We start from the raw sequence: 101,134 nt of genomic DNA on the forward strand, positions 1-101,134 counted from the left end.
GGGGGCCTGGCCGTGGTGATGCCGTTGCTGCTGGTGATCGTTCTGCTGCTCGTGGCGGTGACAGCGGTGGTGGTCATCGCGGTCGTAGTGTCGAAGAAGAACAAGGCTCGGCCCCCCGTCCCGCCCGGCTACGGCCATCCCCAGCAGTACCCGCCCCAGCAGCAGTGGCAGCAGGGCGGGCCCCCGGCTCCCGGTGGGCAGTGGCCCCAGGGGCAGCAGTTCCAGTCTCAGCCCGGCGGGCAGTGGCCCCAGCCGGGCCCTCCTGCCGGTCAGCCCCAGCAGGGTCAGCCCCAGCAGGGGCAGCAGCCTCCCCACCAGTGGTGATCGCCGGCGGTGCGTGCCGCACCGGGCGTTTACGAAGGCAACCGACATCGCGGAAGCCCAGGTCGGCCCCCGAGCCGAGCTGGCACTGTATGGCGGAACCCCGCTGAGCCGAACTGCGTCAGATCGGGGACTAGGGGAGGCAGGAGCACATGTCCGGCTATCAGGCGAACGCTGGCGAGATGATGTCGTCCGCGACCACCATCCAGGGGATCGCGACCGAGATCGAGAACCACAAGGCGAAGATCACCGCGAGTGCCGTGAGCGAGAAGGACTTCGGTCGCGCGCACACCGCCGGCGGCGCCAAGTACAAAGCCGGCCTGCCGAAGGTAGCCGAGGCGATCGGGGCCTACTCCGCCGCGATGAAGGGTCTCTCGGACAAGCTGCGCGAGTCCGCGAACGGCTACGAGTGGACCGACGAGGCCAACGCGGTCAAGTTCGACAAGCAGGGAAGGTAGTCGCAGATGCCCACCTGGGAAGAAGTCAAGAAGCTCTGCGACAACCCCGAGGTCCCGCCGGACCAGAAGAAAGCCCTTCTCGAGGCGTACTACACGACCGAGATGGACAAGGACTTCACGGGCACGCACAACGACGAGCTCGAGAAGTACCTCGACGACTACGACATCTCCTACGGCGACGGCTTCGGCCAGTCGCTGTCGAACGCGTTGCCGTGGTCGGACTCCTCGGAAGAGCGGCTGAACAACGCCTACGACATCGCCAAGAAGTCGGGCGAGGCCGGTCAGAAGAAGATCGACGACCACAACAACGCGAAGAAGTCCGGCCAGAACGTCCTCGACCAGTCCGAGCAGCGGGCCACCGACGGCGGCGCGGGTGTCGCCAACTCGAACCAGCTGCTGGACGCGGGGGCGCCCGGCCTGAAGTACTTCGAGAACTTCCTCCCGGTCTACGCGGAGGCGAAGTCGGTCATCGGTGTCGGCTCCGACGTCAACACCGACTACAACCACGTCAAGACGCTCTACGAAGAGCAGCGCGACATCGACTTCCACAAGATCGACATCGACATCGTCGAGATGCGCCAGGTCTCCTCCGAGCTGCGCACCCAGCAGGCCGACTCCGAGAAGTCGATGTCCAAGCTGTGGTCGACCTGGGACGGCCAGGCCGCGGACAACTCGCGCGCCTTCGTCGCCGACTTCTCGAAGAAGGCCGCGGCCGTCGCCGACGAGGTCAACCACATCGCCGACGCGACGCGCTACGCGTGCCACACGGTGTCGCAGATCGTGAACGACAAGGCGAGCGCCGTCCTCAACGGCGTGGGCAGCCCGTTCGACATCGCGGGCAAGACCCCGCCGCAGATCCGCGAGGTCATCGAAGGCGCGGACTCCGACGACGAGGGCATCCTCAAGCGCGCCGCCGGGCACGTCGGCATCCAGATCGACGACGGCGCGTGCGACGGCGACGTGTGGAAGCGCGAGGTCCGCAAGGGCTGCCGCGAGTGGCTCCAGACCACGTTCCACAACGACGTCAGCACCAAGTACAAGAACTTCGTCGAGCTCTGCACGACCACCAAGAAGGCCGTCGACGACGCGTGGAACACGCTCGGCGGCGAGATCGACAAGATCAACACCAAGCCGTTCGAGACCAAGCAGGAGAAGCCCGCCGAGAAGCCGGCCGACGACGGCGGTGGCAGTGGCGGCAAGGACAAGACCGGCACGGGTGGCACCACGGGCACGGGCGGCACCAGCGGGACCGGCGGAACCAGCGGGACCGGCGGGGGCACCGGCGGTGGCGTGCCCGAGGTCCCGAAGCCGGAGAACCCGCTCGACAAGGACGGCGACGGCAAGCCGGACGTCCCCGGTGACACCGACGGCGACGGCAAGCCCGACGACCTCGACGGCGACGGCAAGCCGGACGACCAGCAGCAGCCGCAGCCCGAGGAGAACCTCGAGACCGTCACGGTCAAGGCGGGCGACAACACGATCAAGATCACGGAGCCCGACTCGAACGGGCACGTGAAGATGACGATCGACACGCCGAAGGGTGAGCCGAAGACCTACGACCTCGACTTCAGCAAGAACCCCGAGGCCGCCAAGGCCCTGATGGGCCAGAACGGCACGCAGGCCATCACGGCGATGGCGAACCAGCTCACCGGCACGGCGACCACGGGCGGCCCGGCGGCCGCGTCCGCCGCGGGGGGCACGCCCGCGCCCGGTGGCGGTGCGGCGGGTCCGCTGGGGTCGGAGGCCAACCCGATCCCGGTCGAGGTCGGCGAGGACGGCAAGATCCACATCGAGCAGGACGGCGTGGCCTTCACCGCCGAGGTCGACCCCGCGACGGGCGAGATCAGCCTGACCGCGGACGACGGCGACGGCACGCCGGACGAGATCGGCGTGACGTTCGGCGAGGACGAGAACCCCGCGGCGGCCGGTGGTGCCGGTGGCGGTGCCGCGGCCGGTGCCGCGGCCGGGGACATGCGCATCGACCAGCCGCTCACCCTGCCCGACGAGAGCTTCCCGCAGGCCGTGGGCCGCGAGTTCGACGGCGGTTTCCAGACCATGCCGGCACCGGCGGCGGAGGGTGGTTTCCAGGCCATGCCGGCACCGGCGGCTGACGGCGGTTTCCAGACGATGCCCGCGCAGGGCGAGCAGGTGTGGAGCCCGCCGGGCGCGCCGGACATCGCCGACCGCTTCCAGCAGTCGGTGGCCAGGAGCTTCATCGAGGACAACGGCATCATGCCGAGCCTCGGCGAGCCGCGGTCCCCGGCGGACGGCCCGGTGCGCGCGATGGCGTCGGACAGCACGATGACGTCCGGTGTCTCGTTCACCGGCGGCGGTTCGTCCGGCGAGTCGGTGCTCGGCGGGCCGGTCCAGGCCGACAGCGCCTGGAACGCTCCCGCGCAGGGCGACAACGGCGGTTCGTTCGACACGAACGCCTCCGAGGCCGGTCAGGCCGGGTCGGCGAACCTGCCGTCCCTGCAGGAGCCCCACGGTCAGCCCGCCTCCGGTGCCGCGTCCGGCGGCATGATGGGGGGCGGGATGATGGGCGGCGGCATGATGGGGGGCGGCGCCGGTGGTCAGCAGGGCGGCGACTCCGAGCGGGGCGCGAGCCAGTGGCGCACCACGGGGTCGTTGTTCGACGACGACAGCAACCCGCTGAGCGGCGCCCACGGCGTGCTCAGCGGTGACGACGGCACTCGCGGAGGCTCCTGGTGAGCGACCTCGACCTCGCCGCCTTCAAGGCGAAGCTCTCCGGCATCGCGTCGGAGCACTCGTCGCGCATGGCGGACGTCCGGCAGAAGTTCGACGAGTCGGCCAAGGCGACGCAGGAGAGCCACGACAAGTTCGCCGACCGCAAGCAGCGCCTCACCGCGCGGCTGCGGGAGATGGCGCGCAACCAGCGCGGCGAGAACCAGCACGCCCACCGCGCCAAGGAGCTGTCGTTCGGGCTGGAGGACGAGTCCGCGGCGCCGCACGACGACCTCGCGGAGGAGCTCGCGCAGATCGAGAAGGAGCGGCAGGCGCGCGAGCTGCGTGCCCAGTCCGAGGCGTTCATGAGCGGGCGGCACACCGTCGCCGAGGCTCCGGTGCGGCAGCCGCCGGCGGTCGCGCAGCCGGTGGCCCCGCCACCCCAGCTGCCGCCACCACCGGTCCGTCAGCCCCCGCCGTCCCGGCGTCCGCGTCCGCCGGTCGACGATGACGACGACCTGAGCAACCAGAGCTGGTTGTCCTGAGACGACGAACGCCCCCTCGGTCCGAAGACCGAGGGGGCGTTTCTCGTCTGGTCAGCGAGGTGGTCCGTAGCCGGGCGGCGGCGGGCCTTGCGGGGGTCCGTAGCCGGGCGGCGGGCCCTGCGGAGGCCCGTAGCCGGGTGGTGGCGGCTGCTGCGGGAACTGCGGCTGCCCGCCGGGGTGTGGCGCGGCGGTGGGACGCAGGGCGTCGGTGACCGGCGGCAGGATCGCCAGCACGCCGAGGATGAGCGTGAGAGTGGCCGCGACGTACGGCTCACTGGGCGCGCTCCAGTCGAGCTGCACGTAGTATACGAACCGGCAGGCGGCGGCGAGCACCCCGAGCACGGCGGACCCGGCGACGAGGAACGCGCCGGGCAGCTTGCGCAGCACGATCAGCAGCGCTCCCGCGATCAGCACCACCATCGTGAGCAGGTCGAAGACGATGCCCCCGATGCTCAGCGGGGTCAGCAGGGCACCGCTGCCGCCCGTCATCGCGAGCCTGCGTGCGGTGCCCTCGGGGTCGATGTCGACCCAGTGCTTGCCGATCACCCCCTTGATGCCGAGGATTCCCCAGAACACGGCGAGACCCGCCGCACCGGCCGCGACGGCGATCGCCAGTCCGAGGATTCCTCTGCCCCTGGGAGGAGGAGGGCCCCACTGCTGCTGCGGTGGCTGGTTCTGGTGCCAGCCCTGGTTCTGCGATCCCGGCATCACGCCGAGCAACCTAGCGCGTGCGCAGCGCTTCCCGCTGGAAGACGAGGTTGGCGTTCTTCAGGTCACTGTCGAGCAGCTCGTCGTAGGTCCGCTCACCGGTCAGCACGCGCAGCAGGAAGGCCGTCACGAACGCGCGCCCGATCTTGTGCGACCCGCGTTCGGAGCTGCCGTCCAGCAGCAGCTCGCTCCAGTGCCTGCCCTCGGTGAAGCCGAGGTGCGACGCCTTGGGCAGCAGGCGGAGCTGCACGGGACCGCCCCACGCCTGCGCGATGGCCTCGGAGTGGCCGACCGGCGGGGCGATGCGGTCCTCGCCCGCGGCGAGGTGCAGACCGGGGGCGCGGACCTCGCGAGCGGCGTCGAGCGCGGACGGACGGGTCTCCGTTGCGGCCAAAGTCACAACGGCCTTCACCCGCTCCGCCCCGGACGCGGCGAGCACCGCGGCACCGCCGCCCATCGAGTGCCCGGCCAGTGCCAGGCGCGCCGGGTCGACGCTGATCTTGCCCTCGCCCAGCCGCACGCCGGTGCAGACGTCGAGCGTGGTCATCAGGTTCGCGGCGAGCACCCGCGACGACAGCAGCGGGCCGCGTTCGACGGCCGGTGCGGCGGCGACCAGGCCCCACGAGGCGAGGTGCCGCAAAAGCCCGTGGTAGCGGCGTACGGGCTGCATCCAGCCGTGTCCGAACGCGACGGCGGGCAGGCCGAGCCCCGACTGCGGCGTGAAGATCACGCCCGGCAGGCCGACGAGCGCGAGGTGGCCGCGCAGCACGGGGTGCGGACCGGGCCTGCTGAGCTGCTCGAGGGCCTGTTTCGCGGTCAGCGTGATCACGCGGCGAGCCATGGGTGAACCGTAGTCGATCCCGCCGCGCGCACCACACGCGAGAATGGTCTACACCACCTGAGGCGCTGACCTGCGGTGATGTGCGGCAATCACTCATTAGGGTTAGCGGCGTGGTCTGGCTAGTCTGTTTTCCGTGTGCGGAATCGTGGGATACGTGGGTCACCAGCCGGCGCTCGACGTCGTGCTGGACGGGCTGAGGCGGCTCGAGTACCGGGGTTACGACTCGGCAGGCGTCGCGGTCGTGGCGGGCGACGACCTCGCCGTCGAACGCAAGGCAGGCCGGCTGCAGAACCTGGAGACGAGGCTCGACGAGGTGGGCCGCGACAACTTCGCGGGCACCGTCGGCATGGGCCACACGCGGTGGGCGACGCACGGCGCGCCGATCGACAGGAACTCGCACCCGCACCGCGACGCGACCAACCGCGTCGCCGTGGTGCACAACGGCATCATCGAGAACTTCCTCGCGCTGCGCGCCGAGCTCGAAGGTCTCGGCGTCGAGATGGCGTCCGACACCGACACCGAGACGGTCGCGCACCTGGTCGCCCTGGCCTACGCCGACGGCGAGACGAAGGGCGACCTGCCCGCCAGCGTGCGCAAGGTCGTGCGGCGGCTCGAGGGCGCGTTCACGCTCGTCTTCACGCACGCCGACGAGCCGGACCAGGTCGTCGCCGCGCGCCGCAACTCGCCGCTGGTCGTCGGCGTGGGCGAGAACGAGTACTTCGTCGCGAGCGACGTCGCCGCGTTCATCGCGCACACCAAGGAGGCCGTCGAGCTGGGGCAGGACCAGATGGTCGTGCTGACCCGCGACGGCTACGAGGTCACCGACTTCGACGGCGTGACGGCCGACGCCAAGCCGTTCACGGTCAACTGGGACCTCAGCGCCGCCGAGAAGGGCGGCCACGAGTACTTCATGCTCAAGGAGATCGAGGAGCAGCCGGAGGCGCTGGCCAACACGCTGCGCGGCCACTTCGCGAACGGCCGGATCGTCCTCGACGAGCAGCGCCTGTCCGACCAGGACCTGCGCGACGTCGACAAGGTCTTCGTCGTCGCCTGCGGTTCCGCCTACCACTCCGGTCTCGTCGCGAAGTACGCGATCGAGCACTGGACGCGGCTGCCCGTCGAGGTCGAGCTGGCCTCCGAGTTCCGCTACCGCGACCCGGTCCTCGACCGCGACACGCTCGTCGTCGCCGTGTCGCAGTCCGGCGAGACCGCGGACACGCTGGAGGCCGTGCGGCACGCCCGCGCGCAGAAGGCCCGCGTGCTGGCCGTCTGCAACACCAACGGCGCGCAGATCCCGCGCGAGTCCGACGCCGTGCTCTACACGCACGCCGGTCCGGAGATCGGTGTCGCGTCGACGAAGGCGTTCCTCGCCCAGATCGCCGCGAACTACCTGGTGGGCCTGGCCCTGGCGCAGGCGCGCGGCACCAAGTACCCGGACGAGGTCGCCCGCGAGTTCCACGAGCTGGAGGCCATGCCGGAGGCCGTGCGGCGCGTGCTCGGCACCGTCGAGCAGGTCCGTGCGCTCGGCCGCGAGCTGGCCGACTCGAAGGCGGTGCTGTTCCTGGGCCGCCACGTCGGCTACCCGGTGGCGCTGGAGGGCGCGCTCAAGCTCAAGGAGCTCGCCTACATGCACGCCGAGGGCTTCGCGGCGGGCGAGCTCAAGCACGGCCCGATCGCGCTGATCGAGGAGAACCTCCCGGTCGTCGTGGTCATGCCGTCGCCGAAGGGCCGCGCCGTCCTGCACTCGAAGCTGGTGTCGAACATCAGCGAGATCCAGGCCCGCGGGGCCCGCACGATCGTGATCGCCGAGGAGGGCGACGAGACCGTGCGCCCGTTCGCCGACCACCTGATCGAGATCCCGGCCGTCCCGACGCTGCTGCAGCCGCTCATCTCGACGGTGCCGCTGCAGGTCCTCGCGGCCGAGATCGCGCGCAGCCGCGGCTACGACGTGGACAAGCCTCGCAACCTGGCGAAGTCCGTTACCGTCGAGTGAGTTGACCCCGCCGGGCAAAGGGGAGCTGTGCGAGGCGTCTGGCACACCGAACGCGTCAAGTCCGCTGAAGAGGAGCTCATGGCGGTCGTCCCGCCGGGCTCGTTGATGCGCAAGGCCGCGTTCGGTGTGGCCACCCACGCCCTGCGGCTCCTCGCCGGCCGTCGCCGCGTCACGATGCTCGTCGGTGCGGGCAACAACGGCGGTGACGCCCTCTGGGCCGGCTACTTCCTGCGCCGCAGGGGAGTCGCCGTGTCCGCGGTCCTGCTCAACCCGGCCAAGGCGCACGCGGAGGGTCTCGCCGCCTTCCGCCGCGCCGGAGGCCGGGTCGTCGAGGAGATCGGCGACCCCGACCTGGTGATCGACGGCATCGTGGGCCTCTCCGCACGCGGCCCGCTGCGCCCGGACGCGGCGGCGCTCGTCGAGTCCGTGCGGGCGCCGATCCTCGCCGTGGACCTGCCGTCCGGCATCGACCCGGACACCGGCGAGATCACCGGCCCGCACGTGCGGGCGCACACCACCGTCACGTTCGGCTGCCTCAAGCCCGTGCACGCGCTCGCCGACTGCGGCGAGGTGCACCTGGTCGACATCGGGCTGCGCCCGTCAGACCCCGACTTCGTCCTGCTCGACCGGTCCGACATCGACTGGCCGGTGCCGGGACCGTCCGACGACAAGTACACCCAGGGCGTGACGGGTGTCGCGGCAGGAAGTTCCACCTATCCGGGTGCCGCCGTGCTCTCCACGGGTGCCGCGGTGCTCGCGACGTCCGGCATGGTCCGCTACGCCGGTCCCGCCGCCGACGCGATCCGCGCGCGGTGGCCGGAGACGATCTGCACCGGCTCGATCACCGACGCGGGCCGCGTCCAGGCGTGGGTCGTCGGGCCCGGCATGGGCACCGGGAACTCGTCCGCCGAGGTGCTGCGGTTCGTGCTCGACGCGAACGTCCCGGTGGTCGCCGACGCGGACGCCATCACGCTGCTCGCCGGGAACCCGCGGCTGTGGGACGCCCGCGACCCCGACTCGGCACTGGTGCTGACCCCGCACGACCGCGAGTTCGAACGCCTGGCCGGACCGGTCGGCGCCGACCGGGTCGCGGCGGCGCGCAAGGCGGCCCGGCGCTTCGACGCCGTGGTGCTGCTCAAGGGCCACCGGACCGTCGTGGCGGCCCCGGACGGCAGGGCACTGGTCAACTCGGCCACGTCGTCGTGGCCCGCGACCGCCGGATCGGGTGACGTGCTGTCCGGCATCATCGGCGCGCTGCTGGCCTCCGGGCTCGACCCGTTCCTGGCCGCCGGGTACGCGGCCCACGCGCACGTGCTGGCCGCCGAGCTGGCCGCGGCCGGGGCCCCGGTGCCCGCCTCGGGTCTGCTGGCGGCGATCCCGGACGCCATCCGCGCGCTGCGGACGCGGTGAGCCTCAGACCACCGAGAAGCCTTCCGGAAGCCCGCTCCTGCCGGTCAGCGCGAGCAGCACCCGCCGTCCGTCACCGGTGACCGCGGCCAGCCGGGCGGCCAGGCCCGCGGCCTCGGCGAGCACGTCCACGGGCAGGCCGAGGCGCGCCCCGGTGGCGTTCGCGACGTCCATGCCGTGCACGACCAGCTCGAACGTCCTGGTGGGCAGCCAGCAGGCCAGCCGCATGCCGCCGCCCGCGGTGGTGACGAGGGCGTCCGGACCGGCGGCGGCCACGGCGGCGACGGCCCGGTCCGCGAGCGGCCGGACGTGGTCGGCGGGCCGCTCGCCGAGCCGTGCTCCCCAGGCCCCGGCGTCCGCGGCCGACGCGGCGACGGCGGCCTCCAGCACGTCCGGCCCGGCTGTTCTGGCCAGGGCGTAGTAGCTCTCCGGCGTGGTGAGGTCCTCGGTCGCGGCCGGTCGGCCGAGCCCGTCGGCGACCGCCGCCAGCCCGGCCGAGACGGTGTGGCCGATCAGGTCGCGCACGGTCCACTCGCCGAGACCGGGCGCGGAGAGCCGGTCGGCGGGCACCGTCTCCACCAGACCGGTGAAGGCCCGCGCCGCGGCGGTGAACGTGTCCTGTGCGGTCATGTCGCGAGCATGGCGGAGCACGGGGCACCGGAGGTCGTGCTTCACGCTCGGCGAACGTGCCCGTGCGAGTTGCGCCATAGTCCCTGTTCGTGGCTGCTGTGGAACGATGAGCAGGTTATGGCCCGATCAGAAGTCGTCGTCGACCTAAGCGCGCTGCGGCACAACGTCGCGCTGCTCGCCGGACTCGCCCCTGCCGCCGAAACGATGGCCGTCGTCAAGGCGGACGGGTACGGCCACGGCGCCGTGGAGGTCGCGCGGGCGGCTCTCGAAGCGGGCGCGACCTGGCTCGGCTCGTGCTCCACGCCGGAAGCCCTCGCCCTGCGCGCGCAGGGGATCCAGGCTCCGATCCTCGCCTGGCTCGACTCCCCGGACGAGGACCTGGCGGCCGGTCTCGCGGCCGGTGTCGACATGTCCGTCTCGTCGCTGTCCGGCCTGCGCCGGATCGAGGCCGCCGCCGAGGAGGCCGACGCACGGCCCCGGCTGCACCTCAAGATCGACACCGGGCTGAGCCGCGGCGGCTGCCTCCCGCGGGACTGGCCAGAGCTGGTCGAGGCGGCGAGCAGGCACGAGGTCGTCGCCATCTGGTCGCACCTCGCGAGCGCCGACGACATCGGCGACCCGTCGATCGACCTTCAGGCGAAGCGGTTCGACGACGCCTACCAGGTCGCGCGGAGCCTCGGGCTCGACCCGATGCGCCACATCGCCAACTCCGCCGCCGTGCTGACCAGGCCCGACCTGCACTTCGACCTGATCAGGCCGGGCATCGCGCTCTACGGGCTCAACCCCGTGCCGACCGACCACGACCTGCGGCCGGTCATGACGTTCCGCTCCCAGGTCGTGGGCGTGAAACGCATCCCCGCCGGCGAGTCGGTCTCCTACGGGATGACGTGGACCGCGCGGCGGGACACGAACCTGGCGCTGGTGCCCACCGGGTACGCGGACGGTGTCCCGAGGGCCCTCTCCGGCCGGATGGAGGTATTTCTGGAGGGGAGGCGCCGTCCGGTGGTCGGCAGGGTCTGCATGGACCAGGTCGTCGTGGCCTGCGGCGACGACGAGATCGCGGAGGGCGCGGAGGTCGTGCTGTTCGGCGACGGCCGCGGGGGAGAGCCGACGGCGACGGAGTGGGCGGAGCTGACCGGGACGATCGACTACGAGATCGTCTGCGGGATGTACCGGCCGCGGGTGCGGAGGATCTACACGTGAAACCGGTGTGGAAGGTCGTCGGGTGGGTCGGTGGCGCGCTCGGTGCCGCCGTCGCCGGTGCCGCCGTCGCCCAGACCGCCAAGGTCTCGCACGAGCGCAAGGTCGCGACCGACAGCCTCGCCGAGGAGCCGCTGGGACGGCTGCGGCCCGACCGCGAGTCGACGGTGGCCGCCGACGACGGCGTGCCGCTCTCGGCGGACGAGGTCGGTCCCGCCGACGGCGGCGAGCCGGACATCACCGTCGTGCTGGTGCACGGGTTCGCCCTGGACCGCCGTTGCTGGCACTTCCAGCGCCGCGACCTCGCAGAGCTGCTCGACCCGCGCGTCCACCAGGTGAGCTACGACCAGCGCAGCCACGGCCGGTCCGGCCGTTCCACCGCCGAGAGCAGCACCATCGACCAGCTCGCGCTCGACCTCGACGCGGTGATCAGGACGATGGCCCCCGAGGGGCCGCTGGTGCTCGTCGGCCACTCGATGGGCGGCATGACGATCATGGCGCTGGCCGAGAAGAACCCCGAGCTGTTCTCCGAACGGGTGCGCGGCGTCGCCCTCATCGGCACGGCCGCCGGTGCCGTCGGCGGAGCGGGCCTGCCGAAGTCCCTGCTGTCGCGGTACAACCCCGTGACGCTCGGCGTCGGACGGCTCGCGGGCGTGCAGCCCGGTCTCGTCGAGTGGGTCCGCAAGAGCGCGAAGAGCCTGACGTGGAGCGGCATCCGCGCGCTGGCCTTCGGCGACCGCAAGGTCGCGCCGTCGCTCGTGGACCTGATGGAGGAGATGATCAACGGGACCACGGTGAAGGTGCTCACCGAGTTCCTGGAGACCCTCGGCACGCACGACCGCTACAAGGCGCTCGCCGGGCTGCGGCACTGCGAGGTGCTGATCCTCAGCGGCGACGCGGACAAGCTCACCCCGTTCTCGCACGCCGAGCGGATGGCCGAGGAGATGCCGCACGCCACGCTCGTGCGGGCCCCCGGTGCCGGGCACATGGTGATGATGGAGCAGGCTGACCTCGTCAACGACCACCTGGTCGCGCTCGTCGAACGCTGCGCGACCGATCGCGGAGGAAGTCGGAAGAAGTGGTGGCGGCGAGCGTGAAGACCGTCGAACTGCCCCTGGTGGAGGACACCGAGGAGTTCGGCCGCAAGCTGGGCGAAGTCGTGCGGGCGGGCGACCTGCTGCTGCTCGCCGGACCGCTGGGCGCCGGGAAGACGGCGTTCGTGCGCGGACTCGCGCGCGGGCTCGGCGTGCAGGGCAGGGTGTCCTCGCCGACGTTCGTCGTCGCGCGCGTCCACGAGCCCGCGGAGGGAGGCAGGGGCGTGCGGCTGGTGCACGTCGACGCCTACCGGCTCGGCGGTCACCTGGACGAGCTCGACGACCTCGACCTCGACACCGACCTCGTCGACGCCGTCGTGGCGGTCGAGTGGGGCGAGGGCGTCGCGGAACGCCTGAACGACGACCACCTGCTGATCCGCCTCGAACGCGGAACCGACGACGTTCGCACGGCTCAGCTGATCCCGCACGGCGAGTGGACCACCCGTCCCCTTCCGGTGTGACGTCCTCCAGCACTTGGGGTGACGTCCGTTCAGGACGGCGCGGACCGGGTCGATGACCCCCGCGTGATCAGGATGCTTCTCGCGGCCACCGCGGCCACCGCGGCCGGTGGCGCCGCGCTCGCCGTGGTGGCCCCCGCCTCCGCCGGGAAGCACGACCACGCCGCCACCCTGTGCGCGGCCCCGTGGCAGTGGAACGGGCCGCTCTCGTTGCTGCACGCGGGCCACGCCTCCGGGTACGCCGCGTGCGGCGGCGGGCACGGTCGCGGCTCGGACATCAGCGTGCTCGACGACGCCTGTGCCGTGCCGTGGGGGTGGGACGGTCCACTCGAGATCGTCACGGTCGACCTGTCGCGGTCGCACTTCGCCTGCGACCGCGACCCGGCCGGCTGACGGCACTCCCGAAACGTCGCGGGGATGGCCGAACGAGCCCTTCGGCCATCCCCGCGGCTGTCCGGCGGCTGCAGCCCCTCGGCCCGATGGCACCCGCGGCCTGGTACTACCCTGGACAACCGTGCTAGTGCTCGCCGTCGACACGGCCACCCCCGCAGTCACCGCCGGTGTGGTCGACCTCGTGCCCGACTCACCGCCGCGCCTGCTCGCGAAGCGGGTGACGATCAACGCCAAGGCGCACGGCGAGCTGCTCACCCCGCACATCGGTGACGCGCTCGCGGAGGCCGGCCGGACGTTCGCCGACCTCGACGCGATCGTCGTCGGCGCGGGCCCCGGGCCGTTCACCGGCCTGCGGGTCGGCCTCGCCACCGCCGCCGCGCTCGGCCAGGCGCTCAACCGCCCGGTCTACCCGGTCGCCACGACCGACGCGATCGCCAAGGACGCCGCGAGCGGCCACCCGCTGCTCGTCGCGACCGACGCGCGGCGCAAGGAGGTCTACTGGGCCGCCTACGACGCCGCCGGTCGCCGCACGGACGGCCCGCACGTCGAGCGCCCGCAGGACCTCGCGGAGAAGCTGCCCGCGATGGGCGTGCACCAGGCGACCGGCGAGGGCGCCGAGCTCTACCGCGACGTCCTCGGCCTCGACCTGCTGGACGTGCGGCACCCGAGCCCGGAGGGCCTCGTCGCCGCCGCGGCCGCCGAGGTGCTCGCGCAGGCCCGTCCCGCCCCGCTCACCCCGCTCTACCTGCGCAGGCCCGACGCCGTGGAGCCCACCGGGCGCAAGCGGGTGACCAGGGCATGACGACCGGCACCGTCACGCTGGGGCCGTTGCAGCACGCCGACGTGCCGAGGTGCCGCGAGATCGAGCTGGAGCTGTTCCCCGGCGAGGACCCGTGGAGCGAGAACGCGTTCCACAGCGAGCTGAACAACGGCCACTACTACCTCGGCGCGTACGCCGACGAGGAGCTGGTCGGCTACGCCGGGCTCGCCGCGACCCCGTACGAGGCGAGCGTCCACACGATCGCGGTCGTCCGGCACTGGCAGGGCAGGGGCGTCGGCAAGATGCTGCTGCGCAAGCTGCTGGAACGCGCCGACGAGATCGGCGTGCCGGTGTTCCTCGAGGTCCGCACGGACAACGAGCCCGCGATCGCGATGTACCTGGCGCACGGCTTCGAGCACCTCGGCCTGCGCCGCCGCTACTACCAGCCGTCGGGTGCCGACGCGTACACGATGGGAAGGTCCGCGAAAAGTGTCTGACCGCTTGATCCTGGGCATCGAGAGCTCGTGCGACGAGACGGGCTTCGGCATCGTCCGGCTCGGCTCCGACGGCTCCCTCGAACTGCTCGCCGACGAGGTCGCCTCCAGCGTCGAGGAGCACGCCCGCTTCGGCGGCGTCGTGCCGGAGGTCGCCTCCCGCGCCCACCTCGAAGCCCTGGTCCCGACCATGCGCCGCGCGCTCGACGCCGCGCAGGTCGACCTGTCGCAGATCCACTCCATCGCCGTCACGGCCGGTCCGGGCCTCGCGGGCGCGCTGCTGGTCGGCGTGTCCGCCGCCAAGGCGTACGCGGCCGCGCTCGGCAAGCCGCTCTACGGCGTGAACCACCTCGCGGGCCACGTCGCCGCGGACACCCTGCAGCACGGCCCGTTGCCGCAGCGCTGCCTCGCGCTCCTGGTCTCCGGCGGCCACTCGCAGCTGCTGCTCGTCGAGGGCGGCCTGGCGAACTCGATCACCGAGATCGGCTCGACCGTGGACGACGCAGCCGGCGAGGCGTACGACAAGGTCGCCCGGCTGCTCGACCTGCCCTACCCCGGCGGCCCGCCCATCGACAAGCTCGCCAAGCAGGGCAACGGCTGCGCCATCGCGTTCCCGCGCGGCCTCACCGGCCCGCGCGACGCGAAGTACGACTTCTCGTTCTCCGGCCTGAAGACGTCGGTGGCCCGCTGGGTCGAACGCGCCGAGCAGGCGGGCGAGGAGATCCCGCTGGCCGACGTCGCCGCGTCGTTCCAGGAGGCCGTCGCGGACGTGCTGACCGCCAAGGCGATCCGCGCCGCGAAGGACCTGGACGTGGGCACGCTCGTCATCTCCGGCGGCGTCGCGGCGAACTCGCGCCTGAGCGGCCTGGCCGCCGAGCGCTGCGCCGAGGCGGGCATCGAGCTGCGCGTGCCGCGGCCCCGGCTGTGCACGGACAACGGCGCGATGATCGCGGCTCTCGGCGCGCACCTCGTCGCGGCGGGCGCCAAGCCGTCCTCGCTGGACCTCTCGACGGTGCCGGGCCTGCCGGTCGGGACCGTCCAGATCCTGTAGCCAAGCGCCGCACCAGCGGCTCTGTCCGCCGTTCCTCTCCACCCGCCCGCGTGTCACCCGGCCAGCGGTCCCCGCTTCCTCCGCGTGACGTGGCTTTAGTACGCGGGGGCCCCGCGTACTAATCACGCGTACGAAAGGGCCCCGCGTGCGATGGGGAGAACACGAAGGAGAGTTGCGAGCGGGGCGGGGCCGTTACGGGCAGTGCTGCTGGAAGCATGCTTGGTCATGTGCGGTTCAGCCCGGGGTTCCGGTCCTCCACGACGAACGTCGCCTTCGTCCGGACCGGAGCCCCCGGCCGCGTCACGTGGTCGACGCCGCGGTAGTCGGTGCGCAGCTCCTCGGGCGTGAACCGGGTCATCGTGTACCCGCGCCGGTTGTTGAAGTACTTCACGTGCGGGTTCTCGCGCAGCCACGACGCCGTCTCGGGGTACTCCTCCGACCCGTCGCCACCGGCCGTGATCGACGTGGTGACGAGCTCGGTGGCGAGCGTCTTCGACGACGGGTCGTCCCACCGCTCCTTGACCTCCGCACCCCACGCCGCGTGCACGTCCCCGGTGAGCACGACCGGGTTCCGCACGTCCGCGAACCGCGCCACCAGCCGGTCGCGTCCGGCGACGTAGCCGTCCCACGCGTCCAGCAGGAACTTGTCGACCTCGCCGGGGATGTAGTCGTACTGCGAGAAGAACACCTGCTGCCCCAGCACGTCCCAGCGGGCCCGCGAGCCGCGCAGCCCGTCGGAGAGCCACCGCTCCTGGGCCTCGCCGAGCATCGTCCGTTCCGGCTCCAGCCGTTGCGGGCAGAGCTGCAACCCGTCGCCGCACGCCTGGTCCGTGCGGTACTGCCGGGTGTCGAGCAGGTGGAACGTGGCGAGCGACCCCCAGCCGACCCGCCGGTACAGCCGCGACGACCTGCGCAGGGGCATGTTCTCGTAGTACGCCTGGAACGCCGCCGCCCGCCGTGCGGGGAAGTCCGGCTGCGGCTTGTCCGGCAGCAGGCCCGCCCAGTTGTTGTCGATCTCGTGGTCGTCCCAGATGACCCCCCACGGCGCGACGGCGTGGGCCTCCTGGAGGTCCGGGTCGGTCTTGTACTGCGCCTGACGGCGGCGGTAGCCCGCGAGCGTCGTCGTGGTCGGGCCCTCGACGTGCCGGACGTTACCGCTCGGGGCGACGTGGATGCCGCTCTCGTACTCATAGGTGTAGTCGCCGAGGTGCAGCACCAGGTCCGGTTCGTCCTCTGCCAGCCGCCGGTACGCCGTGAAGTAGCCGTGCTCGTACTGCGCGCACGACGCGAAGGCCATCGTGAGCGGCACGCGCAGGGCGCCCGGTTCGGGCGTGGTGCGCGTGCGGCCGGTCCGGGAGAGGTGGTTGAGGGCCCGGAAGCGGTAGAAGTACTCGCGGCCGGGCTCCAGTCCGGTCAGCTCGACGTGGACGCTGTGACCCTCCTCCGGTCGTGCGGTGGTGGATCCGCGTTGCACGATCCGGGTGAACCGTTCGTCGCCCGCGAGCTGCCACTCCACCTCGACCGGGCGGGACGGCATGCCTCCCAGACCGTCGTCCGCGAGCGGGTCGGGGGCGAGCCGCGTCCACAGGACGACGCCGTCCGGAGCCGGATCGCCCGAGGCCACACCCAGTGTGAAGGGGTCGGCGGGACGCGCCGACGCGGCGGCGGAGAACGCTGTGACGCCTGCCACGCCCGCGAGCAGGAGCGTCCGGCGCGTCATGGGGGACATGCTGGTGAATACGCTCCCGATGGGTGAGCGGTTCGGGGGGCTCGTTGAAGGCTTGGCACTCTCATGGGTAGAGTGCCAACTGCACGGCACCAGCACCGCCCCGACCCCCGCGACGGCGGGGTGGCAGGAGCCGTTAATTCGAACCTGCCAACGACCCGTGGAGGTCATCCCGGTGAGCGTGAACATCAAGCCGCTCGAGGACAAGATCGTCGTCCAGGCTTCCGAGGCCGAGACGACCACTGCCTCCGGCCTCGTGATCCCGGACACCGCGAAGGAGAAGCCCCAGGAGGGCAAGGTCCTCGCGGTGGGCCCCGGTCGCATCGACGACAAGGGCAACCGCGTCCCGCTGGACGTCGCCGTCGGCGACGTCGTCATCTACTCGAAGTACGGCGGCACCGAGGTCAAGTACAACGGCGAGGAGTACCTGATCCTCTCCGCCCGCGACGTGCTGGCCGTCGTCAACTAGTTCGTTCGGTTGGCACGTAGGCCGCACGCCTGACGCCCCGGCGCCCCATCCGGGGCCACCGGGGCGTTTCGCTACCCAGAGAGGCTTTGAGTCACATGCCCAAGCAGATCAGCTTCGACGAGGACGCTCGTCGGGCGCTCGAGCGCGGCGTCAACAAGCTCGCCGACACCGTCAAGGTCACCCTCGGCCCGCGCGGACGCCACGTCGTGCTCGACAAGAAGTTCGGCGGCCCGACGGTCACGAACGACGGCGTGACGATCGCCCGCGAGATCGAGCTCGACGACGCGTTCGAGAACCTCGGCGCGCAGCTCGCCAAGTCGGTCGCCACCAAGACCAACGACGTCGCCGGTGACGGCACCACCACCGCCACCGTGCTGGCGCAGGCCCTGGTCAAGGAGGGCCTGCGCAACATCGCCGCCGGCGCGAACCCGACCGCTCTCGGCCGCGGCATCCAGGCCGCAGCCGACGCCGTCGTGGACGCGCTCAAGGCCAAGGCCACCCCGGTCAAGGGCCGCGACAACATCGCGCAGGTCGGCACCGTCTCCTCGCGCGACGAGTCCATCGGCGCCCTGCTCGGCGAGGCCATCGAGCGCGTCGGCGAGGACGGTGTCATCACCGTCGAGGAGTCCTCCACCCTCGCGACCGAGCTCGTGATCACCGAGGGCGTGCAGTTCGACAAGGGTTACGTGTCGACGCACTTCTCCACCGACCTCGAGGCGCAGGAGGCCGTCTACGAAGACGTCCGCATCCTGCTGCACCGCGAGAAGATCTCGGCGCTGGCCGACGTCCTCCCGATCCTCGAGAAGGTCGCGGAGTCCGGCAAGCCGCTGCTGATCATCGCCGAGGACGTCGAGGGCGAGGCCCTGTCCACGCTGGTGGTCAACGCCGTCCGCAAGACCCTGAAGGTCGTCGCCGTCAAGGCGCCGTTCTTCGGCGACCGCCGCAAGGCGTTCCTGGACGACCTCGCGGTCGTCACCGGCGGCGAGGTGATCTCCTCGGAGATCGGCCTGAAGCTGTCCGAGACCACGCTCGACCAGCTGGGCTCCGCCCGCCGCGTCGTCGTGACCAAGGACGACACCACGATCGTCGACGGTGGCGGCACCAAGGCCGACATCGCGGGCCGCGCGGAGCAGCTGCGCCGCGAGATCGAGGCCACGGACTCCGACTGGGACCGCGAGAAGCTCCAGGAGCGCCTCGCGAAGCTCTCCGGCGGCATCGCCGTCATCAAGGTCGGCGCCGCGACCGAGACCGAGCTCAAGGAGCGCAAGCACCGCATCGAGGACGCGGTCGCCGCCACCAAGGCCGCGGTCGAGGAAGGCATCGTCCCCGGCGGCGGCTCCGCCCTCGTGCACGGCTCCAAGGTGCTCGACGGCGGCCTCGGCCTGTCCGGTGACGAGGCCACGGGCGTCGCGCTGGTCGCGAAGGCCCTGTCCGCGCCGCTGTTCTGGATCGCCGCGAACGCGGGCCTCGAAGGCGCCGTCGTGGTGAACAAGGTCCGCGAGGGCGACTGGGGCTTCGGCATCAACGCCGCCTCGCTCGAGTTCGGCGACCTGCTCGAGCAGGGCATCATCGACCCGGTGAAGGTGACGCGCTCCGCCGTGGCGAACGCCGCCTCCATCGCGCGCATGGTGCTCACGACCGAGAGCGCAGTCGTGGAGAAGAAGGAAGAGGAGCCCGCCTCCGCCGCGGCCGGACACGGCCACGGTCACGGTCACGGGCACTGAGTTCATTGGCCGCTGCTCCGCAGCGGCGGCGAGTTCGCCGGGAAGCCGGTCGTCCGGCCGACTCGCTCACGTCGGAATGGGCTTCGCCGATTCCGGCGTGAGCGGGTGACCGGACGACCGGCGCGAACTCGCGGCTACCCGGCTCGCGGACCGCGTGGCTCGGCTTGGGTTCGCGGGCTGTTCGGCTCGGCTTTGCGGGCCGCGTGGCTCGGCCACGGCCGGCTTCGCGCTGTGAGACAGGAGGGGCGGCACCGGGAACCCGGTGCCGCCCCTCCTTGCGTTCCTAGACGATCGCCAGTTGGCGCTTGCGCGCCTTGATGATGTGGTCGCGCTCCGATTCCGAGAGCCCGCCCCATATTCCGTACGGTTCCTGCACCGCCAGAGCGTGTTTGCGGCACATCTCCAGCACCGGGCAGGCCAGGCAGACGGCCTTGGCGCGAGCTTCCCGCCGTGCCCGTGCCGGACCCCGTTCGCCGTCGGGGTGGAAGAAGAACGCGCTGTCCATGCCCCGGCACGAACCTCGCATCTGCCAGTCCCACAGATCTGCGTTGGGACCGGGGAGCCTTCGGGTGTCCGCCATCGAGACCGCCTCCGTGACGACTGCTCCATTCGGCTTAACGATGATCCACCGTAGAACCGCTTCAAAACTTGTTCAAGAGGCTGAAGACCCTTATCAACTGATGGGTGACGGCACGCGTGTTCGATCACTCACCGCGCGGAGTTGCCGCACGCCTGAGGGGACCGCACGATGGCAGCCGTGATGACTCAGCCGGAGCCCAGAACGGCCGGTGGTCACACGGGTGAGCCCCTTCTTTCAGTGGCCGCGGTGGCCAGGCGACTCGGCGTGGCACCCGCGACCCTGCGCACCTGGGACCGCCGCTACGGACTCGGCCCGAGCGGCCACACGGTCGGGCGGCACCGCAAGTACGGGCCCCTCGACGTGGCCCGGCTGGAGCTGATGCAGCGCGCCCTCCTGCGCGGCGCGTCCTCGGCCGAGGCGGCCCGGTTCGCGCTCGACTCGAAGTCGGCCCTGACCCACGGCGAGGTTCCCGTCACCCCTTCGGGTGGTGGTGGCCGCGGCCTGAAGATGCCGGGGGCGTCCAAGCTGGCGCGCGGACTGGGCAGGGCCGCGGTGGCGATGGACTCCATCGCCGTCCAGGGGATGCTCGCCGACGCCCTGGCCACCGAAGGCGTGATCGCGACGTGGAACGAGGTCGTCCGTCCCGTCCTCAACGCCGTCGCCGCGCGCTGGCAGCTCGCCGGCACCGGTGTGGAGGTGGAACACCTGCTCAACGAGTGCGTCCTGGCGGCCTTCGTGCGCGCGACACCGCTCGTCACCCTCGGCCGCAACCACCGCCCCGTGCTGCTCGCGTGCATGCCCGAGGAGAGGCACAACCTCCCCCTCTACCCCCTGGCCGCCGAACTGGCCCACCGCGGCATCGTCGTCCGCCAGCTGGGCGCGGCCCTCCCGGCCGACGCCCTCGCCGCCGCCGTCCGCCGCACCGCGCCTTCCGCGGTGGTGCTGTGGGCGCAGCTGCCCCGGTACGCCGACGCGGGCGTGCTGACAGCCATGCCCCGCACCCGCCAGCAGGTGAGGCTGTTCGTGGGCGGCCCTGGATGGCGCCGCGGGGTGGTCACCTCCCCGGCGGAACGCGTGGGGGACCTGGCGGCAGCCGTCGAGGCCATCGAGGCCGCGGTGACCTGACGGGCTCCGGTGGCGGCGCGCCGAACCGCAGGCGACGCGCCTGACGCGGGACCGCCTCCAACAGTTCGCCGCTGCCTCGCTCACCGCGGCCCACCCACCGGCTCCGCCTCCCGCCCGGCGCGGGAGGCAGACTCCTCCCCATGGAAGAGGAGCTGCGCCGCGCCGCCTTCGGCGACTCACCCGGCCATCCCGTCTGGCCCGCGCTGTCCTCCCCGGACCCGAAGCTGCGCTGGCTCGCCGCGGTGACCCTCGGCGGTCAAGGCCACTACGCGGCCGCGGCCACGGTCCTCGACACCCTCCGTCACGACCCGGATCCGGTCATCGCCTCCCTTTCTCTCTCCACGCGCGCGTCGCACCACCGCCAACTGGGCGCGCACCACCTGGCCCGCGCCCTCGACGGCGAGGCTCTGCAGCGGATCGACTCGACCGGTGGGGGTGACCCGGACGGGATCGACGCGAGCGGGGCGCGCACGGACGCGTTGCTCGGGCTGGCCGCCGATTCGCTGGGGGTGGGGCGGCTCGTCGAGGCCCGGCGGCTGCTGGCGAGAGCAGAAGCGGTGTCATGGAGGAGTGAGGTGCGGCTGGGGTGGGTATCCGCCGAGGTCGAGCTGGCGTCGGGGGACGCGGCGGCCGCCGTCGGGCCCGCCGGGCGGGCCCACGCGGTCGCGACGAGCAGAAAAGCGCTGCGTCACGAGCTCAAGTCGGCCCTCGTGCTGGGCACCTCGTTGGTGGTGTGGGGGACACCCGACGGTCTGGTCCGGGGCGTCGAACTAATCCAGTGTGAGCTAAATCACAGTGCTCGAAACGGCCTTCATCCGTTGGTCTGGCCGAGCGCTCTCGTGCTGGCGGGCCGGCAGGCCCCCGCGACGGGCGCGGACGCGGGGAACCGGGCTGTCGAGGCTCTGAGCTGCGTCTTGCGGAGAGCGGACCCCGTCAGCCGCCGGATCGCCGCCGACTCCGCGTGGGTCCCGACGTGGCTGCTCCGTTCCGGGGAACCCCCGAACGCAGACCCTGAGGCGAACTTCTTGACGGATTAAGCACCGGATCGTGTCAAGGTCCGGCCTTCAGCGTCCGATAGGGGAAGTGGAACGTCACTCGGCTGCAGGAAAGGAGTCCCCGTGACCACGGTCCTTATTTGCGACGACCGGCGCAGTGTGCGGGAGGGTCTCACCCGCGTGATGTCGGCTGTCCCCGGGGTTAGCCGCATCGACTGCGTAGCGCACGGTGACGAGTTGTTGGCTCGCTTTTCCAGGCAGCCGGTCGACGTCGTACTGGTGGGAACCCAGCGCGCCGTCCCGACCGGGGTGGAAGCAACCCGTCGGCTCGTCTCCGCGAACCCCCAGGCGAACGTCATCGTCTTCGGGGCGCCCGACGACGCCGGGAGCATCGCCGCGGCGATAGCCGGCGGTGCGCGTGGATATCTGAGGTGGGACGCGTCGCGTCCCGAGCTTGTGGCGGCCCTCGCTCACACGCTCGCCAGCACCTCGGTCCCCGCACCGCGGCAGCCCTCCGACCCCGGCGTGCAGCTCACCGAGCGCGAGCTGCAGGTGCTGCGGGGCATGAGCCAGGGCAAGAGCAACGGCCAGATCGGCCGCGAGCTCTACCTGTCGGAGGACACGGTGAAGACCCACGCCCGTCGTCTCTTCCGCAAGCTCGGCGTCCGCGACCGCGCCCAGGCGGTCGCGCACGGTTTCCGCCGCGGTCTCGTCCAGTAGTCACGCCGACGCCACCGGCCCCGCGTCCCCATGTGCCGCATGTGGGGAAGCGGGGCCGGTGGCGTGAGCGCGTGTCGGCTGGTCACTCGCGGTGTCCACACCCCGCTGATGAACAGACGGGCGGAAGACCGGTACGGTGAGGTTGCTGCATCGGGTCGCTGTGAGTGACTCGTGTCGTGTCATGTCGGTACGCCAACAAGTAACACCAGGGCAGTTGTCTGCGATGACCAGCTTGGGGGACGGACTGGACGCCGAAGTGGGCGCGGCCGTCGACGGCGACCGCCGGGCGATCGAGCGCTTGCTGGCCTCCATACGTCCCCTGGTGGTGCGGTACTGCCGCGCCCGAGTTGGCAGGCAGGAGCGGAGCTTCGCTTCGGCGGACGATGTGGCCCAGGAGGTGTGTCTCGCGGTGCTCACGGCATTGCCCAGCTACCGCGACCAGGGTCGGCCTTTCCTCGCGTTCGTCTACGGGATCGCGGCGCACAAGGTTGCCGACGCACACCGGTCCGCCGCCAGGAACCGCTCGGAACCCGTGCCCGAGGTTCCCGACGCGCCGGAGACCGAAGCTGGTCCGGAGCAGCGAGCCATGCAGGGTGAACTCTCCGACCGGATGGCCGTCCTTCTGCGCGTCCTGCCGGAGAAGCAGCGGGAGATCCTGCTGTTGAGGGTGGTGGTCGGGCTCTCCGCCGAGGAAACTGCCGAGGCGGTCGGGTCGACGCCGGGCGCTGTCCGGGTGGCGCAACACCGCGCGCTCGCTCGGCTGCGCAAGTCGCTGGCAGCGGAGGAGGTGGTCTGAGTGGCCGACGAACACGGAAGGGACGACGAAGAAGTGCGCGGAGAGGACGATAGAGCCCCGCACGAACCCGTCGCCGACGATCTTTCGGCTGTACAGGCCGATGACAAGCTGCTGGACGCCCTGGGGTCCGCGACACCGGGTGCGGCCGGCTCCTTGGTCGACGACGAGCTGAACGCGATGTTGCTCGCGTGGCGCAACGAGGTGGAGACCGAGCCGTTCGGCGAGCTGGTCGACACCGAGACCGCCATCGCGACGATCCAGGCTGCCCGTCCGCAGCCGGTGAGCAGACACCGCTTCCTGATCCCCCTCGCGAGCGCCGCCGCGGTGCTGGCCATCGCCTTCACGGGTGTGAGCCTCGTCGCGCGGGACGCCCAGCCGGGTGACACGCTCTGGGGTCTGACGCAGGTGCTCTACTCCGAGCACGCCAAGTCGATCGAGGCGGCCGCGATCGTGCGGGACAACCTCGACTCCGCCCGCCTCGCGCTGCGCGAGGGCAAGGTGACCGAGGCGCGCGAGAAGCTCGACCAGGTGCAGGCCGGCCTCGGGTCCGTCTCGACGGCCGACGGCAGGGAGCAGCTCGAGGAGAAGCACCAGGAGCTCGAGAAGGAGCTCGACACCTCGACGCCGCTGTCGCCGACCACGACGACTCCCGTGACGAAGCCGGCCACGTCCACCTCGACGGCTCCGTCGACGTCGACGAGCAGTCCGGTGACGACCGAGCCGTCCCCGACGACGACGTCGGCGACGCCTCCGCCGCCCACCTCCAACGCCGAGAACCCGCCGCCTCCGCCCGCCGACCCCGGCACGGTTCCCGCGTCCGGGTCGCCCGTCGGGACGAACAGCGAGGGTGCGAACCAAACACCCGCCGAGGGCCCGTCGAGCTGATCCTGCTGAGACGTGCTGTGAACGGCCCCTGATCTCGCGAGGTCAGGGGCCGTTCACACGTCCGGGTGTTCACACGTCGGGTGGAATGCGGCCGCTCGGGTTGCGATTTGGGTGAAATGTGCCGTGCCGTCACCGGGTGAGGTCGGAGTCACCCGGTGACGTCGGTCTCGGTGCGGACGGCTCAGCGCGCGGACTCGGTGGCCGTGACGCCGTCCGCGTAGCCGCGGCAGTACTCCCAGCTCACGTACGAGCCGGGGTCCGGGTCGAAGGCGGGCTCGTGCGGGCGCATCCTGCCGTCCGCGAGCAGCTGTTCGAGTGAAGCTCGTAACAACGCCCAGTCGTGGTAGTGCGGCTCCTGGCACTCGCCGCAGTCCACGACGATGCCGCGCACCCCGCGGTGTTCCAGCAGGGCCTGGTAGACGGCGAGGTCGCTCAGGTCGCTGACCAGCTCTGCTCGCTCGTCCTCGTCCATCGGAGGGTGGTCGTGCTCCGGCTCCCCGAGGGTGCGAGCTGGGTCCTCGGGGTCGCCCTCGAAGGGGTCTGGTGGCAACGCGTCGTGCGGCACGACCCCGCACGGTACCCGCCGTACCCCCTCAGCCGTCCAGATACCATGGGCAGCACCGCCTCCGCCTGCGGAAACTGGACCGGCACCACCCCAGGGCGAGCGGAGCGCAGACCGCACGACGGAAGGCATGTCACCCGCTATGACCAGCGAGCTCAACGCTGATGGAGTCCCCGGCAAGTTCGCGATGCTGGGACTGACCTTCGACGACGTGCTCCTGCTGCCTGCCGAGTCCGACGTCGTCCCGAGCGGCGTCGACACGAGCACCAGGATCTCGCGCAACATCACCCTGAAGATCCCGCTGGCCAGCGCGGCGATGGACACGGTCACCGAGGGCCGGATGGCGATCTCGATGGCGCGTCAGGGCGGCATCGGCGTGCTGCACCGCAACCTCTCGATCGAGGACCAGGCCCGCCAGGCCGAGACGGTGAAGCGCTCGGAGGCCGGCATGGTCACCGACCCGGTCACGTGCTCGCCGGACGCCACGCTGGCCGAGGTCGACGCGCTGTGCGCCCGCTACCGCATCTCCGGTGTGCCGGTCACCGACGCGAGCAACAAGCTCGTCGGCATCATCACCAACCGCGACATGCGCTTCGAGCTCGACCACACCAAGCGCGTCAGCGAGGTCATGACGAACGGCCCGCTGGTCACCGCGCAGGTCGGCGTGTCGGCCGAGGCCGCGCTGGGCCTGCTGCGCCGCCACAAGGTCGAGAAGCTGCCGATCGTCGACGGCGACGGCAAGCTCAAGGGCCTGATCACGGTCAAGGACTTCGTGAAGACCGAGCAGTACCCGAACGCCACCAAGGACCCGGACGGCCGCCTGCTGTGCGCCGCCGCCGTGGGCGTGGGCGAGGACTCGTTCGTGCGCGCGATGACGCTCGCCGACGCCGGTGTGGACGTGCTGATGGTCGACACGGCGCACGGCCACTCGCGCGGCGTGCTGGAGATGGTCGCCCGCATCAAGAAGGAGCTCGGCGACTCGGTCGACGTGGTCGGCGGCAACATCGCGACGCGGGCGGGCGCCCAGGCGCTGGTGGACGCGGGCGCGGACGGCGTGAAGGTCGGCGTCGGCCCCGGCTCGATCTGCACCACGCGCGTCGTCGCGGGTGTCGGCGTGCCGCAGATCTCCGCGATCTACGAAGCGTCGCTCGCCTGCCGTCCCGCCGGTGTGCCGGTGATCGGCGACGGCGGCATCCAGTACTCCGGCGACATCGCGAAGGCCATCGCGGCCGGCGCGTCCGCCGTGATGCTCGGCTCGCTGCTCGCGGGCACCCAGGAGGCGCCCGGCGACCTGATCCTGGTCAACGGCAAGCAGTTCAAGACCTACCGGGGCATGGGCTCGCTGGCGGCCATGCAGTCGCGCGGCGACGCCAAGTCGTACTCGAAGGACCGCTACTTCCAGGACGACGTCCTCAACGAGGACAAGCTCGTGCCGGAGGGCATCGAGGGCCGCACGCCGTTCCGCGGCCCGCTGTCGCAGGTCGTGCACCAGCTCACGGGCGGTCTGCGCGCGGCGATGGGCTACACGGGCTCCCGCACGATCACCGAGCTGCAGGACGCGCAGCTCGTGCGGATCACGGCGGCGGGCCTGAAGGAGAGCCACCCGCACGACATCACGATGACCGTCGAGGCCCCGAACTACACCACCCGCTAGTCACGAGTCCGGCAGTCAAGCAGGTCGAACGAAGCTCAGGAGGGAACCACAGGTGCGCGATCTGGTCGAGATCGGCATGGGCCGGACCGCGAGGCGGGCCTACGAGCTGGACGACATCGAGATCATCCCGTCGCGTCGGACGAGGTCGTCCAAGGACGTCTCCACGACGTGGCAGATCGATGCCTACCGCTTCGACATCCCGCTGATCACCCACCCGACCGACGCGATCGTGTCGCCGGGCACGGCGGTCGCGGTCGGCGAGCTGGGCGGTCTCGGCGTGCTGAACGCCGAGGGTCTCTGGGCCCGGCACAGCGACGTCGAGGACGCGCTGTTCCGCCTGGTCCAGGCGACCGAGGACAGCGACGACCCGGCGGCGGCCGTGAAGGTGCTGCAGGAGCTGCACGCCGCCCCGCTGCGGATGGACCTGATCGCCGCGGCGATCAAGCAGATCCGCGAGTCGGGCGTCACGGTCGCGGCTCGCGTGAGCCCCCAGCGCGCCGCGGAGCTCACCCCGGACCTGCTGGCCGCGGGCGTCGAGATCCTGGTCGTGCAGGGCACGATCATCTCGGCGGAGCACGTGTCGCGCGGCGGTGAGCCGCTGAACCTGAAGTCGTTCATCGCGGACCTCGACGTCCCGGTGATCGCGGGCGGTGTCGGCGACTACCGCACGGCGATGCACCTGATGCGCACCGGCGCGGCGGGCGTCATCGTCGGCTACGGCTACACCCCCGGCGTCACCACCACCGACTCGGTCCTGGGCATCGGCGTCCCGATGGCCACCGCGATCGCCGACGCCGCGGCCGCCCGCCGCGACTACCTCGACGAGACCGGCGGCCGCTACGTGCACGTCATCGCCGACGGCGGCGTCACCACGTCGGGCGACGTGGCGAAGTCCATCGCCTGCGGCGCCGACGCCGTGATGCTCGGCGAGCCCCTCGCCGCCGCGACCGAGGCACCCGGTCAGGGCCTGTACTGGACGGCGGCGTCCGCGCACCCGTCCGTGCCGCGCAGCCTGGTCGCCGAGGCCGTGGACCAGGAGCTCGACCTCCGCACGCTGCTGTTCGGCCCGTCGGCGGACCCGCGCGGCGTGACGAACCTGTTCGGCGCGCTGAAGCGGGCGATGGCCAAGACCGGCTACTCCGACCTCAAGGAGTTCCAGAAGGTCGGCCTGACGATCCGCGGCTGACCCGCGTTCTGCCTGCAAGGGCGCGTTCCCCGCACCGGGGGACGCGCCCTTCTCGCTCGGGCCCGAACCTCTCTGCAACCGGACGACCACTCCGCGCGTCCCAGGATCGTGGATTTGGATGCCTTGTTCCGTGGCGGCGACAGCAGTGGTGTGGACACGGTCGACGAGCAGGAGTTCGACCTCGGCGGAGAGCACGACGGCCTGACGGGCGAGCCGGCGGACGAGAAGGCCATCGGCTGGAGGGTGCTGGTCCTGCTCGTCGTCGGAGCCTTGGCGGTCACCGGCCTGGCCGTGGCGTTCATGGTGTGGGTGATCGAGGCGCTGGTCCTGTAGCAGCGATCGGACAGCCCCGTTCGTGCGAGTGCCGCGCTCGTCTGAACCGATAGGGGACTAGGCGTTACCGGAAGTAACGCCTACTCTCCGACGCATGGGTGAACTCGCCGGTAACTTCGACGTCGTCATCGTCGGCTCCGGGTTCGGCGGGAGCGTGGCCGCGCTCCGGCTGGCCGAGAAGGGCTATCGCGTCGCCGTCCTGGAGGCGGGGCGCCGGTTCGCCGACGACGAGTTCGCCAAGACCAGCTGGAACCTGCGCCGCTACCTGTGGGCGCCGCAGGTCGGGTGCTACGGCATCCAGCGCATCCACCTGCTGCGCAACGTCATGGTGCTCGCCGGTGCCGGGGTGGGCGGCGGCAGCCTCGTCTACGCGAACACGCTGTACCGGCCGCTCAAGCCGTTCTTCGAGGACCGGCAGTGGGCGCACATCACCGACTGGCAGGACGAGCTCGACCCGTTCTACGACCAGGCGAGCCGCATGCTCGGGGTCGTCACGAACCCCACGACGACCCCCAGCGACGTCGTCATGCAGAAGGTCGCGAAGGACATGGGGGTCGAGGACAGCTACCACCCGACGCCCGTCGGCGTGTACTTCGGCGAGCCCGGCAAGAAGGCCGCCGACCCGTACTTCGGTGGCGCGGGGCCGGAGCGCACGGGCTGCACGGAGTGCGGCAGCTGCATGTCCGGCTGCCGGGTCGGCGCCAAGAACACGCTGGTCAAGAACTACCTCTACCTCGCGGAGCAGCTGGGGGCGCAGGTCTTCCCGCTCACGACCGTCACGCAGCTGAAGGAGAACGGCGGCCGCTGGACCGTCGAGGCGAAGAAGACCGGCGGACGGGCCACGTGGACGTTCACCGCCGACCAGGTGGTGCTGGCGGCCGGCACGTGGGGCACGCAGCAGCTGCTGCACCGGGCGAAGGCCACGACGCTGCCGAAGATCTCGTCCAAGCTCGGCGAGCTGACGCGCACCAACTCCGAGTCGATCATCGGCGCGGCGCGCACCAGCGTCGACCCGCGAAGCGACTTCACGCGTGGTGTCGCGATCACCAGCTCCATCCACCCCGACGAGATCACGCACATCGAGCCGGTCCGGTACGGCAAGGGCAGCAACGTCATGGGCATGTTGCAGACCCTCGCCACGGACGGCGCCCTGAGCACGCCGCGGTGGCTGCAGTTCGTCAAGCAGGCCGCGCGGAACCCGGTGCGGCTGCTCAAGATGCTCAGCGTGCGCCGGTGGAGCGAGCGGACCGTGATCCTGCTGGTCATGCAGAGCCTCGACAACTCCATCACGACGTTCCTCAAGCGCGGCAAGCTGAGCAGCAAGCAGGGGCACGGCGAGCCGAACCCGGCGTTCATCCCCGCCGGGCACGAGGCGAACCTGCTGGCAGCCAAGCACATCGACGGCATGGCGGGCGGCACGTGGGGCGAGCTGTTCAACATCCCGCTGACGGCGCACTTCATCGGCGGCTGCGCGATCGGGTCGTCGGAGGGCGAGGGCGTGATCGACCCGTACCACCGGGTCTTCGGCTACCCCGGACTGTCCGTTGTGGACGGTGCGGCGATCAGCGCCAACCTCGGGGTGAACCCGAGCCTCACGATCACCGCGCAGGCCGAGCGGGCCTTCTCGCTGTGGCCGAACAAGGGCGAGCAGGACCCGCGGCCCGCGCAGGGGCAGCCGTACCGGCGGGTCAACCCGGCGAAGCCGAAGAACCCGGCCGTGCCGGAGCAGGCTCCCGCCGCGTTGCGACTGCCGATCGTGGAGACCTCCTAGGAAGATCTCGTTTGGCTACGGTGGAGGCATGGCCACCAAGCCTTTCGCCTCCAGCGCCGACCTCGCGCCCAAGGACGAGCAGTTCGTCCGGCTCGCCAGAGGCGTCTACGCCCTGACCGCAGAAGGTGACCCCAACGTCGGCGCGATCGAGGCAGAGGACTTCCTCATCTGCTTCGAGGCACGGGCCACGCCCGCGGCCGCACGCCGGTGGCTCGAACAGCTGAGGAAGCACACCAAGAAGCCCGTCCGGTACCTCGTGCTCAGCCACTACCACGCCGTGCGCACGCTCGGCGCCAGCGCGTTCGACGCCCAGGAGGTCGTCGCGCACGAGATGACGCGCGTGCTGATCGCCGAACGCGGGCGGCAGGACTGGGAGAGCGAGCTGGGGCGGATGCCGCGGCTCTTCGAGCGGCCCGAGGAGATCCCCGGTCTGACGTGGCCGACGCTCACGTTCTCCGACCGCATGACGATCCCGCTCGGTGACGACCGCGGCGACCTGGTGTTGCAGCACCTCGGGCGCGGGCACACCGCGGGCGACATCGTCGCGTGGCTGCCGCAGCAGCGCATCCTCTTCGCGGGCGACCTGGTCGAGTCGCAGGCCGCGCTCTACACCGGGGACGCGTTCCACGACGAGTGGGCGACGTCCACTTTGGACGAGGTGGAGGAGCTCGGCGCGGAGGTGCTGGTAGGCGGGCGCGGCAAGGTCGCGCGCGACCGCATCGAGGTCGAGGCCGCGATCAGCCAGAGCAGGCACTTCCTCAACGAGCTGCGCAGGACCGTCGGCGGGGTGCACGCCGAGGGCGGCACGCTCAAGCAGGCGTTCCAGCTCGCGCACGTCACGTTGGTGGACCGGTACGGGCGCTGGCCGATCTTCGAGCACTGCCTGCCGTTCGACGTGAAGCGCTACTGGGACGAGTGCGAGGGCAGGGACTGGCCGGAGATCTGGACCGCCGAACGCGACCGCGCCGTCTGGGACGCGTTGCAATGACGGTCCTGGTGGTCGGTGCCGGACCGGTTGGGCTCACGGCGGCGCTGCTGCTGGCCAGGGCCGGGGTACCGAGCACCGTCCTGGAGGCGGCCGAGCACCGCGCCAAGGCGGGCAGCCGTTCCATCTGCGTGCAGCGCGACGTGCTGGAGATCCTGGAACGGGTCGGCGTCGGCCAGGCCGTCGCCGACGCGGGCGTCACCTGGTACACCGGCCGCACCTACTACCGCGACCGCGAGGTGCTGACCACCACCTTCCCTCGGGCAGAGGGCTTCCCGCCGTTCGTGAACACCCCGCAGACCGTCGTCGAGCAGCTGCTGGAGGACCGCGTCCGCGCCGAGCCGTTGATCGAGCTCCGTCACGGCCACGCCCTCACCGGTCTGGCGCAGGACGACGGGGGCGTGTCCACGCCGGACGGCATCAGGGCCACGCACTGCATCGCCGCCGACGGCGCCCACTCGACGGTCCGGCACCTGCTCGGCGTCCCGTTCGACGGCTTCTCGTTCGACGACCGGTTCATCATCGCCGACGTCCGCGTCGACCTGGACTTCGAGACGCCCGAGCGGCGCTTCTACTTCGACCCGCCGGGAAACGCGGGCCGGCAGGTTCTGCTCCACCCGCAGCCGGGCGGCGTGTGGCGGATCGACTGGCAGGTCGCCGACGACGTCGAGCTGACCGGTGACCACGTCCGCGCGGTCGTCGGCGACAAGCCGTACGAGATCGTCTGGCAGTCCACGTACCGCTTCCACCAGCGCCGTGCGCGCACCCTGCGCGTCGGGCGCGTGCTGCTCGCGGGCGACGCCGCGCACGTGATGAGCCCGTTCGGCGCGCGCGGCCTGAACTCGGGCATCTGCGACGCGGACAACGCGGCCTGGAAGATCGCCGCCGACCGCGCGGGAGAGGCGGGACCGCACCTGCTCGCGTCCTACGAGCTCGAACGCGGGGCCGCCGCCGACGAGAACCTCCGCATCACCGGCGAGACCATGCGGTTCCTGGTGCCGCGCACCCCGCAGGAGCGGGAGCGCCGCGAGCGGGCGCTCGAGTCCGGCGAGGGCATCGACTCGGGCAAGCTCTTCACGCCGTTCTCCTACGAGAGCTCCCCGCTGACCACCGAGGGCGGCGAGCTGGTGCCGGGGTCGCGCACCGCCGGTCCCGGCTTCAGCACCCGCGACGGCTGGTTGATCAGGCCAGATGGTCATGTCGCCGCACGTCGCTGCGACGATCGGGTGAAGCGTCGCGCACTCGGCTGGTGAGCCTCCCGCACAGGGCCACCATCGGCCGCGGGGGTGTTTCGACATGGGGATGGACAGACGAACCTTCTTGCAGGGGACCGCGCTCGCCGTGACGGGGCTGGGGGCGGGCACGACGACCGCGCACGCGAGCACCGGCTGGGCGCGGCTCAAGCGCAGGCTCGGCGACCGGCTCGTGCTGCCGGGCGACGCGGCCTACGACCGGCTCCGGCAGCCGTACAACCACGTCTACGCGCAGCGCAGACCGGCCGCCATCGCCCGGTGCGTCCGGCAGGAGGACGTGCAGGCGTGCCTCGACTTCGCCTCGCACGAACGGGTGCCGGTGGCCGCCCGCAGCGGCAGGCACAGCTACGCGGGCTACTCGGTGCCGGAGAACGGCCTCGTCGTCGACCTCGGCGGCCTGGCGGACGTGCGGGTCGCCGGCGGCTCCGCGCACGTCGGCGCCGGGGCGAGGCTCATCGACGTCTACGAGGGGGTCGGCGGCGCGGGCAGGGCGTTGCCGGCGGGCTCGTGCGGCACGGTCGGCATCGCCGGGCTGACGCTCGGCGGCGGCATCGGCGTGATCGGCCGCAAGTACGGCCTGACCTGCGACCACCTGACCAGCGCCAGGATCGTCACGCCGGACGGCGTGCTGCGCACCGTCGACGGGCACCGCGAGCCCGACCTGTTCTGGGCGTTGCGCGGCGGCGGTGGCGGCAACTTCGGCGTCGTCACGTCGTTCACGTTCCGCACGGACCCGGCGCCGGACCTCGCGGTGTTCAGCCTGCAGTACCCGGCGGGCGCGACCGCGGACGTGTTCGACGCCTGGCAGGAGTGGATCGCGACGACACCGGACGAGCTGTGGTCCGGGTGTGGCGTCTCGGCGACCGGCGGGCCGTCCAGGATCGGGTTCGACGGCACCTACGTCGGCTCCGCGAGGAACCTGCACCGGCTGCTCGACCGCATGCCCGCTGGCGGCGAGCGGACCGTGCGGGAGATGACCTACCTGGAGGCCATGCGGTTCTTCGCGGGACCTGCCGACGACCCCGGCCTGGCGTTCGTGGCGTCGTCGCGGATGCTGCGCCGCCGCGTGCCCGGCACCCGCGTCGCGGAGCTGGTGGACGGCGAGCGCGACGGGTTCTTCCAGCTCGACTCGTGGGGCGGCGCGCTCAGCCGGGTCGCGCCGGACGCCACCGCGTTCCCGCACCGCGACGTGCTGGCGAGCGCGCAGCTCTACGTCTTCGTGCGCGACCGGACCGAGGCCGAGGCCCGCGCGCTGCTGGCGGCGTGGCGGGACGGGCTCGGCGCGGGCACCACCGGGTACGTCAACTACATCGACCCGGAGATGCCCGACTGGCCCACCGCCTACTACGGCCGCAACCTCGCGCGGCTCAGGAAGGTCGCGCGGCGCTACGACCCGGACCGCGTGCTCGCCTTCCCGCAGGGCCTATAGCTGGATGCCGGTCAGGACCGTCACCCGTTCCTCGGTGAAGTCCTCCATCGCCGACCGGACGCCCTCACGTCCGGTGCCCGAGCCCTTCACACCGCCGTAGGGCATCTGGTCGGCGCGGTAGGACGGCACGTCACCGATGATCACGCCACCGACCTCCAGCTCGGCCGCCGCCTCGAACGCCACCCGCACGTCGCGGGTGAACACCCCGGCCTGCAGGCCGTACTCGGAGTCGTTGGCCTGCTCGAACGCGTTCTGCACGCCGTCCGCGACGGACACCACGAGCACCGGCCCGAAGACCTCCTGGGCCCACACCTTGGCGGTCCTCGGCACGTCGGTGAGCACGGTCGGCTCGACCGTCGCGCCGGTGCGCTTGCCGCCGAGCAGCACCTTCGCGCCGACGTCGGTGGCCATGTTGACCCACTCCTCGACGCGGCGGGCGTTGTCCTCGTCGATCAGCGGCCCGACCTCGACCTCCGGGTCGTGCGGGTCGCCGGTCTTCAACGCCCCCACGGCCGCCACGAGCTTCGGCACGAACTCGTCCGCGAGCGAGCGGTCCACGATCACCCGCTGCACGGCGATGCACGACTGCCCGGCCTGGTAGTTGCCGAACGTCGCGATGCGCTGCGCCGCGTGGTCCAGGTCCGTCCAGTCGGGACAGATGATCGCGGCCGCGTTGGAGCCCAGCTCCATCACGACGTGCTTGCGCGGCGCGGCTTCCATGAGCGACCAGCCGACCTTGGTGGAGCCGGTGAAGGAGATGACGGGCAGGCGCTCGTCCTTCACCAGCGCGTCCATGTCCTTGCCGCGCACGGGAAGCACCGAGAAGACGCCCTCCGGCAGCCCGGTCTCGGCCAGGATCTCGCCCAGCAGCAACGCGCTGAGCGGCGTCGCAGAGGCAGGCTTCACGATCACCGGCGCGCCCACCGCGAGCGCCGGGGCGACCTTGTGCGCCACCAGGTTCAGCGGGAAGTTGAACGGCGCCACGGCGAGCACCGGCCCGCGCGGCACGTGCCGGACGATCGCCATCCGCCCGACGCCACCGGCGTCGGTGTCGAGCCGCTGCAGACCACCGGTGAACCGGCGGGCCTCCTCGGCGGCGAACCGGAACGTGCCGACGGCGCGCTGCACCTCGATCTCGGCCCACTTGAGCGGCTTGCCGTTCTCGGCGGTGATCGTCTCGGCGATCTCCTCCGCCCGTTCGGCCAGGGTGCGCGACACCTGCAGCAGCGCCTCGGCCCGCACGTGGGCGGGGGTGAGCCGGAACTTCCTGGCCACCGCCGCGGCCGCCGCCACCGCGCGTTCCACCTGGTCTCTGCCCGGCACCGCGACCGAGGCGACCTCGGTGCCGTCGAACGGGTGCAGAACCTCCAACGCCTGGTCGCCCTGCTCGGGGCGGCCGGCGACCCAGCACGGCCGGGGCTGCGGTGTGAACGCGTCCATGACGGTCACGTTAGGCCCTGCCGCCCCGCACGTACCGGATGAGTTCCAAGTAGTAGTCGTCGTGCCGTTCCGCGCGTTGCCGGACGAACGCCGGATGCTCCCGGATCGTCCGGATCATGTCCTCCAGACGGGCGACGACATGATCCTCTTCGTAATCGCACCCATAGGCGTCGCAGAAGAGCCGGGCACGGCGCGGGCGGTCGTCCGGCAGCGCCAGCACGAACTGGATGACCGCCCAGCTGACGTCCCACCAGCGCGGCCCGGGATGCGCGGTGTCGAAGTCGAACACGCCCGTGGGGCGGCCGTCGGCGAAAACCATGTTGTACGGCGCGAAATCACCGTGCAGCACGACCTCGACCGGTTCCCGCGGCGGGTGCTGCCACCCGTCCCGCCGGTCGACGAGGCCGAGCGTCGCGTCGTGCAGCCGCCGCAGCATGAGCGCGGACTCGACCAGCGCGGCGTCATCCGATGGGGGCACGTGGCCAACGTCACCGGGCAGGTAGCCGAGCAGCTCGTGCCCGCCGTCCAGCCCGAGCGGCACCGGCGCGATCCCGAGAGGTGCCAAGTGCCGCAACAACTCGTGCACCCGCGGCGCCCACGGCCCGGCAGGCCGCCGCACCGCGTCACCCACTTTGAACACCTCGTTCAGCCCGCCACCGGTCAGCAGCTCTCCGTCCACGCATGACATCCTTGGGGTCGTGTCCGACACCAGCAACCGCCCTGTTCTCGTCGTCGACTTCGGTGCCCAGTACGCGCAGCTGATCGCCCGCCGCGTGCGCGAGGCCCAGGTCTACTCCGAGGTGGTCCCGCACACCGCGTCGGTGGGCGAGATCCTCGACAAGAACCCGCTGGCCATCGTGCTGTCCGGTGGCCCGTCGAGCGTCTACGAGGAAGGCGCGCCGCAGGTCGACCCGAAGCTGTTCGAGACCGGCGTCCCGGTCTTCGGCATCTGCTACGGCTTCCAGGCGATGGCGCGCGCGCTCGGCGGCTCGGTCGAGCAGACCGGCACCCGCGAGTACGGCCGCACCGACCTGTCCGTGCCTGCCGAGGGCGGAGCGCTGCACCAGGAGCTCCCGGTGAGCCACCCGGTGTGGATGAGCCACGGCGACGCCGTCACGAAGGCGCCGGAGGGCTTCACCGTCACCGCCACCAGCGAGGGCGCCCCGGTCGCCGCGTTCGAGGACACCCAGCGCCGCTTCGCCGGCGTCCAGTACCACCCGGAGGTGCACCACTCGCCGCACGGCCAGGAGGTGCTGCGCCGGTTCCTGCACGACATCGCGGGCCTGCGTCCGCAGTGGACCACGTCGTCCATCGTGGACGAGCAGGTCGCCCGCATCCGCGAGCAGATCGGTGACGGCAAGGCCATCTGCGGCCTGTCCGGCGGCGTCGACTCCGCCGTGGCCGCCGCCCTGGTCCAGAAGGCCATCGGCGACCGCCTCACGTGCGTCTTCGTCGACCACGGCCTGCTCAGGGCAGGCGAACGAGCCCAGGTCGAACGCGACTACGTGGCCGCCACCGGCATCAAGCTGGTGACCGTCGACGCCCGCGAACGCTTCCTGACCGCCCTGGCCGGAGTCACCGACCCCGAGCAGAAGCGCAAGATCATCGGCCGCGAGTTCATCCGCGTCTTCGAACAGGCCGAACGCGACCTCAAGGCCGAGGGCGACTACCGCTTCCTCGTCCAGGGCACCCTCTACCCGGACGTCGTCGAGTCCGGCGGCGGCGCGGGCGCCGCGAACATCAAGTCCCACCACAACGTCGGCGGCCTGCCAGACGACCTCCAGTTCGAGCTGGTCGAGCCGCTCCGGGCCCTGTTCAAGGACGAGGTCCGCCGCGTCGGCACCGAGCTCGGCCTGCCGGAGACGATCGTGCAGCGCCAGCCGTTCCCCGGCCCCGGCCTCGGCATCCGCATCATCGGCGAGGTCACCCAGGAGCGCCTCGACACGCTGCGCCAGGCCGACGCCATCGCCCGCGAGGAACTGACCCTCGCGGGCCTCGACCGGTCCATCTGGCAGTGCCCGGTCGTCCTGCTCGCGGACGTCCGCAGCGTCGGCGTCCAGGGCGACGGCCGCACCTACGGCCACCCGGTCGTGCTGCGCCCCGTCTCGTCCGAGGACGCGATGACCGCCGACTGGACGCGCCTGCCGTACGAGGTGCTGGAGCGGATCTCGACCCGGATCACCAACGAGGTGGCGGAGGTCAACCGCGTGGTGCTCGACGTGACGTCGAAGCCGCCGGGCACCATCGAGTGGGAGTAGGAACGTGAGAAGGCCCCCGGGAGACCGGGGGCTTTTTCATGCTTTCGTGTGGCTCTTGATCAAATTCCCCGAAGCCCTTCTCGAACGCGCCTAGGGTGCTGCCGGTCCGCCGCCACGAGGAGGGAGCCCATGGCAGACGGGGACGACGGTGCGCGACCGACGACTCAGCTCGACGGTGGCCTGCCGATGACAGCTCGCCAGGAGCAGTTCAGCCTGGCGTTCGTCAGGATGATCGCCGCGGCGGCCGGCTGCTCGATCAAGTGGCACGAGACGGACTACGACGGCGTCGACATCACCATCGCGGCGTCGACCGAGTACGAGAAGTACTACTGCCCGGAGTTCGAGCTGCAGCTCAAGTGCACGACCCAGCACAACCTGCTGGGGGACACGCACTTCGCCTGGAGGATGGAACGCGGCCCGTTCGTCAGGCTCACCCACCGCAAGCGGTACAACGAGGCGTTCCTCGGCGTCCTCGTGATTCCGCGTGACGACGAACCGCTGCTGAGCCAGTGCGAGGAGCACCTGCTCACCGGTAGCCGCATGTACTGGGAGCACGCCACACTGCTGGGTGAGATCGCTGATGGCGCCAGCAGCAAGACAGTGCACCTGCGCCTAGAACTAACCTCTTCGACGTAGCGAGTTTGCGGAGCATCATGCAGAGGGTCGGCGAAGGAGGCGTGTGGTGAGCACCCCACCGGTCGACGACTACCGCGAGCTCGCCGGCAGCCTCACCCCGCTGGCCGTGCAGCAGTACCTCGCCGCCAACGACTGGCAGCTCGAAGCGCAGGTTCCGGACGTCCGGCAGATCTGGCGCCTCCGCGACGAGGCGCGAGTCATGCTCCCGCTGGCGACCGACTACGTCGACTTCGCCCAGCGCTTCCGCGACACCCTGCGCGCGCTGGCCACCGTGTACGACTGGGATCCCGGCCGGCTCGCGGAGAAGATCACCGCCACCCGTGCCGATCTCTTCTTCGTCCGCTTCGACCAGCTCATGATCGACGGGACGCTCCCGTTCAGGCAGGCGGAGAAGGCGCTCGACGGTCTGTTCAAGATGATGAAGGCGGCGGCTACCTCGGCCGACGACCCGATGCATTCCCACAGGGGCCGCCGGTCCAGCACGGTGACCGACTTCCTCGACGAGGACATCCGGCTCGGCCACACGAAGCGCGGCAGCTTCGTCTTCACCGTCGTGACGCGCCTCGGTGAGCCGCTTCCCGTGAACGAGCAGGACGGAGGCCGCGTGGCCCCGTTCCCGCGGCGGGTGATGGAAACGCTGGCCACCGGTTTGTCGGCGGCGCGCGACCTCTCGCTGAGCTGGGACCCCCACGCCGTCGAGCGGGCGGTTGAGCGCGGGCTCAGCGCGAACCTCGTGGAGTCGCTCCAAGACCTGACGGAAGCGGACTCGCTGCGTGAGCTCGACCTGTCGTTCGACTGGGCGGCGAGCGAACCCCCGCCCGACGTTCCCACCTCGCGCATCGTGGTGAACCGCGACGCGATCGTCGGACTGCCGCGCGTCCGCGAGCGGCTGGTCCGGCGGGAAGAGCCGCCGCGCACGGAGACCGTCGTCGGCCAGGTCCGTTCGCTCACCCGTGAGGAACCCAACGGCGATGACCAGGAGGAGACGACGATCGTCCTGAGCGCCGAGGTCAGGGGACGCACCAGGAAGATCCACGTTCCGCTGACCGGGGACGACTACGAGTGGGCGATCTTCGCCCACCGGAGGAAGCTGCCGTTCACCGTCACGGGCAACCTGGCGTTCGAACGAGGGGCGTGGCGCCTGACCGGACCGGTGACCGTCGACCCGAGCTTCCTGCAACACCAGCGAAGCTGACCAACGAGAAAGGCCCCCGGCGGACCGGGGGCCTTCGTCATTCGCGGGTCTTGTTGCGTCTCAACGAGTTGGTCAGCAGCACCACGCCGACCACGATCGCCGTGCCGCCCAGCGCCCACCGGAAGTCGAGCCAGAACGTCCCGCTGCTCAGCACGTACACGGCCATCAGCCCACCGGCGATCCCGAAGACCAGGCTCACCGGGTCGATCCGCCTGCGCATCACCTGCTGCTGCTCAGTCACGGAGCACCTTCACCTCTCCGACGCCGACCTGGATGTCGACGTCGATCTCCAGGCCGCCTTCGCCGTCCTCGCCCACGTCGGTTCCCTGGACCTTCACCTTGCCGCCGTCGGCGTTCCTGCCGAGGCAGTGGAGGCCGCCGATGGAGCCCGCCTCGCACTTGAACGACACGTCGGCGTTCTTCGGCACGTGCACGACGATCTCGCCGAGCTCGGTCTCGATCTCGGTCTCCACCGAACCGGTGTCCGGCAGCTGCCGCAGGTCGAGCATGATGCTGCCGGCGCCGATCTCGTACCTGTCCCTCACGTCGGCGACGTTCTTCGGGGTCTCCGCGATGCTGCCGACGTTCGCGGGTCCGTCGAAGTCGACCGCGGTGAAGGCGAAGCCCGCCACCGACAGCGGGACCAGCAGCCAGATCAGGCTGCGGCCCGCGCCGACGAACGAGCCGACGAGCAGGCCCGCCGCCAGGGTCGCGATCGCGAGGCCCATGATGTGCGGCACCGTGAACCACGGCACCCACATGCCGGCGATCGACGCGCTCGCGGCGACCAGCATCGTGACGCCCAGGGTCGCCGCGGCCACCTTCGGGCGGTTCGGGCGCCGGCGCGGGGCCGGTGGCTGCGACTGCGGCTTCGGGGACGGTTCGGGCAGGTCCCACGCGAACGGGGCGGCGCCCAGCGGGTCCCACGCCGGTGCTCCCGGCACCAGCGGTGTCGTCGCCTGGGGCGTCTCCTCACCGGTGAGCGACATCGCCGGGGCCAGGTGCCCGCGGTTCTTCTGCAGCAGGTAGATGCACGCGACCGACGCTGCGATCGTCACGAACACCTGGAAGCCGCCCTCGCCGAACATGAACGCCAGCGCGGGGAACATCAGGATGCCCAGCAGCACGGTCTGTCCCTGGGACATCGAGCTGGAGCCCTTGCCGAGCAGCGCTTCGGCCGGTGAGGTCTGGTCGCCCTCCTCCGGCAGCAGCAGCCAGCCGCCCAGGTACATCGGGACGCCGACGCCGCCGGCCAGCACGAGCGCGACGAACGCGATCCGGACGATCACCGGGTCGATCCGGTAGCGCAGGGCGATCCCGGTGGCGACGCCGCCGATCTTGCGCCCTGCACGGGGCCGCACCGGACGGTGGGCCCAGAACTCTCTGAGCGTGTCCGCCACGCCCTGCATGACCTTCTCAGTCCCGCTCACGACCACCAGGTTGCTAGGTCCGGCCGTCCTCCACATCAGGGACCAGCCCTGAATCCGGGAACCGGGGTGATCCCTGATGAACAACTCGAGGCGACGTGTGACGATCAGGTGGTGAGTGCAGGCATCGAGCCGATGCGCCGCCGACGCACCGGCCGGGTGGTCGCGGGCGTCGCGAGCGGACTGGCGGACCACCTGAACGCACCCGTCTTCTGGGTGCGTGCGGTGTTCGCCGTGTTCGCCGCGTTGAGCGGCGCGGGGATCATCGCGTACGCGCTTCTCTGGATGTTCGTCCCGCAGTCCGCGGAGGCGGAGCCGGAGACCGACGAGGACCGCAAGGAGTGGCAGCAGGCTGTCGGTCTCGCGGCGCTCGGTCTGGGCGTCGCCGTGTTCACGGGTCTGCTGAGCGGCGCGGCGAGCGGCTGGGTGACCGGCCCGATCGCCGTGGCGCTCGTGGGTGCCGCGGTCGTGTGGCGCGAGGCGGACGAGGCGCAGCGGCGCAGGTGGAAGGACGGCGCGTTCGGCACGGGGAAGAAGTCGGGCGTCGTGCGGGCCGCGGCGGGGGCGGCACTGGTGGCGCTGGGGGTCGGCGCGTTCCTGGTGTCGAACGACTCCATCCAGAACCTGCCGAGCGTCGCGCTGGCCGTGCTCGCCACGCTGGTCGGCGTCGCGGTGCTGACCGTGCCGCTGTGGATGCGGCTGGTCCGCGACCTGGACGCGGAGCGCCGGGCGCGCATCCGCACCGAGGAACGCGCCGAGATCGCCGCCCACCTGCACGACTCGGTGCTGCAGACGCTCGCCCTGATCCAGAAGCAGTCGGAGTCGCCGCGCGAGGTGAAGCGCCTCGCCCGCAGCCAGGAGCGCGAGCTGCGCAGCTGGCTCTACGGCCGCGAGGTGGGCGACCGGCCGACGACCATGAGCGTCGCCATCGCCCAGACGTGCGCCGAGGTGGAGGACGGCTTCGCCATCGCCGTGTCGCAGGTCGTGGTGGGGGACTGCGACCTGGAGGACGGCATGTTCGCGTTGATCCAGGCGGCGAAGGAGGCGATGGTCAACGCCGCGAAGCACGCGGGCGTCGGCGAGGTGAGCGTCTACGCGGAGATCGAGCCCGACAAGGTGACGGTGTTCGTGCGCGACAGGGGCAAGGGTTTCGACCCGGACACCGTGCCGGAGGACCGGCATGGCCTGTCGGGCAGCATCCGGGGGAGGATGGACCGGCACGGCGGACAGGTGCGACTGCGCACCGCACCCGGTGAGGGGACCGAGGTGCAGCTCGAGATGCCGAGGAAGACGGAGGCCAGGACGTGAGCGTGAGGGTGTTCCTGGTGGACGACCACGCGTTGTTCCGCGCGGGAGTCCGCGCGGAGCTCGACACCATCACCGACGCGGTGGAGGTCGTGGGCGAGGCGGGCAGCGTCGGCGAGGCGGTGGCGGGCATCGCCCACCACAAGCCGGACGTGGTGCTGCTCGACGTGCACATGCCCGACGGCGGCGGTGCCGAGGTGCTGCGGCAGATCCGGACGAAGATCCCGGAGGTCACGTTCCTCGCGCTGTCGGTCTCCGACGCCGCCGAGGACGTCATCAACGTGATCCGCGCCGGTGCGCGCGGCTACGTGACGAAGACGATCTCCAGCCAGGAGCTGGTCAAGGCGGTCGTGCGGGTCTCGGAGGGCGACGCGGTGTTCTCGCCGCGGCTGGCCGGGTTCGTGCTGGACGCGTTCGCGGACCGGCCGGGTGCCGCGCCGATCAGCGACCCCGAGCTCGACCTGCTGACGCCCCGCGAACGCGACGTCCTGCGGCTGCTGGCCCGTGGCTACGCTTACAAGGAGATCGCGTCCGAGCTGTTCATCAGCGTGAAGACGGTGGAGACGCACGTGTCGAGCGTCCTGCGGAAGACGCAGCTCTCCAACCGGTACGAGCTGTCCCGCTGGGCCACGGATCGCAGACTGGTCTGAGGGGAACTTGGTCGAGAAGGTCGCCCGCGGTGCCACCGAGGTGCTGGCGCCGTGGGTCTGGGTGGTCCTGCTGCCGTTCGCCGTCGCGGCGGCCACGGAGTCCGTGTGGATGACGCTGGTGTGGGGGTTCGTCGTCGCGTTGACGGCGTCCATCATCCCGATGGCGGTCATCGTGCGCGGCGCGCGCAAGGGCAAGTGGGACGGCCACCACGTCACGAACCGCGAGGGCAGGGTCGTACCGCTGCTCACGGCGGGCGCGTCGCTGACGGCGGGCACGGTGATCATGTTCCTGGGCGGTGCGCCGCGGTCGGTGCTCGCGCTGGCGGGCAGCATGTTCGCGGCCCTGGTCGTCAGCATGGCGATCACGTTCGGGCTGAGGTGGAAGATCTCGCTGCACGCAGCGGTGGCGTGGGCGGCCGTGGTGACCCTGACTGTCGTCTACGGGCCGTGGTGGCTGCTGCTGGCCGTGCCGGCGGCGCTCGTGTCGTGGTCGCGGGTGGAGCTGGGCGACCACACGACGGCGCAGGTGCTGGCGGGCTCGGTGATGGGCGTCGTCGTGGGTGGCGGCTGTTTCTGGCTGCTCAGCTCTGCCTGGTAGTGCTGACGATCTTCATCTGGTTGCTGACCGAGGCGACCTCGATGTCGAAGACGCCCTGCTCGGTGGCGCCGTCCCTGGTCATCGCCAGGGGGATGCTGACCACCCAGTTCACGTTCCGCGACGCCACCGTGGCGGCCCCGGTGATCTCGACGGACGTGTAGACGCTCCACCGCTTGACGTACTCGTCCTTGGGTTCCTGCGCCTGGCCGCGGAGGTTCTCCCACGCCCGTCCCGCCTTGTCCGGCAGCAGGCGGTAGTGCTGGTGCACGAACGCGTTCGCCTCTTCCGCCGTGAAGTAGACCACCGGCTGGTAGCCGAAGTCGGCGGGGTTGACGGTCCGGCCGCCCTGGGTGCCGTTCCAGTACGCGGCGGCGGCACCGCCTCCGACGGCGAGGAGCCCGATGATCGACAGGATCACCAGGATGCGCCGGTTCGGCGGCTTGCGGCGGGCGGGCTGCGGCGGCACGACCAGCGGCTGCGACGGCTGCGGCTCCTCGGACAGCAGCTCGGCGGCCTCCTGGGCGGTCGGGCGCTCCTTCGGGTCCTGCGCGAGCAGGCGCATCAGCAGCGGCGTGAGCTCGCCCGCGTTCTTCGGGTCGCGCAGCTGCCCGCTGGCGGCCCGGTAGATGAGGCCGAAGCTGTTGTCGCTGGGCCCGAAGACGGACTCGCCCTCGATGGCCGCGTAGATGGTGGCGCCGAGCGAGAACACGTCGGACGCCTCACCGGGCTGCTCACCCCGTGCGACCTCGGGCGCGAGGTAGGCGGGCGTGCCCGCGATCATGCCGGTGTCGGTCATCGTGCCGTCGCCGGACGCCTTGGAGATGCCGAAGTCGGTGATCTTGACGGTGCCGTCGTCGCCGATCAGGACGTTGCCGGGCTTGATGTCGCGGTGGACCAGTCCCGCGTTGTGCGCCGCGGCCAGCGCCGAGGCGACCTTGGCGCCGATGCTCGCCGCCTGGGCCGGCTTGAGCGGGCCGCGCTGGGCGATCAGCGCCGACAGGCTGAGCGAGGGCAGGTACTCCATGACGATCCACGGCTCTTCGTCGTCGCTCGCCACGACGTCGAACACCGCGATCGCGTGCGGGTGGTGCAACCGGGCGGCGTTGCGCGCCTCGCGCATCGCCCGCTGGTGGTCGCCGGTGATGAGCTGCTTGACCGCGACCTCGCGCGCCAGCACCTCGTCGCGTGCCCGCCAGACCACCCCCATCGCACCGCTGCCGATGCGCTCGAGCAGCGTGTAGCGGTCCCCGATGGTCGTCACACCTTGAGACTAATCAATCGCGCAGACGCACCACGGGGGTTCCCCGCTCGCGGGGTGGTGGTGAGGATCTCGCCGGGCCCGCCCCCGGTGGGGACTCGCGTCCGGGGCCGCTCGGCGGTGGAACGTGCCGTCCGTCGTTGCCCACGACGTGCGACACCGGGTGTGCACAGGTGGTTTCCGGTGACGAGCTGCCCTGCGGCAACCTCGCCCCGCGCCCGTCAGCCCACCTGAGCGCCGCGCTGGCCTAGTCGATCGTCGAGACCAGCTTCTGCAGCTCCCGGTCGAAGTCGATCCACAGGTCCTCCTCGCCCGGCTGGACGACGTCGTAGGACAGGTCCAGGAACGTCGCCACGTCCTCGGCGAGCGCGCTGAGGATGGCGAACCCGGTCGGGGCGTTCAGCTCCACCAGGACGCGCTCAGGGTCGTCGGACGCGGGGCGGACCAGGATGTCGCCCTCGCCGCACGGCGTCAGCAGGCCGTCCGACAGCAGGTCCCTGGCGAACATCCACTCGACGCGTCCCGACCCCGTGAAGAAGACGACGGCGACCGCGTACGGGTCCTCCGGGTCGTACACGAGCTCCGCCTCGACCGGCGCGGGGGCCGCTCCGGGGGCCAGGAGGTGAAAAGTCGTCCTGGCGGTGACCTTCAGGTTCTGGTTGTTCATGTCGATGTCCTTCTTGGGCTCGTCTCCACAACCGCTCACTGTTGAGGAGACGGCCAACGGGCCCCGGAAGGACGCGATTCGGCCCGGAACCATCCTTCTGGGGGAGACGCGCGTCTCATCCCTCAGCGTTTGACCAGGTCGTGCGTCTCGTTTGGTGGGACGGTCTGACCTGCCGCGACGGGCCTGCGCCGGGTCAGCGCCACGCCTGCCAGCACCACCAGCATGCCGAGGACGACCCTGGCGTTGAGCTGCTCGCCGAGGAAGACCGCTCCGAGGAGCACCGACACCACCGGCAAGAGGTAACCGACGGTGGTCGCCGTGGTGGCGCCCTCGTCCGCGATCACCCGGTAGTTGAGGATGAAGGCCACGCCGGTGCCGAACACGCCGAGAACGGTGACGGCGACGATGCCCACCCAGTGCAGGTGCAGCGGCTGCAGGCCACCGACCGGCAGCGCCACGAGGAGCATCCCCGTCGCGGCGGTCAGCTGGACGGCGGCGAGCTGCGTGGGCGTGGCGCCGGTGTTGACCAGGTAGCGGCCCGCGTAGGAGTAGCCGACGGCGTAGCTCGCGGCGCCGACGAGGCACAGCAGGGCGCCCCAGTTCGCGATGCCGTCGGCGGACTGCCACGGCGCGAAGATCAGCAGGACACCGGCGAAGCCCAGTCCGAGCCCGAGCATCCGGACCAGGTGGCTGATCTTCTCCGTGCCCAGCAGCAGGCCGATGGCCAGTGCGAACAGCGGGGTGGTCGAGTTGAGCACCCCGGACACGCCCGAGTCGACCGTCCGGCCGCCGAACGCGAAGAGCGTGAACGGCACCGCGCTGCTGAACAGCGCCACGAAGAGCATGTGCCACCAGATTCGGCGGTCGCGCGGCAGCGTCATCCGCGCCAGCGCCAGCACCACGAAGAGCACGACCGCCCCGAGGAACGTCCGCGCGAGCGAGATCTGCAGGGGAGAAAGGCTCCCGAGCGCGAGCTTCATCCACAGGAAGCTCGAACCCCACAGCAGGGCGAGGACGCCCATCCTGACCAGCGTTGCGCGTTGGTTCACGCCCTCAACTCTGCGCTCGCCGACACCTGAAAACAATTTAATTGTTGTGCAGAACCCTTAAGCAGCTCTGTAGTGTCGAGGCATGCTGGACGTGCGACGCATGCAGGTGCTCAGGGCCGTCGTGACCACCGGTTCCATCACCGCGGCCGCCACCAACCTCGGCTACACCCCCTCGGCGGTGTCGCAGCAGGTCGCGGGCCTGGAGAAGCAGGCGGGAATGCCCCTGCTGGAACGGGTCGGGCGGGGCGTCCGGCCCACCGCCGCCGGTCGGCTGCTGACCGAGCACGCCGCCCGTCTCGCCGAGCAGCTGGCCGAGGCGGAGAGCGCGCTGACGGCGTTGCGCAACGGCTGCGCCGGCACCCTGCGCGTCCGCTACTTCGCCACGGCGGGAGCGGCCCTCGTGCCGCCCGCGGTGGCGACGTTCCGCGCCGAGCGCACTGGCGTCGAGCTGGACCTGAAGCTGACCGAGCCGAACGACCCGTTCGAGGAGCTCGCCGCTGGCCGCGCGGACGTGGCGATCACCGTCCTGGAGCCCGACGCGCCCGCCCCGCAGGGGGTGGTCGCCCGGCACCTGCTCGCCGACCCGTTCTACGCCGTGCTCCCGCGCGGCCACGCCCTCGCCCGCAAGCGCGTGATCGACCTCGGCGAGCTCGCGGACGAACCGTGGGTCAACGCGGACTGCGGTGCCACCGGTCTGTGCGGGAACCTGGTGCCGAACGCGTGCGCCGGTGCGGGGTTCTCCCCGAAGGTCGCGGTCGAGAGCGACGACTACGCGACCGCGCAGGGGTTCGTGGCGGCCGGGCTCGGCGTCGCGGTCATCCCGCGGCTCGGCCTGGGCTACGCGCATCCCGGCGTCGTGCTGCGCAAGGTGCGCAACCCCGAGCCGGTGCGGCACATCCACGTCGTCTACCGGGAGGACATGGCGTGGAACCCCGCCGTGCTCTCGCTGGCGGAGGCGCTGGAGAAGGCCGCGCGGGTCAGCTGACCCGCGCGCTCTCTCAGTAGCCCTGTGCCGCGCCGAGCGACTTCTCGCTGCTCAGCAGCAGGTTCGGGCTCGCCCACTGGAACGAGATGCCGCGCCGTTCGACGCTCTTCTCGCCGTTCTTCTTGACGTACTCGACGTCGACTTCCCAGTAGAAGCTCGACTTCTCGACCGCGTTGAGGATCTTGGCCTTCTCGACGTTCTTCCAGAAGGAGTCGAACCCGCTCTGACCGCCGGGGTAGTTGCCCTGGAAGTTGGCGTTGCCCATCTTCCACGCCTCGGCGGGCGAGTCGGGGGCCATCTCGAAGTAGTCCCGCAGGTAGCTCTCCATGTCGGCGGGCTGTGGCTGGGTCGTCCACTGACCCGCCTTCCCGGCCGACTTCGGCGGCGTCGACGGCTTGGAGCTGTCCTTCGTCTGCGACACGGAGGTGTCGGGACCCGCGAGGTTGTCGGAGCCGTTGTCGTCGCCGTTGCTGGAGATCATGCTCGCGAACATGATGCCGACCACGGCCGCCGCCACGATGGCGAGCGCGGTGTAGACGGTCGACTTCCTGCTCTTCACCGACGACGCGAGCGCCGCGGCCGAGGACCTCGGGCGCCGCGAGTACTGGGGCGCCGCGGCGGGCCGCTGGTTGGACGGCGCCGGGTGCTGCGCCGGCATCGCACGCGGAGGCGTGTGCGGAGGCGTCTGCATGTCCACGCGCGTCGCGTTGGGCGGCGGCGGGCTTTGCTGCTGCTGCGGTGGCAGGGCACGCGTGGCGGCCTGCGGCTGCGGCTGCACCGGGGCACCGCGCCACGACGGCGGGTGCGTCGGCGCGACGACAGCGGGCGTGAAGGCGGGGGTGGCCTGACCGTTGGCGACGGCGGCGAGCGCGTCGCGGGCCTCGGCCATCGTGGGGCGGTCCTCGGGCTCCGCGCGCAGCAGCCGCATCAGCAGCGCCGTCAGCGGGCCCGCGTTGCGCGGCGGGTTGACCTTGCCGGACGCGACCTTGTGCAGCAGCGCGATGGTGTTCTCGCTCAGCCCGAACGGGGGCTCGCCCTCGATCGCCGCGTACAGCGTCGACCCGAGGGAGAACACGTCGGACGGCGAGCCGGGGTCGTAGCCCTTGGCGACCTCGGGCGCGAGGTAGGCGGGGGTGCCGGCCAGCATGCCCGTCGCGGTGACGGTGACGTCACCCGTCGCGCGGGAGATGCCGAAGTCGGTGATCTTGACCGTGCCGTCGTCGCCGAGCAGCACGTTGCCGGGCTTGATGTCGCGGTGCACGATGCCCGCGTTGTGCGCGGCGGCCAGCGCCGAGGCGACCTGCATGCCGATCGACGCGACGTCCCGCGGCGGCAGCGTGCCGCGCTCGGACAGCACGGCCGAGAGGCTCTTGGACGGCAGGTACTCCATCACGAGCCACGGCTGGCCGTCGTCCTCGGCGACGTCGTAGACCGCCACGGCGTGCGGGTGCTGCAGGCGGGCGGCGATGCGGCCCTCGCGCATGGCGCGTCTCTTGGCCTCGTCCGTGTCTGCCTCGGCGAGCCCGGGCTGCAAGAGCAGCTGCTTGACCGCGACGGTGCGGTGCAGGCGTTCGTCGTGTGCGGTCCAGACGACGCCCATGGCGCCACTACCGATCCGCTGGCTCAATCGGTAGCGACCAGCGACCAATCGGCCATCGTCGGTCACAGTTGCTCCCCGCTGTGCGGTCACTTGCTCTCTGTTTAACGGCTGATCACACCTTCGGGTTCAGATCACCCAACGGTGCGGGTACCACCTTACGAGACTTCTGCGGCGCAACGACGCTTAGCCCGCCGGAGGAGGCGGCTGCACCACGGGAGATGTCGTCGTGTTCGACGTCGTCGTCGTGGTGGTCGGCGGCTTCGTCGTGGTCGTGGTGGTCGTCGTGGTCGTCGTCGTTGTGGTGGTCGTGGTTGTGGTCGTCGTAGGTGCAGACGTCGTTTCCTGCGTGGGGGTTGCCTCGGTCGTGGTGGTGATCACCGGGGCCTCGGACACCTCGGAGGTCGTCGGCACCGCCGTGGACGAGCTCGGCGGCGGCACGATCGGCGTCTCCTGCTCCCGGTTGAACACCCCCAGCGCGACCATCAGACCACCGATGACCAGCAGCAACGCCAGCACGACGGCCGCGATGACCAGCGGCTTGTTGTCGTCGGCGCGCTGGGGGCGGGCCGGGGCCATCGGGGGAGCCGTGCGCGCCGGCGAGGTGCGCGTGGCCGCGGCCGGGCGGACGACGCGCGTCCGTTCGGGCTCCATCATCGTCGTCGGGTCGGGCCCCGCGGGCACCGCCAGGCCGCTGAACGACGGCGACCGGCCGTGCGCGATGGCGTTGAACAGGTCACGCGCCTGCGACATCGTCGGCCGGTCGTCCGGCTCGAAGTTCAGCAGGTACAGCAGCGTGTCGGCGAGCGGGTGGTCGACGGTCGGCTGGTTGATCCGGCCCGCCGCGACGGCGTGCAGCACACCGAGGGTGTTCTCGCTCACTCCGTAGGGCGGTTCGCCCTCCATCGCGGCGAACAGCGTCGAGCCGAGCGAGTAGACGTCCGACGCGGGCGTCGGGTCCTGGCCCCGCGCGATCTCCGGCGCGAGGTACGCGGGGGTGCCCGCGATCAGGCCGGTCTTGGTGACCGTGATGTCGTCGGAGGCGCGCGAGATGCCGAAGTCGGTGATCTTGACGATGCCGTTGTCGGCGATCAGCACGTTGCCGGGCTTCACGTCGCGGTGGACGATCCCGGCCGCGTGCGCCGCGGCCAGCGCGGCCGCGCACTGCGCGCCGATGTGGGCGACCTCGACCGGGTCCATCGGCCCGCCCTCGGCCAGCGCGTCGGCGAGGCTGTAGGACGGCAGGTACTCCATGACCAGGCACGGGACGCCGTCTTCTTCCACGACGTCGTACACGGCGATGGCGTTCGGGTGGTGCAGCTTGGCGGCGATGCGGCCCTCGCGCATGGCGCGCTGGATGGCCTCGTCCTGCTCCGCCTCGTCCAGACCGGGGGCCAGCAGCAGCTGCTTGATCGCGACCTCGCGGCCGAGCCGCTCGTCGTGAGCGCGCCACACGATGCCCATCGCCCCTGAACCGATGCGGTCCAGGAAGCGGTAGCGGTCCGCGATCAGGCGTCCGTCCGAGGTGTCGGACGTAGTCACAAGACCACCCCGGCGCTCGGCAGCGTGACTGCGGAAGCAGGTCCCACGCTCGTGCTCCTCGTGCGGTAGTCAGCGGTCGTCCGGAATGCCCGCACAGGGTACCTGCCGGACAGCGGCGCCGAAGCTACCCGTCGTACGTCAGTTCACCGGGGCGAAGAAGTCGAAGCCGCCGACGACGTCGCCCACGGTGTCGAGCACCGGGTCGAGGAGGCCGAGGTCCACGCTCACGTCGACCGGGTTGGCGGAGGTCGGGAGCGGGTTCGACGAGGAGGAAGGGGGCGGCGTGACGCTGCTCGGGGCGGTCGCGGGGGTGGACGCCGAGGTGGTGGTGGTCGGCGCCGGCGGGGCGGGCGTCTGCGACGACGGCGGCGTGCTCGGCTGCGTGGTCTCCGGCGACGAGGTCGGCGTGCTGGCGGCCGGCGGCGTCTCGGAGGTGGGCTGCTGAGTCGGCTGCTGCGTCTGCGTGGGCTGCTGCGCCGGACGCGGCTGCTGGGTCTGGACGTACGGGGCGACGCGCGTGGTCGGAGCGGTCGTCTCCTCGGTCGTCTCCTGCGTCTCGGTCGCGTCGGCCTGCTGCGTCTTGTTCGACGGCAGCTTCACGACGCCGCCCTCGGTCCCGGCGCTCGCGGCGCGGGCCTGGGCGCGCTCGTCGAACCGCACCTCGGCGAGCGGGCGCTCGTCCGGCGAGGACAGCAGCGAGGAGGCGGCGAACGCCATCGACCCGCAGAGAACGACGCCACCGCTGGCGGCGACGGCGAGCTTGCCGACGGTGAACCCGCCGCGCTGCGTGTCGTCGGCCCTGCCCTCGCGGCGCAGCAGCTCGGTGATGTGCAGCTCGCCCATCGGCTGCTTCTTGAGCTTGCCGCCGTGCACCTTGACCGGCTTGAGCTTGACCGTCGGCTCGAACGCCTCGGGGGTGATGTCGTCGGTGATCACCGGGATCTCCACGGTCTCCGCCTCGCGGCGGGCGATCAGCTCGGCGACCGACAGCTGCCCGGTCGACTCCGCCGACCCGTTCAACCGCCGACGATGGTCCTCAATCGACACCGCTCGTTCACCCTTCCAAGTTCGCGTATGCGCACTGGCGGGAACATGGATACCGAATCGTGACCCGAGATGTAACCCCTTCGGGGGAATTTTCACGTCACTTAGTGGGTATGCGCGACGAGCGGTCACCGTTCGACTGCGAACGGCGATCCGGTGCGGCGGGACCGAACAGCCCGGCCTAACTGCGTTGGGCCGAAAGGACCTCCGTGGCGACGATCCGCGGCTGGGACGTGTCGGTGAGCCAGAAGAGCTGTTCGAGGCGCAGCCAGCTGCCGTCGAGCTCCTGCATCGACACGACCGCGAGCACCGAGCCGTCCGGCCGCAGCGACGTCTGGTCGACGTTCACCGTCTTGATCATGCTCCACGCGTCGACGAAGGCAGTGGGGTCGGACCCGACCAGGTTCGGCGCCAGCAGCCTGGCGGCGGAGCCGGGCTTGGTGATGAGCAGCTCGTAGAACCGCTTCACCACGTCGACCTGCGGCTGAGGGCCGGTCGACACCTCCGGCGTCGACGGTTCCGGTTGCTGCTGAAGCAGCAACGCGGACGGCTGCGGCATCGGCGCGACGGCGGTGGTCTGCGGTGCCGGCGGACGCTCGTTCGGCAGCTGCGCAGCCAGGACGTCCGGGCGCAGGGCGCTCGCCCCGGACAGGGCGACGGGGCGCTCGGAATACGGGATGCCCGCGTTCGGCGGGCGGTTGGCGACGAGGATCGCCGCGCCCGTGACCGAGGAGACGAGCAGGGCGGCACCGGTCAGCAGGCCGGCCGCCCTGGCGATCCGGTTCCGCTTCGCGCGGCGGCGGTGACCGGAGGCCACCGGGATGACGGCGGTCGCCGCCGTGGCGTTCGCCGTCGCGTTCGGGCCGAGCAGCGAGCTGACCAGGGCGTCGGTCGCGGCTTCCTCCTGCGAGGGGATGCGGATCGGCTGCTGCCTGATCAGCTCGGCGACGCTGATCGACCCCGCGCGGGTGTGCCTGCGGCCGGTCGTCGCGGGACGCTGCACTGGTCTTGTCCTCCGTACTGTCCGTGTTCACCTGAAGACGTACCGTGTCCTTGCCGAGAGACGCCAGTCCCCAGGCCGACTTCACGCGTTCGAGGCGTTCAGCGGTGCTTTGGAATCGTTCAAAGGTTGCTACCTACTACGTTCGGTAGCCCTCGCCCGGAGCTTGAGGCGGATCAGCCGCCCGTCTTCAACCGTTCACCGTTGATCAGCGGCTGCTCGCCGAGGGTGAAGCTCAGCTCGCGCTTCTCCGTGCTGACCGAGCCGTCCTTCCTCGTCACCCGCAGCACGCTGACGGTGACCCCGCTGCCGGGGTCGACGGCGATCTCCCGCACCTCGATCAGCTCGATGTCGGAGAGCTTGCCGTCGAGCAGCGCGCCCGCGTTCGACCGGACGGCGTCGGTGGTGAGGGCGAGCGCGGCCTCGGCGTTCGCGACCATCGCGCGGTAGAAGGACTCGGTGCGCCGGGCGATCTCGGAGCCGTCGACGATCGGCTCCTGCGTGACCGGCAGCGTCGTGATCACGGGCGCCGCGATGATCGGCGGCAGCGCGCCGGACGCGGAGGTGCGGGACGGGGACGTGCCGGACGTGGTCGGGACGGACGCCCGGCCGCTCGGGGCCGGCTCCCGGCCCGCGCCCGTGTCCTGCGGGAGGACGCGCCGGCCGGTGGCCATCGCAGCCTCGGGCGTGTCGCTGACCGGCGGGGTGGTGCCGCCCGTGGGCAGCTGGGAGATGAGCGGCACGTCCGACGGGTAGCCGGGCAGGCCGACCGGGTCGACCCCGCCGCTGCCGCCGACGAGCTTGGCCGCCGCGACGCTCAGGCCGACCAGCACCAGCACCGAGGAGACGACGGCGAACCACGCCGCGCGGCGCCAGGTGCCCGGCGGCGTGACCGACGCGGGCACCAGGCCGATGTTGAACTTCCTCAGCCCGTCGGTGTCCTGCAGCGGGTCGACGTCCCGGCGGGGGTGCGGGATGCGGCCGCCCCCGCCGGCGGGCCGTGCCCACGGCGGGGCGACGGCCTCGTCGACGCGATGTTTGCCCGGCTGTTCGTCCATCCCGACACCCCTCTGCGACGGCACCAGGGTAGGGCCGTGCGGAGGTAGCCAACCCGCCAAAAGGGGCTGTTCGGGAGGAGGGACACCCGATCGTGTGGAGTTGTCAGCGGGGCGGGAGCTGGGCCCGGCCGCTGTTCAGCTGCTTGCGCGTCTTCTGCACGCCGTTGATCGCGGCGAGGCCGCTGCCACCCGCGATCAGCGCGCCGACCACGTCGGCGCCGAACGAGTCGCCGCCGGTGATCATCAGGCCGATCGCGGCGCCGGCGGTCGTGATGATCGCGGTCTTCCAGCGGCTGCGGACGAACTGCGAGACAGGTGCTCCGGCGAGCCCCTTCTTGTTCGCGGCCGAGCCGAGCAAGCCCAGGTAAGCGTCGTGCGCCAAGGCGGCGATCAGGCCGGCGATGGCGATCAGTGCGGCGATGAGGCCCATGCCTCCAGTGTGCCCCGAGAAATTTTCCGTGGACCATCCGTGATCGCCCTGATATCCGAAGAGCGTGGAGATGTTCTGGCACGACGACTGCCTCGAGCACGACGCCGGTGAGGGCCTGTGGGAGCTGCCGGGCTCCTGGCCGTGGCTCGACGTGGCCGAGCCGCACCCGGAGAACGCCGCACGGCTGTGCACGTTCCGGCACGCGTTGACGCACGGCCCCGTGGCGCCGCACCTCACGTGGCACGAGGGTCGGCACGCGACCGTCGACGAGCTCCTGCGCGTGCACACGGCGGGCTATCTCGACTCGTTGCGCGTGTCGGAGCGTGTCGCGCTGGAAGTGAACACGGTCGTGGGACCGGAGACGTGGCGTGCGGCGTGCGCGGCGGCGGGGACGGCGCTGGCCGCGTTCGAGTCCGGCGCACCTCTCGCGTACGCGCTCGTGCGACCGCCCGGCCACCACGCGCAGCCGGACATGGCCGACGGCTACTGCTTCATCAACAACGCGGCCCTCGTCGCCGAGACCGCACGACGGCAGGGGCTTCGGGTCGCCGTGCTGGACTGGGACGTGCACCACGGCAACGGCACGCAGGAGGTGTTCTACGACCGCCCGGACGTGCTGACGATCTCAGTGCACATGCGTCACGGCTCGTGGGGCACGAACCACCCGCAGACGGGTGCGCCGTCGGAACTGGGAGCCAACGGCCGCAACGTCAACATCGAGTTATCGCTCGGTGCGGGCGACACGGCGTACATGCGCGCGCTCGACGAGATCGCGTTCCCTCTGCTGCGTGACTTCGCCCCGGACCTGTTGGTGTGCGCGTCCGGGTTCGACGGGTCGGCGTTCGACCCCAACGGCCGCCACAACCTCACGGCGGCCGGCTACCGCGAGATCGGCCGCCGGGTGGCGTCGTTCGGCACCCGCGTCGTGCTCACCCAGGAGGGCGGCTACCTGCGCGGTTACGCGGCGGTGTGCCTGCACGCGCTCGCCGAGGGGCTGCTGCGGCTGCCGGAGCCGTTGCTCGGCGACCCGCTGGCCTACCTGCCGGACGACACCCAGCTCGTGGACGCCGACCTCGAACGCGTCAGGGAGGCGCTGAAGCCTTTTTGGCCCGGCGTGCTGTGACGCCGGGCCGTGCGCCGTCCTACCTGCCCAGCGGGCCGCGGCCCATCTTGAGCAGGACCAGTGCCAGGTCCTTGCCCTCCGGGCCGAGCGACCGGTAGCGGTTGAGGACGTCGATCTCGCGGTTGTGCACGATCTTCGTGCCGCCCGCCGCCATCCGCGCGGCTCCGATGATCTTGGAGACCTCGATGCGGCGCTGCACGAGCCGCAGGATCTCCGCGTCCAGGTGGTCGATCTCCTGACGCAGGTCGTCGATGTCCGGCTCGGTGGTGGTGTCCATCATGGGTGACCTCTCGACTCTTCGAGCCCTGGCCCGGAAGCAGCGAAGCCCCGGGGTCCGAGGACTCCGGGGCTTCGTGGTGGCTTTGTCAGCGCTGGACGACCACGGGAGCCGGAGTCCGGGTCCCGTAGAAAAACTCGAAGAACGTCGCGCGCACGGACCCAGTGTTGCACAGGACGACCCGCGGTTGCCAAGCCGGTGAGCGGAACCACCCACCAGATGGGACACCCCCGATCGAACACGTGGTCGGGTGGTTCGCGGAATCGTCGGTGCCGCCCGGTACCGTGGGTGGACGATGAGCGCCTTGTTCGACTTGCCCTCAAGTCCCCCCGTTTCCCGCGCGGGCCACCTGCTCGACGACCTGAACCCCGCGCAGCGCCGTGCCGTGGAGCACGCCGGTTCACCACTGCTCGTGGTGGCGGGCGCGGGCTCCGGCAAGACGCGCGTCCTCACCAGGCGGATCGCGTACCTGCTCGCGGCACGTGACGTGCACCCCGGCGAGATCATGGCCATCACGTTCACGAACAAGGCCGCCGCGGAGATGAAGGAGCGCGTCGCCGACATGGTCGGCTCCCGCGCCCGGTCGATGTGGGTGTCGACGTTCCACTCGATGTGCGTCCGCGTCATGCGCCGCGAGGCCAAGACCCTGGGCATGTCGTCGAACTTCTCGATCTACGACAGCGACGACACGCGCCGGCTCATCACGCTCGTCGCCAGGGACCTCGACCTGGACCCGAAGAAGTACCCGGCCCGCACCCTGGCCGTGCACATCTCGAACCTGAAGAACGAGCTCGTCGACCCGGAGACCGCCACCGCCCAGGCCACGAACGACCTGGAACGCCGCGTGGCCGAGGTCTACACCGTCTACCAGCGCCGCCTGGGCGAGTCGAACTCCCTCGACTTCGACGACCTCATCATGCGCACCGTCGAGCTGCTGCAGACGTTCCCGGACGTGGCCGAGCACTACCGCCGCCGCTTCCGCCACGTCCTGGTCGACGAGTACCAGGACACCAACCACGCCCAGTACACGCTGGTGCGCGAGCTGGTCGGCAAGGCGGGCGGCGAGATCCCCCCTGCCGAGCTGTGCGTCGTGGGCGACGCGGACCAGTCGATCTACGCCTTCCGCGGCGCCACGATCCGCAACATCGTCGAGTTCGAGCGCGACTACCCCGACGCCACCACGATCCTGCTGGAGCAGAACTACCGCTCCACCCAGAACATCCTCACGGCGGCGAACGCGGTCATCTCCCGCAACCCGAACCGCCGCGACAAGTCCCTGTGGTCCGACCTGGGCGAGGGCGAGAAGATCGTCGGCTACGTGGCCGACAACGAACACGACGAAGCCGCGTTCGTGGCCAACGAGATCGACCGCCTGGTCGACGGCGGCGAGGTCAACAACTCCGAGATCGCCGTCTTCTACCGCACGAACAACCAGTCGCGCGTCTTCGAGGAGATCTTCATCCGCCTGGGCCTCCCGTACCGGGTGGTCGGCGGCGTCCGTTTCTACGAGCGTCGCGAGGTCCGAGACGCCCTGGCCTACCTGCGCACCCTGGCCAACCCGGACGACACGGTCTCCCTGCGCCGCATCCTGAACGTCCCGAAACGAGGCATCGGCGAACGAGCGGAAGCCTGCGTCTCCGCCTACGCCGAACGAGAGCGCATCAGCTTCGCGGCGGCCCTGCGCGACCTCGACAAGGTCCCGATGCTGAACCCGCGCTCCCGCAACGCCATCGCGGGCTTCGTCGAGATGATGGACGAGCTGGGCGAGATGGTCGCCCGCGAGGACGACGTGGCCGACATCCTCGAAGCGGTCCTGGAGAAGACCGGCTACCGCACCGAGCTGGAAGCCAGCGAAGACCCGCAGGACCACACACGCGTCGAGAACCTCAACGAACTGGTCACCGTGGCCCGGGAGTTCACCGAACTGGAGCTCCCCGAAGGCGCGGAACCAGTCCCGTCCCTCCCGGCGTTCCTCGAACGAGTCTCCCTGGTCGCGGACGCGGACTCCATCCCGGACGCGGAGTCCGACGGAGTGGTCACCCTGATGACCCTCCACACCGCCAAGGGCCTCGAATACCCGGTCGTCTTCAGCACAGGCTGGGAAGACGGCGTCTTCCCGCACATGCGAGCACTGGGCGACCCAGCCGAACTGGCGGAAGAACGCCGCCTCGCCTACGTGGGCATCACCAGAGCCCAGCGCCGCCTCTACCTCTCCAGGGCCCTGGTCCGCTCGGCCTGGGGCCAGCCCTCGGCCAACCCGGCCTCCCGCTTCCTGGGCGAGATCCCGGAAGACCTGATCGACTGGCGCCGGACGGAACCCTCCCGCTCCACCCCGGCCGCAGCCACGACCTGGGGCCGTTCAGCCTCGGGCGGCATGGCCTCCCGCGGCCTCTCCCGCCCGGCCCCCGGCAAACAGGGCTGGAAGGACGCCCCGGCGATGAAGCTGGACGTGGGCGACAGGGTCACCCACGACAAGTACGGCCTGGGCCGAGTGGTGGCGGTGGACGGCGCGGGCCTGAGGGCCACCGCGACCATCGACTTCGGCGCGTCCGGCACAGTCCGCCTGATGCTCATCGGCAGCGTCCCCATGACCAAGCTCTGACCCGCCCGCCCCACGCATCCCGGGCGAGCCCCTCGACGGAGCAGCCGAACCGCCCACCGCCGACCCGGCGGCCGCCCAACACAAAACCAGGCGTGCCATCTGCGAGAAGCGGTGCCTGCGGGGCGTGGTGGCTGCGAGGCACGCTGGCTACCGGACACATCGGCTACCGGGCGCGGCGACCCCCCACCCCACCAGCCAAACAAGACCCCACTTCCAACCTCACCGCCCATCCGACCAGCACTTTCCCGCCCGCCGAACCCCACTCCATCCCCCGCCCGAAAATCCCCGAAAAAACCTCCCGAAACCCGCGCAACGATCCCCGGCCTCGTACGTCTATGTGGGTGTCGCAAGCAGCACAGCCGAAGGACTGTTCGGGCAGCCCGGAAGGCACAGGGGAGCAGCCTGCGGACAAGGGGAAAGCGAAGAGACGGCGGGGGTCGGACTTCGCGGCGATGTGCGGCCGGACCGAACGGGAGAGCGGTCCGGCCGCACAGTCCCACCCGCGATGACACTTCCGGAAACGCAGCGGCACGCCCGGAAACCCCCAGGTCGGGAACCACCTAGGCCGAACCCTCAGCCCGTGCTCGAGCGGGGCTGCAGCCGGACGGCCGAAAATTGTCAGACCCCCCGAGCACAATCAACCGCATGAAGTCGTCGACGGTGCGGGAGAGCTCGAGATGGACCACGTGCTGGCAGGTCTGCTCCGCGAACGTGTGTTCGCAATCCTCGCCAGCCTGGAATCGCCGGAGACGCACAGGCTCACCACGGCCTGGCGCGCTCTCCTGCACCTGCACGAGCAGACCGAGAGCGGGACCTGCAGGGCGTGCGGCCGCCGGCGCGGGCACATGTGCTCGGTCTGGCGGGTGGCCGCGACCCACTTCCTGAGCCGGGAGTAACGGATCCAATCGAGATGCCGACTCATCTTCAGCCGGAGCCGCGGAACAAACCGCGAGCGACCCCGGTTGGAAGGCTCGTAAGCCCCTGAGGCGCCCTGAGCGCCCCGATCCACACCCGGAGGTGGGTCAGCACAGTCAGAGCCGTCAGAAAGCTACTGAGCCGTAGTTCAGGACTTCGCGAACCCTGAACGGTGGCCAGCAGACCCGGAACTGCACACCTCGGAACAGCGGACTCGGAACCGAGCCCAGCAGACCCAGAACGGCAACGGACAACCGAACAGGGACAGCCTGGCCCGGGGGAGGGTCAGGACGTCAGACGGTCACGCCGCGCTCGTTGAGCCAGCCGAGCGGGTTGATCTTCTGGCCGCTGGGGTTCCACACCTCGAAGTGCAGGTGGGGGCCGGTGGAGAAGCCGCGGTTGCCCATGCGGGCGATCTGCTGGCCCGCCTTGACCTGCTGGCCTTCGCTCACGGAGAACGTGTCCATGTGGCCGTAGACGGTGATGGTGCCGTCCGCGTGCTGGACGCGGACCCAGAGGCCGAAGCCGGAGGCGGGACCAGCCTCGATCACGACGCCGTCGGCGGCGGAGACGATCGGGGTGCCGATCGGGCCGGCGATGTCGATGCCGAGGTGCATGGTGCCCCAGCGGCCGCCGTAGCCGGAGGTGAACTCGCCCGCGGCGGGGCGGACGAACTTCGGGCGCTTCTTCTCGGCCTCGACGGCCTCGCGCTCGGTGGTGAGCTGCTGGCTGCGCAGGAGCTTGGCGGCTTCCGCGGAGCCCTCGGACGTGGTCTTGGAGACCGCGAGGATCTGGGGGGCGGGGGCGGTGTCGCCACCGACGCCGTCGAACGTGGCCGCGCCGTCGGAGTGGTTCGCGAGCTGCACGTCCGTGCCGTCGCCCGCACCGGCCTGCAGTGCCTGGCCCGCGCCTGCGGCGGCGAAGGCACCCACCGCGACGGCGGCGACGACGATGCGTCCGCGCAGCGCCGAGGGCGGCGGGGGGAGCCGGTGGGAGCTGATGGTGCGTGTTGAAGCGCGGTCGACTGCCTCGTCAAGCGCAGCGCTGCGTTCATGGCCGCCGGGGGAGCGGTGGTGACTCAAAGCTTGCCCTTCCGCCTTCGGGGAGCCTGATCGGGTGGACGCCGGGCGGGGGATTCCCGGTGAGCCAGGTTTCGGGGTTCTGACTCGGTGTCCTTCTGTGATCAGACCGTGACAACGGACCGGGGGACAGTAACGGCGGGAAGCCTCGGAGGGCAAACCCCAGTTTGTTACGTCCACCGGACGGGCGGCGACCAGCTGGTTTCAACTGTCAACTGTGACGGTCGGTCATTCCGAGAGGGTGACATGCCTCATTGCCAGCGGCGATGGGGTGAGTCGAAGAGTCATCCGATCGGGTGATGGCAGTCACAACTACCTGAAGCGTTCTCGTGTCAACCGGGAGGGACAGGTGACCTGAATCACGTATCTGGTGCTCCTCGACGGCCAACGAGGGGTGCTCCAGCCGGGCGTTGCGCTGCGGCACGATGATCTGGTCCATCTCCGACCACACGACCACGAAGCGTGTCCGGCACGGCCGGCACGGTTCGGCGAGCTCTTCCAGCAGTTCCGACCCCGGACGCAGCTGTTTCGTGAGCGAGGTGGGCAGTAGATAAGCGGTGAGCGTGCCGCTGTGTGGCGTCCCCAGGGTCACCAGCGTGCGGACGCGGGAGTCACCGTGCAGCCGCTGCACGTAATAGCGAGCGATGAGCCCGCCCAGGGAGTGCCCGACCACGTGCACCCGATCGGACCCGGTCTGCTCGCAGATTCGCTCGATGTGGGCACCCAGCAGGGCGGCTGAGCGCCGGACGTCCCCCGTCAACGCCGTCAGCACGCTGTAGTTGATGGCGTGCACGACACCGAAGCCCCGCCTCCGCAGCGCCCCCGACAGCACCGCGAAGGCGGAGCGGTTGTCCCCGATGCCGTGCACCAACACGATCGGGGTGCCCGCCGCGTCCATCGCCGAAACCACCAGTCCGCGCTGGCGCGGTGGCAGGCCGTCGGTGCGGTAGTGCCGGAAGTGGCCTTCGGGGCGGATCTGCTCGGTGACGGCGCCCCACGGGTAGAGCACGGCGTGGGCCGTCAGCCAGGCCGCTTCCATCGCGACACCGCGCATCCCGCCCGGTGAGGCCATCGCGCGCAGGGCGACCTTGACCTCTTCGGCCACGTCGCGTGCGGTGTGCACTCCCCAACCGGCACGATCGAGGACCGCGTCAGTCAGACGCGTCATCCACGACCGGCCGTTGTCGCTCACATCAGCGACGGTAAGTGATGGCCTCACCAACCAGGAGTACCCGACGGATCTTTTCCACATGCGAATCCGGTTCATCGCATCCGGTGACAGACGGCTGCGCGGCACCGGACGCCGATGTTGCTAGGTTCGCCCGCGATGACTCGAACCGAGCTCGAGAACCAGACTCCCGCCGCCACCCGGCTGCGCATCTCGTGGGGCCTCGCCGCGGCGGGCTCCCTCCTCCTCGTGGTGGGCCCGCTGCTCGGCGTCGTCGACGGTGCGGAACCCGCGTTCACCTCGTGGCCGCTGCTCGCCCTGCTCGCGGTGCTGCCCCCGGCCGTCGCCGGGGTGCTGCTGTTCCGGGGCAGGCCGTTCGTCGCGGCCGGGCTGGTCGCCGCCACCGGTGTCTTCGCGGTCGGACGGCTGCTGAGCGACCTGCAGGTCGCGTTCGCGCCGATGGCGGTGGCCCGGCCGGAGCTGTTCCGCCCCTCCACCCTCATCGCCGTCACGCCGTCCGCGGGCGTGTGGCTGCTGGTCTTCGGGCACGTCCTGGTGATCGCGGGCGGCGCGCTCGCCGCGGGTAGGGCGGGCCTGCCCGCCGACGAGTCCGAACCGCCGACGCTCGTCGCCCTCCCCGTGCTGATCGCGGCCGTGGCGGCGATCGGGCTGCTCGGCAAGCCGTTCCTGTCCACCGACCCGTTCCAGCTGGACCGGGGGCCGTGGGACCTGCCGGTGCTCGGCCTGACGGGCGGGCTGCTGATCGCCGTCGCCGCGCCGCTCGCCACCGCGCTCGCCGCCAGCTCGCCCGACCCGGACACCCGGCAGGGCGGCGTCCTCGGCGTCACGCTCGCCGTGCTCGCCCTCGTGCTGCCGCCGCTGGTCACCGGCACCGTCGCGGACGGCCTGACGATCAGCTCGGGCCCGCTGGTCGCCCTGCTCGCCGCGCTGGTGCTGCCCGCCGTTCCGCTCGTCGGCAGGACGATCCGGCTCGCGCGCGGCCGGCGCGACGAGACCCGCGACCCGGCGCTGCCGTCGCTGCGGCGCCTGCACCTGGCCACCGGTGTCCTCGCCGTCCTCGCCGCCCTCGCGATGACCGTCGGCGCGCTCCTGCCCCAGCTCGTCCTCTCCACCGGGGACGCGGCACCGGGCCTGTCGTCGGCGAACCTGCTCTGGGTGGCCGGCCCCGTCTTCGGCGTCCTGGGCCTGCTGATGCTGGTGCCGTCCGCCGGTCCGGTGGTGCGGCCGGCGCTGTGCGGGACCTACGCCGCCATGCAGCTCGCGGCGGCGAGCGCGACCGACCCGGTGCTCGACGCGAGCAGGCTCGGCATCGCGCAGCCGGGCGCGGGCTTCTGGCTGATGGTCGCGGAGCTGCCGCTCGGGCTGCTGGCGCTGGTCTGCGCGGCCCTCGCCGGTGCCGTCGAACGGGAGAACGAGGACATCGGCGAACGGGAGCAGGTCCCGGTGACCGAGCTGGGCGCCGTCCTGCTCGCCGGGTTCCTCGCGGTCGGCGCGTTCGTGCTGCCCACCGTCCGCGGCGACAGGTACACGGGGGCGACGGTCGTGCCGTCCGACGACCCGGCGATGTCGTGGTCGCTGCTCGTCTCGCTCGTCGTCCTGGTCGTCACGCTGGTCGTGGCGCTGCGGTCGAGGCCCGCCCGCGGTGCCGCCGAGCTGGTCGGCGTGGCGGTGCTGGTCGGTGTGCGGGCGCTCGAACTGCCGCTGACCGGTGACCGGGTCGAGGGTGCGGTCGTGGCCGCCGGGACGTGGCTCGCGCTGGCGTCGTGCGTGGCTCTGCTCATCGGCGCGGCGTTGCTGGGCGCCCGCGCGACGAGGTGAAGTGAGGACGTCTCCTCACGTCTCCTCACGTCCGGCACGCGCGTGATCGACCTCACCGCCGCTGAGACCGACCTCACCGGCGGCGACGTGCGAGCGGTAGCCGGGGCTCGATAGTGTCTGGGCCCAGCCGCGTCAAGTGGGTTCTGACGGCCCCTTGAGGACCACCCAGGCGCGGTGTTCCGACACCGACGTCGCAGGAGACCCGAGTGGACCTGTACGAGTACCAGGCGAAGGACCTCTTCGCCGCCCACGGCGTCCCGGTACTGCCGGGCGATGTGGCCACCAACCCCGACGACGCCAAGGCCATCGCCGCGAAGTTCGGCCAGGCGGTCGTCGTCAAGGCCCAGGTGAAGACCGGTGGCCGCGGCAAGGCCGGTGGTGTGAAGCTCGCTTCCACCGCCGAGGAGACCGAGGAGAAGGCCAAGGCCATCCTCGGCCTCGACATCAAGGGGCACATCGTTCACCGCGTGCTGGTGACGCCCGCCTCCGACATCGCGGAGGAGTACTACTTCTCCTTCCTGCTCGACCGCGCCAACCGCACCTTCCTCGCCATGGCGAGCGTCGAGGGCGGCATGGACATCGAGGAGGTCGCGGCCACCAAGCCCGAGGCCCTCGCGAAGATCCAGATCGACGCCATCAAGGGCGTCGACGCCGCCAAGGCGAAGGAGATCGCGGACGCCGCGAACTTCCCGGCCGAGGTCAAGGACCAGGTCGTCGAGACCATCGTCAAGCTGTGGGAGACCTTCGTCGCGGAGGACGCCACGCTGGTCGAGGTGAACCCGCTGGTCCGCGACCCGCAGGACAAGATCGTCGCGCTGGACGGCAAGGTCACGCTCGACGAGAACGCCGCCTTCCGTCACCCGGCCCACGCCGAGCTGGTCGACAAGGCCGCGGAGAACCCGCTCGAGGCCAAGGCCAAGGAGAAGGGCCTCAACTACGTCAAGCTCGACGGCGAGGTCGGCATCATCGGCAACGGCGCCGGTCTCGTGATGTCCACGCTGGACGTCGTGGCGTACGCCGGTGAGAAGCACGGCGTGAAGCCCGCGAACTTCCTCGACATCGGCGGCGGCGCGTCCGCCGAGGTCATGGCGAACGGCCTGGACGTCATCCTCGGCGACGAGGCCGTCCGTTCGGTGTTCGTCAACGTCTTCGGCGGCATCACCGCGTGCGACGCCGTGGCCAACGGCATCGTCAAGGCGCTGGAGATCCTCGGCGACTCGGCCACCAAGCCGCTCGTCGTCCGCCTCGACGGCAACAACGTGGAGGAGGGCCGCGCGATCCTCGCCGAGGCCAACCACCCGCTGGTGACCGTTGTCGACACGATGGACAACGCGGCCGCGAAGGCCGCCGAGCTCGCGGCTGCGGGGGTCTGAGAACGATGGCTATCTTCCTCAACGAGAACAGCAAGGTCATCGTCCAGGGCATGACCGGTGCCGAGGGCACCAAGCACACCAAGCGCATGCTCGCGTCCGGCACGAACATCGTCGGTGGCGTGAACCCGCGCAAGGCGGGCGAGAAGGTCGACTTCGACGGCACCGTCCTCCCGGTCTTCGGCACCGTCAAGGAGGCCATGGAGGCCACCGGCGCGAACGTGACCGTGATCTTCGTCCCGCCGGCCTTCTCGAAGGCCGCCGTGGTCGAGGCCATCGACGCCGAGATCGAGCTGGCCGTTGTCATCACCGAGGGCATCCCGGTGCACGACACCGCCTACTTCTGGGCGCACGCCGTCGCGACCGGCAACAAGACCCGCATCATCGGCCCGAACTGCCCCGGCATCATCAGCCCCGGCAAGTCGAACGCCGGCATCATCCCCGCGAACATCGCGGGCGGCGGCAAGATCGGCCTCGTGTCGAAGTCGGGCACGCTGACCTACCAGATGATGCACGAGCTGCGGGACTTCGGTTTCTCCACCGCGATCGGCATCGGTGGTGACCCGATCATCGGCACCACGCACATCGACGCCCTCGAAGCCTTCGAGGCCGACGAGGAGACCGTCGCGATCGTGATGATCGGCGAGATCGGCGGCGACGCCGAGGAGCGCGCGGCGGCGTACATCAAGGAGAACGTGACCAAGCCGGTCGTCGGCTACGTCGCGGGCTTCACCGCCCCCGAGGGCAAGACGATGGGCCACGCCGGCGCCATCGTCTCCGGCTCGGCGGGCACCGCGCAGGCGAAGAAGGAGGCCCTCGAGGCCGCCGGCGTCAAGGTCGGCAAGACGCCGTCCGAGACGGCCGACCTGATGCGCGAGATCATGAAGAGCCTGTGACCAGGCTGCCGTCTGCGGAGCAGCGGCATTCGAACACAGAGGGCCGGATTCCGAGTACGTTCGGAGTCCGGCCCTCGCTCGTCTGGCGGAACCGGGACCACCTGTCACACGTCTGAGCAGTCGGCGTGGACTCGCGAGTTCCTCCGCAGGGGCGGCAGCGAACACTGCTAGCGTTTTGAGAATCACTCGGTTGGAGGAGGAGACCTCGACATGTCCGTGCCTTACGGCGCACCCCAACAGCAGCCGCCGGGTCCGGCACAGCACCAGGCACCTCATCAGGCCCCTGGCGCCCCCGGCGCCAACAGCATCAACCTCGGCCTGATCCTCCCGCTGGTCGCCGCGGGTCTCGGCCTCGTCGCCTACCTCGTCACGTTCGCGGACGACGTCAGCGGCGGCGTCACGTACCTGCTCGCAGCGGGCATGCTCGCCGGTCTCTCGGTGCTCCCGAGCATCCCGAGGGGCTTCGTGCCGGTCGCCGCGGTCCTCGCGGCCGTGCAGGCGCTGCTGCAGCTGCAGGGCATCATCAAGTCGCCGACCGTGCAGGGTCTCGACATCGTGCTGCTCATCGTCGCGCTGCTGGAGACGGCGGCGATCGTGCTGGCGTTCCTGCTGGCGGAGGGCATCGTGAAGATCGAGCCGAAGCCCGCGAACCCGTACGCGGGCCAGCAGGCGCAGCCCGGTGGCTGGAACCCGCAGAGCGGCGCGTTCCCGCAGCAGCAGGCCCCGCAGCACCCGCAGTCCGGCGCGTTCCCGCAGCAGCAGGCCCCGCAGCAGGCGGGCCAGCCCGCTCCGGAGCAGTCGTTCGGCCAGCAGTCCTTCGGCCAGCAGTCGTTCGGTCAGCAGCCGCAGCAGCCCGCGCAGCAGAACCAGCAGAACCAGCCGGGCCAGCCGCCGCAGCAGACCAGCTTCATGCCGCAGCCGGGCCAGTTCGGCTCGCCGGGCACGCCGCCCGGTGGGTTCGGCGGGCCTCAGCAGTAAGTTCGCAACACCGTTCGACTTCAGGGGTGGTGCCGGGCTCGTCCGGCGCCACCCCTGTCGCATGTCCCGGCGTGCCTCACCCGTTCGGCTCAGCCGGCCTGACACAGTGGAGAAGTGCCCGTGCTGCAACGCGATGTGACCCGTGAGGTCACCACCGTGCGTCCGCCGGAGTTCTCGCGGTCCGAGCGGGTCCGGGTGCTCGTCGCCGCCGCCGTCGGGTCCGTGGTCGTCGGCTACGCGGCCGTGGCCGCCGTGCTCGCGCTGGTCTCCGCCACGGCGACGTACGCCGAGTTCTCCACCTCCGGCGTGCTCAGCACCGCCGCGCCCGCGTGGCTGGCGGCGCACCACGTGCCGTTGCGCTTCGACGCGGGCCAGCTCGGCGTGCTGCCGCTGCTGCCGACGGCGTTGCTGATGCTGCTGGTCGGCCGCACCGCCGCGGGCACCGCCGATCGCCTCGGCCTCTACGAACCGCTCCAGGCGCGCGCCGTGGTGCTGAGCATCGCCGGTGCGCACGCCGTCGTGGGCGGCACGATCGCGTTGCTGATGGGCGACGGTGTCGTGCGCGCCACGCCCGCCGTCGCGTTCTTCGGCTGCGCCGCGGTGTCGGCGCTGGCCGCGACCATCGGCGTCGCCCGCCGCTGCGGCCTGGTCGAGGTGGTGTTCGACAAGCTCGACCCGGTGGCGCTGCACGGTCTGCGCGCCGGGTTCATGGCGTTGTTCGGCCTGGTCGGGCTGGGCGCGCTGGCGGTGGCGGCCGGGCTGGCCGCGTCCTGGCCGACCACGAGCGGGCTGTTCGCGGAGGCGGGCCCGTCGGTCGGCGTCGGTCTCGGCGTGTTCCTGCTGTGCGTCGCCTACCTGCCGAACGCGGTCGTCGCCGGGTTCTCCTACGTCACGGGCGCCGGGTTCTCGCTCGGCGTGGTCGAGGTGTCGCCGCTGCACTTCACCGGCGGCCCGGTGCCGCCGGTGCCGCTGCTGGCCGCGATGCCGGAGGACAAGGCGGTGTGGAGCCCCGCCGTGCTGGTGGGTGCCGCGGCGCTCGGGGTGCTGGCCGGCTGGACCTGCCGGAAGGTGTCCGACCGGCCGAGCTCGCGGGTGCGGGCCGTGCTGGTGGCGGCCGTGACGGCGGCCGTGGGCAGCCTCGTGCTCGCCGCCACGGCGGGCGGACGGCTCGCGGAAGGCTCGTTCGACCCGGTCACGGTGCCCGCCGGCCTGCTTGCGCTGACCGTGGCGCTGTGGGTGCTGGTGCCGGGCGCGCTCGTCGCCTGGCTCGCCGGGACCAGGGCGAAGGCCGCGGTGGCCGCGGTGGCCGCCGGTGGGGCCGAGCTCGTCCAGCCCGACTACGAGGAGGCGGACGACGCCGACGTCGTGTTCGAGGACGACGAGCTCACCGACCAGTTCGACCAGCTGGAGCCCGTCGACGCCGACGAGTTCGAGGTCGAGGAGGACCTCGACGACGACTACTACGACGAGGACGAGTACGAGGACGAGTACGAGGACGTCCCGGTCGGCGAGGACGAACCGGACGACGATCCCGCCGAGGACGCCTACCCGGACGACTCCGACCCCGAAGACTCCGCTCAGGAGGACTCCGCCGAGGAAGAGGAAGACCTCGACGCGGAGTTCGACGAGATGCTCGGCATGGAGCCGGAGGAGGACCTGGACGGCAAGCCCGATCGGTGACGTCATAGGCTGCCCCTGAGCTGCTGCGACACCACCGCACAGACCAGGCCACGCCCAGGAGCAGACGCTGAGCACCGAACTTCGGCTTCCCACACCGGCGCGCGTCGTCGTACTCGTCTCCGGTTCCGGAACCCTCATGCAGGCACTGCTGGACGCGACCGACCTCCCGATCGAGGTGGTCGCGGTCGGCGCCGACCGCGAGAACATCGAGGGCCTCAAGCGTGCCGAACGCGCGGGTGTGCCGCACTTCGCCGTGAAGCTGCGCGACCACGCCGACCGCGCCGCCTGGGACGCCGCCCTGACCGAGGCCGTCGCGTCGTACGAGCCGGACCTCGTCGTGTCCGCGGGCTTCATGAAGATCCTCGGCGAGCGGTTCCTCGCCCGCTTCGGCGGCCGGATGATCAACACCCACCCCGCGCTGCTGCCCGCCTTCCCCGGCGCGCACGGTGTGCGCGACGCCCTCGACTACGGCGTGCGCGTCACCGGGTCGACCGTGCACCTGGTGGACGCGGGCGTCGACACCGGGCCGATCCTCGCGCAGGAGGCCGTGGTCGTCGAACCCGGCGACACCGAGGAGACCCTGCACGAACGCATCAAGGTCGTCGAACGCCGGCTGCTCGTCGAGACGGTCGGCCGACTGGCCCGTGAGGGCTGCACCGTGAACGGACGAAAGGTGAGCATTCCGTGACGACTCCTGGGACCACTCCGGCCGAGAGGCGACCGGTCCGCCGGGCCTTGATCGGGGTCTCCGACAAGGCCGGCCTGCTGGAACTGGCCACCGGCCTGCACGCGGCCGGAGTCGAGATCGTGTCCACCGGCGGCACCGCGAAGGTGCTCGCCGACGCGGGCGTCCCCGTGACGCCGGTCGAGCAGGTCACCGGGTTCCCCGAGTGCCTCGACGGCCGGGTCAAGACGCTGCACCCGCGCGTGCACGCCGGTCTGCTCGCGGACCTGCGCAAGGACTCGCACGCCGAGCAGCTGCGCGAGATGGACATCGCGCCGTTCGACCTGCTGGTCGTGAACCTGTACCCGTTCACGCAGACCGTCGCGTCGGGCGCCTCGCCCGACGACTGCGTCGAGCAGATCGACATCGGCGGCCCCGCGATGGTGCGCGCGTCGGCGAAGAACCACGCGAACGTCGCGGTCGTCGTCGACCCGGCGCGCTACGACTGGGTGCTGGAGAACGTCCGCGAGGGCGGCTTCACGCTCGCCGACCGGCAGCGCCTGGCCGCCGACGCGTTCCGCCACACCGCCTCGTACGACGTCGCCGTGGCGTCCTGGATGGGCAGCACCCTGGCGCCCGACGACGAGGGCAGCGGCTTCCCCGGCTGGGTCGGCGCGACCTGGAACCGGTCGAACGTGCTGCGCTACGGCGAGAACCCGCACCAGCAGGCCGCCATCTACACGCAGGGTGACGGCCGGGTGGGTCTCGCGTCGGCGAAGCAGTTGCACGGCAAGGAGATGTCGTACAACAACTACCTCGACGGCGACGCCGCCTGGCGTGCCGCGTGGGACCACGAGCGCCCGTGCGTCGCGATCATCAAGCACGCCAACCCGTGCGGCATCGCGGTCTCCGACGTGAGCATCGCGGACGCGCACCGCAAGGCGCACGAGTGCGACCCGGTCAGCGCGTTCGGCGGCATCATCGCGGCCAACCGCGAGGTCACCGTCGAGATGGCCGAGTTCGTCTCGGAGATCTTCACCGAGGTCGTCATCGCTCCGTCCTATGCGGACGGTGCGGTGGAGGTGTTGCAGCGCAAGAAGAACGTGCGCATCCTCGTGGCCGAGCCGCCCGTCCGCGGTGGCGCGGAGCTGCGTCCGGTGTCGGGCGGCCTGCTGCTGCAGCAGCGTGACGCCATCGACGCCGACGGCGACTCGCCCGCCAACTGGACGCTCGCCTGCGGCAAGCCCGCGGACGAGAAGACGCTGGCGGACCTGGAGTTCGCGTGGCGCGCCATCCGCGCGGTCAAGTCGAACGCGATCCTGCTGGCCGACGACGGCGCGACCGTCGGCGTCGGCATGGGCCAGGTCAACCGGGTCGACTCGTCGCACCTCGCGGTGAAGCGCGCCGGTGAGCGGGCCCAGGGCGCCGTGGCCGCGTCGGACGCGTTCTTCCCGTTCCCGGACGGCCTCGAGGTGCTGCTGGAGGCCGGTGTGCGCGCGGTCGTGCAGCCCGGCGGTTCGGTGCGCGACCCCGAGGTGATCGCCAAGGCCGAGCAGGCGGGCGTGACGCTGTACCTGACGGGCACGCGCCACTTCGCCCACTGAGGTTTCGTTTCAGCGGGGCCGTCTTCTTCGCGGAGGCGGCCCCGTTCTGCTTCAGAGCTTCGCGATCATCTCTTCCGCCAGGCCCCGCGCGGCGGCTTCGAGCTCGGCGACGTCGGGCCTGTCGTTGCCGAAGAAACCCGCGTCCCAGCCGGAGATGTCGACCTCGACCACGTTGTCGTCCGCGCGCACGACGACCGACATCTCGGTGAACGCCGACTTCGACTCGACCAGCACCGCCGTGGCTTGGTCGCCGAGCCCGTCGAGCGGCTTCTGCTGCGGAGTTCCCTGGGTGTTGGCCATGTTCTGCGCGACGATCCGCTCGAACTCGTCCCCGGCGTTCTCGTTGTCCTGGAAGACGATCACCTCGGTGTTGCGCAGACCGGACCCGTCGACACCCTTGGTCTGGCTCCACGCGCAGGTGGTGCGCGTGCCACCGGCCAGCTTCCGCTCACTCGACCCGCGCCCGTTCGGGTTCGTCGTGCGAGCCTTGGCCAGTGCCGCCTCGGAGACGTTGCCGCACGCCGCCGGCAGCCTGTCGGCCCGCTTCTCGCTGCCGCTGTCGCCGTGGGAGCCGAGGTAGAGCACGCCCGCCACACCGGCCGCGCCGAGCACCAGGACACCGGCGAGAATCCCGATGACGAGGGGCGCTTTGCTCTTCGCGGGCGGTTGCGGTGGGTGAGGCGGCCACCCCTGCCGCGGCGGCTGCTGATACGGGCCGTGCGGTGGTCGGTTCATCGTTTCCCCAGCTCCCCGGCAGTGCTGAGGGCACCGTAGAGGACCTTCCGGACCCACGTGGTCATGTCCACCAAAAGGGTGACGCTCCGGCATTGACACAGGGGTGCGCCCCCGCGCTACGATCATCACGTTCGTTCGAACAAGAGTTCGAATAAGCAAGTCGCCGTACTTCCCACGGCGGCCGTGCACAGGGGTGCGCACGGTCTTCCGAGGGAGGTGGGTGGAGTGTCCAGGTCGGCAACGGCGTCGCTGGCGGGGCTCGGGGTGAACCCGGCCAGCGAGCTGACCGGCACCACCACTGACCACGCCACGGGGCGGGTCCTGCCGGTTCGCGGGGAACTGGCCGGCCTGCTGCCGTGGGGCGGCTTGCGGCGAGGCAGCACGGTGTCGGTGGGCGGATCGACATCGTTGCTGCTCGCCCTGCTGGCAGGCGCGACCGCGGAAGGCCGCTGGGCCGCCGTGGTCGGCCTGCCGCAGCTGGGAGTCCTGGCCGCGGCCGAACTGGGCGTCGCGGTGCAGCGCCTGGCCCTCGTCCCGAGCCCGGGCTCCGACCCGGGCCCCGTCATCGCGGCCCTGCTGGACGGCATCGACCTGGTGGCCGTCGCCTGCCCGCTCCCTCCCGCGCTGGCACGCCGCCTCACCGCCAGAGCCCGCCAACGCCGCACGGTCCTGATCGCGTTCGGCCCCTGGCCGTCGGCCGACGTGGAGCTGACCGCGGAGTCCGTGCGCTGGAACCACCTCGACGACGGCGCGGAAACCCTGCGACGCCAACAGATCAGCGTGCGCACCGGCGGCAGGGGAGCGGCAGGCCGCCCCCGGCACGTGCTGCTGACGTTCGGCGAGGAGGAGATCGAGCTCCCGCTGGCGGCCGGCAACCCGCCCCGGTCCGACGAGCCGGCTGATGCCGGTCCGGACCGGGTCGACGAGCTGGCCGCCAGACGGGCAGACACATCTGGAGCGACAGACCGGCCGGTCAGGAAGGCAGGCGCGGCGCTGCCGGGCGCGCCGTCGTCGGGCGTGCCGCAGTCGGGCGTGCCGTCGTCGGGCGTGCCGCTGCCGGGAGGGCCGTTGTCGGACGTGCCGGGCAAAGCACGTCCTGTCGCGACGGCTGGAGGCGCGCGGTCCCTGGCAGAGGCACTGGGCGCGCCCCTGGCCAAGCTCGCGCAAGGGTCCCCTCCCGCAGGGGGACCCCCGAATTTCATTATCCCAGGCAGCACCGACAGTTTTCGCGCCTCGAAGCGGGCTTCGGTCTCGAAGCGGGCGCCGGTTTCGAGGCCCGCGCCGGTCTCGAAGCCGGCGCCGACCCCACAACCCGCGCAGGTCTCGCAGCCCACCCAACCCCCGGAGCACCCCGCGTGAAAGACCCCCGCCTCCTGGCGGTCTGGTGCCCGGACTGGCCCGTCGTCGCCGCCTGCACCGCCACCGCCACCAGCCAGCACCGCCCGGTTGCCGTCGCCGACGGCAACGAGATCGTCGCCACCTCGGCCGTGGCACGCGCGGAGGGCGTCCGAGAGTCGATGCGCAGGCGCCTGGCCGAGTCCACGTGTCCAGAGCTGGTCACCTTCGACCACGATCCGCAGCGCGACGCCCGGTTCTTCGAGCCGGTCGCCGAGGCCGTCGAGGAGCTGGCGCCCGGCATCGAGGTCGTGCGGCCCGGCCTTGTAGCGGTGCCGGCGCGGGGGCCGGTCGGGTACTTCGGCTCCGCCGAGCGGGCGGCCGAACGCATCGTCGACCACGTCGCCGCGTACACGGACGTCGAAGCGCAGGTCGGGGTGGCCGACAGCCTCTTCGCGGCGACGAAGGCCGCGCACCGCAACGTGATCGTGCCGCCGGGCCGCACCGCGGAGTTCCTGCGGCCGTTGGGCGTGCACGAGCTGGCCGCGCCCGATCTGGTCGACCTGCTCAGAAGGCTCGGCCTGAAGACGCTCGGCGCGTTCGCGGACGTGCCGGAGAACGCCGTGGCGTCGAGGTTCGGCGGCCCCGCCACCCGGCAGCACCGGCTGGCGCGCGGCCTGCCGGAACGTCCTCTCGACAAGCGCAAACCGGCACCGGAGCTGGCCGCGGCGGAGACCTTCGACGAGCCGGTCGACCGCGTCGACTCGGCGGCGTTCGCCGCGAAGCTGCTCTCCGAGCGGCTGCACGAGAACCTCGCAGCCCGCGGCCTCGCCTGCACGCGGCTCGGCATCCACGCCCGCACCGACAGCGGTGAGGAGCTGTACCGGGTGTGGCGGGCCGCGGAACCGTTGACGCCCAGGGGAATCGCGGACCGCGTGCGCTGGCAGCTCGACGGCTGGCTCACCCGCGAACGCCTCACCTCCGGCGTCAGGACGCTCACCCTCGAACCGGTCGAGGTCGTCAACGGCACGGCGTTGCAGCTGGGACTGTGGGGCCACGACGACGAACGCGCGGTGCGGGCGCTCCTGCACGTCCAGGGCCTGCTCGGGCCGGACGGTGTGCTCACGCCCGTCCTCGACGGCGGCAGGGGACCGCGCGACCAGGTCAAGCTCGTGCCGTGGGGCGACGAACGGACCCCGAGCAGGAACCCGGACCACCCGTGGCCGGGCCGGCTGACCAGAGCCCCCGCGACGCTCGCCGACGACCCGGTCGAGCTCACCGACGAGAACGGCACCGGCATCGGCGTCACCGGTCGCCTCGAGCTCACCGCGCGGCCGAGAAGGCTGACGGTGCGGGGAAAACGGCACGACATCAGGGCGTGGGCCGGGCCGTGGCCGGTCGACGAACGGTGGTGGGCACCGGATCCGCACCGGGCGGCGCGCGTCCAGGTGCAGACCGACGAACAGGCGTTCCTGCTGGTCCGCAGGGACCAGAGGTGGTTTCTGGAAGGGGTGTACGACTGATGCAGGACGAGTACTGGGATCTGCTGGAGACCCTGATCCCGTTGCCGCGCAGGGAAGCCGATGGGCTGGAATAACCCGCCCGTCCGCTGGCGGGAGCTGGAGCGCGCCCTCACCGGCAAGCCCGCCGAGCAGCGGCCCGACGGCGGCGACGGCCCGGCGTGGTCGCGGCGCCGCGACAGGTACACCGCCCCGCCGGGCTTCGAGCTGCGCGTGGACGAAAGGGCGGTCACCCGCAAACGCGTGCCGTACGCGGAGCTGCACTGCCACTCCAACTTCAGCTGGCTCGACGGCGCGAGCCACCCGGAGGAGCTGGTCGAGGAGGCGCAACGGCTCAAGCTCGACGCCATCGCGATCACCGACCACGACGGCATGTACGGGGTGGTGCGGTTCGCCGAAGCCGCCAAGGAACTCGGCATGCACACGGTGTTCGGTGCGGAGCTGAGCATCGGCCTGAACAAGCCGTCCAACGGCGAACCGGACCCCGAGGGTGACCACCTGCTCCTGTTGGCGCGCAAGCAGGACGGCTATCACGCGCTGTGCCGCACCCTCACCACCGGGCATCTCGACGAGAACGCGGAGAAGGGCAAGCCCGTCTACGACGTCGACCAGATCGTGGCCGACACCAAGGGCGAGGTCGTGGTGCTCACGGGCTGCCGCAAGGGAACCGTCCGCAGGGCGTTCAGCAGAGAAGGGCCGGAGGCGGCGTTCCGGGAGATCGTCCGGCTGACCGACATGTTCGGCAAGGGCCGCGTCTACGTCGAGCTGACCGACCACGGCCTGCCGGAGGACAGCAGGCGCAACGACATCCTCAACGCGATGGCGCACCAGCTCAACCTTCCCGTCGTGGCAACGAACGCCGTGCACTACGCCACCCCGAACAGAGGCCGCCTCGCCGCCGCGATGGCCGCTGTCCGGGCGCGCAGCAGCCTCGACGAGATGGCCGGCTGGCTGCCGCCGGCACCCGCCGCGTTCCTGCGCAGCGGAGAGGAGATGTGGCACCGGTTCCGCCGTTTCCCCGGAGCCGTGCACAACGCCGCGTTGCTCGGCATGCAGCTGGCGTTCGACCTGCGGCTGGTAGCGCCGAAGCTGCCGCCGTTCGACGTGCCGCCCGGCCACACCGAGATCACCTGGCTGCGCGAGCTGACCTACGAGGGCGCGCACCGCCGCTACGACGGCTCCGAGCACCGCGACAGGGCGTTCCGGCAGATCGAGCACGAGCTGAAGATCATCGAGCAGCTCGGCTTCCCCGGCTACTTCCTGGTCGTGCACGACATCGTGAGCTTCTGCAAGCGCAACGGCATCCTCTGCCAGGGCAGGGGCAGCGCCGCGAACTCCGCCGTGTGCTTCGCGCTCGGCATCACCAACGTCGACGCGGTCCGCTTCGACCTGCTCTTCGAACGCTTCCTCGCCCCCGCCCGCGACGGCCCTCCCGACATCGACGTCGACATCGAGTCGGACCGCCGCGAGGAGGTGATCCAGCACGTCTACACCAAGTACGGCCGCCGCCACGCGGCACAGGTCGCGAACGTCATCACCTACCGAGCCCGTTCCGCGGTGCGCGACATGGCCCGCGCGCTCGGCCACTCGCCGGGCCAGCAGGACGCGTGGAGCAAGCAGATAGACAGGTGGGGCCCGCTCAACACCACCACCGACGACTGCGACATCCCCGAGGACGTGCTGCGGCTGTCCGCGCAGCTGGAGAACTTCCCGCGCCACCTGGGCATCCACTCCGGCGGCATGGTCATCTGCGACCGCGCCGTCAGCGAGGTGTGCCCGGTGGAGAAGGCGCGCATGGACAAGCGCACGGTGCTGCAGTGGGACAAGGACGACTGCGCGTCCATCGGCCTGGTGAAGTTCGACCTGCTCGGCCTCGGCATGCTCTCCGCCCTGCACTACGCCATCGACCTGGTCCGCGACCACGAAGGCGTCGACGTCGACCTGGGCAAGATCGACCTGGCCGACCCCGCCGTCTACGAGATGCTGCAGAAAGCCGACTCCGTGGGCGTCTTCCAGGTCGAGAGCCGAGCGCAGATGGCGACCCTGCCACGCCTCAAACCGCGCGAGTTCTACGACCTGGTCGTCGAGGTCGCCCTGATCAGGCCGGGCCCGATCCAGGGCGGCTCGGTGCACCCGTACATCCGGCGCCGCAACAAGACCGAGAAGTGGGACTACGACCACCCGTTGCTGGAGAACGCACTCCGCAAGACCTACGGCGTCCCGCTGTTCCAGGAACAACTGATGCAGATCGCCGTGGACGTGGCCGGCTTCACCGCAGCCGAAGCCGACGAGCTGCGCCGCGCAATGGGCGCGAAACGCTCGACCGCCCGCATGGAACGCCTGCGAGACCGCTTCCACGAAGGCTGCGCCGCGAACGGCATCGGCGAAGAACTAGCCGGTCGCATCTACGCGAAACTGCTGGCGTTCGCGAACTTCGGCTTCCCCGAGTCACACGCCCTGTCGTTCGCGCACCTGGTCTTCGTGAGCGCGTGGTTCAAGCTCTACTACCCGGCGGCGTTCTGCGCGGCCCTGCTCAGAGCCCAGCCGATGGGCTTCTACTCACCGCAGTCCCTGGTGATCGACGCCCGCCGCCACGGCGTCACGGTGCACGGCCCGTGCGTGAACAGGTCACTTCCCTGGGCGGGCCTGGAACAGTTCGAGGACGGCAACGCCGTGCGAATCGGTCTGGCCGCGGTACGAGGTATCGGCGACCAAGACGCCGAACGCATCGTCGCCGCTCAGCCATTCCGCGATCTGGAGGACTTCGGCACCCGCGTGCAACTGACCGCCACTCAGGTCGAAGCCCTCGCCACAGCGGGCGCCTTTTCCTGCTTCGGCCTGGAACGCCGAGAAGCCCTGTGGGCGGCCGGCGCGGTGGCCGCCATCCGCCCGGACCGCCTGCCGGGCACCACGGTGGGCGTGGCCGCACCTTCTCTGCCGGGCATGGACGACGTCGAGCTGGCCGTGGCCGACGTCTGGGCAACGGGCCTGTCCCCGGACAGCTTCCCGACCCAGTTCGTCAGGTCCACTTTGGACTCCATGGGCGCACTACCGGTGACGGCACTCTCCTCCGTGAAACCGGGAACCCGCGTGCTGATCGGCGGCGCCGTGACCCACCGCCAACGCCCGGCGACAGCGGGCGGCGTCACGTTCCTCAACATCGAGGACGAGACGGGCATGGTGAACGTCGTGTGCTCACCGGGCCTGTGGGCGCGATACCGCAAGGTGGCGCGCAGCAGCGGCGCGATGCTCGTGCGAGGCGTGGTGGAGTCGGCCGAGGGCGTGGTGAGCGTCCTGGCGGACCGGTTGCAGCACCTGGACCTGCGCATCCCGTCGAAGTCACGCGACTTCCGCTGATCACCCCTGTTCGGTACCTCGCTGTTCCCAGCGCTCGATGATCTGGTCAGCGGTGGCCTTGTCGATCGGTTCGATCTTGCCGTCGTAACGGCCGCGCTGCCAGTCCTCCCGGAGGTAACTGTCGACCCAGCCCAATTCCGCGGCATACCGTTCCTCCATGAGGAAGCGCTGCGAACTCGTCCAGAACCTGATCACCGCGTCGGGATCGTCCAGCGATCCGTTGTAGATCCAGGCGGCGTAGTTGTACCGCCCGTCCTCCGGCTCCATCCGGCGCTCACGAGCCCGTTGCAACTGTTCGAACCGTGTCGCCGCGGAGACGTCGACACGGTGTGCTTCGCCTTCTTCTCCGGTTTCGGCTCGGCGCAGCGCGGTGCTGGGCTCCCATGCGAGGCGCATCGTGAACGCCTCGTCGTGAGTCCGCCCATGATCGTCCACCTGTCGGCGGCAGACGAGGAAAGGCTCGTCGACCAGCGGACGGGCATCGGTCACGATCGCGAAGTACTCGTACTGCTGTTCCACCTGGATCTCGTCCCCCATCTTGAAGAAAGCGCCCTCGTCACTCTAAGGGGCGCTTCGATCACTTCAGCCCAAGCTCCGGGAAGCAAACCGCTCCCGGCGGGTTGTTACGTCATCGACGATCTGATGACTCGGTCAGGGATATCGTTGCTGCTTACAACGACGCGCTGGGGCGTGCGTTGTCCATCGCCGATTCGCTGAAACTGATTCAGCGTCACATCATGGAACTGGATTGACCGGCACGAGTTCCTCCGCTTCTCGCTGCGCTCGGGAAGGATGGGTGCGTTCCTGGACGCCGTGCGCCATCGCTGACCGTCGCGGAACGGCGTGAGCACACCTGGAAACGAATATCCCCCGGCCGTCGGACGTCCGTCTTCGTGGTATTGCCGAGGAAACGTCAGGTTCGCCCAGCCCTTCCGCAACTGCTCGCCGTTGAGCCATGATGGTGTTGCCTGCTCCTACCGGTTTCGGCGTGAGGGGACACCACCATGGCTTCTTCGGGTATCGAACCGGGCGTCGAATCGAACCTGCTCGACCTCGAACGTGTTCCGTTCACCAAATTGCGCGAGCTGGACGACGGAACACTGCGCAATGCGCTGCACCATGTGGTGGAACGCGCTCGGCTCGTCCGCGCCCCCTACCGAAGCAGCAACGCCTCCGGCGGTGAGCGGATCGACTGACCATGTCGGCGGGCGCCGTCTTCCACCACATGCCCTGGCACGACTTCGACGCTCTGGCGCGTCTCCAGGGCGATGCGCCGATGGTGCGCGGCCTACGTCGCGCCGAGTGCAGCAGGCGCAAGCTGCTGCTGCACTCGCTGGTCGAAGGTTCCGCGAAGACGCCGGAACTGTACGGTCCGCTGCCGCCCGTCGACGTGGTGCTGGAGTTGCTCGCCCGCGTCGAGTACATGTGCCCGGAGGCGTTCGAAGAGCTGCTCATCCATCCTTACACCGGGAGCTGGGCGGGGTACACGACCCGTCTGCTGCGGGACGGCATCGATGGTGCCTGTCCGCTGTGGATGCATCTCGGTCATCTGCACGCCATCACCGCGGCTTCCGCGATCAGAGCCGGTCTGGACTTCGAGATCGAGGTCCCGTTGTGGGACGGGAACGCGTCCCTGCCCTCGCTCGGCCTGGTTCGTCTGCCGTTCTCGACCCCGCATTCAGTGGCGACGGTGCGCGGTGGGAGGGGCAGCTACGTCGTCGCCAACGAGCTGGCCGAAGTGTCCTTGCCGCACCGGATCGACGCGGACGCGCCCGGCTGGCAGCACGTCCGTGAACGCAGATGCCGTTCCGGCCCGAAAACGTTCGCGGTCCGCCTGGACGACATCGATCCCTATCGAGGGTTGTACGAACCACTGCCACCAGAGCGGTTGGACGCCGGCGAGTTCGGCAAGTGGGGCAGGCTGCTCGACGAGGCTTGGCGTTTTCTGACATCGGTCATGCCCGAGTTCGCCGAAGTTCTCGCCACGGGTCTGACTTCACTGGTCCCTCGGCCTCGCGTGCCGTTCCAGAACCCGAGCGCGTCCACCGGTGAGGCGTTCGGCAGCGCCGTGGTGGGGCGGCCGACTGACGGCGCGGACCTGGCCGCGACCATGGTCCACGAGTTCCAGCACATCGTGCTCGGTGGCGTTCTGCACCTGACCAAGCTGTACGAGAGCGATCCGCGCGAGCGGATCTACGCGCCGTGGCGGGACGATCCCCGCCCGCTCAGCGGAGTTCTCCAGGGTGTCTACGCGTTCTTCGGTGTGACGGCGTTCTGGCGGGAACTGGCCAGAGCCGGAACGAACCCGGTCGATCGACGTGCGTGGTTCGAGTTCGCGTTCTGGCGCGGACAGGTGTGGCGCACGTTGCTGGTGCTCCGCGACGACGCGACGCTCACCGGTGCCGGTCGCCGCTTCCTGGCGGGGATCGAGGAAGTGCTCGGTCCCTGGCAACAGGAACCTGTTCCCGAGGACGTCGAGAGACTGGCCGCCGCGACGGCCGCGGACCATCGTGCGGGCTGGCGGCTGCGGCACCTGCGCCCGGATCCCGCGGCGGTCTCCGGACTGGCGCGGGCCTGGCGGGAGGGCAGGGCGATGCCGCCGGTCGAGCTGATCCAGGCGGGGGTGACCCCGACACCTGTCCCGGACGGTTCGTGGCCGCGCAGCCGTGCCGCTCTGGTCAGGCTGAGCCTGACCGAGGACGGCCGCGCCGAGTTGCCCGCCGTGTGGCGCGCCGTTCCCGACGCCACCCGAGCGGACTTCAGCTACGCGTCCGGCCGGTTCGCGGACGCGGTCAGGTCGTACCGCGCCGAGCTGCGGGCCACCCCGGACCGGCCGGCGTCGCTGACCGGTCTGGGGCTCGCGTTGGGCGAGGCCGGGTCACGGCCTGCCTCGCGTGCCCTGCTGCACCGTCCGGAGCTGGTGCGCGCGGTGCACCGCGAACTGCGGCGCGCCGCGGCCGTGCCGCCCACCCCGGAAGAGGTGGCGTCCTGGATCGGCCAGCTCGTCTCCGGTTAGGCGCGGTCTACATCAGGATCGGGTCGATGTCGCAGTCGGCCCTCGCTCCCTTGATCGCGGCGATCGTCCCGGGGTGTGCCTCTCCCAGCACCTTGCGGTACCTGTCGAGGATCGGGTTGCGGTACTGCTCGGCTTCCGCGGTCCGCCCCACCGCGCGCAGGTCGAGCCCGAGGTTGATCGCGGCCGCCAGCGTCGTGGGGTGACCGGTGCCCAGCACCCGCTCGGCGCGTTCGACCGCGTCCTGGCCCAGCTCCACGGCCTTTCCGGTCTCGCCGACGGAGGCGAGGTCGCTCGCGAGGTTGATGGCCGCGATGACGGCGTAGGGGTGGTTCGGCCCGATACCTGTGCGGAAGTGCTCGAGTGCTCGTTCGTCCAGAACCCGCGCGTCGGCCGCCTCGCCCTGCAGGCGCAACGTGACCGCGAGGTCGACCGTGGCGGCGATCGTGTGCGGGTGATCTTCGCCGAGACTCAGGCGGTAGCGCTCGAACGTCTTGCTGCCGAGACCGTGCGCCGCCGAGAGATCGCCGGAGTGACGAAGGTCGATCGAGTGGGCCAGCGCGCAGGCCATCGTGGTGGGGTGGTCGGCGCCGTAGGCCACGTCGAACCAGTCCAGGGCCGCCGTCGACAGGGCGAGTGCTGTCGTGTGCTCGCCGTCCTTGCGCCTTGCGACCGACAGCAGGAACTGCATGGCCACCGTGTCGGCGTTGTGCTCGCCGAGACGGGCCTGGAACTGGCCGGCCAGGGTCTCCTGCTCGATCCTGGCCCGGATGTACTCACCGGCTTCGCGCCGGTCCACGATGAGAGCGGCGTGGGTGCTCAGAGTCCGTGGGTGGTCGGGGCCCAGCACCTCGGTGCGGCGCTGCAACGTGTTCTCGTCGAGCTTGGCGGCCGCGCGGTACTCGCCGGAGAGCCGCAGGCTGAGGGCGTGCTGGAACGCCGCGTACAGGGTGTCCGGGTCGTCCTCGCCGAACAGGCGCTTGGACTTGGTGTAGATCTCCTCGCTCAGCTTCGACGCCTGGGCGAAGTCGCCCTTGGCCCGCAGGTCGATGACGATGTTCGTCTGCAGGGACAGCGTCTCCTCGCTGTCCTCGCCCGACACCTGGATGCGGCGCTGCAGGGTGAGCTGGTTGACTCTGGCGGCCTCCTCGTAGCGCCCCAGGCCCCACAGGTAGAAGCCGAGACGCTGAGCCACGTCCAGGGTGTGCGGATCGGTCGGTCCCAGTTGCCGCTGGAACTTCCCGTACGCGTACTCGGCCAGCCTGACCGCCTCGTCGTGATCTCCCCAGGCGAAGAGATAACGCATCAGGTTGATCGCGAGCTGGCGGACCCAGCCGTCCTCGCAGTCGACGATGTCGGCCGCATACGCGTGCGGCAGCAGTTCGCGGTACCGGGGCCAGTGACGCGCCGACTCGGGGTCGTTGGGGTCACGGCCGGAGAGCAGCTGGTGTGCGCCGTGCTTCATCTGCGCCTGCAACTGCGGTGCCATCACGCGGTTGCGCAGCACCAACTGGACCAACCGGTGCAGCTGGATCGTGTTGTTGCCGTGGTCGATCTTCGCCAGGCCGTAGCGGTTGATGTCGCGGATGGCCTTCGCCAGCTTGATCGGGTCGCGTAGCGCCGCGTCGAGCTCGGGGGAGATCGAGACGCCGCGGGAGACGCCGGTGAACAGGTCTCGTGAGATCGGTTCCGGGGAGAAGAAGGCGCAGATGTGCAGGATCTGGTGGGCCGCGGGGTTGCGGGTCTTCAGCTCGTCGAACGAGACGTTCCAGGCCGCCGCCACCGAGACCTCGTAGGCGGGGGGAGCGGAGGTGTCGAGGATCTCGGCCATCGACTCGTCGAACAGGCGGAGGTACTCGGCCACGGGCATGCCGGTCATCGCTCGCCAGGCCGCGGCCTGTTCGACGGCCAGGGGGAGGTCGCCCAGCTTCTCGGCCAGGCGGTCGGCGTCGTCGAGGTCGATCTCTGGGCCTCGTTTGCCGAGGAGCTCGATGCTCTCCTCGCGGTCGAACACGGCCAGTTCGAGGGGACGGGCCACGCCGGCCCAGTCCGGGTTGCGGGAGGTGATGAGCACTTCGCCGGAGCCGTTGGTCGGGATGAACGGCAGGACTTCCTCCGGGCTTTCCGCCGCGTCGAAGATGAGCAGCCAGCGCCGGAACGGTTTGCCCAGGCGCAGTGCCTCGCGGACGGCGGGGACGGCCGTGCTGGACTCGGACGAGCCGGGGAGGCCGAGCTGCCTGGCCAGTTCGGTGAGGCTCGCGCGGATCTGGGTGGTGCGGGCGGCCTCGATCCACCAGATCAGGTCGTAGTCCTGGGAATGGCGGTATACGTACTCCGTCGCCATCTGGGTTTTGCCGATACCGCCCATGCCGTGCAACGCGGAGGGGAGCACCGCTGTCGTGCCGCCCGCGTTCAGGCGTTTGCCCAGCTGTTCGAGCAGTTCCCTCCTTCCGGTGAAGTTCGGATTTCGCGGTGGCACATTCCCCCACACGGGTGGGGGGTCGTCCTTCTGTCGTTTATGGAACGTGCGGGTGCTGGATGAGGTGTGATAGTCAGGAGAGTCGGTGGACGAGCGGGAAAAGCCGGTATCACTGGCTCGATGCGGTTGCGCGTCCGAAGGGGAAGGTGCCGCGGAATCGCTGGGCCGCTCGGCCAGTTCGGGCATCGTGTCGCTCTCAGTCCTGCTCAGGCTGGCCTTGATTGATTCAGGGGTCAGCAATGCGGAACGCCCGTCCGTCCCAGCTTTGTGCAAGCGGTCCGCACGGGACAAGTAAGGTCCGGACAAGGCTCTCATGACGGCACGTTCGATTTCTACGTCAGCGGTACTGGCCGTTGCCGGTTCGGGATCTGGTGTGTTGTGCGGATCGGCTATGGCATCCCGCAGTCGTGCGAGCACAGGAAGGGTGTCCGAGAACTCCGCGGCCGCCGCGCGGACAACACCGGCAGTTTCGGACCGTCGTGCGCCGCTGAGCAGGAGTTCGCGTACTTCCTCCCGGAAAGTGAAGGCTTTGACCTCTTCGGAGGGGTCGTCACCCGCGGGGTGCAGCAGTCCGCTCAGGAGCAATTCGCCGATGTGCTCGTTTCCCGCCTCGGGAACGAATCGATGTCTGATCAATTGAGCGACGTCCAAGTGCGCGGGAACGGCCGCGAGGAGGGTCGCGAGCCGCAACGCCGGCGGGGACGCCTGGCTGCGGAACCGCCGGACGTGGTCCTGCGAGGGCAGGCGCTCGGGTTCCGCCGGCGGCGCGTCGGGGTGTGCCAGCAGGACGGCGCCGGTGACGGGGGAGCGGTTCTCGCCCGTCACCAGACCGCTCCACCAGCGCAGCCAGCGCGGGCGCATCTCGATCACCGGGATCGGCAGCGTGCCGGGACGGGTGAGCGCGGCGGGGTCGGGCTCCAGCCACGCGTCGGGAAGGTCGAAGCTCCACCGGCTGTTGGGGCGCATCGGCCCGTGCACGTCGAGCTCGGCGCGGTGGGGGCGCACCCGGCCGCGTTCCCAGAGCCACTGGGGGAGCAGGTGGACGACGCTGACCGGCATCGTCCGCCCCCACAGCGCGAGCAACGGCAGCAGGACCCCGGGGTGCCAGGTGTCGCCCAGGCCGTCCGTCAGCAGCAGGACGACCCTCCGCCCGGACGCGTCCAGGATCTCGGCGGGGTCGCGCGGAGCCGTCTGCGCGGTGCCGCCCCGCAGCACGGGCGCCGGCGAGCCCTCGTCGTTCTTGACGACCTCGAGCAGCCGGACCTGGATCGTCCGGAACGCCCCCAGCCGGGTGAGCATCTCGGTGAACGCGCTGACCTGCGACTGCCACAGGGTCGTCAACGGGCTGCGGTCGACCACCAGCGTCAGGTCCAGCCAGCGTTCGGTGCGCGGCCGGGTCACCGGCCACCAGAGGCGGGTCTGCGCCACCTGGTCCGCCGTCGCCCGTTCGTCCAGCACCGGAGTGTCGTCGCGCCACGAGCGGGTCGTGCGTTTGAGCGGCCTCAGCGCCCGGAAGCACTCCAGCGTGTCGATCAGCGGGGCGTCTGCGGGGAGGCCGCCGGTGCCCCGCGGGGAAGGCAGATCGGGCAGCGCGGCGAGCTCGGTCCGCGCCGGGAGCGGTGTCTGGGCCGGTGCGGCCTCCTGAGGCGGGAGCTCCGGCTCCGGGGGCGGCCGCACGGGCTCGCGGTCCTCGGGCGCGGTGTCCGCGGGACGGTCGGCCGGGAGATCGGTCTCCGCGGGCACGGGTCGCTCGGGCGCGGGGTCCTCGGGCGCGGGGTCCTCGGACGCCGGTGGGGCCGGGCGGGAGGACTGCACGGCGGAGGCCAGCCAGACGATGTCCGCCAGCTCTGCCCAGCCGAGGTCGTCGATCACGAGCTCGGGACCGGGGGCGCCGTTGGGCGTGCCCATGGTCATCCACCCGTCGAGAGTCGATGCCAGAGCGAGTCGATCAGACGTGGCCAGGCGACGCCGTCCGGCTTGTAGGCGCCCGACGTCGCCAGGTACACGGCGTCGAGCAGGCGGTCGGCCGGAATCCCGCCCTCGGCGCGGCTCCTCTCCACGAACTCGCGCACCAGGTCGTCGCGGTGCCGTCCTTCCTGGTCCAGCAGGTGGTTGGCCACCATCGCGGCGAGCTGCTCGACGTTCGGGTCCTTGATCTCCAGTTGCAGCGCGCGACGGAGAAAAGCGGGCGGGAATTCGCGCTCGCCGTTGCTCGTCATGATGACGATCGGGAAAGCGTGGCACCGGACGCGGCCGTCCGTCACGGTCGCCGTCCCGTTCGGGTCGGCGGTGTGGACGGTCATCTCTCCTGCCGAATGACGGACCCTGGCCAGTTCGTCGATGACGAACTCGCCGTCCTCGAAAATGCTCAGCAGGTTGTTCGGGAGATCCGACTCGCTCTTGTCCAGCTCGTCGATCAGCAGAACGCGCGGCAGTTTCCTGGGCAGGAAGGCGGTTCCCAGCGGGCCGAGGTGGATGAAGTCGCCGATCGGAGATTCTTCCGGGTCGCCGGATTGGTGCTGGGAGGCCGCGGCTGCCTGAAGGCGGCCGATGGCGTCATAGCGGTAAAGGCCCGAAGTCAGCGTCGTGTGCGTCGAGATCGACCATTTCAGAACGCGGCCGAGTCGCAGTTCTCGCGCGATGCGGTAGGCGAGCGCGGACTTGCCGACGCCGGGTTTGCCGGTCAGGAGGAGAGGGCGACGGAGGTACAGGCTCGCGTTGACCATGTCGAGCTCGTGGGGGTCGATGTGCTGCTCGGTCAGGTGGAACTCCGAGCCCAGCCTGCGGACCGACTCGCCGTCGTCGTCCGGCGGAGGCCCGTCCGACGCGGGCGGGGTGCCGCCGTAGTCCCGCCAGGGCGGTGGCGGCGGCAGGATCCGGGTGAGGTCGATGTCGTACATGGGGCGCCCGGTGCCCCGGTAGATCCACCAGTCCGGCGACTCGCCCGGCTGGAGGCCCTCCGCCATCGGCTCGGTCACGCCCATCCGTTCCACCCCTTCACCGTCTGGGCCTGGTCCACCGGTCGGTCGAGCACGAGGGTCCTGGTCGGGTCGTCCCACAGCACGACGAGGTCCCGCACGAGGTCGTCGGGGCCCGCTGCCAGGTGGGCGGCCCTGCGCTGCTCCGGCAGGTCGAGAACACCGCCGGGACCGCCCGCCAGGCGGTCGACGAGCGCGCGCAGCTCGCCGGGTGTCGCGTGCGGATGCCAGAGCACCACCGGCAGGCCGGCCCTCAGCGCCGCCGTCAGCGACTCCGGCGCGGCGCGGGACTCGGGGTGAGCGGATGGCGGTTCGTCCATTAGGAGCCCAATCCATCTGGAATCACTCAGCACGGCATCGATCGGATTGTCCCCTGACCGTGATGCTCCGAGAGAGTGAATTCGGTTCACGGCAGGGTTCTCCAGCATAGAGTCCCAGCGCACTCTCCAGGGACGGTGCCAGTGCTTTGCGTACATTCGTTCGAGTGATCTCAAGATCACCGTGTAGTCCAGTACGAGCGGTCGTGGATCTCCCGAGCAGTGTTCTTTCCGCCAGCGGTAGACGGGCAATTGAAGCAGTTGCCGGGTGAGCAAAAACTCCAGGGTCACCGACACCGCCTGATCGGACCAGGCGCCTTCCGCTTCGACGACCAGTTCGTCGACCAGATATTCCAGGTCGTCCAGACTCAATTCGTGGACTCCGCCCCGATGAGGCGTCCATTCGAGCGGGTCGTCCTGTCTCCAGTGCGACAGGACGCACCGGTCGGGGGAGATCTTGTCCGGCTCGATCGCGAACACCAGGTGCAGGTGCGGCTCGGCCGGGATCGGCGGGCGCGTCTCGTGCTGCTCCCGCAGCACCCGGGTCCGCCGCAGCTTGCGCCCGCTGCGTTCGACCCACTCCATCAGGTGATCGCCGGTGTCGCCGCCGACCTCCCCGGCGAGGAGCTGGACGAACGTGACGGCCGGGGGAACGCCGTCCGGTCCCGCGTTGACGTCGGTGAGGTACTCGTACGCCTCCCACGCGGACCTGAACGGCTGGGCGGGCACCGCCGACCTGGTCGCCCGGCTGACGAGCATCGGCAGGTGCGGGGTCTTCACCTCGTTCAGCAGGCCCCGCAGGTCCTTGTGCTCCTCGGCCGGGGTGAGGGGGAGCACCACCGGTTCCTCCCGCGGGGCCGAGGGCGGGTGGTGGCTCGGACCGGCGTTCTCACCGTGCAGGCGCAGCCACGCGTGGCCGGTGAAGGACTTGATCAGCACCTCGATCCGGCGGTAGGTCTCCGGCGCGGTGCCGGGGTCCTGCGAGATCACCTCGCTGTAGAAGTGGTCCGACGCGACGAGCGCCAGCAGCCCGTCGGACTGCCGCAGCGCCACCTTGGCGTCGTGGGCGTCCAGGAGCCGGAACGCCGTGTTGACCGAGGGCCCGACCCAGCCGTGGTCGTCCTTGCGGATGTCGCCCGCGTGCATGGCCATGCGCAGCTTGATCCTGGCTTCGTCGACCCTCGTCGAGTTGTAGCGGCGGACCTCGGCGACGAGCCGGTCGGGCAGCTTGTCGGCGAGGGAGCTCTTCGGGAACGTCGGGGGGACGAGGATCAGCGCGCCGTCACCGCGGTCCTCCGCCTCGCACTCGTCGTAGTCGATCCCCACCTCGGCGAACGCCTGCTTCAGCACGTCGTAGAGCCCGCCGCGCAAAGCTGACATGTGGTTGGACCGTCTGTCGCTGTTGGTGAAGTCCGCGATGTCGACGGTCACGATGGTCCTGTGCATTGACGGCGCCAGCGACACGAGCCAGTCCCCTCCCACCACACGACCCAGGTCGAGTATCAGGTCGCCCAGTTTCTCCACTGCGCCAAATGACACACAACGCTCCAAGAGGGCGTTGCCGGCGAGGGTGTCTGACCGGGCGAACCGCCGGGGCGGGCGGTTTCGGGGCCAGACCGGTCGCGGTGTGTCGCACGACCGGCGAGTTCCGGCGACTTGGCATCCCCACAGTCTTGCCGTGCGGACAGGCCCCGGGCCGGGTTTCCTGCTCAGATGGCCACTAAATGGCCATGAAGTTCCGCCATCTCCGCGGAATTCGTGCCGTGAACGGAGTTCCCCTGCCAGGAGTCGAACCTGGTCCTCCCGCGTAACAGTCGGGTGTGCCGCCGTCAGCACCTCAGAGGACACGAGCGCAAAGCTCGCCGATCAGTCGGATGTGGATGAGTCGTGGTACCCCCGCCAGGAGTCGAACCTGAATCTCGGCGTTCGTAGCGCCGCACTCTCTCCATTGAGCTACAAGGGCAGGAAAATTGCACGGAAAATGAAGAAAGCCGCCCTGGTCGGGAGTTTCCCGAGGGGCGGCTTCCGCGAGTTTCACCAGTTCACGGTGCGGAAGCCGCTCTGCGCAGCGAGAAGGGACGCGAGAAGCCGCAGTGGTCGCTCATGATTTCCCCTCCCGTCCGGTGTGCAGATCGAGTATTGCGGCTGTCCGTCCTCGGCGTCAACAGAAATCAGTTCCGCTCGTAAGTCATGAACGAGACCCCGCTCTCGAACAGTTGCGCGTCCGTGCGCCGGAACTTCGTGATGCCCGCCTTCCCGTCGAACAGCGGGATGCCGCGCCCGAACAGCACCGGGTGGATCTTGAGCCGCAGCGCGTCGATCTGCGGCAGCAGTTCGGCGGCGAGCTTGCCGCCGCCGCACAGCCAGATGTCGAGGCCGTCCTCCTCCTTCAGCGCGGCGACCCGGCCGGCGACGTCGGACCGGACCACCTCGACGTCGGAGGGCGTGCCGGTCACCTGCGTGGACACGACGATCTGGCGCAGGTGCGCGTAGGGCGAGGGCAGGCCGCCGGGCACCTCGTAGGTGTTGCGGCCCATCAGCACCGTGTCGAAGTGCCGGTTCGGTGTGTCCCGCAGGCCGAGCGCCTCGCGGGCCTGGGTGGGCACCGCGTCCGGGTAGTCGATGCCGGTCATGTGGTCGCCTTCGAAGAGGAAGCCGTCATAGGTGCCGTCCTCCGCGGCGATGAACCCGTCGAGCGTGACGGCGACGTAGTACACGAGCTTTCGCATCTGTTACCCCCAAGTGAGTCTCGATCAACCACTACAACCGTAGTACTATGGATGTAGTGGTTGTCAAGGAGGTCAGCGTGGTCCGGAACGAGGCACGGCGAACGGCACTGCTCGACGCGGCGGTCGACGTCCTGGCCGAGGAGGGCGCGCGGGGGCTCACCTACCGCGCGATCGACGCGAAGGCGGGGGTGCCCGCGGGCACGGCGTCGAACTACTTCGCCAACCGCGACGAGCTGATGTCCGAGGTGATGACACGGGTGTTCCAGCGCCTCGCGCCGTCGGAGGAGTCCGTCGCGGAGTCGCTCGCGCTGCCGCGCGACCGGGCGCTGACCGTCCGGTTCATGCACGACATCATCAAGCGGGCGGACGAGAACAGGGCCGGCTACCTCGCGATGATGGAGCTGCGGCTCGAAGCCACGCGGCGGCCCGGCCTGCGGGACGCGATCACGAGGACGGTCACCGAGAGCATCGAGCTCAACGTCGCGTTCAACGAGGAGTCGGGGCTGCCCGGCGACCGGACGGCGGTGGTGATGCTCTACTTCGCGATGATCGGGCTGATCTACGAACGGCTCACCCTGCCGGACGTGGTGGCCCCCATGGACCTCGACGAGCTCGTCGAGGCCATGGTCGACAGGGCTATCGGCTGAGCGGGCCGCCGGTGATCGTCAGCGCCACGGCGATCACCACGACGCCCAGGGTGCTGTAGAGGAACGCGTCCATGCCGCGGCCGCGGATCTTGATCAGGCCCGCCTGCTCGTCGGTCACGAGGACCCGCAGCACGGCCGCCACCAGCAGCGAGACGCCGAGCAGGACCGCTCCCTGGCGCCAGTGGTACTGGAAGATCCGCACCAGTCCCAGCACGCCGATCCCCAGCACCAGCGCGAACGGCAGGTGCTTCGCGGGGCCCGAGCGCCAGCGCTGTTCCGGCATGAGCGCCTCGGCGTCAGACCGCTGCATGCGCGCGCTCGGCGGCTTCGACGGTGTTGGTCAGCAGCATCGCGACGGTCATCGGGCCGGCACCGCCGGGGATCGGGGCGAGCCAGCCGGCCACCTCGCGGACCTCGGGTGCCACGTCGCCGACGAGACCGGCGTCGGTGCGGGTGATGCCGACGTCGACGACGGCCGCGCCGGGCTTGACCATGTCCGCGGTGATCAGGCCGGGGCTGCCGGCACCGGCGATCACGATGTCCGCGCGGCGCACCTCGGCGGCCAGGTCCTTCGTGCCGGTGTGGCACAGCGTCACGGTGGCGTTCTCGCTGCGGCGGGTCAGCAGCAGGCCGATCGGGCGGCCCACGGTGACGCCGCGGCCGACGACGGTGACGTTCGCGCCGGACAGCGGCACGTCGTAGCGGCGCAGCAGCTCCACGATGCCGCGCGGGGTGGCGGGCAGCGCCGCGTCCTCGCCCAGCACGAGCTTGCCGAGGTTGACCGGGTGCAGGCCGTCGCCGTCCTTGGCCGGGTCGATCCGCTCCAGGATCTTGTTCGCGTTCAGGTGCTTCGGCAGCGGCAGCTGCACGATGTAGGCGGTGACCTCGGGGTTCGCGTTCAGCTCGTCGATGACGGCCTCCAGCTCCTCCTGCGTGGTCGACTCGGGCAGGTCACGGCGGATGGAGGAGATGCCGACCTTCTCGCACGCGCGGTGCTTGCCCTTCACGTACGAGTGCGAGCCGGGGTCGTCGCCGACCAGCACGGTCGCCAGACCGACCGGGACGGGCAGCGCGGCGACCCGCGCCTTGAGGTCCTCGAACAGCGCGTTCCGGGTTTCGTTGCCGTTGAGCAGCGTCGCAGTCACGTCCTCATCCTTCCACTGGGCAGGGCCGCGACGCCCACCGACACCAGCGTCAGCGCCACGCCGATCGCCGTCGGCGCGGCGAGGTGCCCGCTCACCGCGTCGAGCAGCACGGCGCCGACGAGCTGCCCGCTCACCCCGCACAGACCGACCATCAGCACACCGATGAACCGCACCGACACGATCGCCCCGCCGACGCCGACGATGCCGAGCAGCCCGCCGAGGTAGAGCCACCAGTCGGAGGTGAACGAGCCGGGCAGCCCGCCCCACGCCACGGCGTTGACCGCCGTCAGCGCGACCGTGCCGACGGTGAAGTTGACCAGGATCGTCACGACCGAGTGGCCGGCCGCCTCGCGCACGAGCCCGTTCACGGCCTGCTGCCAGCCCATCAGCAGCCCGGCCACCAGCGGCAGCACGGCGAGCCACAACGTGCCGGGGGAGGTGAACTGGTGCGACACGGCGATCGCGACGGCGACGACGCCGATGGCCGCACCGGCGACCCTGGTCCGCGTGATGGGCTTCGGCTCGCCGGGACCGATACCGAGGTTGTCCACGACGGCGCTGCTCACGACCTGCCCGATCACGACCGCGACCGTGAACACCGCCACACCGATCGTCGCGACAGCGAGCCCCTGCGAGCCCACCAGCACCGCGCCGCTGACCCCGCCGACGCACTCCCACCACCGGATGCGGTGAACCCGCAGCGCGTCGCGCAACCTCCGCAGGCCGTCCCGCGCGGACTGTCGCGACAGGACCGCGATCATCAGCACGAACCACCCGCCGCCGAACGAGACCAGCGCCGCCAGCAGGCCGTTGCCCAGCGACGCCGCGAGCGACCCGTTGACCCTGGCCTGGACCGCGATGGCCACTCCACCGGCGCCCGCGAGCAGCCCTCCGGTCACCTGCGCCGAGCGCGACAACGTTCCTCCAGCCGGGGGGTGGGGTGTTCTTGATCAGCTTTAACCTTGCACCCACACCACGTTATGGTCGGGCCTCCGCCGTTCGGCGCAGTGGCGGGGGACGTGTGCGATCCGGCGAGTTGCGGGGGAAGATGTTGGCGTGTCCGAGCCGAAGCCGTTGAACCCTACCGAGCAGGACGCCCTGGTTAAGCAGATCGGCCTGACCCTCATGCGGGCCGCTCCCGAGGACTGGCGCAGCGTGATCGCGCAGTACCGCGCCACCGGCCGGTACTTCGAGCTGGAGGCCGAGCTGCGCCTGCAGGACGGCTCCTCCCGCCCGTGGGCGCCGCCGCAGGACGTGACATCGCTGTTCGCGCGGCTGCGCGCCGGCATGCACCGCGAGGGCAGGGGGAGCTGGACCAACGCCCGCTACCAGCTGGACCACCCGTCCAGCTACAACCTCGACTTCGACCGCGCCGAGCCGGACTGGCAGACGCCTCCTCCGCACCAGGCGTACGTCGACGAGATGCGGTTCTTCCCGCGCGCCGAGGAGAACGTCCCCGACTGGCTGCGCCGCAGGCTGAACCCGCCGACACCGGTGTTCCGCACCGCGCGCGTGTTCGACGGCGCCGGGCCGAACGGCCGTCCGTCGGTCAACCGCCCGCCGGTGCCGGAGGTCGAGATCGGCCCGTTGCTCGCGTACCTGTCGAACGCGCCGGTCGCCGTCGCGGGCCGCGGGTTCGACGCGGACGTGCTGCACCCCGAGTCGCCGCTGGTCGTGCCGTCGGGGTTCCAGACAGACGGCGTGTGGATCTGGCCCGCCGGGGTGACCTACTACCTGCGCAAGTACGGCGTGCCGCCCGAGCCGGAGCTGGTCGAGCGCGCTCGTGCCACGGCTTTCGGCCTGCCGGACGTCTCCGAGGAGTCCCGGCTCGCCGCCGCCGCGAACCTCGGCGCGCCCGCCGCGCCTCCCGGCACCGTCGTGCCGGTGCCGCCGGAGCCCAAGCCCGCACCGGCGCCGGAACCCGCCCCGCAGCCGGAGGCGGAGGCGACGCAGTTCGTCGCCACCCCCTCGTTCGACGAGCCCCGCACCGATCCCCGCGACGAGCGCAGGGACGACCACCGGGACGAGCGCCGCGACGACGAGGAAGAGGAGTACGAGTTCGGGCCGCTGATCCCGGACCCGCAGGAGGTCGTGGCCGCCGAGCGGGCCAAGGCCGAGCAGGAGCCGGCGGAGGCCGGCCCGACCGTCGCGGTCGCCGCGCCGCCGCTGGCCGGGGACGGGCCACCCTATCGGGTGGTTTTCGACTCCGACGGCGTTCCGGACGTCGACGACCGGCGGCTGCGCGACACCTACGGCGCGGGCATGGACCTCTTCGCCCCGCACCCGGAGGACTTCGAGGAGCCGGAACCGGTCGCGCAGACGCGGGAGGAGCCGGTCGCCGAGGACGACCGCCCGGTCGTGGAGGTCCCCGAGGAGCGGGACATCCCCACCGCGGGCCCCGACGAGCCGATCCTCCTCACGCACCAGCGCCAGGAGGAGCGCACGGACCACCTCGCCGCCGACACCGAGGACCGTCCGCGCGACGCCCTGCAGGACACGATGGCCTGGAGCCCCGTCCTCGACGAGCCGCCGCAGAGCCCCGCCGAGGTCACCGAGGAGCACCCGGTCGTCTCCGTCTCCGACGACGAGCCCGACCTGGCGCCCGAGGACGAGATCGAGTCGACGACGTCGTTCGAGCCGCGGTTCGAGGACGAGCAGGAGGCGGAGCCCGACGCCGAGCAGGAGTCCCGGTTCGACGCGCAGCTCGACTCGCACTTCGCGGACGAGCCCGAGCGGGAGCCCGCCCGCGAGGCGGCGCCGGCCGCCGTGCCCGCGCCCGCCCCCGTCGAGGAGACGACCCAGTTCGACGCCGCGCTCTTCCAGGACGAGCCGGAACCGGAGCCCGAACCCGAGCCGGAGCCGGAACCCGAGCCCGAGCCCGAACCGGTGAAGCCGCCGCGGCAGGTCACGCCGGAGGAGGACCGCGAGCTGGCGGGCACCCGCCGCGCGCTGGACGACCTGAGCGTGCCGCACGGCGTGTACCGCATCGGCGAGCCCGCCGACCGCACCTGGACGCTGCGCCTCGACGGCGACAGCTGGGAGGTGTGCTGGTTCGACCAGACCCCGAAGAACCCGGTGCGGTTCGACAAGGTCGAGGACGCGTCGGCGTACCTGATCGGCAGGCTCGTGCTGGGCAACTTCCGCACGATTCAGCGCCAGCCGCTGCCGCCCCAGGCCCTGAAGCCGCAGAACCCGCTGCCCGCGCAGCTGCAGGCGCCGGTGCCGCAGGCCCAGCTGCCGCAGACCCCGTTGCCGCAGACGCCGTTGCCGCAGACCCCGTTGCCCCAGACTCCGCCGCCGCCTCCCGGGCAGCACCCGGTGCCGGCGCGGCCGATGAGCAACGGCTTCCGCGAGGAACCGCGCCGTCCCGCTCCGCCGCAGCGCCCGCCGCTGCCCCCGCAGGGTCAGCCGGCGGCGGCACCGACTCAGGTGCAGCAGGTCCCGTCGGCCCCCGCGGCCGTGGCGCAGGAGGAGCCCTCGAAGCGGAAGTTCCCGATCTCGCCGCTGCCGGGTGAGCCGCCGCTGACGTTGTTCCGCCACAAGCAGATGTTCGAGCTGCCGGCGGGCACCGAGATCGACCGCTACGGCGACCAGAGCGGCAACCTCGTCTACGTGGCGGGCACGCCGTTCCCGGAACGCAGCCTCGTGCCGTCGTGGATCAACCGCCCGTACCGCGTGTACCGGTTGCGCCGCCCGCTCGAGGTGCTGACCGGAGTGGCCGTGCCGTGGTTCGAGCAGCCGGGCGGCGGCACCGCCTACCTGCTGCCGAAGGCGATCGAGGAGATGGTCGCGGACGGCGTGCTCGTGGAGATCACGGGCTCGTCCGACAACTAGTCGTGCGGCTCCGCCCGTGCGCGGGCGGAGCCGGTCTCACGACACCACCAGCCCGTGGGCGGCGGCGAACGCGATCGCCGTGTCGATGTCGATCAGGGCTCCGGCGAGCTTGGCCTGCCGGAGCCCGTTCGCGTCGATCCGCGCCCCGCGCAGGTCCGCCCCGTCGAGCTTGGCGTCGAGCAGCCGCGCGCCCGTCAGGTCCGCGCCGCTCAGGTCGGTCTTGCGCAGGTCGGCCTCGGACAGGTTCGTCTCGCGGAACCGCTGCCCGCCGAGCTTCAGCCCGTGCAGCGGCGCCTTCACGAACGACGCCAGGGTGAAGTCCACCTCGGTGAACGTGACGGGCCGCAGCACGCAGTCGACGAAGTTCGACCCCAGCAGGCTGCACGACGTGAACGACGACCGGGTCAGCACGGTGCGGTCGAAGGTGCACTGCCGGAACGCCGTCGCGTGGTGCGCCGACTCGCCGAGATCCGTCCGGGTGAAGTCGCACCGGGTGAACGTGCACCCCGTCGTGACGAGTTCGCGAAGATCGGCCTCGGTGAAGTCGCAGTCGGTGAAAGAGCGTTTTTCCCAGTGTTGAGAAGGCAGGTTGGCGTCGGAGTAGTCCTCCCCGACCTCTTCGAGCAGGTTGTCCACTCTCACACTCTCGCAGAGTGCCGGTGTTGGTAACGTGCGGGACGCCGGGCGACCCGCCCGACGTCAACGAGGACCGTCATTCGGGAAGGCTCATGACCCGCACGCCCGTGAACGTCACTGTCACCGGTGCGGCCGGCCAGATCGGCTACGCACTGCTCTTCCGCATCGCTTCCGGCCACCTGCTCGGCCCGGACACCCCGGTCAACCTGCGCCTGCTGGAGATCACGCCGGCGCTGAAGGCCGCAGAGGGCACCGCGATGGAGCTCGACGACTGCGCCTTCCCGCTGCTCAAGGGCATCACGATCACCGACGACGCGAAGACCGCGTTCGACGGCGTGAACGTGGCCCTGCTCGTCGGCGCCCGCCCCCGCACCAAGGGCATGGAGCGCGGCGACCTGCTCGAGGCCAACGGCGGCATCTTCAAGCCGCAGGGCGAGGCGATCAACGCCGGCGCCGCGGACGACGTGAAGGTGCTCGTGGTCGGCAACCCGGCCAACACCAACGCCCTCATCGCCCAGCAGCACGCGCCGGACGTCCCGCGCGAGCGCTTCACCGCGATGACGCGCCTGGACCACAACCGCGCCCTCTCGCAGCTCGCGAAGAAGCTGGGCGTCGCGGTCACCGACATCGAGAACATGACGATCTGGGGCAACCACTCGGCCACCCAGTACCCGGACCTGTTCCGCGCCAAGGTGGGTGGCAAGACCGCCGCCGAGGCCGTGAACGACCAGGCGTGGCTGGAGAACGACTTCATCCCGACCGTCGCGAAGCGCGGTGCGGCCATCATCGAGGCCCGTGGCGCGTCGTCCGCCGCGTCGGCCGCCAACGCCGCCATCGACCACGTCTACGACTGGGTCAACGGCACCGAGTGGACCTCGATGGCCGTCCCGTCCGACGGTTCGTACGGCGTGCCCGAGGGCATCATCTCCTCGTTCCCCGTGCGCACCTCCAACGGCTCGTACGAGATCATCCAGGGCCTGGAGATCGACGAGTTCTCCCGCGCCCGCATCGACGCCTCCGTGGCCGAGCTGGTCGAGGAGCGCGACGCGGTCAAGGAGCTCGGCCTCATCTGAGTTCGCCCGTGGCCCGGTCCGCGAATCGTGAGAGTGTGGGGAACGTGCTGATTCCTTGGGACGTTCCCCAGCCACAGCTCTCCGACGACGTGCACCCCGCGCTCGCCGACGCCGCCCGTGCGGCGTCGGCGGCGTACGGGCGGGCTCGCGCTCTGCACACGCGCCTGGAGCTCCGCGAGGAAGTCGCGGACGGCGCGGACGGAACACCGACGATGCGCGTGGACCGCATCGTCGAGGACGCGATTCTGGAGTCCATCCACCGCAGTCGCGTGAACCTGTTGTCCGAGGAAGCCGGGTTCGTCGACAACGGCTCCTCGGTCACCCTCGTCATCGACCCGGTCGACGGGTCAGCGAACGCCGCTTTCGGGGTCCCTCTTTCGTGTTTCGCCGGTGCGCTCGTCGAGGACGGCACGGCGAAGGAAGCCCTCACGACGTGGTTCGACACGGGCCGCGCGTGGCATGCGCGCGCAGGGGTGCCCACGGCGTTCCGCACCACCGGACGCACGTCGCTCGACGGCGCGGCCGTGTGCATGATGCGCCCCAAGCGAGGCACTCAGGACGCGTGGCTGCGCATCGCGAACCGCGCCGGCCGCATCCGCGTGCTGTGCACGACCTGCCTGGAGACCATGCTGGTCGCGGAGGGCGCGGTGGACGCCTTCATCGATCCGGGCAGCGACACGCACCGGATCATGGACCTGGCGACGGCGCTCGTCACCGTCCCCGCCGCGGGCGGGGTGTTGGTCGACCTGCACGGGCGGCCGTTCACCTTCGGCCCCGACCTGACCCACCGGTGGTCGGGCGTGGCGGCAGCGACTCCTCAGCTGGCCGAGGAGCTCATCGCGACCGTGCTGGACGCCTAGACGGAACCGCGCGGCTCGACGATGCAGTCGGGACCGGGGAACACCAGGCCCTCGTGACCGTCGTTGAACCGCACCAGGTACGGCGGGTGCCCGTCGGACCCGCGCACTTCGAGGATTTCGCCCAGCCGCTCCTCGAGCCCGATGGAGCGGCTGTGGACGTGGAGCCTGTCACCCACTGTTGCTTGCATGGTGCTGCGACACCTCCGGTGTGCGGCGTGAGGCAGGGTGCATCGAGATGCGACAAAGCCTAAGCCTCCACCGGAGGAGCGCAACAGGGCTCAAGGGCTCATCCGCCGCAAGCCGAGGACACCTTCGCGACGAGGTCGGCCTTCTGCGCCACCCAGTCCGCGGCGGAGCCGACGTTCTGCATGCCGTTGGCCGCTTCCTCGAGTGCCTGCTTCACCTGCTCGTCCGGCGAGGAGTTCGCGAGGTTCTCGAGCTCCTTCGCCTTCGCCTGGGTGTCCTCCAGGGCCTTCTGCGGGTCGCTGAGGTCCGGCGAGAAGCCCACCAGCTGGATCGCGTCGGCGCACAGCTTGACCTTGTCCGCGGTGTTGCTGACGTCCTGGATCGTGTCGCAGGCCGTCAGGCTGCCCAACGCGATGACGGCCGCCGCCAGCGGTCCCAGTAGGCGCATTCGCTCTCCCTCTGCCCGAAGTGTCCGGTTGTTCTCGTTGTTCACGACTCTACCGACGCACGAGCCTGTCCGGCCTGGCGTTGGTAGAGCTTCCGGATGACGTCGTCGATCTGGGGCTCCACCACGGCGAGGTCGTGCACCTCCACCCGGCTCACCACGCGGGTGATCAGCTGCGCCGCCGTCGTCTCCACCCTCCGGAACGTGAGGTGGTGGCGCAGCCCGTTCGCCTCGCTGCGCACCGCCGTCACTCCTGGGACGTCCGGCGGCGGTCCGGGTTCCCTGAGGTCGATGACCAGCTCCCGCTCCGGCGTGACCTCGGCGCGCAGCTCGTCGAGCGGGCCGTCCGCGAGCACCCGGCCGTGGTCGATCACCATCAGCCGCGGGCAGAGCCGTTCGATGTCGTCGAGGTCGTGCGTGGTCAGCAGCAACGTCGTGCCGCGGCGGGCGTTGATGTCCGCGAGGAACTCCCTGAGCCGTTCCTTCGACTCCAGGTCCAGTCCGATCGTCGGCTCGTCGAGGACCAGCAGCTCCGGAGCGTGCAGCAGGGCCGCCGTGATCTCGCCGCGCATCCGCTGCCCCAGCGACAGCTGCCGCACCGGCGTGGCGAGGAACCCCCGCAGCCCCAGCAGCTCGACGCACTCGTCGAGCCGGTCCCGGTGGTCCGCGGCGGGCACCCGGTAGATGGACCGCAGCAGGTCGAAGCTGTCCCGCAGCGGCAGGTCCCACCAGAGCTGGCTGCGCTGGCCGAACACGACGCCGATGCGCCGCGCCAGGTCGCGCCGCTGCCGTGACGGATCCACGCCGTTCACCCGGACGTGGCCGCTGGTGGGCACGAGGATGCCGGTCAGCATCTTGATCGTCGTGGACTTGCCGGCGCCGTTCGGCCCGACGTACCCGACGGCCTCACCCGCCTCGACGCCGAACGTGACGTCGTCGACCGCGGTGACGGTCTTGTACCTGCGCCGCAGGCCCTTCGACGTGGCGACCTTGAACTCCCTGCGGAGCTCCCTGACCTCGATCATGATCCCGTACCCCGGTAGTGCCTGACCGCGAACCGCCAGACGAGCCCCGCGACACCCGCCGCGAGGACCGCGACGAGCGGCGACGTCCACCCCGTCCAGCCGGGAAAGCCGAGCGGGTCCTGCTTCCCGAGCAACGTGAGGCTCGGGTAGTACGCCACGAACGCACCCGGCACGACGAACGCCATCAGCCAGCGCAGCGGCCGTGAGTAGACGTTGATCGGGTACGACGTGAAGGAGTTGCCGCCGTAGGTGACGGCGTTGGCGAACTCGCGGCCCTCGACGATCCAGAAGCAGACCGAGCAGGCCACCACCCACACCGCGCTGAAGATGACCGCGCCCGCGACCGGTGTCAGCACGGCCAGCACCACCTTCGCCGGAGTCCACTCGACGGTGACGTGCGCCAGCGCGTACCCCATCGCGCCCAGCGCCCCCGCGATCCTGCCGATCCGGCGCAACCGGATGTCGGTGCACATGATCTGCGGCAACGTCCCGAGCGGGCGCATCAGCAGCACGTCGAAACTCCCGGTGCGGATGTAGGTCGGCAGGTTGTCGAGCTGCCCCGCGAAGAGGTCCGCGACCCCGAACGCCGCACCCGCGAACGCGTACATCAGCACCACCTCGTCGCGGGTGAAGCCGCCGAGCGCGTCGATCCGGTCGAACAGGACGAGGATGACCACCAGTTCGGTGCACTGGGCGATGATCTGCGTGAGGAAGTCGATCGTGAACGACGCGCGGTAGACCAGCTGGCTGCGCAGACGTGCGCCGACCAGCCTGGCGTAGACGAGGTCAGCCACCCTGCACCACCACCCTGCGCACGGCCCGCTGCAACGCCAGGTGGCCGAGCCCGAGCATGGCCGCGGCCCAGAACACCTGGTACAGCAGGATTCCCGGCGCGCTGCCGTGCCCGAGGAACACGTCGATCGGCGCCTGCAGCAACGCCGGGAACGGCGTCAGCCACAGCACGTCCCTCGCCCAGTCCGGGAAGAACGCGACAGGCACCGTGAGGCCGCACAGCACCCCGGAGGTGATGTTCCAGAACCCGTACAGGCCCCGGTTGTCGAGCAGCCAGAACGCGCTGACGTCGATGAGGAACCGGAACGCGAAGCTGACGACCAGCGCGAGCACCGCACTCAGCAGGAACAACGGCCACTGCAACGCCGTGGCGGGGAACTGGAACGGGAACAGCGCCATGCCGAACACCATCGGCGGCGCCAGCCTGGTCAAGAACGCGAACCCGGCCCTGCCGGCGTCCTGCGCGAGCAACGCGCTCTGCAGGTGCCACGGCCGGTACAGGTCCACGACGACGTCACCGGATCGCACGCGCTCGGCGAGCTCGTTGGTCCCCCACAACAGGACGAACCCGAGCAGCCCCTGCCCGATCCAGACGAACGTGTTGGTGGCAGCGATGTCGTAGTCCGCGATCTCGCCGTTCGCCGCCCGCAGAGCGGCGGCGAGAACGGCGACCCGCAGCAGGCCGAAGACCACGTTCGTGGTCATCCCGGCGAGCATCGCTTGTCGGTAGGTCGAATATCTCCGGAACCCGGCAATGATCAGATCGGCGTGAACACGCACGCCGACCTACGTTAGTGACCGTCGCAAGTGGATTTCACGAGCTGCCGAACGCGCTGGTCACCACTTCACCCACACCGGGCTCCGAGGCCAGGCAGAGGAAGTAGCTGCGGGTGCCGTCCTTGAACCCGACCGCGGTGATCTCCCACCCGGTCGTGTCGACCGACGCCCGCGTGTTCGCCTTCATCGCCTCGGTCGTGCAGACGCCCTTCACCTCGGCCGACGCCGCCAGCTCGTCCGAGTCGACCGCCGGGATCTCCCCCGAGAGCCAGCCCCCTCCGAACGCCTCCCAGTAGTGCTCGTCCGCACAGCTGCCGACCTTCCGCGCCGTGGCTGCCTCGCCACCGATGCTGTTGATCCCGCGGAAGCACGTCGACTTGTCGATGCAGAACCCGCCGTCGCACTTCTTGAGGAACGGCGGCACGTCCTCCGCGCCACCCGGCTGCGCGGTCGTGGTCGTGGCGGCCCCCGGCCCCTGCGCGGCCGCCTTCTCGTCACCGAAGGAGTTCCACGCGACCACGCCTGCGGCGAGCGCGACGACCACCCCCGCCGCCGCGGCGAGCACCGGCCACCGCGTGCGCTTGACCTGCGCGCCGACCGGCACCGTCGGCTGCCGCATCGGGTCGCTCAGCTCGTCCCGCAGCTGCGCCGCACTGGCCGTCCGCAGGTTCGCGTCCGGGTGCAGCGCCCTGGCCAGCGCCTCGTGCAGAGCCGGCGGCACCCCGTCGACGGCCGTCACGGGACGGCGCAGGATCTCGCCGAGCTGGTCGAAACTGCTGACGGGCCACGGCACCGGCCGCGGCGGCTTGCCGGCGAGCAACGTGTAGAGCGTCGCGGCGAGCGAGTACACGTCCGCCTGCGGCGTCGGCTCCGCCATCGCGAATGCCTCCGGCGGTGCGTAACTGGGGCTCAGGGCGTCCCGCGTGACCGTGCTGCCACCCTGAGCGTCCAGCAGCGCCGCGAGCCCGAAGTCGGCGAGCTTGGGCGTGCCGTACCGGTCGACGAGGATGTTGCCGGGCTTGATGTCCCGGTGCAGAACCCCCTCCGAATGAGCGGTAGCGAGCGCGTCCGCGAGCCGGATCCCCAGCTCCCGCACCCGTTCCGGGTGCAACGGCCCCTGCCGGTCGAGCTGGTCGGCGAGCGACCCGCCCGTGCACAGCTCCATGACGATGTAGGGCGTGCCCCACGGCGTGATGTTCGCGTCGTGCACCCCGACCACGTGAGGATGCCCCGACAACTTGGCCGCGGCCCGAGCCTCCCGCAGGAACCGGTGCCGGTCCCGCTCGTCGACGAGCACCCGGTTGTCGATCTTCACCGCGACGTCGCGGTGCAACTGTGCCTGATGGGCGCGGTAGACGGTGGCGAACCCACCCGCGCCCAAGGGTCTCAGGTCCGACAGGCCGGGGATGTGAGGTGCGGTCACGCGCGGCAGCCTAGTCGCGCACCCCGACAATCCCGTCTCGCGCTACTTCTTCGCCGCTTTGGCGGCCTTCTTGAAGTCGCGCACCTCCAGCAGCGACTTCTGGTCCGTCACGTCCGCGACACTGCGCCGGCTGCCTTCGTCGCCGTAGCTCCCGGCGGCCTCCCGCCATCCGTCGGGCTGGATGCCGAACTGCTTGCCGAGCAACGCCAGGAAGATCCTCGCTTTCTGGTCGCCGAACCCGGGCAGCGCCTTGAGCCGCTTGA

91 protein-coding genes and 2 tRNA genes are annotated in these 101,134 nt (G+C 70.9%); 52 read left to right on the forward strand and 41 right to left on the reverse strand.

The features are described 5' to 3' along the window. The first annotated feature begins 24 nt into the window (after positions 1 to 24). The 4 genes from BLT23_RS06805 to BLT23_RS06820 all read left to right on the forward strand — a co-directional run bounded on the left by BLT23_RS06805 (position 25) and on the right by BLT23_RS06820 (position 4,009). The gene (locus BLT23_RS06805) at positions 25 to 324 is read left to right on the forward strand and encodes a hypothetical protein (protein WP_218133656.1); all 300 of its coding nucleotides are present in this window, start codon (positions 25 to 27) and stop codon (positions 322 to 324) included. A gap of 149 nt (positions 325 to 473) precedes the next feature. Beyond that, a complete protein-coding gene (locus tag BLT23_RS06810) occupies positions 474 to 779 on the forward strand; it encodes a type VII secretion target (RefSeq protein ID WP_090046638.1) in 306 nt (101 codons plus the stop codon). Positions 780 to 785: 6 nt separating this feature from the next. Next, on the forward strand, positions 786 to 3,491 hold the full coding sequence (locus tag BLT23_RS06815) for a WXG100 family type VII secretion target (protein WP_090046640.1): 2,706 nt from the start codon (positions 786 to 788) through the stop codon (positions 3,489 to 3,491). Beyond that, positions 3,488 to 4,009, forward strand: a complete 522-nt coding sequence (locus tag BLT23_RS06820; RefSeq protein WP_090046642.1) for a hypothetical protein — start codon at positions 3,488 to 3,490, stop codon at positions 4,007 to 4,009. The genes BLT23_RS06815 and BLT23_RS06820 overlap by 4 nt, the downstream gene beginning before the upstream one ends. Before the next feature lie 51 nt (positions 4,010 to 4,060). Here the strand turns inward: BLT23_RS06820 and BLT23_RS06825 are convergent, their stop codons facing one another. Together BLT23_RS06825 and BLT23_RS06830 are read right to left on the reverse strand one after the other, a co-directional pair. After that, on the reverse strand, positions 4,061 to 4,720 hold the full coding sequence (locus BLT23_RS06825) for a hypothetical protein (protein ID WP_143035847.1): 660 nt from the start codon (positions 4,718 to 4,720) through the stop codon (positions 4,061 to 4,063). Positions 4,721 to 4,730: 10 nt separating this feature from the next. Continuing rightward, positions 4,731 to 5,558, reverse strand: a complete 828-nt coding sequence (locus tag BLT23_RS06830; protein ID WP_090046646.1) for a dienelactone hydrolase family protein — start codon at positions 5,556 to 5,558, stop codon at positions 4,731 to 4,733. 133 nt (positions 5,559 to 5,691) lie between these two features. Here BLT23_RS06830 and glmS point away from each other — a divergent pair, with 133 nt between their 5' ends. Together glmS and BLT23_RS06840 are read left to right on the forward strand one after the other, a co-directional pair. Further along, complete coding sequence (gene glmS / locus BLT23_RS06835; protein WP_090046648.1) at positions 5,692 to 7,551, forward strand: glutamine--fructose-6-phosphate transaminase (isomerizing); 1,860 nt, start codon at positions 5,692 to 5,694, stop codon at positions 7,549 to 7,551. Between the two features lie 27 nt (positions 7,552 to 7,578). Continuing rightward, on the forward strand, positions 7,579 to 8,961 hold the full coding sequence (locus BLT23_RS06840; RefSeq protein WP_090046650.1) for an NAD(P)H-hydrate dehydratase: 1,383 nt from the start codon (positions 7,579 to 7,581) through the stop codon (positions 8,959 to 8,961). Between the two features lie 3 nt (positions 8,962 to 8,964). Here the strand turns inward: BLT23_RS06840 and BLT23_RS06845 are convergent, their stop codons facing one another. After that, complete coding sequence (locus BLT23_RS06845; RefSeq protein ID WP_090046652.1) at positions 8,965 to 9,588, reverse strand: maleylpyruvate isomerase family mycothiol-dependent enzyme; 624 nt, start codon at positions 9,586 to 9,588, stop codon at positions 8,965 to 8,967. Positions 9,589 to 9,705: 117 nt separating this feature from the next. Here BLT23_RS06845 and alr point away from each other — a divergent pair, with 117 nt between their 5' ends. From alr to tsaD, 7 genes are all read left to right on the forward strand, one after another. Then, positions 9,706 to 10,791 (forward strand): alanine racemase, encoded by a 1,086-nt coding sequence (gene alr, locus BLT23_RS06850; protein WP_090046654.1) that lies wholly within the window; start codon positions 9,706 to 9,708, stop codon positions 10,789 to 10,791. Beyond that, positions 10,788 to 11,885: an alpha/beta fold hydrolase gene (locus tag BLT23_RS06855; RefSeq protein ID WP_090046656.1), complete on the forward strand. Its 1,098-nt coding sequence runs from the start codon at positions 10,788 to 10,790 to the stop codon at positions 11,883 to 11,885. Before alr ends, BLT23_RS06855 begins: the two co-directional genes overlap by 4 nt. Beyond that, the gene (gene tsaE, locus BLT23_RS06860; RefSeq protein WP_245743711.1) at positions 11,882 to 12,343 is read left to right on the forward strand and encodes a tRNA (adenosine(37)-N6)-threonylcarbamoyltransferase complex ATPase subunit type 1 TsaE; all 462 of its coding nucleotides are present in this window, start codon (positions 11,882 to 11,884) and stop codon (positions 12,341 to 12,343) included. The genes BLT23_RS06855 and tsaE overlap by 4 nt, the downstream gene beginning before the upstream one ends. Before the next feature lie 72 nt (positions 12,344 to 12,415). Next, positions 12,416 to 12,733 carry a hypothetical protein gene (locus BLT23_RS06865; protein WP_090046923.1) on the forward strand — a complete coding sequence of 106 codons (318 nt, stop codon included), beginning with the start codon at positions 12,416 to 12,418 and terminating at the stop codon, positions 12,731 to 12,733. Between the two features lie 121 nt (positions 12,734 to 12,854). Beyond that, positions 12,855 to 13,535 (forward strand): tRNA (adenosine(37)-N6)-threonylcarbamoyltransferase complex dimerization subunit type 1 TsaB, encoded by a 681-nt coding sequence (gene tsaB, locus BLT23_RS06870; protein WP_090046660.1) that lies wholly within the window; start codon positions 12,855 to 12,857, stop codon positions 13,533 to 13,535. Then, the gene (gene rimI / locus BLT23_RS06875; RefSeq protein ID WP_090046662.1) at positions 13,532 to 13,990 is read left to right on the forward strand and encodes a ribosomal protein S18-alanine N-acetyltransferase; all 459 of its coding nucleotides are present in this window, start codon (positions 13,532 to 13,534) and stop codon (positions 13,988 to 13,990) included. Before tsaB ends, rimI begins: the two co-directional genes overlap by 4 nt. Then, complete coding sequence (gene tsaD, locus BLT23_RS06880) at positions 13,983 to 15,038, forward strand: tRNA (adenosine(37)-N6)-threonylcarbamoyltransferase complex transferase subunit TsaD (protein ID WP_090046664.1); 1,056 nt, start codon at positions 13,983 to 13,985, stop codon at positions 15,036 to 15,038. The genes rimI and tsaD overlap by 8 nt, the downstream gene beginning before the upstream one ends. A 223-nt stretch (positions 15,039 to 15,261) precedes the next feature. Here tsaD and BLT23_RS06885 read toward each other — a convergent pair whose 3' ends face one another. Further along, positions 15,262 to 16,767, reverse strand: coding sequence for an alkaline phosphatase D family protein (locus BLT23_RS06885; protein ID WP_090046666.1), 1,506 nt, complete (start codon positions 16,765 to 16,767; stop codon positions 15,262 to 15,264). Between the two features lie 172 nt (positions 16,768 to 16,939). Between BLT23_RS06885 and groES the strand changes: the two genes are divergently transcribed. Both groES and groL read left to right on the forward strand, forming a co-directional pair. Then, the gene (gene groES / locus BLT23_RS06890; RefSeq protein ID WP_030478362.1) at positions 16,940 to 17,233 is read left to right on the forward strand and encodes a co-chaperone GroES; all 294 of its coding nucleotides are present in this window, start codon (positions 16,940 to 16,942) and stop codon (positions 17,231 to 17,233) included. Positions 17,234 to 17,328: 95 nt separating this feature from the next. After that, positions 17,329 to 18,957, forward strand: a complete 1,629-nt coding sequence (gene groL, locus BLT23_RS06895; RefSeq protein ID WP_090046668.1) for a chaperonin GroEL — start codon at positions 17,329 to 17,331, stop codon at positions 18,955 to 18,957. A 283-nt stretch (positions 18,958 to 19,240) separates the two neighbouring features. On the opposite strand, the gene BLT23_RS06900 is transcribed toward groL, so the two are convergent. Next, entirely contained in the window at positions 19,241 to 19,537 is a 297-nt protein-coding gene (locus BLT23_RS06900) for a WhiB family transcriptional regulator (RefSeq protein ID WP_089915132.1), read from the reverse strand. Positions 19,538 to 19,717: 180 nt separating this feature from the next. Between BLT23_RS06900 and BLT23_RS06905 the strand changes: the two genes are divergently transcribed. From BLT23_RS06905 to BLT23_RS06925, 5 genes are all read left to right on the forward strand, one after another. After that, a complete protein-coding gene (locus tag BLT23_RS06905) occupies positions 19,718 to 20,662 on the forward strand; it encodes a MerR family transcriptional regulator (RefSeq protein WP_090046925.1) in 945 nt (314 codons plus the stop codon). A 140-nt stretch (positions 20,663 to 20,802) separates the two neighbouring features. Further along, entirely contained in the window at positions 20,803 to 21,699 is an 897-nt protein-coding gene (locus BLT23_RS06910; RefSeq protein WP_176946628.1) for a tetratricopeptide repeat protein, read from the forward strand. Between the two features lie 81 nt (positions 21,700 to 21,780). Continuing rightward, positions 21,781 to 22,377: a response regulator transcription factor gene (locus tag BLT23_RS06915; protein ID WP_030471988.1), complete on the forward strand. Its 597-nt coding sequence runs from the start codon at positions 21,781 to 21,783 to the stop codon at positions 22,375 to 22,377. A gap of 223 nt (positions 22,378 to 22,600) precedes the next feature. Continuing rightward, a complete protein-coding gene (locus BLT23_RS06920) occupies positions 22,601 to 23,173 on the forward strand; it encodes a sigma-70 family RNA polymerase sigma factor (protein WP_090046670.1) in 573 nt (190 codons plus the stop codon). After that, positions 23,174 to 24,058 (forward strand): anti-sigma-D factor RsdA, encoded by an 885-nt coding sequence (locus tag BLT23_RS06925; RefSeq protein ID WP_090046672.1) that lies wholly within the window; start codon positions 23,174 to 23,176, stop codon positions 24,056 to 24,058. A gap of 181 nt (positions 24,059 to 24,239) precedes the next feature. Here the strand turns inward: BLT23_RS06925 and BLT23_RS06930 are convergent, their stop codons facing one another. Continuing rightward, positions 24,240 to 24,623 (reverse strand): DUF5319 domain-containing protein, encoded by a 384-nt coding sequence (locus tag BLT23_RS06930; RefSeq protein ID WP_245743716.1) that lies wholly within the window; start codon positions 24,621 to 24,623, stop codon positions 24,240 to 24,242. Positions 24,624 to 24,762: 139 nt separating this feature from the next. On the opposite strand from BLT23_RS06930, the gene guaB reads away from it, so the two are divergent. The 7 genes from guaB (at position 24,763) to BLT23_RS06965 (ending at position 33,231) form a co-directional block, all read left to right on the forward strand. Further along, positions 24,763 to 26,274 (forward strand): IMP dehydrogenase, encoded by a 1,512-nt coding sequence (guaB, locus tag BLT23_RS06935; RefSeq protein ID WP_090046674.1) that lies wholly within the window; start codon positions 24,763 to 24,765, stop codon positions 26,272 to 26,274. A gap of 52 nt (positions 26,275 to 26,326) precedes the next feature. Continuing rightward, the gene (locus tag BLT23_RS06940) at positions 26,327 to 27,460 is read left to right on the forward strand and encodes a GuaB3 family IMP dehydrogenase-related protein (RefSeq protein WP_090046676.1); all 1,134 of its coding nucleotides are present in this window, start codon (positions 26,327 to 26,329) and stop codon (positions 27,458 to 27,460) included. 114 nt (positions 27,461 to 27,574) lie between these two features. Then, positions 27,575 to 27,793, forward strand: a complete 219-nt coding sequence (locus tag BLT23_RS06945; protein ID WP_143035848.1) for a hypothetical protein — start codon at positions 27,575 to 27,577, stop codon at positions 27,791 to 27,793. Between the two features lie 94 nt (positions 27,794 to 27,887). Then, complete coding sequence (locus BLT23_RS06950) at positions 27,888 to 29,564, forward strand: FAD-dependent oxidoreductase (RefSeq protein ID WP_090046681.1); 1,677 nt, start codon at positions 27,888 to 27,890, stop codon at positions 29,562 to 29,564. A 28-nt stretch (positions 29,565 to 29,592) separates the two neighbouring features. Then, a complete protein-coding gene (locus BLT23_RS06955) occupies positions 29,593 to 30,552 on the forward strand; it encodes an MBL fold metallo-hydrolase (protein WP_090046683.1) in 960 nt (319 codons plus the stop codon). After that, positions 30,549 to 31,802: an FAD-dependent monooxygenase gene (locus tag BLT23_RS06960; RefSeq protein WP_090046686.1), complete on the forward strand. Its 1,254-nt coding sequence runs from the start codon at positions 30,549 to 30,551 to the stop codon at positions 31,800 to 31,802. The genes BLT23_RS06955 and BLT23_RS06960 overlap by 4 nt, the downstream gene beginning before the upstream one ends. Positions 31,803 to 31,851: 49 nt before the next feature. Beyond that, positions 31,852 to 33,231 (forward strand): FAD-binding oxidoreductase, encoded by a 1,380-nt coding sequence (locus BLT23_RS06965; protein ID WP_090046688.1) that lies wholly within the window; start codon positions 31,852 to 31,854, stop codon positions 33,229 to 33,231. On the opposite strand, the gene BLT23_RS06970 is transcribed toward BLT23_RS06965, so the two are convergent. Together BLT23_RS06970 and BLT23_RS06975 are read right to left on the reverse strand one after the other, a co-directional pair. Beyond that, positions 33,226 to 34,671, reverse strand: a complete 1,446-nt coding sequence (locus BLT23_RS06970) for an aldehyde dehydrogenase family protein (protein WP_090046929.1) — start codon at positions 34,669 to 34,671, stop codon at positions 33,226 to 33,228. The two genes, BLT23_RS06965 and BLT23_RS06970, sit on opposite strands and share 6 nt — an antisense overlap. Before the next feature lie 10 nt (positions 34,672 to 34,681). Beyond that, positions 34,682 to 35,350 (reverse strand): aminoglycoside phosphotransferase family protein, encoded by a 669-nt coding sequence (locus BLT23_RS06975; RefSeq protein ID WP_218133657.1) that lies wholly within the window; start codon positions 35,348 to 35,350, stop codon positions 34,682 to 34,684. Between the two features lie 19 nt (positions 35,351 to 35,369). On the opposite strand from BLT23_RS06975, the gene guaA reads away from it, so the two are divergent. From guaA to BLT23_RS06990, 3 genes are all read left to right on the forward strand, one after another. After that, positions 35,370 to 36,929 carry a glutamine-hydrolyzing GMP synthase gene (guaA, locus tag BLT23_RS06980; protein WP_090046692.1) on the forward strand — a complete coding sequence of 520 codons (1,560 nt, stop codon included), beginning with the start codon at positions 35,370 to 35,372 and terminating at the stop codon, positions 36,927 to 36,929. 129 nt (positions 36,930 to 37,058) lie between these two features. Beyond that, positions 37,059 to 37,565, forward strand: coding sequence for a DUF4365 domain-containing protein (locus tag BLT23_RS06985; RefSeq protein WP_090046694.1), 507 nt, complete (start codon positions 37,059 to 37,061; stop codon positions 37,563 to 37,565). Positions 37,566 to 37,611: 46 nt separating this feature from the next. Beyond that, positions 37,612 to 38,760, forward strand: coding sequence for a hypothetical protein (locus tag BLT23_RS06990; RefSeq protein ID WP_090046932.1), 1,149 nt, complete (start codon positions 37,612 to 37,614; stop codon positions 38,758 to 38,760). 37 nt (positions 38,761 to 38,797) lie between these two features. Here the strand turns inward: BLT23_RS06990 and BLT23_RS06995 are convergent, their stop codons facing one another. Together BLT23_RS06995 and BLT23_RS07000 are read right to left on the reverse strand one after the other, a co-directional pair. After that, positions 38,798 to 39,001 carry a hypothetical protein gene (locus tag BLT23_RS06995; RefSeq protein WP_245743718.1) on the reverse strand — a complete coding sequence of 68 codons (204 nt, stop codon included), beginning with the start codon at positions 38,999 to 39,001 and terminating at the stop codon, positions 38,798 to 38,800. Beyond that, positions 38,994 to 40,190, reverse strand: coding sequence for a PspC domain-containing protein (locus BLT23_RS07000; RefSeq protein ID WP_176946632.1), 1,197 nt, complete (start codon positions 40,188 to 40,190; stop codon positions 38,994 to 38,996). The genes BLT23_RS06995 and BLT23_RS07000 overlap by 8 nt, the downstream gene beginning before the upstream one ends. A 132-nt stretch (positions 40,191 to 40,322) precedes the next feature. On the opposite strand from BLT23_RS07000, the gene BLT23_RS07005 reads away from it, so the two are divergent. The 3 genes from BLT23_RS07005 to BLT23_RS07015 are packed head-to-tail and all read left to right on the forward strand — an operon-like array spanning position 40,323 to position 42,740. Further along, positions 40,323 to 41,495 (forward strand): ATP-binding protein, encoded by a 1,173-nt coding sequence (locus BLT23_RS07005; protein ID WP_090046936.1) that lies wholly within the window; start codon positions 40,323 to 40,325, stop codon positions 41,493 to 41,495. Beyond that, positions 41,492 to 42,142 (forward strand): response regulator, encoded by a 651-nt coding sequence (locus BLT23_RS07010; protein WP_045309891.1) that lies wholly within the window; start codon positions 41,492 to 41,494, stop codon positions 42,140 to 42,142. Before BLT23_RS07005 ends, BLT23_RS07010 begins: the two co-directional genes overlap by 4 nt. A gap of 7 nt (positions 42,143 to 42,149) precedes the next feature. Next, on the forward strand, positions 42,150 to 42,740 hold the full coding sequence (locus BLT23_RS07015) for a phosphatase PAP2 family protein (RefSeq protein ID WP_090046698.1): 591 nt from the start codon (positions 42,150 to 42,152) through the stop codon (positions 42,738 to 42,740). On the opposite strand, the gene BLT23_RS07020 is transcribed toward BLT23_RS07015, so the two are convergent. The 3 genes from BLT23_RS07020 to BLT23_RS07030 all read right to left on the reverse strand — a co-directional run bounded on the left by BLT23_RS07020 (position 42,724) and on the right by BLT23_RS07030 (position 45,714). Further along, positions 42,724 to 44,001 carry a serine/threonine-protein kinase gene (locus BLT23_RS07020; RefSeq protein WP_245743722.1) on the reverse strand — a complete coding sequence of 426 codons (1,278 nt, stop codon included), beginning with the start codon at positions 43,999 to 44,001 and terminating at the stop codon, positions 42,724 to 42,726. The two genes, BLT23_RS07015 and BLT23_RS07020, sit on opposite strands and share 17 nt — an antisense overlap. 244 nt (positions 44,002 to 44,245) lie before the next feature. Continuing rightward, positions 44,246 to 44,665 carry an SsgA family sporulation/cell division regulator gene (locus tag BLT23_RS07025; RefSeq protein ID WP_090046700.1) on the reverse strand — a complete coding sequence of 140 codons (420 nt, stop codon included), beginning with the start codon at positions 44,663 to 44,665 and terminating at the stop codon, positions 44,246 to 44,248. Between the two features lie 122 nt (positions 44,666 to 44,787). Next, a complete protein-coding gene (locus BLT23_RS07030) occupies positions 44,788 to 45,714 on the reverse strand; it encodes a DMT family transporter (RefSeq protein ID WP_090046702.1) in 927 nt (308 codons plus the stop codon). Positions 45,715 to 45,796: 82 nt separating this feature from the next. On the opposite strand from BLT23_RS07030, the gene BLT23_RS07035 reads away from it, so the two are divergent. Continuing rightward, complete coding sequence (locus BLT23_RS07035; RefSeq protein WP_090046705.1) at positions 45,797 to 46,699, forward strand: LysR family transcriptional regulator; 903 nt, start codon at positions 45,797 to 45,799, stop codon at positions 46,697 to 46,699. A gap of 13 nt (positions 46,700 to 46,712) precedes the next feature. On the opposite strand, the gene BLT23_RS07040 is transcribed toward BLT23_RS07035, so the two are convergent. The 6 genes from BLT23_RS07040 to BLT23_RS07065 all read right to left on the reverse strand — a co-directional run bounded on the left by BLT23_RS07040 (position 46,713) and on the right by BLT23_RS07065 (position 53,370). After that, positions 46,713 to 48,365 (reverse strand): serine/threonine-protein kinase, encoded by a 1,653-nt coding sequence (locus tag BLT23_RS07040; RefSeq protein WP_090046707.1) that lies wholly within the window; start codon positions 48,363 to 48,365, stop codon positions 46,713 to 46,715. 117 nt (positions 48,366 to 48,482) lie between these two features. Next, positions 48,483 to 49,838 (reverse strand): serine/threonine-protein kinase, encoded by a 1,356-nt coding sequence (locus tag BLT23_RS07045; protein ID WP_245743723.1) that lies wholly within the window; start codon positions 49,836 to 49,838, stop codon positions 48,483 to 48,485. Between the two features lie 138 nt (positions 49,839 to 49,976). Next, positions 49,977 to 50,858 carry a hypothetical protein gene (locus BLT23_RS07050; protein WP_090046709.1) on the reverse strand — a complete coding sequence of 294 codons (882 nt, stop codon included), beginning with the start codon at positions 50,856 to 50,858 and terminating at the stop codon, positions 49,977 to 49,979. Positions 50,859 to 51,063: 205 nt separating this feature from the next. Then, on the reverse strand, positions 51,064 to 51,885 hold the full coding sequence (locus BLT23_RS07055) for a hypothetical protein (protein ID WP_090046711.1): 822 nt from the start codon (positions 51,883 to 51,885) through the stop codon (positions 51,064 to 51,066). 173 nt (positions 51,886 to 52,058) lie between these two features. After that, positions 52,059 to 52,940, reverse strand: coding sequence for a hypothetical protein (locus BLT23_RS07060; RefSeq protein ID WP_090046713.1), 882 nt, complete (start codon positions 52,938 to 52,940; stop codon positions 52,059 to 52,061). 103 nt (positions 52,941 to 53,043) lie between these two features. Then, complete coding sequence (locus BLT23_RS07065) at positions 53,044 to 53,370, reverse strand: hypothetical protein (protein ID WP_090046715.1); 327 nt, start codon at positions 53,368 to 53,370, stop codon at positions 53,044 to 53,046. Between the two features lie 70 nt (positions 53,371 to 53,440). Here BLT23_RS07065 and BLT23_RS07070 point away from each other — a divergent pair, with 70 nt between their 5' ends. Next, entirely contained in the window at positions 53,441 to 54,493 is a 1,053-nt protein-coding gene (locus BLT23_RS07070; RefSeq protein ID WP_090046942.1) for an arginase family protein, read from the forward strand. A gap of 19 nt (positions 54,494 to 54,512) precedes the next feature. On the opposite strand, the gene BLT23_RS07075 is transcribed toward BLT23_RS07070, so the two are convergent. Next, on the reverse strand, positions 54,513 to 54,770 hold the full coding sequence (locus tag BLT23_RS07075) for a chorismate mutase (protein WP_176946639.1): 258 nt from the start codon (positions 54,768 to 54,770) through the stop codon (positions 54,513 to 54,515). A gap of 295 nt (positions 54,771 to 55,065) precedes the next feature. On the opposite strand from BLT23_RS07075, the gene pcrA reads away from it, so the two are divergent. Continuing rightward, positions 55,066 to 57,372, forward strand: coding sequence for a DNA helicase PcrA (gene pcrA / locus BLT23_RS07080; RefSeq protein WP_090046719.1), 2,307 nt, complete (start codon positions 55,066 to 55,068; stop codon positions 57,370 to 57,372). A gap of 1,208 nt (positions 57,373 to 58,580) precedes the next feature. On the opposite strand, the gene BLT23_RS07090 is transcribed toward pcrA, so the two are convergent. Continuing rightward, positions 58,581 to 59,219: a M23 family metallopeptidase gene (locus tag BLT23_RS07090; protein ID WP_245743724.1), complete on the reverse strand. Its 639-nt coding sequence runs from the start codon at positions 59,217 to 59,219 to the stop codon at positions 58,581 to 58,583. A gap of 358 nt (positions 59,220 to 59,577) precedes the next feature. Further along, positions 59,578 to 60,558 (reverse strand): esterase/lipase family protein, encoded by a 981-nt coding sequence (locus BLT23_RS07095; RefSeq protein ID WP_245743726.1) that lies wholly within the window; start codon positions 60,556 to 60,558, stop codon positions 59,578 to 59,580. Positions 60,559 to 60,693: 135 nt separating this feature from the next. On the opposite strand from BLT23_RS07095, the gene BLT23_RS07100 reads away from it, so the two are divergent. The 7 genes from BLT23_RS07100 to purH all read left to right on the forward strand — a co-directional run bounded on the left by BLT23_RS07100 (position 60,694) and on the right by purH (position 69,565). Continuing rightward, entirely contained in the window at positions 60,694 to 62,373 is a 1,680-nt protein-coding gene (locus BLT23_RS07100; protein WP_090046727.1) for a hypothetical protein, read from the forward strand. A gap of 206 nt (positions 62,374 to 62,579) precedes the next feature. Further along, complete coding sequence (sucC, locus tag BLT23_RS07105; protein ID WP_090046729.1) at positions 62,580 to 63,746, forward strand: ADP-forming succinate--CoA ligase subunit beta; 1,167 nt, start codon at positions 62,580 to 62,582, stop codon at positions 63,744 to 63,746. Positions 63,747 to 63,751: 5 nt separating this feature from the next. Beyond that, positions 63,752 to 64,639 carry a succinate--CoA ligase subunit alpha gene (sucD, locus tag BLT23_RS07110; protein ID WP_090046731.1) on the forward strand — a complete coding sequence of 296 codons (888 nt, stop codon included), beginning with the start codon at positions 63,752 to 63,754 and terminating at the stop codon, positions 64,637 to 64,639. A gap of 210 nt (positions 64,640 to 64,849) precedes the next feature. Continuing rightward, on the forward strand, positions 64,850 to 65,617 hold the full coding sequence (locus BLT23_RS07115; protein ID WP_090046732.1) for a DUF5336 domain-containing protein: 768 nt from the start codon (positions 64,850 to 64,852) through the stop codon (positions 65,615 to 65,617). Positions 65,618 to 65,737: 120 nt separating this feature from the next. Then, positions 65,738 to 67,297, forward strand: coding sequence for a cell division protein PerM (locus tag BLT23_RS40585; RefSeq protein ID WP_176946633.1), 1,560 nt, complete (start codon positions 65,738 to 65,740; stop codon positions 67,295 to 67,297). 67 nt (positions 67,298 to 67,364) lie between these two features. After that, positions 67,365 to 67,985 (forward strand): phosphoribosylglycinamide formyltransferase, encoded by a 621-nt coding sequence (purN, locus tag BLT23_RS07125; protein ID WP_090046737.1) that lies wholly within the window; start codon positions 67,365 to 67,367, stop codon positions 67,983 to 67,985. Continuing rightward, complete coding sequence (purH, locus tag BLT23_RS07130; RefSeq protein ID WP_090046739.1) at positions 67,982 to 69,565, forward strand: bifunctional phosphoribosylaminoimidazolecarboxamide formyltransferase/IMP cyclohydrolase; 1,584 nt, start codon at positions 67,982 to 67,984, stop codon at positions 69,563 to 69,565. Before purN ends, purH begins: the two co-directional genes overlap by 4 nt. A 51-nt stretch (positions 69,566 to 69,616) precedes the next feature. On the opposite strand, the gene BLT23_RS07135 is transcribed toward purH, so the two are convergent. Next, positions 69,617 to 70,300, reverse strand: coding sequence for a hypothetical protein (locus tag BLT23_RS07135; protein ID WP_143035850.1), 684 nt, complete (start codon positions 70,298 to 70,300; stop codon positions 69,617 to 69,619). A 225-nt stretch (positions 70,301 to 70,525) separates the two neighbouring features. Between BLT23_RS07135 and BLT23_RS42165 the strand changes: the two genes are divergently transcribed. The 3 genes from BLT23_RS42165 to BLT23_RS07150 are packed head-to-tail and all read left to right on the forward strand — an operon-like array spanning position 70,526 to position 76,512. Then, positions 70,526 to 71,659 (forward strand): hypothetical protein, encoded by a 1,134-nt coding sequence (locus BLT23_RS42165; RefSeq protein WP_342713646.1) that lies wholly within the window; start codon positions 70,526 to 70,528, stop codon positions 71,657 to 71,659. Next, positions 71,656 to 73,158 (forward strand): DNA polymerase Y family protein, encoded by a 1,503-nt coding sequence (locus BLT23_RS07145; RefSeq protein ID WP_090046743.1) that lies wholly within the window; start codon positions 71,656 to 71,658, stop codon positions 73,156 to 73,158. Before BLT23_RS42165 ends, BLT23_RS07145 begins: the two co-directional genes overlap by 4 nt. A gap of 60 nt (positions 73,159 to 73,218) precedes the next feature. After that, the gene (locus tag BLT23_RS07150) at positions 73,219 to 76,512 is read left to right on the forward strand and encodes an error-prone DNA polymerase (protein WP_090046746.1); all 3,294 of its coding nucleotides are present in this window, start codon (positions 73,219 to 73,221) and stop codon (positions 76,510 to 76,512) included. On the opposite strand, the gene BLT23_RS07155 is transcribed toward BLT23_RS07150, so the two are convergent. Then, the gene (locus BLT23_RS07155; protein WP_090046749.1) at positions 76,513 to 77,049 is read right to left on the reverse strand and encodes a hypothetical protein; all 537 of its coding nucleotides are present in this window, start codon (positions 77,047 to 77,049) and stop codon (positions 76,513 to 76,515) included. A gap of 467 nt (positions 77,050 to 77,516) precedes the next feature. Here BLT23_RS07155 and BLT23_RS07160 point away from each other — a divergent pair, with 467 nt between their 5' ends. Continuing rightward, positions 77,517 to 77,708 (forward strand): hypothetical protein, encoded by a 192-nt coding sequence (locus BLT23_RS07160; protein ID WP_090046751.1) that lies wholly within the window; start codon positions 77,517 to 77,519, stop codon positions 77,706 to 77,708. Between the two features lie 2 nt (positions 77,709 to 77,710). Next, a complete protein-coding gene (locus tag BLT23_RS07165; protein WP_090046753.1) occupies positions 77,711 to 79,528 on the forward strand; it encodes an HEXXH motif domain-containing protein in 1,818 nt (605 codons plus the stop codon). 7 nt (positions 79,529 to 79,535) lie between these two features. Here the strand turns inward: BLT23_RS07165 and fxsT are convergent, their stop codons facing one another. From fxsT to BLT23_RS07195, 6 genes are all read right to left on the reverse strand, one after another. After that, positions 79,536 to 83,912 carry an FxSxx-COOH system tetratricopeptide repeat protein gene (fxsT, locus tag BLT23_RS07170; protein ID WP_245743731.1) on the reverse strand — a complete coding sequence of 1,459 codons (4,377 nt, stop codon included), beginning with the start codon at positions 83,910 to 83,912 and terminating at the stop codon, positions 79,536 to 79,538. 2 nt (positions 83,913 to 83,914) lie between these two features. Then, positions 83,915 to 84,988, reverse strand: a complete 1,074-nt coding sequence (locus BLT23_RS07175; protein WP_245743733.1) for an AAA family ATPase — start codon at positions 84,986 to 84,988, stop codon at positions 83,915 to 83,917. After that, on the reverse strand, positions 84,979 to 86,730 hold the full coding sequence (locus BLT23_RS07180; RefSeq protein WP_143035851.1) for a VMAP-C domain-containing protein: 1,752 nt from the start codon (positions 86,728 to 86,730) through the stop codon (positions 84,979 to 84,981). Before BLT23_RS07180 ends, BLT23_RS07175 begins: the two co-directional genes overlap by 10 nt. Before the next feature lie 342 nt (positions 86,731 to 87,072). Further along, positions 87,073 to 87,144: transfer RNA gene (locus tag BLT23_RS07185), tRNA-Asn, on the reverse strand. 43 nt (positions 87,145 to 87,187) lie between these two features. Next, positions 87,188 to 87,262 (reverse strand) — tRNA-Arg (locus tag BLT23_RS07190). Positions 87,263 to 87,470: 208 nt separating this feature from the next. Continuing rightward, positions 87,471 to 88,028 carry a dihydrofolate reductase family protein gene (locus BLT23_RS07195; RefSeq protein WP_090046760.1) on the reverse strand — a complete coding sequence of 186 codons (558 nt, stop codon included), beginning with the start codon at positions 88,026 to 88,028 and terminating at the stop codon, positions 87,471 to 87,473. 77 nt (positions 88,029 to 88,105) lie between these two features. On the opposite strand from BLT23_RS07195, the gene BLT23_RS07200 reads away from it, so the two are divergent. After that, positions 88,106 to 88,675: a TetR/AcrR family transcriptional regulator gene (locus BLT23_RS07200; protein ID WP_218133658.1), complete on the forward strand. Its 570-nt coding sequence runs from the start codon at positions 88,106 to 88,108 to the stop codon at positions 88,673 to 88,675. On the opposite strand, the gene BLT23_RS07205 is transcribed toward BLT23_RS07200, so the two are convergent. From BLT23_RS07205 to BLT23_RS07215, 3 genes are read right to left on the reverse strand one after another with little or no spacing between them, the layout of a single operon-like run. After that, positions 88,665 to 88,958 (reverse strand): DUF3017 domain-containing protein, encoded by a 294-nt coding sequence (locus BLT23_RS07205; protein WP_090046947.1) that lies wholly within the window; start codon positions 88,956 to 88,958, stop codon positions 88,665 to 88,667. The genes BLT23_RS07200 and BLT23_RS07205 overlap by 11 nt on opposite strands. 13 nt (positions 88,959 to 88,971) lie before the next feature. Continuing rightward, positions 88,972 to 89,820: a bifunctional methylenetetrahydrofolate dehydrogenase/methenyltetrahydrofolate cyclohydrolase gene (locus BLT23_RS07210; RefSeq protein WP_090046765.1), complete on the reverse strand. Its 849-nt coding sequence runs from the start codon at positions 89,818 to 89,820 to the stop codon at positions 88,972 to 88,974. Beyond that, complete coding sequence (locus tag BLT23_RS07215) at positions 89,817 to 90,737, reverse strand: DMT family transporter (RefSeq protein ID WP_090046768.1); 921 nt, start codon at positions 90,735 to 90,737, stop codon at positions 89,817 to 89,819. The genes BLT23_RS07210 and BLT23_RS07215 overlap by 4 nt, the downstream gene beginning before the upstream one ends. Before the next feature lie 139 nt (positions 90,738 to 90,876). Between BLT23_RS07215 and BLT23_RS07220 the strand changes: the two genes are divergently transcribed. Continuing rightward, positions 90,877 to 93,654, forward strand: coding sequence for a TNT domain-containing protein (locus BLT23_RS07220; RefSeq protein ID WP_090046770.1), 2,778 nt, complete (start codon positions 90,877 to 90,879; stop codon positions 93,652 to 93,654). Positions 93,655 to 93,690: 36 nt separating this feature from the next. Here the strand turns inward: BLT23_RS07220 and BLT23_RS07225 are convergent, their stop codons facing one another. Further along, entirely contained in the window at positions 93,691 to 94,290 is a 600-nt protein-coding gene (locus tag BLT23_RS07225) for a pentapeptide repeat-containing protein (protein WP_425434357.1), read from the reverse strand. A gap of 92 nt (positions 94,291 to 94,382) precedes the next feature. Here BLT23_RS07225 and BLT23_RS07230 point away from each other — a divergent pair, with 92 nt between their 5' ends. Next, positions 94,383 to 95,363, forward strand: a complete 981-nt coding sequence (locus BLT23_RS07230; RefSeq protein WP_090046772.1) for a malate dehydrogenase — start codon at positions 94,383 to 94,385, stop codon at positions 95,361 to 95,363. A gap of 44 nt (positions 95,364 to 95,407) precedes the next feature. Then, positions 95,408 to 96,223 (forward strand): inositol monophosphatase family protein, encoded by an 816-nt coding sequence (locus tag BLT23_RS07235; protein ID WP_090046951.1) that lies wholly within the window; start codon positions 95,408 to 95,410, stop codon positions 96,221 to 96,223. On the opposite strand, the gene BLT23_RS07240 is transcribed toward BLT23_RS07235, so the two are convergent. The 7 genes from BLT23_RS07240 to BLT23_RS07270 form a co-directional block, all read right to left on the reverse strand. Then, on the reverse strand, positions 96,220 to 96,411 hold the full coding sequence (locus BLT23_RS07240) for a DUF1918 domain-containing protein (protein WP_090046774.1): 192 nt from the start codon (positions 96,409 to 96,411) through the stop codon (positions 96,220 to 96,222). The genes BLT23_RS07235 and BLT23_RS07240 overlap by 4 nt on opposite strands. Before the next feature lie 98 nt (positions 96,412 to 96,509). Continuing rightward, the gene (locus tag BLT23_RS07245) at positions 96,510 to 96,857 is read right to left on the reverse strand and encodes a hypothetical protein (protein ID WP_090046776.1); all 348 of its coding nucleotides are present in this window, start codon (positions 96,855 to 96,857) and stop codon (positions 96,510 to 96,512) included. 41 nt (positions 96,858 to 96,898) lie between these two features. Beyond that, positions 96,899 to 97,879 carry an ABC transporter ATP-binding protein gene (locus BLT23_RS07250; RefSeq protein ID WP_090046777.1) on the reverse strand — a complete coding sequence of 327 codons (981 nt, stop codon included), beginning with the start codon at positions 97,877 to 97,879 and terminating at the stop codon, positions 96,899 to 96,901. Further along, positions 97,876 to 98,673, reverse strand: a complete 798-nt coding sequence (locus tag BLT23_RS07255) for an ABC transporter permease (RefSeq protein ID WP_090046779.1) — start codon at positions 98,671 to 98,673, stop codon at positions 97,876 to 97,878. The genes BLT23_RS07250 and BLT23_RS07255 overlap by 4 nt, the downstream gene beginning before the upstream one ends. Further along, entirely contained in the window at positions 98,666 to 99,376 is a 711-nt protein-coding gene (locus tag BLT23_RS07260; protein WP_245743738.1) for an ABC transporter permease, read from the reverse strand. Before BLT23_RS07260 ends, BLT23_RS07255 begins: the two co-directional genes overlap by 8 nt. A 109-nt stretch (positions 99,377 to 99,485) precedes the next feature. Continuing rightward, complete coding sequence (locus tag BLT23_RS07265) at positions 99,486 to 100,871, reverse strand: serine/threonine-protein kinase (RefSeq protein ID WP_218133659.1); 1,386 nt, start codon at positions 100,869 to 100,871, stop codon at positions 99,486 to 99,488. Positions 100,872 to 100,913: 42 nt separating this feature from the next. Continuing rightward, the coding region (locus BLT23_RS07270) for an HhH-GDP family DNA glycosylase (RefSeq protein WP_483868415.1) at positions 100,914 to 101,134 on the reverse strand (221 nt) is incomplete at its 5' end.

The sequence above is a fragment of the Lentzea fradiae genome, from assembly GCF_900100955.1.
Classification (GTDB): domain Bacteria; phylum Actinomycetota; class Actinomycetes; order Mycobacteriales; family Pseudonocardiaceae; genus Lentzea; species Lentzea fradiae.

What these genes read in the sequence shown, in the direction of transcription:
- BLT23_RS06810 (WP_090046638.1), top strand. Translation starts at nt 474, where the DNA reads ATGTCCGGCTATCAGGCGAACGCTGGCGAGATGATGTCGTCCGCGACC.
- BLT23_RS06815 (WP_090046640.1), top strand. Translation starts at nt 786, where the DNA reads ATGCCCACCTGGGAAGAAGTCAAGAAGCTCTGCGACAACCCCGAGGTC.
- BLT23_RS06830 (WP_090046646.1), bottom strand. Translation starts at nt 5,558, where the DNA reads ATGGCTCGCCGCGTGATCACGCTGACCGCGAAACAGGCCCTCGAGCAG.
- BLT23_RS06845 (WP_090046652.1), bottom strand. Translation starts at nt 9,588, where the DNA reads ATGACCGCACAGGACACGTTCACCGCCGCGGCGCGGGCCTTCACCGGT.
- alr (WP_090046654.1), top strand. Translation starts at nt 9,706, where the DNA reads ATGGCCCGATCAGAAGTCGTCGTCGACCTAAGCGCGCTGCGGCACAAC.
- BLT23_RS06865 (WP_090046923.1), top strand. Translation starts at nt 12,416, where the DNA reads ATGCTTCTCGCGGCCACCGCGGCCACCGCGGCCGGTGGCGCCGCGCTC.
- rimI (WP_090046662.1), top strand. Translation starts at nt 13,532, where the DNA reads ATGACGACCGGCACCGTCACGCTGGGGCCGTTGCAGCACGCCGACGTG.
- BLT23_RS06885 (WP_090046666.1), bottom strand. Translation starts at nt 16,767, where the DNA reads ATGTCCCCCATGACGCGCCGGACGCTCCTGCTCGCGGGCGTGGCAGGC.
- groL (WP_090046668.1), top strand. Translation starts at nt 17,329, where the DNA reads ATGCCCAAGCAGATCAGCTTCGACGAGGACGCTCGTCGGGCGCTCGAG.
- BLT23_RS06900 (WP_089915132.1), bottom strand. Translation starts at nt 19,537, where the DNA reads ATGGCGGACACCCGAAGGCTCCCCGGTCCCAACGCAGATCTGTGGGAC.
- BLT23_RS06905 (WP_090046925.1), top strand. Translation starts at nt 19,718, where the DNA reads ATGACTCAGCCGGAGCCCAGAACGGCCGGTGGTCACACGGGTGAGCCC.
- BLT23_RS06910 (WP_176946628.1), top strand. Translation starts at nt 20,803, where the DNA reads ATGGAAGAGGAGCTGCGCCGCGCCGCCTTCGGCGACTCACCCGGCCAT.
- BLT23_RS06920 (WP_090046670.1), top strand. Translation starts at nt 22,601, where the DNA reads ATGACCAGCTTGGGGGACGGACTGGACGCCGAAGTGGGCGCGGCCGTC.
- guaB (WP_090046674.1), top strand. Translation starts at nt 24,763, where the DNA reads ATGACCAGCGAGCTCAACGCTGATGGAGTCCCCGGCAAGTTCGCGATG.
- BLT23_RS06950 (WP_090046681.1), top strand. Translation starts at nt 27,888, where the DNA reads ATGGGTGAACTCGCCGGTAACTTCGACGTCGTCATCGTCGGCTCCGGG.
- BLT23_RS06955 (WP_090046683.1), top strand. Translation starts at nt 29,593, where the DNA reads ATGGCCACCAAGCCTTTCGCCTCCAGCGCCGACCTCGCGCCCAAGGAC.
- BLT23_RS06960 (WP_090046686.1), top strand. Translation starts at nt 30,549, where the DNA reads ATGACGGTCCTGGTGGTCGGTGCCGGACCGGTTGGGCTCACGGCGGCG.
- BLT23_RS06965 (WP_090046688.1), top strand. Translation starts at nt 31,852, where the DNA reads ATGGACAGACGAACCTTCTTGCAGGGGACCGCGCTCGCCGTGACGGGG.
- BLT23_RS06970 (WP_090046929.1), bottom strand. Translation starts at nt 34,671, where the DNA reads ATGGACGCGTTCACACCGCAGCCCCGGCCGTGCTGGGTCGCCGGCCGC.
- BLT23_RS06985 (WP_090046694.1), top strand. Translation starts at nt 37,059, where the DNA reads ATGGCAGACGGGGACGACGGTGCGCGACCGACGACTCAGCTCGACGGT.
- BLT23_RS07005 (WP_090046936.1), top strand. Translation starts at nt 40,323, where the DNA reads ATGCGCCGCCGACGCACCGGCCGGGTGGTCGCGGGCGTCGCGAGCGGA.
- BLT23_RS07025 (WP_090046700.1), bottom strand. Translation starts at nt 44,665, where the DNA reads ATGAACAACCAGAACCTGAAGGTCACCGCCAGGACGACTTTTCACCTC.
- BLT23_RS07035 (WP_090046705.1), top strand. Translation starts at nt 45,797, where the DNA reads ATGCTGGACGTGCGACGCATGCAGGTGCTCAGGGCCGTCGTGACCACC.
- BLT23_RS07060 (WP_090046713.1), bottom strand. Translation starts at nt 52,940, where the DNA reads ATGGACGAACAGCCGGGCAAACATCGCGTCGACGAGGCCGTCGCCCCG.
- BLT23_RS07065 (WP_090046715.1), bottom strand. Translation starts at nt 53,370, where the DNA reads ATGGGCCTCATCGCCGCACTGATCGCCATCGCCGGCCTGATCGCCGCC.
- BLT23_RS07070 (WP_090046942.1), top strand. Translation starts at nt 53,441, where the DNA reads ATGTTCTGGCACGACGACTGCCTCGAGCACGACGCCGGTGAGGGCCTG.
- BLT23_RS07075 (WP_176946639.1), bottom strand. Translation starts at nt 54,770, where the DNA reads ATGGACACCACCACCGAGCCGGACATCGACGACCTGCGTCAGGAGATC.
- pcrA (WP_090046719.1), top strand. Translation starts at nt 55,066, where the DNA reads ATGAGCGCCTTGTTCGACTTGCCCTCAAGTCCCCCCGTTTCCCGCGCG.
- BLT23_RS07100 (WP_090046727.1), top strand. Translation starts at nt 60,694, where the DNA reads ATGACTCGAACCGAGCTCGAGAACCAGACTCCCGCCGCCACCCGGCTG.
- sucD (WP_090046731.1), top strand. Translation starts at nt 63,752, where the DNA reads ATGGCTATCTTCCTCAACGAGAACAGCAAGGTCATCGTCCAGGGCATG.
- BLT23_RS07115 (WP_090046732.1), top strand. Translation starts at nt 64,850, where the DNA reads ATGTCCGTGCCTTACGGCGCACCCCAACAGCAGCCGCCGGGTCCGGCA.
- BLT23_RS07135 (WP_143035850.1), bottom strand. Translation starts at nt 70,300, where the DNA reads ATGAACCGACCACCGCACGGCCCGTATCAGCAGCCGCCGCGGCAGGGG.
- BLT23_RS07150 (WP_090046746.1), top strand. Translation starts at nt 73,219, where the DNA reads ATGGGCTGGAATAACCCGCCCGTCCGCTGGCGGGAGCTGGAGCGCGCC.
- BLT23_RS07155 (WP_090046749.1), bottom strand. Translation starts at nt 77,049, where the DNA reads ATGGGGGACGAGATCCAGGTGGAACAGCAGTACGAGTACTTCGCGATC.
- BLT23_RS07160 (WP_090046751.1), top strand. Translation starts at nt 77,517, where the DNA reads ATGGCTTCTTCGGGTATCGAACCGGGCGTCGAATCGAACCTGCTCGAC.
- BLT23_RS07165 (WP_090046753.1), top strand. Translation starts at nt 77,711, where the DNA reads ATGTCGGCGGGCGCCGTCTTCCACCACATGCCCTGGCACGACTTCGAC.
- fxsT (WP_245743731.1), bottom strand. Translation starts at nt 83,912, where the DNA reads ATGGGCACGCCCAACGGCGCCCCCGGTCCCGAGCTCGTGATCGACGAC.
- BLT23_RS07175 (WP_245743733.1), bottom strand. Translation starts at nt 84,988, where the DNA reads ATGGGCGTGACCGAGCCGATGGCGGAGGGCCTCCAGCCGGGCGAGTCG.
- BLT23_RS07195 (WP_090046760.1), bottom strand. Translation starts at nt 88,028, where the DNA reads ATGCGAAAGCTCGTGTACTACGTCGCCGTCACGCTCGACGGGTTCATC.
- BLT23_RS07205 (WP_090046947.1), bottom strand. Translation starts at nt 88,958, where the DNA reads ATGCCGGAACAGCGCTGGCGCTCGGGCCCCGCGAAGCACCTGCCGTTC.
- BLT23_RS07230 (WP_090046772.1), top strand. Translation starts at nt 94,383, where the DNA reads ATGACCCGCACGCCCGTGAACGTCACTGTCACCGGTGCGGCCGGCCAG.
- BLT23_RS07240 (WP_090046774.1), bottom strand. Translation starts at nt 96,411, where the DNA reads ATGCAAGCAACAGTGGGTGACAGGCTCCACGTCCACAGCCGCTCCATC.
- BLT23_RS07245 (WP_090046776.1), bottom strand. Translation starts at nt 96,857, where the DNA reads ATGCGCCTACTGGGACCGCTGGCGGCGGCCGTCATCGCGTTGGGCAGC.
- BLT23_RS07250 (WP_090046777.1), bottom strand. Translation starts at nt 97,879, where the DNA reads ATGATCGAGGTCAGGGAGCTCCGCAGGGAGTTCAAGGTCGCCACGTCG.
- BLT23_RS07260 (WP_245743738.1), bottom strand. Translation starts at nt 99,376, where the DNA reads ATGACCACGAACGTGGTCTTCGGCCTGCTGCGGGTCGCCGTTCTCGCC.